Genomic DNA, 98,408 nt, shown 5'->3' on the forward strand with positions numbered 1-98,408 from the left:
CGCCGCTCCGGCCGCTCCGTCGGCCGCCGCCCCGGCCGCGGCCGCCGGCGCCACCGAGCAGCAAGCGGCGCCGCGCCAGTAAGACGCGGTACCCGGCCCCGCGCTTGCATGCCGCGCGGGGCCACGCAGCACCACACCCAGGAGAAGTGTCGTGTCCGCAGCCAGTCCGAATCTCCGTCCAAATCCCCATCCGCAGGCCCGGCCCGAGCCGGACCAGGTGCTGGTCGACATCGCCGACTATGTGACCCGGTACCAGGTCAAGAGCGCCCTCGCCTACGACACCGCCCGCAACTGCCTGATCGACACGCTCGGCTGCGGCCTCGAGGCGCTGTCCTACCCCGCCTGCACCAAGCTGCTCGGCCCGATCGTGCCTGGCACCGTCGTGCCGCACGGCGCCCGGGTCCCCGGCACCCAGTTTCAGCTCGACCCCGTTCAGGCCGCCTTCAACATCGGCACGATGATCCGCTGGCTGGACTTCAACGACACCTGGCTGGCGGCCGAGTGGGGCCATCCGTCCGACAACCTGGGCGGCATCCTGGCCACCGCCGACTGGCTGTCGCGCCAGCGCGTCGCGGGCGGCAGGAAGCCGCTGACGATGAAGGACGTGCTGACCGCGATGATCAAGGCCCACGAGATCCAGGGCTGCATCGCGCTGGAGAATTCGTTCAACAAGGTGGGGCTGGACCACGTGGTGCTGGTCAAGGTCGCCTCCACCGCCGTGGTCGCGCAGATGCTGGGCCTGTCGCGCGACGAGATCGTCGATGCGCTGTCGCTGGCCTGGGTCGACGGCCAGAGCCTGCGCACCTATCGGCATGCGCCGAATACCGGCAGCCGCAAGAGCTGGGCCGCCGGCGACGCCACCAGCCGCGCGGTGCGGCTGGCGCTGATCGCCAGGACCGGCGAGATGGGGTATCCCTCGGTGCTGACGGCCAAGACCTGGGGCTTCTACGACGTGCTGTTCGACGGCAAGCCGTTCCGCTTCCAGCGCCCGTACGGCACCTACGTGATGGAGAACGTGCTGTTCAAGATCTCGTTCCCGGCCGAATTCCACGCGCAGACCGCGGTCGAAGCCGCGATGACGCTGCACGGGCTGCTGGACGGCATGGGGCGCACGGCGGCCGAGATCCGGCGCGTGACCATCCGTACCCACGAGGCGTGCCTGCGCATCATCGACAAGAAGGGGCCGCTGGCCAATCCGGCCGACCGCGACCACTGCATCCAGTACATGGTGGCGGTGCCGCTGCTGTTCGGGCGGCTGACCGCCGAGGATTACGAGGACAGCGTCGCCGCCGATCCGCGCATCGATGCGCTGCGCGAAAAGATCGCCTGTGTCGAGGATGCCGGCTTCACCGCCGACTATCACGATCCGGACAAGCGCTCGATCGCCAACGCGCTGACGGTCGAACTGACCGACGGCACGGTGCTGCCCGAGGTGGCGGTCGAATACCCGATCGGACACCGGCGGCGGCGCGAGGACGGCATCCCGCTGCTGGTCGAGAAATTCCGCACCAATCTGGCACGCCGCTTTCCGCCGAAACAGCAGCAGGCGATCCTCGACGTGTCGCTGGACCAGGCGGCGCTGGAGGCGATGCCGGTGCACGAGTACGTCGACCTGTATGTCATATAGCGTCGCCTCGGCATCGCTGGATGCCGCTCCGGCGCTTCGGGTCATCATCCCAGAATGTGATTTGTTTAGCTCTTTTACTGGTATAGGATGCGCGAGGCCGAAGTGGCGTGCCGGTTGCCCGTGCCGAACGTGACGCATAAAGTAATGCTGATGCCGTCACGCCGGCGCTGCAGTCGCCGCCCGCCACGTCATGTCGATGCGCAGCGAAGTTCGCACAACGTCCGCACGAAGTCCCGCAAATAGCACCTCTTCGATTGGAGTCAGGCAATGCCCCACAACTTGAACGACACGCTCAAAGAATTCCAGATCGGCCCTTCCGCGAAGGGACAGTTCTACTCGCTGCCGCAGTTGGGCAAGACCCTGGGCGTCGCCATCGAGCGCCTGCCGGTGTCGATCCGCCTGGTGCTCGAATCGGTGCTGCGCAACTGCGACGGCAAGAAGGTGACCGAGGAACACGTGCGCCAGCTGGCCAACTGGGACCCGACCGGCGCGCGTGTCGACGAGATTCCCTTCGTGGTCGCGCGCGTGGTGCTGCAGGACTTCACCGGCGTGCCGCTGCTGGCCGACCTGGCCGCGATGCGCAACGTCGCCGAGAAGATGGGCCAGAACCCGAAGAAGATCGAGCCGCTGGTGCCGGTCGACCTGGTCGTCGACCACTCGGTGCAGGTCGACCACTTCCGCGAGAAGAAGGCGCTGGACCTGAACATGCAGCTCGAATTCCAGCGCAACAACGAGCGCTACCAGTTCATGAAGTGGGGCATGCAGGCGTTCGACACGTTCGGCGTGGTGCAGCCCGGCTTCGGCATCGTGCACCAGGTCAATCTCGAATACCTGGCGCGCGGCGTGCACCGCAAGGACGGCATCTACTACCCGGACACGCTGGTCGGCACCGACTCGCACACGACCATGATCAACGGCATCGGCGTGGTCGGCTGGGGCGTCGGCGGCATCGAGGCCGAGGCCGGCATGCTGGGCCAGCCGGTCTACTTCCTGACGCCCGACGTGGTCGGCGTGGAGCTGCAGGGCCGGCTGCGCGAAGGCGTCACCGCCACCGACCTGGTGCTGACGATCACCGAGATGCTGCGCCGCGAGAAGGTGGTCGGCAAGTTCGTCGAGTTCTTCGGCGAAGGCACCGCGAGCCTGTCGGTGCCTGACCGCGCCACCATCGGCAACATGTCGCCGGAGTACGGCGCGACCATGGGTTTCTTCCCGGTCGACGAGAAGACCATCGAATACTTCCGCGGCACCGGCCGCACGCCCGACGAGATCGCCGCGTTCGAGGCGTATTTCCGCGCCCAGGAGCTGTTCGGCATCCCGCGCGCCGGCGAGATCGACTACACCAAGGTGCTGACACTGGACCTGTCCACGGTGGCGCCGTCGCTGGCGGGCCCGAAGCGTCCGCAGGACCGGATCGAGATCGGCAACGTCAAGCGGACCTTCGCCGACCTGTTCAGCAAGCCGGTCGCCGAGAACGGCTTCAGCAAGGACCCGGAGGACCTGGAGCGCGTCTACAAGACCTCGGACGGCATTCCGGTGCGCAACGGCGACGTGCTGATCGCGGCGATCACCTCGTGCACCAACACCTCGAACCCGAGCGTGATGCTGGCCGCCGGCCTGCTGGCAAAGAAGGCCGTGCAGGCGGGGCTGCACGTGGCGCCGCACATCAAGACCTCGCTGGCCCCCGGCAGCCGCGTGGTGACCGAATACCTGAAGGCCGCGGGCCTGCTGCCGTACCTGGAGAAGCTCGGCTTCGGCGTCACCGCCTACGGCTGCACCACCTGCATCGGCAATGCCGGCGACCTGACGCCGTCGCTGAACGAGGCCATCGTGCAGAACGACCTGGTGGCCGCCGCGGTGCTGTCCGGCAACCGCAACTTCGAGGCGCGCATCCATCCGAACATCCGCGCCAACTTCCTGGCGTCGCCGCCGCTGGTGGTGGCCTACGCGATCGCCGGCAACATCCTGTGCGACCTGATGACCGAGCCGCTGGGCAAGGGCAAGAACGGCCGCGACATCTATATCGGCGACATCTGGCCGACCTCGGACGAGGTCAATGCGCTGATGCGCTTCGCGATGGACGAAGAGACCTTCAAGGACAACTACGAGAAGGTCAAGAAGCCGAGCACGCTGTGGGGCAAGATCAAGGGCACCTCGGGCCAGGTCTACGACTGGCCCAAGTCGACCTATATCGCGCAGCCGCCCTTCTTCGAGAACTTCACGATGGAGCCCGACAGCGGCGCGCGCAGCATCCGCGGCGCCCGCGCGCTCGGCATCTTCGGCGACTCGGTGACCACCGACCACATCTCGCCCGCGGGCTCGATCAAGGACACCTCGCCGGCCGGCAAGTACCTGCTCGAGAACGGCGTGCTCAAGGCCGACTTCAACAGCTACGGCTCGCGCCGCGGCAACCATGAGGTGATGATGCGCGGCACCTTCGCCAACGTGCGCATCAAGAACCTGATGATCCCGCCGCGGGAAGACGGCACGCGCGTCGAGGGCGGCTACACGCTGTTCCAGCCGTCCGGCGAGCAGCTGTCGATCTACGACGCGGCGATGAAGTACATCGCCGAGGGCACGCCGACGGTGGTATTCGGCGGCGAGGAATACGGCACGGGCTCGTCGCGCGACTGGGCCGCCAAGGGCACGCAGCTGCTGGGCGTCAAGGCGGTGATCGCGCGCAGCTTCGAGCGGATCCACCGTTCGAACCTGGTCGGCATGGGCGTGCTGCCGCTGCAGTTCAAGGGCGAGGACAGCGCGCAGTCGCTGGGACTGACCGGCACCGAAACCTTCGACATCGAAGGCATCGAGGGCGAGCTGCGGCCGCAACAGGACGTCACGCTGGTGATCCACCGCGACGGCGGCCAGACCCAGCGCGTGCCGCTGCTGCTGCGCATCGACACGCCGATCGAGGTCGACTACTTCAACCACGGCGGCATCCTGCCCTTCGTGCTGCGGCAGCTGCTGGTGGCGTAAACGCCGCGCCATGAAGGCCGCGCCATGGCCCCCGGTGGCATTCGCCGCCCGGGGCGATGGCGCGGTCATCGCCTTGTCATGACTCCGTCATCGCCGCTTCATGGCCGCTGCATGGCCGCTTCATGGCCGCTGCATGGCCACTTCATGGCCGCATGTAAGTTCCACGCAAGCCTGCGCTGCCACACTCGGTCTCATCCATAGAACAGCGCGGCCCCTCCCTGGCGGCCGCCAACGAGACCTAGGAGACAAGCATGGCCAAGATCCTGATCGCCTTTATCGTCATCGCCGGCGCCGCCCTGATGCTGCTGATGCAGGGAGGCGGCGACGTCTCGATGGGTGGCGAGCAACACGGCACCGAGACCCACGCGCCGGCCTCGGGCGAGGCCAAGCCCCAGAAGTGACCGGGCAGCCCTGACGGGCTTGTGGCAAGGCGGACACCGTTCCGATGCGTCGCCCGGCAGCACCGCGCCGGTCCGGCAGGCACCTGCCGTATCGCTTGCGGATGCGCACTAGATGCGGGCGATGCCGACACGCCGACGATGCGGCGCATGGCACATCCATCAGGGTTTGCCCATGTGTTGGCTGGGCCGTGTCAACGCAACGAGTAGAATACCGTTTTACCGAAAAACGGATGAACTCAGCATATGGCAGGTTTTCGCCCCAAGGCCTCTCAACGACTGTCGCCGGACGCCGAGCGTCTCGTCGCCGACGCGCTCGCACTCGATGCGTCGGGTAGCCGCATGGAGGACGCGTATTGGGAACGGCGCCTATCGCAACGCCTGGGCCGGCTGCTGAAAAACGGCAGCCAGTCGGCGCTGGACGCCGCGCTCGAGCATCTGTTCAAGCACAACGTCGACGCCTCCGACGTCCTCGCCGAGCAGGCCGAGACGCTGGCCGAGTCGGCCACCGTCGAGATCGACGGCGTGCGTTACGACGCGCTGCTGATCGCGGCGCCGATCCTGGCCCACACCCGCTACGCGATTCCGTCGGGCGCGCTCAAGCCCGAGCAGGCGCAGACGCTGGCCGTCCACCTGCAGGCCCATGTAGTGGCCTCGAATGCCCGCATGGCGCTGTCGCCGTATCTGTACAGCATCGACCAGTTGCCGCGCACCCATAGCGACACCTTCGCGCTGACCCACAAGCTGATCTCGGCCGCGCTGGCCGGCGTCGCGCCCAAGGTCGATCTGCGCGACCTGCCCGAGACCGCGCCCATCCTGGCCGATCCGCGCTATCTGCTGGCGGTGGTGGTCGCCGAGCACGAGCAGCCGCTGTTCCGCTGGCAGGAGGAATCGAAGGAGCACCATGCCGAGCGCTCGGTGTGCCTGGAGCAATGGCGCACCCAGGTCCAGCCCTCGCTGGCGCTGCTGCTGCCGGGCTGCGAGTTCGAGCTGCTGCTGCCCGACGCCTTCTTCCTGTCGTGCCGCGAGTCGGACAAGAGCATCCGTCCGCTGACCGTGCGCGCGGCGGTCAACTATCTGTGCGGCACGCTCGATATCACGGCCGGCCAGCTGGCGGCCGTCACCGCGGCCTTCGGCGAGGACGAGGTCGAGGAATACCGCGTCGCCTTCACGATGCGCGGCGAGAAGGACGTGATCTACGGCATCGTCTGGCCGGTCTATGGCCGCGAGTCGGGCGAGATCGACGACAGCGGGCAAGGCAATCCGCTCGAACAGATCTGCGAGGAACTGCGCAACGCCGGCGTCGACGACATCTTCCGCCACGCCTCGCTGTTCGATCCCGAGTACTGCGAGGACTGCGGCACGCCGCTGTACGCGGACCGTTCCGGCGAGATCGTGCACGCCGAGCTGCCCGAGGACGCGCCGACGCAGCAGCCGCTGTTCCACTGAGCCGCGCGAGGCGGCAACGGAACGACCCGACGGCCCGCAACCCTGCGGGCCGTTGTCATTGCGGCGTGGCTCGTTGAGACGCGGACCGTTGCCCTTGCGCCGGGCCCGTTGTCATTGCGGCGCCGGCCCCTCGCTGACGCAGCGCCACAGCGGGTGGCCCGAGGCCTGGTACTTGCGCTCGAACGGCGTCATCGGCTGCGCCGGATGCCAGAGCTCGGTACGGGCGGGCCGGCCCACCAGCGCCAGCGCCTGCGCGAATTCGTCGATATACACCGGCCAGTTGCTGCGGCACTCCAGATAGTCACCGCAGGCGGCCAGCGCGGGAAACACCGCATGGCCGTGCCAGCGCCGTCCGAGATGCCCGATCTTGGGCCAGGGATTGGGATACAGCACGTAGTGGCGCGACACCGCGATGCGGTCGCGCTGCAGCAGGCGCCAGACGTCCACCAGATCGGCGCGCGCCCAGACAAAGTTGTCGGGGAGCGCGCCCTGCCACCAGTCCTTGCCGGCGGTCAGCCGCTTCTCGGACTGATCGACGCCGATGACGAAATAGTCCGGAAAGGCCTGCGCCAGCCGCAGCGTGCTTTCGCCGACGCCGCAGCCGGCATCGAGGATCAGCGGCGCGCCGCCGGCGGCCTGCCAGCTGGCCAGCGCCGCGTCGAGCGCGCGCCGGCTGACCTCGCCGATCGGCTTGCGGAACGGTTCGGCGAGATGGCGGGCGACGCGGGTGGCAAGCTGGTGGTGGGCATCGGTCTGGGCCGACGCGATCGGGCGGGAGTTGGCGAACATGGGCGCGATTCTACCGGGCGGGCTCCGGCGGGCGCTCGTTGGTGGACGTGCTTCGGTGTTTCGGTGTTTCGGTGCTTCGGTGGATGGGCTTCGGTGGATGGGCTTCAGTGGACGGGCTTCGGTGGACGGGCTTCGGTGGATGGGCTTCGGTGGGACGCGCGTCGGTTCGGGCGCGCCGTGCCTGCGCGACCCGCGCCTGCGGTCGCCATAAGCATATGACGCACGCATCGCACGCCGGCCGCGATTTATCGGCACAATGCGCACGAAGCCATCCGCGAACCCGCCTGCCCGGCGTGGCCGCCGTCCTCCCCAATGCGTCGATGTGTCGATGCGGGGACCGGCAAGCCCGCCTCCCGCGCAGGCCCGTACCAGGAGCCAAGCAACGATGCCGCACCGCCACCGCCCCCTTCACAAGTCCCGCCAGACGACCCCCGCCCAACCGTCCCGCCGCGGCTGGCTGCGCACCAGCGCCGCGCTGCTGGCCACGCTGAGCGCCAGCGCGGCCCTCACGCTGCTGCCCGCGGGCGCCGCCCAGGCCGAGGACCTGCGCATTGGCCTGGCGGCCGACGTCACCTCGATGGACCCGCACTGGAACAACGCCGGGCCCAACAACGCGATCGCGCTGCATATCTTCGAGTCGCTGGTGTTCATGGACAAGAACGCCCGCTACATCCCGGGCCTGGCGCTGTCGTGGAAACCGATCGACGCCACCACCTGGGAAATCAAGCTGCGCCCCAACGTCAAATGGCACGACGGCTCGCCGTTCACCAGCGAGGACGTCAAGGCGTCGCTGCAGCGCCCCGAGAAGCTGACCAACGCGCCGGGCTCGTTCACCAGCTACACCAAGCCGATCGCGCGCATCGACACGCCGGACCCGCTGACGGTGCGGCTGACCATGAACGTGCGGAACTACGCCAACCTCGCCAACGACCTGAACAGCGTGCCGATCATGCCCAAGCGCATCGCGGCCACGCTGAACCAGACCGACTTCGACAGCGGCAAGGCGATGATCGGCACCGGGCCGTTCAAGTTCGTCCGCTTCGCGCGCGGCAGCGAGATCGTGATGGAGCGCAATCCGGACTACTGGGGTCCGAAGCCCGAGTGGGACCGCGCGGTGTTCCGCATCATCACCGACAGCGGCGCGCGCACCTCGGCGCTGCTCGCCGGCGACGTCGACGTGATCGAAAGCGTGCCGTCGGCCGACGTGGCCAAGCTGAAGAAGGATGCGCGCTTTCGCATCGAGCAGCAGGTCTCGTGGCGCACGATCTTCTGGCAGATGGACCAGTGGCGCGACGATCCGCCCTATGTGACCGACCGCGCCGGCAAGCCGCTCGGCAAGAACCCGTTCAAGGATGCGCGCGTGCGTGCCGCGATCAGCCATGCGCTGAACCGCGACGCGATCGTCTCGCGCATCATGGAAGGCTTGGCGGTGCCGGCCTCGTCGATCGTCTCGCCGCAGATCTTCGGCCATCCGGGCACCAAGCCGGACGCCTACGATCCGCAGCGCGCCAAGCAGTTGCTGGCGCAGGCGGGCTATCCGAACGGCTTCGGCCTGACGCTGCATGCGACCAACAACCGCTATCTGAACGATGCCGCGGTGGCGCAGGCCACCGCCAGCATGCTGACGCGCATCGGCATCCAGACCAAGGTCGAGACGATGCCGGTGGCGGCGTACTTCACGCGCGCGCGCCAGGGCGATTTTTCCTTCCAGATGCTGGGCTGGGGCTCGGCCGCGGCCGACGTCGCGCTGCGCTCGATCACGGGCACGCCCGATCCCAAGACGGGCTACGGCACGTGGAACTGGGGGCGCTACAGCAATCCGCAGCTGGACAAGCTGATCGAGACCTCGCTGACGACGATCAGCAGCGACAAGGCGCGCGAGGAGAACGCGCGCACCGCGGCCAGGTTCGCGCTGGCCGACCACGCCATCATCCCGTCGCACAGCCAGCTTGCAATGTGGGCGATGCGCAAGGGCGTACGCTACGAAGCCCGCACCGACGAATGGTCGCTGGCGCAGTTCTTCCACAAGGAATAACGGCGGGCGGGAGGAACCACCTCGCTCTCCCCGACTCTCCCACCCCTCTCCCCCCTGATCGGGAGAGGGAGAACCCCTGAGCAGAAATCCGGCGAGAGGCGCCCCTCTCCCGCGCGCGGGAGAGGGGCCGGGGGAGAGAGCCGCGGCTTAAATCCGCAGCCGCTCTTCCTGCCGCGCATTCGCGCGGCGCAAGCCCTTGACCCACTGCCGCGCCGGCAGCCCGGTCGCTTCCTGCACCACGCGCGCGCGCTGCTCCAGGGTCTCCCAGTCGATATCGATCGCCGGCCCGTTGAAGGCGAGCGCGATCACGTTGCCGTCGTGCACCTCCGGGAACACCAGCACGCGGTCCTCGAACGCCTCGCAGATCCGCACGATGTTCTTCGGGAAGCTGTCGTGGTCGCCGAACAGGTTGATCGTCATCACGCCAGGGGCCTTCAGCACGCGCCGGCAGGCCTTGTAGAAGGCCGTGGTGTCCAGCACCGGACCGCGCGCGGTGGCGTCGTACAGATCGACCTGCAGCACGTCGTGCGCGCCAGTGCTCGCGGGGTCCATCACATAGTCCCAGGCGTCCTGCTCGCGTACCGTCAGCCGCGCATCGTCCTCGCGCAGGCCGAACATGCTGCGCCCGGCGACGATCACGGCCGGATTCAGTTCGACCGCGGTCACGCGCGCCCTGGCGAAATGCCGATGGCAGAACTTCGTCAGCGAGGCCGCGCCCAGCCCAAGCTGCGCGATATGGAAATCGCGCTGCGACGGCGACAGGAACAGCAGCCAGGCCATCATCTGCTGCGCGTATTCGAGCTCGATCGCGTCGGGCTTGCGCAGCCGCATCGCGCCCTGCACCCACTCGGTACCGAAATGCAGGTAGCGCACGCCATTCCATTCGGAGAAAGTCACCGGCGCAAAGCGCGGCGTCATCCGTTTCTCGTCGCGGCGATCCTCCGCCGCACCGAGATCGGAGGCGGTGTCGCGATCGTGGCGGCGCGCATTGCGCTCCCGTTCGCCGCGCGCGGGACGGCGGGAAGCCACGGCTTCGATCGATTTTCGTTTCAACAGGGTCATCAGTCAGCAATGCGGCAGGCTACGGAAAGACAGCCCGGGTCCAAGGCGTCCAAGGAGTCCGACGGGCGGTCCGCGTCAAATCACGGCCGCGATTGTGACAGAAGCGCGCGCCACAGCTGCAGCTTCTGCTCGAAGGTGCGCGCCGCGTGGGCGGGGCTCGACGAGGGCAGCACCACGGTCTCGTAGCCGGCCGCGGCGAATTGCGGCGCAAAGCGGCCGGATGTGCCGCCGTTGAAGCCGACGCGGCGCAGCGCCGGTGCAAGCTGCCGCAGGCGCTCGAAATCGTTCGCCTGCGGATGGCGGATATTGGAATCGAGGCTGCCCGGGCGCACGCAGGCGCCCAGCACGTCCCAGATGCCGACGCGATGCGCCAGCACGCGCGTCAGCCGCTCGGCATAGGGCAGCTCGGGCAGCGGCTCGCCAAGCAGCGCCCCCAGCAGCGGCCAGAACTGGTTGCGCGGATGCGCGTAGTACTGGCGCGCCGCCAGCGAGGCGGCGCCCGGGAAGCTGCCGAGGATCAGCACGCGGGTATGGCGGTCGATCACCGGCGGCAGACCTTGCTGCAGGTCCGCCGGTACCTCCGGTGTTGCAACGGGCGTTGCACCGGGTAGTGCCCCCGCTGCCGCCTCCGGTCGCGCCGCCCGTGGCGCCCCACGCCGGGCCGGCATCAGGCCAGCAGCTTGTTGATCCGCTGCACGTAGGCCGCCGGATCCTCCAGCATGCCGCCTTCGGCCAGCAGCGCCTGGTCGAACAGCACGTGCACGCGGTCGGCGAAGGCATCGGCATCGCCCTCGGCCCCGGCGCCCGCGAGCTGGCGCAGCTTGCCGACCAGCGCATGCGACGGATTCAGTTCGAGGATCGGCTTGGTCTGCGGCGCCTTCTGGCCGGCCTGCTTCAGCAGCCGCTGCAGATAGCCGCTGATCTCGCCCTCGTCCGACACCAGGCACGAGGCCGAGTCGGTCAGGCGCAGCGTCACGCGCACGTCCTTGGCCTTGTCGGCCAGCACTTCCTTCGCGCGCGTCAGCACGTCCTTCCATTCGTCCTCGGCCTTCTGCTGCTCGGCCTTTTCTTCTTCGTCGGCCAGCGCGCCCAGGTCCAGGCCGCCGCGCGCGACCGACACCAGCTCCTTGCCGTCGAACTCGTTCAGGAAGGACAGCATCCACTCGTCGACGCGGTCGGTCAGCAGCAGCACCTCGATGCCCTTCTTGCGGAACACCTCCAGATGCGGGCTGGCCTTGGCGGCATTCCACGTGTCGGCGGTCACGTAATAGATCTTGTCCTGGCCTTCCTTCATGCGGCCGACATAGTCGGCCAGCGACACGGTCTGCTCGGCCGAGTCCTGGTGCGTGGAGGCAAAGCGCAGCAGCTTGGCCAGCCGCTGCTGGTTGGCCGTGTCTTCGCCCAGGCCCTCCTTGAGCACCTGGCCGAACTGCTGCCAGAAGCTCGCGTACTTGTCGCGCTCGGCCTGGTCCTCGCTGTCGGCCATCGCCTCGAGCATCGACAGCACGCGCTTGGTGCTGCCCTCGCGGATCGCCTTGACGTCGCGGCTTTCCTGCAGCAGCTCGCGCGAGACGTTCAGCGGCAGGTCGGACGAATCGATCACGCCCTTGACGAAGCGCAGGTAGTTCGGCAGCAGCTGCTCGGCGTCGTCCATGATGAAGACGCGCTTGACGTACAGCTTCAGGCCGCCGCGATGGTTGCGGTCCCACAGGTCGAACGGCGCGCGCGCCGGGATGTACAGCAGCTGCGTGTATTCGTTGCGGCCTTCGACGCGGTTGTGCGTCCACGCCAGCGGCTTCTCGTGGTCGTGCGCGATGTGCTGGTAGAAGGCGACGTACTGCTCGTCGGTGATGTCGCTCTTGGCGCGGGTCCACAGCGCGCTGGCCTGGTTGACGCTCTCCCACTCGCCGGTGCGCTTGTACGCGCTGGTGTCGGCGTCCCAGACCTCCTTGGGCATGCGGATCGGCAGCGAGATATGGTCCGAGTACTTGCGGATGATGTCCTTGAGCTTCCACGCCGACAGGAAGTCGTCCTCGCCCTCGCGCAGATGCAGCGTGATGGCGGTGCCGCGCTCGGCGCGCTCGATCGCATCGACGGTGAACTCGCCGTCGCCGCCGCTCTCCCAGCGCACCGCCTCGGAGGCGGGTACGCCGGCGCGGCGGGTCTCGACCGTGACGCGGTCGGCGACGATGAAGGCCGAGTAGAAACCGACGCCGAACTGGCCGATCAGCGCGGCGTCCTTCTGCTGGTCGCCCGACAGCTGCTCGAAGAATTCCTTGGTGCCGGAACGCGCGATCGTGCCCAGGTTGCGGATCGCCTCGTCGCGGCTCATGCCGATGCCATTGTCGGTGATCGTGATGGTGCGGGCCTTGCTGTCGGTCTCGATGCGGATCGCCAGGTCGGCGTCGTTCTCCAGCAGCGCGGGATTGGCGATCGCCTCGAAGCGCAGCTTGTCGGTGGCATCCGAGGCGTTCGAGATCAGCTCGCGCAGGAAGATCTCCTTGTTGCTGTACAGGCTGTGGATCATCAGATGCAGCAGCTGCTTGACTTCCGCCTGGAAGCTCATCGTCTCGTGCGTGGCGTTCATGGTTCTCCTCGTGAATGGATCCGGGCGCCGCCGCCGCGCAGGGCGGCAGCGCCATCGTGCAATTCGCGTCGCCGCGGCGGGCTTGGCATGGCGCTGGACCAAGGCCGGCATGGCCGCGCCGGTGGCGGCCAGATAGGGGCGCCCCGGCGGTTTTTCAAGTGGTGGCCGCGGCACGGCCCGGGGCGGCTCGGTGCCCCCTAAGCCAAGGGCGGGGCCCCGCCACGGCCATGGGGACGCGGCACGGCTCCGGCTCCGGCTCCGGCTCCGGCTCCGGCTCCGGCCCTGGCCCTGGCCCTGGCCCTGGCCCTGGCCCCGGCCCTGGCTACAACCGATCCAGCTGGCGCGCCAGGAAGTCCAGCATCTGCGGATCGTGGCCGCAGGCGACGTTGAAGCGCATCCAGCCCGACGGCAGCTGCGACGGCGAGAACAGGCTGCCGGGCGCGAACAGATAGCCCTCCTCGTGCCCCGCGGTGGCGATCGCATTGGTATCGCGGCCGGTATCGGCCCACAGGTACATGCCGGCATGCTGGCCCGGAAACAGCGTCAGGCCCAGCTTCTCCAGCGCGTGCCGGGTCTCGTCGCGCGCCCGCTCGAGCCGGTTGCGCACGCGCTCGACGTGCTTGCGGTAGTGCCCCTCGGTCAGCACCTTGTACAGCACGCGCTCGTTGATCTCCGGCGTGGCGAGCCCCGCCAGCAGCTTGGCGTCGGTCAGGCTCTGCACCAGTTCGGGACGGGCCGCGACGAAGCCGACCCGCAGATTGGCCGCCAGCGTCTTGGAGAAGCTGCCGAGGTAGACCACGCGCTTGAGCTGGTCCAGGCTCGCCAGCCGCGTGGCCGGATGGCCCGGCGGGCACAGGTCGCAGTAGACGTCGTCCTCGACCACCAGGAAGTCGTACTGCTCGGCCAGCCGCAGCAGCTGGAAGGCCTTGGCGGCCGACAGCGAGGTGCCGGTCGGGTTGTGCAACACCGAATTGAGGATCAGCAGCCTGGGACGGTGGGCCTGCACGATGCGCTCCAGCGCTTCGAGGTCCGGGCCTTCCCCCGTGTAGGGCACGCCGATCACCTGCGCGCCCTGGGCGGCGAAGCGGGCGAACATCACGAACCAGGCCGGATCGCCGACCAGCACCGGATCGCCGGGACGGACGTAGAGCCGCGCGATCAGGTCCAGCGCCTGCGTGATGCCCGAGGTCAGCAGGATCTGCTCGGGCGCCGCGCCGATCTCCAGTTCGGCCAGCCGCGTGCGCAGCTGCTGGCGCAGCGGCAGGAAGCCCTCGGGCGTGCCGCTGGCGAGGAAATGGCTGCCCGGCTGGCGCGCCAGGCCGCGCAGCGCGCTGCCGATCAGCTCGCCGTCGAGCCAGTCGTTGGGCAGGAAGCCCAGGCCCGGCGCCTTGCGCGGCTCGGCCCGGTGGAACATGTTGCGCAGCAGCCAGGGCACGTCGATATTGCGCGACCCATGCGGCGCCGGCGGGGCGGCCTCGCTCGGCAAGCCCGCGCCAAGGCCCGCACCGATGCCCGGCCCGCGCTCGCGCACGAAAAAGCCCGAGCCGCGCCGCGATTCCAGATAGCCGAGCGCGACCAGCCGATCGTAGGCCTCGACCACGGTAAAGCGCGAGATGCCCTTGTCCTGCGCGAGCTGGCGGATCGACGGCATGCGCATGCCGGGGCGGAACACCCGCTCCTCGATCCGCATCCGCGCCCATTCGGTCAGCTGCCCGACCAGCGTCATCTGCGCCGAGGGCACCGGATCGGGCAGGCTGCCGGCGGCCGACAGCTCGCCGGATGCCGTGGGGGCCGACGGCAACACCAGCCGCAGCGGACGGCGGCTGCCGGCACGCGCGGCCTTGCCGGCAGCCTCGGCCTTCCCTTCGCCCATCGCGTGCCCGGCTGGCGCCGCTGGTTCGGTCTCGCCGTGCGGCGATCCGGCTTGGTTTCCTGTTTCCATGGACGGCCCCCGAAAACTGTACTGAGGATCAGCAGAATAACTGTATCGGTACTGTACCGACAACCTTGTCTAACATCGACCCACGTTGAAAGCCTGCCGGGCATCACCTGACGGCCGGCGCGAGGCTGTCCGGGCGGCGCCGCCATGCCGGGACAGGCGGCCGCACCGGTACAGGCCCAGAGGCACCGCCGACCCAATAGCGATACCCGAGCCGATACCCGAGCCGATACCCGAGCCGATACCCGAGCCGATACCGGCGATACTCGCGATACCGCTGATATCCCGCGATATCCGCCGGTATCCGCCGATATCCGCGATTTCCCCGCAGAACAAAGGAGACTCCCGATGTCCGACACCCTGTTGCCGCCGACGCGCAAGCGCTTCGACGAGGACGCCTATCTCGACCGCTGCAGCGCCACCGTGCTGGCGGTACTGCCCGAAGGCATCGTGCTCGACGAAACGGTCTGCTACGCGCGCAGCGGCGGCCAGGCCGGCGACACCGGGACCCTCACGCTGGCCGACGGCAGCACGATCGCGCTGGCCGAGACCCTTTACGCGGCCGACCGCAGCGCGATCCTGCACGTGCCCGCGCCGGACCAGGCGCTGCCGGCGCTGGCCCCGGGCGACCGCGTCACCGTGGCGATCGACTGGGCGCGCCGCCATCGGCTGATGCGCCTGCACACCTGCCTGCATCTGCTCGGCTCGCTGATCCCGGTGCCGGTCACCGGCTGCAACATCAACCCGGACACCGCGCGCATCGACTTCGACCTGCCCGAATCGACGCTGGACAAGGCCGATCTGACCGAGCGCCTCAATGCGCTGATCGCCGCGGATACGCCGGTTCGCATCGACCGCATCACGCCGGAGCAGCTGGCGGCCGAGCCGGACCTGGTGCGCACCATCGGCGCGGCGCCGCCGGCGGGCACCAGCCAGATCCGCATCATCGAGATCCCCGGCATCGACCGCCAGCCCTGTGGCGGCACCCATGTCGCCGCGGTCGGCGAGATCGGCCCGGTGGTGGTGAGCAAGATCGAGAAGAAGAGCCGCACAAACCGGCGCGTGGTGGTGAACTTCGCCGAAGCGGCCGATCAGGCGATGATCTCCGACGCCGGTCCGGCGCGTGCCGCGGCATGAGCCCGATGCCGATCGATGCGTCCCTGTCCGCCTGGCTTGCGGGCCTGACCGCCACGCAGTTTGCCGCGCTGCTGTCGCTGATGACGGTCGGCCTGTTCACGCCCGGCCCCAACACCACCATCGCCGCGGTGACCGGCGCCAACTTCGGCCTGCGCGCGACGCTGCCGCACTGCATCGGCGTCGCGCTCGGCTTCGCCAGCATCCTCGCGCTGTGCGCGGCAGGGGTCGGCGCGCTGATCGTCGCCAGCCCCGTGCTGGCCACGATCGTCCATCTGGCGGGCGTCGCCTACCTGCTGTGGCTGGCCGCGAAGATCGGCCGCAGCGCCGCGCTCAGCGACCGGCAGGTACTGGCGCCGCTGTCGGTCTGGCAATCGGTGGCGCTGCAGTACGCCAACATCAAGGCCTGGATGCTGGCGCTGGCGATCGCCGCCTCCTACATGTCCGGGGCCGAGTCGCCGCTGCAGCGCGGCCTGCTGGTGTGCGCGGTGTTCGGCGTGTTCGGCTTCCTCAGCAATGGCGCCTACGGCGCGATGGGCGCGTCGCTGCGCCAGTGGCTGCAGGTCGGCCAGCGCATCCGCTGGTTCAATCGCGCGATGGGGCTGGCGCTGGCCGCGACCGCGCTGTGGATCGCCTTCGCGGGGCGGCCGGCGATGCCGTAGCGCACGCAAAAGCCGCCGCAAGAACAGCGCACAAGCACAGCCGCACAAGAACCGTCGCTCAAGAACGCCACCGAACACAGTCCCTGCCAGAACAGCCCCGCATGAACGCCCGCAAGACCACCCGCATGAACGCCACCAGGACCCTGCCATGACGCAACGCGACACCGCCGCGCCCTGTCCCTCGCGCGCGGCCATGCCCGCCGAGGCCCCCAGCGGCGGCATGCTGCTCGGCTTCATCGGCGTGGCGATCTTCAGCCAGACGCTGCCGTTCACGCGCATGGCGGTGGCCGAGCTCGACGCCACCTTCGTCGCGCTGGCCCGCGCGCTGGTGGCGACGCTGCTCGCGCTGGCGCTGCTGTGGCAGCGCGGCGCGCTGTCCGCGGCGCACCGTCCGCGCGGCGGTCAATGGTTCCGGCTGGCCGTGACCGCGCTCGGCGTGGTGATCGGCTTTCCGTTGTTCTCGTCGCTGGCGATGCGCGAGGTGCCGGCCAGCCACGGCGCCATCGTGATCGGGCTGCTGCCGCTGGCCACCGCGGTGTTCGCCGCCTGGTTCGGCCGCGAGCGGCCGTCGATCGCGTTCTGGGCCGCGGCGCTGGCCGGCAGCGCGCTGGTGGTCGGCTTCGCGCTGTGGCAAGGCGCCGGCGCGCTGCAGCACGCCGACTGGCTGCTGTTCGCCGCGATGGTGCTGGGCGCGCTGGGCTACGCCGAGGGCGGCAAGCTGTCGCGCGAGCTCGGCGGCCTCGAGACCATCAGCTGGGCGCTGGTCGTGTCGCTGCCGGTGGTGCTGCCGACGGTCGCCTGGATGGCCGCGCAGACGCTGCCGCAGATCGCCGCCGCGTCGGCGCGCGCATGGCTGGGCATGGCCTACGTCTCCCTCTTCTCGATGTTCATCGGCTTCGTCTTCTGGTACGCCGGACTGGCGAAAGGGGGCGTGGCCCGCGTCGGCCAGATACAATTGCTGCAGCCGTTCATGACGCTGGCCGGCGGCGCCTTGCTGCTGGCCGAGCCGCTCGACGCGCCGACCATCGGTTTCGCCGTCGCGGTGATCGCGGTGGTGGCGCTGGGGCGCCGGACCGCGGTGCGTGCCGCGCCCGGATCCGCCACGTCGGCCACGTCGGGCCCGTCCGCTGCGTCCGCGGGCCTGCCGCCCGCACGATCCCGCTGAACCCTCACGAACTCTCGCACAACAGGAGTCTGCATGTCCGTCTATGACACCCTCGCCCGCCTGGGCATCGAACTGCCGACCGCCGGCGCCCCCGCCGCCGCCTACGTGATGGCCGCGCAGACCGGCAACACGGTCTTCCTGTCGGGCCATATCGCCCGCAAGGACGGCAAGCCGTGGGTCGGCAAGCTCGGCGACCAGCTGGGCACCGAAGAGGGCAAGGCGGCGGCGCGCGCGATCGCGATCGACCTGCTGGCGACGCTGCACGCGCACGTCGGCGACCTGAACCGCGTGACGCGCATCGTCAAGGTGATGAGCCTGGTCAATTCGACGCCGGACTTCACCGAGCAGCACCTGGTCACCAACGGCTGCTCCGAGCTGCTGGCCGAAGTGTTCGGCGACAAGGGCAAGCATGCCCGCAGCGCGTTCGGCGTCGCGCAGATTCCGCTGGGCGCCTGCGTCGAGATCGAGATGATCGTCGAAGTCCAATAAAGCCAGCCCCAACTTTTCAGGCGTGCGCGCAGCGCGCATCGCCGCACCGATTTGACCGACATCGCGCGGCGCCGCCGCGCGAGAACCACACCAAGAGACCATCATGCATTGGGCCATCTCCCGCCGGGCGCAACAACTGACCAGCTCGGCCATCCGCGAAATCCTCAAGGTCACCGAGCGTCCGGAAGTCATTTCGTTCGCCGGCGGCTTGCCGTCGCCCGCGACCTTCCCGGTCGCCGCGATGGAACAGGCGGTGGCCCGTGTATTCGCCGACAATCCGCACGCCGCGCTGCAGTACACCGCCACCGAGGGCTATCTGCCGCTGCGCGAATTCATCGCGCGCCGCCATGGCGTCGATGTCGAGCGCGTGCTGATCACCACCGGCTCGCAGCAGGCGCTGGACCTGCTGGCCAAGGTGCTGATCGATCCGGGCAGCCCGGTGCTGGTCGAGACGCCGAGCTATCTCGGGGCGCTGCAGGCCTTCTCGCTGTTCGAGCCTGAGTTCGTCTCGCTGCCGAGCGACGACCAGGGCCTGCAGCCCGAGGCGCTGACCGCCGAGCTGACCGCCGGCGCGCGCTTCCTGTACGCGCTGCCGAACTTCCAGAACCCGACCGGCCGCCGCATGCCGCTGGAGCGCCGCCAAGCGCTGGTGCAGCGCGCGCGCGAACTGAACGTGCTGCTGATCGAGGACGATCCCTACGGCGAGCTGAGCTACACCGGCAACCAGCTGCCCACGCTGCTGTCGATGAACCCGGACGGCGTGATCTACATGGGCTCGTTCTCGAAGGTACTGGCGCCCGGCCTGCGGCTGGGCTACGTGATCGCCCCGCCCGAGCTGCATTTCAAGCTGTGCCAGGCCAAGCAGGCCTCCGACCTGCATACGCCGAGCTTCACGCAGCGCGTCGCCTACGAGACGATCCGCGACGGCCTGCTCGATACGCATATCCCGACCATCCGCGAGCTCTACGGCAACCAGTGCCGCTACATGCTCGATGCGCTGGCGCGCCATATGCCGGCCGGCGTCAAGTGGAACCAGCCCGAGGGCGGCATGTTCATCTGGATGTCGCTGCCGGAAGGGCTGGACAGCATGGCGATCCTGCAGGAAGCGGTCAAACGCAACGTCGCCTATGTGCCCGGTGCCCCGTTCTTCGCCACCAATCCGCGGCAGAATACGCTGCGGCTGGCCTTCGTCACGGTGCCGCCCGAGCGCATCGAGCAAGGCGTGGCGATCCTTGGCAAGCTGTTCGCGGAGGCCATCGCGGCGCAGGCCGGCCACGCCAAGGCGGCCTGATCCGGCGCTGACTGGCCACGGCACCGACCAGAACAAGGAAGACCAATATGTTGCGCATCTGGGGCCGGCTCTCTTCGATCAACGTCCAGAAGGTCGTCTGGTGCGCGCGCGAACTGCATCTCGATCACGAGCGGATCGATATCGGCGTCACGCGCGGCGACCTGGATACCGAGGCCTACGTCCGCCTGAACCCGAACCGGCTGATCCCGGTGATCGAGGACTTCCGCGGCACCGATATCGGCGGCGAGCCGTTCGTGCTGTGGGAATCGAATGCGATCGTGCGCTACCTGTGCGCGCAGTACGGCGAAGGCACGCTGTGGCCGGAGGACGTGCGCACCCGCGCCTCCGCCGACCGCTGGATGGACTGGCAGAACACCGCCTTCACGCCGGCCATGGTCGACGCCTTCGTGCAGACCGTGCGCACGCCGGCGGAGCGCCGCGACGCCGACGCGATCGCCCGTTCGATCGCGCGGGCCGAGCCGCTGGCCGCCCTGCTCGACAAGGCGCTGACCGGGCGCGAATTCATCTGCGACGACCGCTTCAGCATGGCCGACATCTCGCTGGCCTGCGCCGCGCATCGCTGGATGGGCATGCCGATCCAGCGCGAGCCGCGTCCCGAGCTGGAGCGCTGGCTGGCGAAGATGCGCGCGCGGCCAGCCGCGTCGGGCATCCTGGTGCTGCCGCTGGCTTGAACACCTCCGATGGTCCCGGCGCTGGCGCCGGGCCAGCCGCCGGAACACCATCTCCGCAGCGGTTCCCTCCCCCGCAGTTGTTCCTTCCCCCGCCCGCCGTGCCGGCAAGCAGACATTTCCGTTCCGCAACAATTGGAGTACGCTGCACACCGGACGCGCGCCCCGGGCAAACCCTGATTCCTGAATCCGGTTCACGCCCATCGTGACGCGATGTATCGCGGGTGACCTATAGCCGTCCTTAAAATCCTTCGCTTGCTCGTGCGCGAAGCTTGGGTCACCCCTGCGCGTCCCTGTCGTGCGCAGGCAAACCGGCGAGGATCGCCCGCAGAAGGATGGCTCGCCGGCCCATCACTGAGGAGGATTCAATCGTGTGGAGTCAAGTCTACGACCCGCTCGGCAGCATGGCCCTGTCCACGCTCGCCGCGGGCGTGCCGGTCGCGGTGCTGTTGGGCGCGCTGGCGTTCTTTCATTTGCAGGCCCATCTGGCCGCCGGCCTGGCGCTGGTGGTCGGCATCGTGGTCGCCTCGGCGATCTTCGGCATGCCCGCCGCGATGGCCGGCAAGGCCGCCGGCCTGGGCATCGCTTCCGGCCTGTTCCCGATCGGCTGGATCGTGCTGAACATCATCTTCCTGCACCGGCTGACCACGCTGAACGGCTCGTTCAAGGTGCTGCAGGGCTCGATCGCCGGCATCACCGAGGACAGGCGCCTGCAGCTGCTGCTGGTGGCGTTCAGCTTCGGCGCCTTCTTCGAGGGCGCGGCCGGTTTCGGCACGCCGGTGGCAGTGACCGGCGCCATCCTGATCGGCCTGGGCTTCTCGCCGCTGGCCGCGTCGGGCCTGGCGCTGATCGCCAATACCGCGCCGGTTGCCTACGGCGCGCTCGGCTCGCCGATCATCGCGCTGTCGGCCGTGACCGGCCTTGACCTGCTCGACCTGTCGGCGATGATCGGCCGCCAGCTGCCGCTGTTCTCGGTGCTGGTGCCGTTCTGGCTGATCTGGGCCTTTGCCGGCTTCCGCGGCATGCTGGAAGTCTGGCCCGCCATCCTGGTGGCCGGCGTCAGCTTCGCGATCCCCCAGTTCCTGGTGTCGAACTACCACGGCCCGTGGCTGGTGGACGTGATCGCCGCGCTGGTGTCGATGGGCTCGCTGGCGCTGTTCCTGAAGGTCTGGAAGCCGAAGAAGATCTGGACCACCACCAAGATCCTCGGTCGCCACGACGAGTCGAAGGTCGACGATCCCGAAGCGGTCGCCGCCGAGGCGCGCGCCAACGCCGCTGCCGCCGGCATCTCGACCGCCAAGGCGTGGATGCCCTGGGTCATCCTGACCGTGTTCGTCTTCATCTGGGGCGTGCCGCAGATCAAGAAGGCCTTCGACGCGATCTGGTCCTGGAAGTATGCGATCCCGGGCCTGGACAAGGCCGTGCTGAAGGTGCCGCCGGTGGTGCCGCAGCAGGTCGCCGAGGCCGCGGTGTTCAACTTCAACGTGCTGTCGATGGCCGGCACCGGCATCCTGGTCGCCGCCGTCGTCGGCGGGCTGCTGATGGGCTATTCGGTGCCGCGCCTGCTGCGCGAGTACTGGAACACCATCAAGCTGGTGCGCTACTCGCTGCTGACGATCTGCGCGATGTTCGGCGTCGGCTACCTGACCCGCTATTCGGGCCTGGACGCGACGCTGGGCCTGGCCTTTGCCCACACCGGCGTGTTCTACCCGCTGTTCGGCACCATGCTGGGCTGGCTGGGGGTCGCGCTGACCGGTTCGGACACCGCGTCGAACGTGCTGTTCGGCGGCCTGCAGAAGACCACCGCGGAGCAGCTTGGCCTGTCGCCGGTGCTGATGGCCTCGGCCAACAGCTCGGGCGGCGTGATGGGCAAGATGATCGACGCGCAGTCGATCGTGGTGGCCTCGACCGCGACCAAGTGGTACGGCCACGAGGGCGACATCCTGCGCTACGTGTTCTTCCACTCGGTCGTGCTGGCGATCCTGGTGGGCCTGTTCGTCACGCTGCAGGCCTATGTGGACCCGTTCACCCGCCTGGTGATCCACTGATCCACTGATCCACTGATCGACCGACGGCGATGCCGTTCTCGCGCAAGCGGGACGGCAAGTCCGGCAACGAAAAAAGCCCCGCTTCGGCGGGGCTTTTTCATGGCGGGACGATCCGCGTCGCCGGTGCTTCGCCGCTTCGTCGCCGGTTCTTCGGGGCGTTACGCACGCGAAGCGCCCACAGTGCTCAAAGCGCTGACAGCGCTCACAGCGCGCAGGTACGGAACCCCACGAAGGCCGCGTCTTCCTCGGGCGCCAGCGCCAGCCGCGCGCGCGCATGGCGCAGCCGCGTGGGCCCCACGAAGCAGGCGCCGCGCACGGCCTGGCAAAGGCCGAACCGCGCCTGCATCTCGCTGTCGCCGGGACCCGGGTGCGAGGGCACGTCGGCGAAGCCGGCATAGGGCTCGTACGGCGTCGCGGTCCATTCGCGCACCATGCCCCAGCGGAAGCCACCGCGATTCTGCACCGCGGCCATCTCCCATTCGGCCTCGTCCGGCAGGCGGCGGCCGGCCCAGGCGCACCAGGCCTGCGCCTCGTACAGCGTCACGTGGCGCACCGCCTCGTCGGGATTGAGCGTGCGCAGCGTGTCGAAGCGCTGCGCCATCCAGGCGCGCGTCTGCGCATGGCGCTCCCAGTAGCGCGGCGCCGAGCGCTCCTGCGTCATCAGCCACTGGCGGCCGGCGGGCGACCACCAGTTGGGCCGCTCGTAGCCGCCGTCGTCGACGAATTCCAGGTATTGCGCGTTGGTGACCGGCGCGGCGTCGATCTCGAAGGCCGGCACATAGGTCGGCTGCGCGGGCAGTTCGTCGGGCATCGCGAAGCCGTCCGGCTCGCCCCAGCCCTGTGTGAAGCGGCCGCCGGGAAACTGCAGCGTGCCGGCGTCGGGCACGCTGACCGGCGGGCGGGTCAGCGCGGGATCGTCAGGCGCCATCGCCAGCGCCTGCAGCAGCGCCGCGATGCGCTCGATCTGCGCGTCCTCGTGCTGCAGGGCCCGGCGGAAGGGATACAGCGTGTCGTCGCCATCGTCGGGCAGCAGCGCGATCCGGCGCAGCACCGCGTCGAGCACCGAGGCCGCGTAGTGCTTCAGCGCGGCGACGTCGGGCAAGGCCACTTCCCAGCGCGCATCGGGGCCGATGCGCTCGGGATCGAACCATTCGTCGGCGCCGTCGAGCAGCGCCGGCGCGGCCGGCACCGGCAGCAGCACGCCGGCGCGCTCCTGCCATTGGACGTCGCGCAGGCACCACCATTCGGCATGCCAGGCGAGATGGCCCAGCGTCCATAGCGGTGGATCGGCATCGTACTGGCGCGGCACGATCCAGCCGCGGCGGGCTGCGCCGAACGCGGACAGCCAGGCCAGCGTGCGGTTGCGGCTGTCGACCAGCGCCTGCGCCAGCCCCTCGCGCGGCAGGCGCCGCGCGTCGCTCCAGTCGTGCCGGCCGCCGGTGAAATACAGATCGGGAAGCATGGTGAAGCCGCTCATCGGATTGCCCGTCTCGTCAAACGCCGCTGGAAAAACCGCTCGCAGCGCGGGCGGCATGTCAGCGGACATTATGACACCGCGGCTTTTCCCTTCCCCGGGCACGCCTTTGGCGCCGGCCATTCGCCTCACCCTCAGGCCCGTCAAGCGCGTCGAGACCCTCAGGACCGTTGAGACCTCAAGCGCAGTGGGGCCATCGGGCCCGCTGAGACCATCAAGCCCGTCAAGCCGGCACCCGCGCGTGGAACACCGCGAACCATTGCCGCGCGTCGGTCCAGCAGACCGGATCGGCAAAGCCCGCTTCCTCGAGCAGCGCGGCGAAGCCCTCGACGCGGTACTTGTGCGAGTCCTCGGTATGGATGCGCTCGCCGGCATGGAAAGCGCGGCCGCCGCCGGTCCAGTGGACCTCGACGTCGCGCACCGCTTGCAGATGCATCTGGATACGCGAGCCCTGGCGGTCGAAGCTGGCGACATGGCGCCAGTCGGCCAGCGCGAAGTTGGCGTCGATCGCGCGATTGACGTTGCGCAGCACGTTGCGGTTGAACGCCGCGGTCACGCCGAGCGCATCGTCGTAGGCCGATACCAGCTGCGCCTCGTCCTTGAGCAGGTCGACGCCGATCAGCACGCCGTCGCCCTGGCGCGCCGCGGCGCGCAGCCGCTGCAGCAGCGCCAGCGCGGCGTCGGGCGCAAAGTTGCCGATGCTCGAGCCCGGATAGAAGAACAGCCGCCGGCCCTGCCGGATCGGCGCCGGCAGCGCGAGCGGCGCGCACAGGTCCGCGCCCAGTCCCATCATCGGAATCTGCGGATGCTGCTGTTGCAGGCCGGCCAGCGTGTCGCGCAGGAACTCGACCGAGATATCGAGCGCGACGTACTGGGCGGGGCGCAGCACGCCGAACAGCCGCGCAGCCTTCTGGCAGTTGCCGGCGCCCAGGTCGATCAGCACGCCGCCGCTGCCGCAGCGCGCGCCGATCGCGGTGGCATGCGCGGCGAAGATCTCGGCCTCGGTGCGGGTCGGGTAGTACTCGGGCAAGGCGGTGATGGCCTCGAACAGCCGCGAGCCCAGCACGTCGTAGAAGTGCTTGGGCTGGACGCTGGCATGCGGCGCCAGCAGGCCGTCGATCAGGTCGGCGCGCTCGGCCTCGTCGTCGTGGCGGTACTGCTGCACGAAGGCGAGCGGATCGCCGAAACGCGAGCGGGCTTTGGCGAGGGACGAAGCCGCGGCGGCGGCCCCGTTGGTGGTTGGAGAAGACGACGACGAAGAAGGGGCTGAAGAAGAGGACGAAGAAGGGGACGAAGAAGACGAGGACGATGAAGAAGCGGCGCGCGGTCCGGATCCATTGTCCTGGCGAAGGCGGCGCGATGGCATACCGATGGAATCAGCCGGCATGGAGTTCTTCCTTCTGGTCGGTTGATGTGGCTGGATGTGGCTGGATGTCACTGGGCACTGCACAACCCCGAACCCCCGGCACACCGCCGCGGCAAGCGGCCGGTGCGGGCAGAAGGACGCGCCGCCATCGCTGTCCGGCGGCGCATCGGCCACTGCCGATCCGGTAAGGATAGGCGCTATCGGGCCCCTCTGCCTGCCCGGCTGCCTCCGACACGCCGCGTGGCGGCCCTCGCCGCACCGCCGCCGTGGCCCCGCGCGATCGCCCCGGGGCCACGCGCCATGGCCCGCCGCGAGGGTAAACGCCATTTGCCGCAAAGGCGACAATCGCCATGGACCTCGTTTATAATCCGTGCCCAAGCAAGGCCGACCACGGCCAAGCCCCTTCAAAGGGGAGTAGCTCCAGGGCAGCCCGCCCTTAGCACAATCGTCATTACGAGCGCCGCGTCCCCATTGCGGCCTCCGGTTGTGCTGACCGTACCGGCGAATCGCCGGTCGGTCGAGCAAGACCTTTGCAACCTGGATTCATGGTTTGCAGAGGCTCCCGTCCGCGGCTGCATGACTCCAGGCGAACCTGTATTTCACGTTTCCAATAGGAGAGTTCATGGAGTGGCTTACCGATCTGTTCACGATGCAGTTTCTGACGGCACTGCTGTCGATCGTCGTCATCGACCTGGTGCTCGCTGGCGACAATGCCATCGTGATCGCGCTGGCGGCGCGTAATCTGCCGCCGCATCTGCAAAAGAAGGCCATCGTCTGGGGCACCATCGGCGCCGTGGTCGTGCGTTCGGCCATGACCATCGGCGTGGTCTGGCTGCTGAAGATCCCTGGCCTGATGCTGGTCGGTGGCCTCGCGCTGGTGTGGATCGCCTACAAGCTGCTGTCGGACGAAAACGGCGAGGACGAGCACGGCGCCCCGGCGACCACGCTGGCCGGCGCGATGAAGACCATCATCATCGCCGACGCCGTGATGGGCGTCGACAACGTGCTGGCCGTGGCCGGCGCCGCGCACGGCAGCTTCCTGCTGGTGGTGCTGGGCCTGCTGATCAGCATCCCGATCGTGGTCTGGGGCTCGCGCCTGGTGCTCAAGCTGATGTCGCGCTACCCGGTCATCATCTACCTGGGCGCCGGCGTGCTGGCCTTCACCGCGGCCAAGATGATCCTGGGCGAACCGCTGGTCAAGCCGTTCTTCGCCGCCAACCCGGCGCTGGCATGGCTGCTGTATGCCGTGATCATCGGCGGCGTGCTTGGCGCCGGCTATCTGGTGCAGAAGCGCCGCGCACCGGCGGTCGAAAGCCAGTAAGCAGCACGCTCGCTTCCCGCCCGCGCGGGAATGACGAGATCGGATCAAGGGGCGGCTCCACAGGGGCCGCCCCTTTTTTCATGCCGGCGCCCGTTCGAGGCGCATGGGCTAGAATGACGGCCTGGCCCGCAAGCCGCCGCGCTGCGGCCCTTTTTCCTTTCCGACGCCGATGAAACAGTATCTCGACTTCATGCGCCATGTGTACGAGCATGGCACCGTCAAGGCGGACCGCACCGGCACCGGCACGCGCTCGGTGTTCGGCTATCAGATGCGCTTCGACCTGCGCGAAGGCTTCCCGGTGGTCACCACCAAGAAGCTGCATCTGAAGTCGATCATCTATGAGCTGCTGTGGTTTCTGCAGGGCTCGACCAATGTGCGCTGGCTGCAGGAAAACGGCGTCACGATCTGGGACGAATGGGCCGACGAGAACGGCGAGCTCGGCCCGATCTACGGCTACCAATGGCGTTCGTGGCCCGCGCCCAACGGCGAGCACATCGACCAGATCGCCCAGCTGATCGAACAGATCCGCGGCAATCCGGATTCGCGCCGGCTGATCGTGTCGGCCTGGAACGTCGGCGACATCCCCCGCATGAAGCTGCCGCCCTGCCACGCGTTCTTCCAGTTCTACGTGGCCGACGGCCGGCTGTCGTGCCAGCTGTACCAGCGCAGCGCCGACATCTTCCTCGGCGTGCCGTTCAACATCGCCAGCTATGCGCTGCTGACGCACATGATCGCGCAGCAGACCGGCCTCGATGTCGGCGATTTCGTCTGGACCGGCGGCGACTGCCACATCTACAGCAACCACGAGGAGCAGGTGCGCACGCAGCTCGCGCGCGAGCCGATGGCGCTGCCGAAGCTGCAGATCCTGCGCAAGCCCGATTCGATCTTCGACTACCGCTACGAGGACTTCGCGCTGGTCGGCTACGAATCGCATCCGGCCATCAAGGCCCCGGTCGCGGTATGACGCTGCTGACGTTGATCGTCGCGCGCGCGCGCAACGGCGTGATCGGCCGCGACAACACGCTGCCGTGGCGGCTGCCCGAGGACCTCGCGCACTTCAAGCGCACCACGATGGGCGCGCCGGTGATCATGGGCCGCAAGACCTGGGAATCGATCGGCCGGCCGCTGCCGGGCCGCCGCAATATCGTGGTGAGCCGCAATGCGGGACTGCGGCTGGAAGGCGCGGAAACCGCGTCCTCGCTCGAGGATGCGCTGCGCCTGTGCGTCGGCGTCGAGCAGGTCTTCCTGATCGGCGGCGCGCAGCTCTATGCCGAGGCGCTGCCCAGCGCCGACCGGCTGATCGTCACCGAGATCGACGCCGATATCGAGGGCGATGCCCACTTCCCCGAGATCGATCCGCGGCGGTGGATCGCCACCGAGCGCGAGCGGCATCATTCGGAGTCGAACGGCTTCGACTATGCGTTCGTGACGTACGAACGGGCGCCGGAGTAAGCAGCAGCCAGAATCGGCCAGCGCTGAAGCGAGCGCACTGGCGATAACGGTACTCCCTCTCCCGCATGCGGGAGAGGGGAGAACACCGCCGGCTTCGCTTGAGCGAGCGAGCTTTCCGCTCAATTCCCCGCGATCGTCATCTGCTCGATCAGGATCGAGCCGGTCTCCTTGGTGCCGCGCACCAGCGTGTCGGCGCCGATCGCGACGATCTGGCGGAACATCTCCGCCATGTTGCCGGCGATCGTGATTTCCTCGACCGGATACTGAATCACGCCGTTCTCGACCCAGTAGCCCGACGCGCCGCGCGAATAGTCGCCCGTCACGTAGTTGACGCCCTGCCCCATCAGCTCCGTCACCAGCAGGCCGGTGCCCAGCTTGCGCAGCATCGCCGGGAAATCGTCGCCCGGCTGCGTCAGCTTGCTGGTCAGCGCCAGGTTGTGCGAACCGCCGGCATTGCCGGTGGTCTGCATGCCGAGCTTGCGCGCCGAATAGGTCGACAGGAAATAGCCTTCCACCACGCCGTCGCGCACCACGTCGCGGGCACGGGTCTTGACACCCTCCTCGTCGAACGGCGCGCTGCCCATCGCGCCCGGCACGTGGGGACGCTCATGGATGTCGATATGCGGGGCGAATACCGGCTTGCCCAGCGTGTCGTACAGGAAGGTCGACTTGCGATAGAGCGCGCCGCCCGATACCGCCTGCACGAAGGCGCCCAGCAGCCCCGCCGCCAGCGGCGCTTCGAACAGTACGGGGCAGCGGCGCGTCGACAGCTTGCGCGCATGCAGCCGCGCCAGCGCGCGTTCGGCGGCGTAGCGGCCGATCGCCTCGGGCTCGGCCAGCGCTTCGGGCGCGCGCTTGGACGAATACCAGTCGTCGCGCTGCATGCCGCTGCCGCTGCCGGCGATCGGCGCGCACGAGACGAAATGGCGCGAATACGGATAGCCGCCGACGAAGCCGCGCGTGGTGGCCAGCACGAACTGCGAATGCTGCGCCGACACGCTGGCACCATCGCTGTTGCGGATGCGCGGCGACACCGCGAAGGCCGCGGCCTCGGCGCGGCGCGCGATCTCGATGGCCTGCTCGGCATCGATGGCCCAGGGGTGGAACAGGTCCAGGTCGAGCGGATCGCGTTCGAGCAGTTCCTCTTCGGCCAGCCCCGCGCAGTCGTCCTCGGCGGTGAAGCGCGCGATGTTGTAGGCCGCCTCGGCGGTGGCGCGCAGCGCGGCCGGGGAGAAGTCCGAGGTGCTGGCATTGCCGCGCCGCTTGCCGATCATCACGGTCACGCCGACCACCTTGTCGCGGTTCTGCTCAATCGTCTCGACCTCGCCCTTGCGCACCGAGACCGACAGGCCGCTGCCCTCGGAAATCTCGGTGGCGGCATCGGTGGCGCCCAGTTCGCGGGCGACGCGCAGCACATCGGCTGCCATTTCGCTCAGTTGCGCCTGAGTGTAGGTGAAGTGGACGTTCTGGTCGGTCATGAGATCGGACATGCGTAAGTCTGGCGTAGGTCGGGCGTGGGAGGGGCGATTCCGGCGTCGGGCCGGAAGCCGGGGAGGCAAACGAAACCCAAACGGGAATCATAGCAAGATAAAATGCCGCCCATGACGCGACATCCCCGCCACTCCCCCGGCGCCGGCTTTCCCGGCGCCTTCGCCCCCGAGCCCGACGACGACTCGCCCAAGAGCAAATCGCAGCGCAAGCGCGACATGCATGCGCTGCAGGACCTGGGCAGCGAGCTCGAGGCGCTGCCCAAGGACCGGCTGGCGCGCGTGCCGATGCCCGAGGTGCTCGAGGACGCCATCCGCGAGGCCCGCCGCATCACCAGCCACGAAGGCAAGCGCCGCCAGATGCAGTATGTCGGCAAGGTGATGCGCGGCCTGAACGACGACGAGATCGACGCGATCCGGCGCGCGCTGGACGGCTTCAAGGGCACCAGCAAGGCCGAGACCGCACGGCTGCATCTGATCGAGCGCTGGCGCGAGCTGCTGCTCAAGGACGACGAGGCGCTGACGCGCTTCCTCGCCGAGCATCCGGCCGTCGACGTGCAGGCGCTGCGCAGCCTGATCCGCAACGCGCGCAAGGAGCAGCAGCTGTCCAAGCCGCCGCGGCACTTCCGCGAGCTGTTCCAGGCCATCAAGAGCGCGCTGGAGGCACGCGAGCAGCCCGGCGCGGCAGCGGCCGAGCCCTCACCCGGACAGGACCAGGAGCCAGCATGAGCGACCCCACCCAAACCCTCAGCCAAGCGAGCGGCCAATCGAGCAGTCAGGCGAACAGCCAGCCGATCAGCCAACCGATCGCCCGCCGCCATCCCGACGAGCTGCTGGTCGGCTTCGTGTCGATCTCGGACCGCGCCTCCGCGGGCACCTATCAGGACGAAGGCATCCCCGCGCTGCGCGACTGGTTCGGCCGCACGCTGACCTCGCCGTGGCAGGGCGTCGAGCGGCTGATTCCCGACGAGCAGGCGCAGATCTCGCGCACGCTGATCGAGCTGGTCGACGTGGCCGGCTGCGACCTGGTGCTGACCACCGGCGGCACCGGCCCGGCGCGCCGCGACGTGACGCCCGAAGCCACGCTGGCGGTCGCCACCAAGGAGATGCCGGGCTTCGGCGAACAGATGCGCCAGGTCAGCCTGCATTTCGTGCCGACCGCGATCCTGTCGCGCCAGGTGGCCGTGATCCGCGAGACGCCGAGCCATGCGGCGCTGATCATCAATCTGCCGGGCCAGCCGCGCGCGATTCGCGAGACCCTCGAAGGGCTGCGCGGCGACGACGGCAAGCCGCTGGTGCAAGGCATCTTCGCCGCGGTGCCGTACTGCATCGACCTGATCGGCGGGCCCTACATCGAGACCGACGAGGCCGTGCTCAAGGCCTGGCGGCCCAAGCACGCGATCCGTCCGTCCAGGTAAGCGAGCGCCGGGCCCCTCTCCCCGCGCCTCTGTCGCGCGTGGGAGGGAGAACACCAAGGGCGCTTGCTACCCGCTCCTTCCTTCCCCGCTTGCGACAGCGGGGTTGGCGGAGGGGGCCTGCAGGCCAACGCCCTCTACCGCAGTCCCAGATACAACCCCACCGGCACGAACACCACCGCCGCGATATTGCCCAGCAGCACGATCGAGGCCACCTGGTCCGGCTCCTGCCGGAAATGATCGGCCACCAGGAAGTTCAGCACCGCCGGCGGCAGCGCGGCAAAGACGAACAGCAGCCCGCGCTGCAGCTCGGTCAGGGGCACCACCGCCGCCAGCGCCAGCGCGCAGGCGATGCCGGTCAGCGGGCAGATCACCGCGCCGGCGAGCCCCATGCCCCAGTTGCGCAGATTGACGTCCTTCATCCGCACGCCGAGCGCGAACAGCATCAGCGGCACGGTGGCGTCGCCCAGCAGCTTGATCGACTGGTAGACCGGATCGGGCAGCGCAAACCACGGCCGCATCAACGACAAGGCCACGCCGGCGATCGTCGCCAGCACCATCGGGTTGCGCGAGATCTGCGCCAGCGAGGCATGGCGGTTGACGATCTTCAGCCCCAGCGTGAAGTGCATCAGGTTGGACGCCGCGAACAGCGCCACCGCGGGAGCCAGTCCGGCCGGCCCGAAGGCGAACACCGACAGCGGCAGCCCCATGTTCCCCGAGTTGTTGAACATCATCGGCGGCACGAAGGTGCGCGGGTCCGCGCCCATCAGCCGCGCCGCGCCCAGCGCGAGCAGGCCCGAGCCGAGCACCACGCCGACCGCGCAGGCCAGCAGCGCCAGCTGGTCGGCCAGCACGAACTCCTTGCTGACGAAGGCCGACACCACCAGCAGCGGCGCGATCACGTCCAGCGTGGCGCGATTGATGCCCGCCATGTCGGGGTGGGCCTTGCGCCCGTACAGCCAGCCGACCAGGATGATCAGGATGACGGGCGTGATGATCGAGACGATGCGCTCAAGCATGGCGGGATGGGTGTGGGTGGAACGAGTGCCGGTGGACGAGTGAGGGCAATGGCGAGCGGGACGAAACCGGCGGCGGCATCATCCGCCGTCCCCGCGCAGGCGGGGACCAGCGGCTCGCGGCAGGTCGCTGGGCCCCGCATCCAAGCGGACGACGAACCGGGAAGGATCAGGCGCCGCCGGTAGAGGCGGCCGTGCCGCCCGCGTCCGCCGCGCCCTGCTCCGCCTGCTGGCTGCTGCGAATGAAATGCGTGCGGTAGTAGCGCAGCTCCTCGATCGACTCGAGGATGTCGGCCAGCGCGGTATGCAGCTGCCGCTTGATGAAGCCCTTGTGGATCGCCGGCTCCCAGCGCTTGCACAGCTCCTTCAGCGTCGACACGTCGAGGTTGCGATAGTGGAAGAAGGCCTCGAGCTTGGGCATGTAGCGCGCCATGAAGCGGCGGTCCTGGCAGATCGAGTTGCCGCACATCGGCGACTTGCCGGCCGGCACCCAGCGCTTGAGGAAGGCGAGCAGCTCGGCCTCGGCCTGGGCCTCGGTCAGCGTCGAGGCCTTGACCTTGTCGATCAGGCCCGAGCGGCCATGGGTGCCCTTGTTCCAGTTGTCCATCGCGTCGAGCACGGCGTCGTCCTGATGGATCACCAGCACCGGGCCCTCGGCGAGGATATGCAGCTCGGAGTCGGTGACCACCACCGCGACCTCGATGATGCGGTCGTTCTCGGGCGACAGCCCGGTCATCTCCATATCGAGCCAGACCAGATTGTTTTCGCTCTTGACCGACTTGACGGCGGGCGTGGCGGAAGCCGGGGCCGGGACGGAGGCGGGAGCGGGTACGGAGGCGGCGGTGCTGGAGCTTGTCATCGGACTGCGTGAGGATCGGGAAGCGGGAGGGATCGAAAGAACCGGACTCATCGGATGATCGGAATCATCGGAATCTTCGGAACATCCGGTACGGACGATCGCGACCGGACGGCGGCACGAATGGGCTGCACGAATGGACAGCACGGACGGCGGCCCGGCGCGAAGTCATATAATTCTCGCATATCGATGGCACTAGACCGCCCCACAAGGCAAGGATCCGATGTTCACGCTGCTTTTTCTCGTCGCCCTGGTGGTGATGGTGCTCACCAAACTCTGGCTGGCCGCGCGCCAGGTTCGCCATGTCGGCCTGCATCGCGACACCGTGCCGCCCCGCTTCGCCGACACCATCTCGCTGGCCGCGCACCGCAAGGCCGCCGACTACACGATCGCCCGCACGCGGCTGTCGATGCTCGAAGTGCTGGCCGGCGCCGCCGTGCTGATCGGCTTCACGCTGCTCGGCGGCCTGCACTGGCTGAACCAGTTCTGGTACGGCACCTTCGGTCCCGGCTATGCCTATGGCGTCGCGCTGATCGCCAGCGTCGCGCTGATCGGCGGGCTGGCCGAGCTGCCCTTCACGCTGTACGCGCAGTTCGGCATCGAGCAGCGCTTCGGCTTCAACCGGATGACGTGGCGGCTGTGGCTGCTCGACACCATCAAGATGCTGGTGGTGGCCGCGGTGCTGGGCCTGCCGCTGCTGCTCGCGGTGCTGTGGCTGATGGACCGGACCGGACCGTGGTGGTGGCTGTGGACCTGGGTGGTGTGGATGGCCTTCAACCTGGTGCTGCTGGTGATCTTCCCGACCTGGATCGCGCCGCTGTTCAACAAGTTCGAGCCGCTGACCGACGAGACGCTGAAGCAGCGCATCGAGGCGCTGATGCGCCGCTGCGGCTTCGCCAGCAAGGGCCTGTTCGTGATGGACGGCTCGCGCCGCAGCGCGCACGGCAACGCCTATTTCACCGGCTTCGGCGCGGCCAAGCGCATCGTCTTCTTCGACACGCTGCTGTCGCGGCTGAACGCCGACGAGATCGAGGCCGTGCTCGCGCACGAGCTCGGCCACTTCAAGCGGCGCCATATCGTCAAGCGCATCGTCGTGACGTTCGCGCTGAGCCTGGCCTTCCTCGCGCTGCTGGGCTGGCTGTCGACGCAGGCGTGGTTCTACACGGGCCTGGGCGTGCTGCCGAACCTGATGTCGGACAGCCATGCGCTGGCGCTGGTGCTGTTCTTCCTGACGCTGCCGGTATTCACCTTCCTGCTCGGACCGCTGTCGAGCCTGACCTCGCGCCGGCACGAGTTCGAGGCCGATGCGTTCGCCGCCGAGCACGCCGACGCCGGCCATCTGGTATCGGCGCTGGTCAAGCTGTACAAGGACAATGCCTCGACGTTGACGCCCGATCCGCTCTACAGCGCGTTCTACTACTCGCACCCGCCCGCGGCGCAGCGCATCGACCGGCTGCTGGCGCACGCATGAACCGCCCCGCCCGACAACGAGGCGGCGCCGCCGCCGGCCGCGGCGTGCCTGGCGCATCGCCAGGCGCATCGACGCGCGAGTCGAAACGAGACACCGCGCTGATCGTCGCCGCGCATGGCCGCCACTATGTGATCGAGCTCGACGATGGCGAGCGCACGCGCATGCATGCGTTTCCGCGCGGCAAGAAGAGCGAATGCGCGGTCGGCGATCGCGTGCGCGTCGAGCGTGCCGCGGCGGACCAGTGCGTGATCGTCGAGGTCGAGCCGCGCCGCAATCTGCTGCATCGCTCCGACCAGTTCAAGTCCAAGCTGCTGGCCGCCAATATCGACCAGGTGGCGATCGTGCTGGCGACCGAGCCCAGCTTCTCCGAGGACCTGCTGGGCCGCGCGCTGGTTTCCGCCGAGGCGCTGGAGATCGCGCCGCTGATCCTGCTGAACAAGACGGACCTGACCGAGCGGCTGGAGGAGGCGCGGCGCCGGCTGACGCTGTACCGCCAGCTCGGCTATCGCACCGTGGAGCTGTCGGTGCACGGCAACCCCGAGGACGCGCTGGCGCAACTGCGCCCGCTGACCGCCGGGCGCGCGACCATCCTGATCGGCCAGTCCGGCATGGGCAAGTCGTCGCTGCTGAATCTGCTGATTCCCGGCGTGGAGGCGCAAACCCGCGAGATCTCGGCCAAGCTCGATTCGGGCAAGCACACCACGACGTTCACGCGGCTCTACCACCTGCCCGACGACTGGGGCCAGGGCGGCAGCCTGATCGATTCGCCCGGCTTCCAGGAGTTCGGCCTGCACCATCTGTCCGAAGGGATGCTCGAGCGCGCCTTCCCCGAATTCCGCCCGCGGCTGACCGAATGCCGCTTCTACAACTGCCACCACATCAACGAACCGGGGTGCGGGGTGCTGGCCTCGGTGGACGCCGGCGGCATCGCGCCGCGGCGGCATCAGCTGTATCTGCAGCTGCTGCACGAGTCGCGGCAGCAGAAGCCGTGGTAGGCAAGCCGTAGGGGTCTCTCCCCTCTCCCCAACCCCGTGCTAAGGTGTCCCGCATCCCCACTGCCGGTGACGCCGATGAAACTGCTGCTGTCGACGCCCTCGCTGGTGCATGCGGCCCACTGCCGCAATCTGCTGCTGGCGGCGGGCATTCGCGCGCAACTGCGCAATACCTGGCTGGCCGGGGCGACCGGCGATATTCCGTTTGAGGAGAGCGCGCCGCAGGTGTGGCTGCTCGACGATGCGCGCGAGGAGGAAGCGTGGGCGGTGCTCGATGCCGCCGCCAATCCGGCGCCGGGGCCGCGCTGGCGCTGCACGCGCTGCGGCGAATGGCACGAGGCGCAGTTCGGCGCCTGCTGGCAGTGCGGCAGTCCGCGGCCGTGAATCGGCGGCCGTGAGCCTCAGCCCTGAACCGCAGCACTGAGCCGGGGCACTGAGCCAAAGCGCCGAGCCGGGGCACTGTATCCGCAGCCATGAACCGGGACACTGAACCGCGGCCCGGGCATGGGCCGACTGCTCTGGCTGCCGACCCTCAGCCGACCCAGCTCGCCAGCGACAGCATCGCCAGCAGCAGCATCCACAGCACCACCGCGCGCCAGACCAGGCCGACCGCCGACTGCAGCGCGCGCACGCCGGGATCGGCGCCAAGTTCGGGCGCGGCCGGCTCGGGCACGCCGTCGTCCTCCATGCCGGGCGCATAGTCGAACGCGGCGCCGGTGCCGGGGCTGGCCAGCACCACGCTGGTGTCGTCCTCGGGCAGCGGCGTGCCGAGCCGCACGCCGAGCGCGCCGCCCCCGCTGGCCAGCAGGATGCCGTTGGTCTCGTCGCGCCACTTGCGCGCATGGTTGCGCCAGGCGTAGACGGCGTCCTCGAAGTTGCCGACGATCGCAAAGCCGATCGCCGTCAGCCGCGACGGGATCCAGTCCATCAGATGGAAGGCGCGCGCCGCGAAGCGGCCGAAGGCCGGGCTGCGCTCGGACGACGGCAGGTTCCACTGCCGCGACAGATATTCGGCGACGCGGTACAGCACCACGCCGGCGGGGCCGATCGGCAGCAGGAACCAGAAGAACACCCCGAACACATGCCGGTGCACGGCGACGATGGCCGCCTCGAGCGTGTGGCGCACGATCTCGCTGATCGGCATGTCGACGGTATCGAGCCCGGTCCACTCGTGCAGCAGCGCGCGGGCGGTGGCCGGATCGTCGCGATTGAGCGCGTCGTGGATATCGGTGAAGTAGTGGCTGAACTGGCGGAAGCCCAGCGTCAGGTACAGCAGCAGGACGTTCCAGGCGAGCGTCAGCGCCACGCTGATGGTGGCCAGCAAGTGATGGACTACGAGCGCCGCCAGGGTCAGCGGCAGCGCCACCGTCATCCACGCCAGCGCCGCGTCGCGCGGCCGGCCGGTGTCGAAGGCGCGCTCGGCCCGTTCGGCGAGCGCGCGCACCATTTCGTGAATGGGATTGTTGCGGCCCAGGGCGCGGAACTGCTCGGCGATCAGCGCAAGAAGGACGGAAACGAAGGTCATCTCGGGTCGAAAATAGGCGGCGAGGCGAGCTGCCGGGGCGTCCCGGACCATGTGCCGGTCCGGGCGCTTATCTATAGCGAGAAGATAGCACAGCGCTTCCGCCTGCCCTGCCGGGCGGGACTTGCGTTACATCTGCCTGCCGTCATCCCGCCGCCCTCGCGCATGCGGGCGTGCGGCGGCCTGACGGCACAGGGATGAGTCAGCGGGTCCCCGCTTTCGCGGGGACGACCCCTTGCATGTCACGGCAGGTCGAACACCAGCACCTCGGCGCCATCGCCCTGCGCCAGGCTGAGCGCATCGACGCCTTCGAGCTTCGCGGCATCGCCGGCCTCCAGCGCCTGGCCGTTGACCGTGATGGCGCCGCGGGCGACATGCACATAGGCGCGCCGTCCCGGGGCCAGCGCCAGCGTGGCGGCCTCGTCGCCATCGAACAGGCCGGCGTAGAGACGCACGTCCTGATGGATCCGCACCGAGCCGTCGGCCCCGTCGCGGCTGCCGACCAGGCGCAGCCGGCCGCGCTTGTCGGCAGCGTCGAAATGCTTCTCCTCGTAGCCCGGCTCGATGCCGTTGCGGTCCGGCACGATCCAGATCTGCAGGAAATGCGTGGTGTCGTGCGCCGCGTGGTTGTACTCGGAGTGCCGCACGCCGGTGCCGGCGCTCATCCGCTGCACGTCGCCGGGGCGGATCACGCTGCCGTTGCCGATGCTGTCCTTGTGCGCCAGCTCGCCCGACAGCACATAGCTGATGATCTCCATGTCGCGGTGGCCGTGCGTGCCGAAGCCCATGCCGGGCGCGACGCGGTCTTCGTTGATGACCCGCAGCGGCCCGAACTGCACATGGCGCGGATCGAAGTAATCGGCGAACGAGAAGCTGTGATACGACTGGAGCCAACCATGGTCGGCATAACCACGTTCTGCGGACTTGCGAATTTCAATCATTTTGATGTCCTTCCTGGCTAGTGGTCCTCGGCTTCATCCTCCCGGACTTGCATATGGACCGTCTGTTCTGCAACGATGCTAGGAAGTTTAGGACGCCTGCGCTATATTGGCGGCGGGCCATTTGCAAGCACTCATTCAGAATTTCTGAATATGCCACTCTCTCTCGAATCCCTGGAAGTTCTCGACGCGATCGAACGCAAGGGCAGCTTCGCGGCCGCCGCGCATGAAATGGGCAAGGTGCCGTCGGCGCTCACCTATGTGGTGCGCCGGCTGGAGGAAGACCTCGACGTGCTGCTGTTCGATCGGCGCCGCCACCGTGCCGAGCTGACCCCGGCCGGCCGCGCGCTGCTCGACGAGGGCCGCCACCTGCTGCACGCGGCCGACGACCTGGCGCGCCGGGTCAAGCGCCTGGCCACCGGCTGGGAGGCCAGCCTCAATATCGTGGTCGACGACCTGATCAATTTCCGCGCGCTGCTGCCGGTGATCCAGGACTTCTACGCGGAGAACAGCGCCACGCGGCTGCGCTTCGCCAAGGAGGTGCTGGGCGGCTCCTGGGACGCGCTGGTCAGCAACCGCGCCGACCTGGTGATCGGCGGCGCCTACGACGCGCCCAGCACCCAGGGCTTCCAGATCCGCTCGCTCGGCGCGATGCCGTTCGTGTTCGCGGTCGCCGCTCACCATCCGCTCGCCACCGAGCCCGGCCCGCTGACCAGCACGCAGATCGCCCGCCACCGCATCGTCGCGGTCGGCGACACCTCGCGCAATCTGCCGGCGCGCACGCATGGCGTGCTGGCCGGGCAGGACATGCTGGTGGTGCCGACCATGCGCGACAAGCTCGATGCGCAGATCCGCGGCCTGGGCTGCGGCTGGCTGCCGGCGCCGATGGCGCAGCCGCATATCGAGAGCGGCGTGCTGCAGGTGCGCGAGACCGTCGAGGTGCGCGCGCCCGGCACCTTCACCATCGCCTGGCGCACCAGCCATCGCGGCAAGGCGCTGCAATGGTGGACCGACAAGCTGCAAAATCCCCGGCTGGCGCAGGCGCTGCTGTCGCAACAACCGGGCGCGCCGGAGTAGCCGGACATGACAGCAGTACCGGGGCAGACCGATCAGCCATCGGATCGTCGGCCGTCAGAACCCCGGCCCGCCGGCCGTCGGTCGTCCGATCTTCAGCCGTCCGATCTTCCGCCGTCCGACCGTCAGTTGCCGGATAGCCGGCCGCGAGATGGCCGGCCGTCAGATCCACCCTACCGCGGCCGCTTCGCCCCCTCCCCCACCGGGCCGCTGCATCTGGGCTCGTTGGTCACCGCGCTGGCAAGCTGGCTCGACGCGCGCGCCCATCGCGGCCAGTGGCTGGTGCGCATCGAGGACATCGACTATCCCCGCTGCGTGCGCGACGCCGACCGCCAGATCCTGCAGACGCTCGACCGCCTGGGCCTGCATCGGGACGAGGAGCCGGTCTGGCAGAGCCGGCGGGAGGCGCTGTACGCCGACGCGCTGCACCGGCTCGAGGCGGCCGGGCTGGTCTATCCCTGCGGCTGCTCGCGCAAGGAGATCGCCGACTCGCTGCGGCACGTGCGCGAGCGCCATCAGACCCTGGCCTATCCCGGCACCTGCCGCAACGGCCTGCACGGCAAGCTGCCGCGCGCCTGGCGCGTGCGCGTGCCGGACGGCGAGGCGGCGCTGCTGTGTTTCGACGATCGCTGGCAGGGCCGGCAATGCCAGGACCTGGCCACCGAGCTGGGCGACTTCGTGCTGCGCCGGGCCGATGGCCTATGGGCGTATCAACTGGCGGTGGTGGTCGACGACGGGCTGCAGGGCATCACGCATATCGTGCGCGGCGCCGACCTGCTGGATTCGACGCCGCGGCAGATTCATCTGCAGCGGCTGCTGGGGTTGCCGACGCCGGCCTATCTGCATGTGCCGGTGGTGGTCAACGAGATCGGGGAGAAACTGAGCAAGCAGACCGGCGCCGAAGCGGTCGACGCGCTCGCGCCGCTGGACGCGCTGCGCGCGGCCGGCGCGCATCTGGACTTGCGCAGCGGCCGCACCGATGTGGAGGGCTGGCTGGCCGAGGCGACGGCGCAGTGGGCCGCGAGGTGGGTGACACCGGCGGCCAGTTAGGGAACCGCGCCGTCGTCAGGCGGCGCGTCGTGACGAAACGCTTCGCCGGGAAGCGCCCGGAAGGCGAGCAGGATTCAGGACTTGCGCGGCACGCCGCCGAGCAGCGCGGCGACGGGGCGCTTCGGCCGGGCGCGTGCCAGGCCGACCTGGCGCGGATCGAGCGTCGGCTCTGCAGGCGCCGACGATGCGCTCGGGCTCGGCTCGTAGGGCCGCGAGAAGAAGGGATCGTCGGCCGGCCGGAAGGCGTTGCGCGCATTGCCGTGATCGGTCTTGCGCGGACGGTCCTCGCTGTCGGCGCGCGGGCGGCGCGGTTCGCTCGAGCGGCCGCGGCGGCGGTCGTCGTCGGCGGCACGGAAGCGCGCAGCCGCCGGATCGAAGCCCTCGAGCTGCGCCCGCGGAATCTGCCGCTTCAGCATCTTCTCGATATCGGCCAGCAGGCGCTCGTCGCCCGGCACGAAGATCGACAGCGCGTCGCCGGTGGCACCCGCACGGCCGGTACGGCCGATCCGGTGCACATAGTCCTCGGCGTTGAACGGCAGATCGAAGTTGATCACGCAGGGCATGTCGGCGATGTCGAGGCCGCGCGCGGCGACGTCGGTCGCAACGAGCGCGTCGATGTTGCCCTGCTTGAAGCCTTCCAGCGTCTGCATCCGCTCGGTCTGGGTCTTGTCGCCGTGGATCGCGGCGGCATTGATGCCCTCGCGCTCCAGATGGCGCGCCAGGCGCGAGCAGCCGATCTTGCTGTTGACGAAGACGATGCACTGGCGCGACAGGCCCTGTTCGGCGCGCTGCTTCAGCAGATGCACCACGGCCTCCTGCTTCTGGCCGTCCTGCACCTGGTACACGGTCTGGCGCACGTTCTCGTTGGCCGAATTGCTGCGCGCCACTTCGATCGTCACCGGCTGGTGCAGATAGCTGGCCGCCAGCTTCTTGATCTCGGGCGAGAAGGTCGCGGAGAACAGCAGCGTCTGGCGCTTGGCCGGCAGCAGGTTGATGATGCGCTGCAGGTCTGGCAGGAAGCCCATGTCGAGCATGCGGTCGGCTTCGTCCAGCACCAGCATCTGCACCTGCGACAGGTTGACCGACTTCTGCTGCATGTGGTCGAGCAGGCGGCCCGGGGTCGCGACCAGGATCTCGACGCCGCGCCGCAGCGCGTCGGTCTGCGGATTCATGTCGACGCCGCCGAACACCACGGTGCTGCGCAGGTCGGTGTGGCGCGCATAGCGGGCCACGTTGTCGTAGACCTGGTCGGCCAGTTCGCGCGTCGGCGTCAGCATCAGCGCGCGCACCGGGTGCCGCGCCGGCGAGGCGCTGGCGTTGGCCAGCGGCAGCAGGCGCTGGATGATCGGCAGCGCGAAGCCCGCGGTCTTGCCGGTGCCGGTCTGCGCCGCGCCCATCACGTCCTTGCCCAGCAGCACCACCGGGATCGCCTGCGCCTGGATCGGCGTCGGCTTGGTATAGCCCTGCTCGGTCAGCGCCCGCAGCACGCGCGGGTCGAGCCCGAAGCTGTCGAAGGTGATGTCGTCGGTGGAAGTCGGTACAGCAGTGGTGTTCGTGTTCGTGGTGGTGGTCATGGTATGGGTGTCTGGCGAAGGCGAACCCGGCGCCAGCGGACACGCATCGATCGAACGCAATGGAACTGGCGGAAGCCGCGCAGCACTTGGCCTGGGCGGCAAGGGCGGAGTGGGGCTGTGGGGTCGGCACCGCATTCCGGCGCCGATTTCGAGGCCCCTGCCGCGTCGAGATCGGCAACATCTGGCAAGCCGATCAATAGCGCTACAGAATCAAAGACTTAGATTCTACAACAGCGGGCAGGTGCGGGGTAGTGCGGCGCTCGGGAGTGTGGTACGGGCGCTCCCTGGCCTCGGCAAGCTATCGGGGGCGCCGCGGCGGTGGCCGGCGCCTCTTGCCCGGCGCGGCGGCCCGCGTCAGCCACAGCGTCCGTGCCGCGCGAAAGCGCGCCCCCTCGGCCTCCAGCCAGCTTTCGATGGCAGCCACCTCCGGGCTCTGGCCGTGAGCCGAGACGAAGTAGTAGGCGGCCTGGCTGGGCAGATGCAGGCCGAACAGGTCGACCAGCCGGCCGGCCTGCAGGTCTTCCAGCACCAGCGCGGTCCGCCCCATCGCGACGCCCTGCCCCGCCAGCGCCGCGCCGATCGCCAGCTGCGACAGGTTGAAGCGCTGGCCCTGCGCCAGGTCCGGCACCGTGACGCCGGCCTGCGCCAGCCACGCGCCCCATTCGTCGAACTCTCCGGCGCCGTCCCAGGGGCTGGCGTCGTGCAGCAGCAGCTCGCCGCGCAGGTCGGCCGGCGAACGCAGCTCCGGATGCGCGGCGACGAAGGCGGGGCTGGCCACCGGCAGCAGCCATTCGTCGAGGAAGCGCCGCGCGTGCACGTCGCGGTAGGCACCCGGATCGAAGCGCACCGCCGCGTCGATGCCCTCGCGCAGCATCCGGCCGCGGTCCAGCGCCTGGAATTCGCCCTGCACGCGCAGGCCGATATCGGCATGGTCGCGGAAGAAGCTGCCCAGCCGCGGCGTCAGCCAGCGCATCGCGAACGAGGGGGAACAGGACAGTGACACCGGCCCCATCTCGCCGCGGCGGCGCAACTGGCCCAGCGCGCCTTCGATCGCTTGGAAGGAATCGCGCAGCACCACGCGCAGCCGCTCGCCCTCGGGCGTCGGCACCAGCGCGCGCGGCGTGCGCACGAACAGCGGGCGTCCCAGCCATTGCTCCAGGTGCTTGACCTGCTGACTGACCGCGCCCTGGGTCACGCACAGCTCGCCGGCGGCACGGGTGAAGCTGTGGTGGCGCGCCGCCGCCTCGAAGCAGCGCAGCCAGGCAAGGAGGGAGGCGGAGAGCGTCGTGGTCATCGATATCGTTATCGACATTAGCTTTACTAATGCATGGCGGAGCACGAATGGTTTGCCGGAATCGGGGGTTGGACGAACAATGCGGGAAAAGCGCCGGCCCAAGGTCGAGCTGCCTCACACCGAAGAACAACGCAACTGTTGTACAACCACACTGCAGCCGCGCTCCCGCACTGATGACCGAAGTGAACGACTCCAGCCCCAACTCGACGTTTTCCCCGCCCGAAAACACCGGTTCCGCCCCGGCGGCAAGCGCGGCGGCTCCCGCGGCCGATGCCGCGCTGCTGGCGGCGCTCGGCGCGGCCCGGCCCTGCCTGTGGACCAACCCGCTGCTGGCGCCGCAAACCCCGGCGGCAGTCCGCACGGGCGAGAAGGACATTAGTCTAGCTGATGTCCATGCAGCCCACGCCCGCTTCGCGCGTTTCGCCCCGCTGCTGCAGCGGCTGTTTCCGGAGCTGGCGGACAGCGCCGGCGCCATCGAATCGCCGGTGCTGCCGGCCGCCGCGCTGGCGCCCGCCATTGGCTTGCCTTCCGGCAGCGGCGCGCTGTGGATCAAGGCCGATCACAGCCTGCCGGTGGCCGGTTCGATCAAGGCCCGCGGCGGCATCCACGAGGTGCTGGAATTCGCCGAAGGACTGGCGCTGCAACACGGACTGGTCACCAAGGATGCGAGCCCCGACGACTATCGCCGGCTGGCCGAACCGACGGCGCGCGCGGTCTTCTCTCGCTACCAGGTCGCGGTGGGCTCGACCGGCAATCTGGGCCTGAGCATCGGCGTGATGGCGTCCGCGCTGGGCTTTCGCGCGGTGGTGCACATGTCGGCCGACGCCAAGGCGTGGAAGAAGGACCGGCTGCGCTCGCGCGGCGTCGAGGTGATCGAGCACGCGGGCGACTACCAGCAGGCGGTGGCCGCCGGCCGTGCCCAAGCGCAGCAGGACCCCTTCTGCCATTTCGTCGACGACGAGCGGTCGCTGTCGCTGCTGCTCGGCTACAGCGCCGCGGTGTTGCGGCTCGACGCGCAGTTGCGCGAGCACGGCATCGCGCCCGACGCGAAGCGTCCGTTGTTCGTCTATCTGCCTTGCGGGGTCGGCGGCGCGCCGGCCGGCATCGCCTTCGGCCTGAAGCAGCTGTACGGGCCGCACGCGCATTGCTTCTTCGCCGAGCCGACGCAGTCGCCCTGCTTCCTGGTGCAGATGATCGGCGCCGAGGTCAACGGCGCCGGCGGCAATCCTTCGGTCTACGACTACGGGCTCAGCAATCGCACCGAGGCCGACGGCCTGGCTGTGCCGCGCGCCTCCGAGCTGGCCGCGGCGGCGATGCGCGAACTGCTGTCGGGGGTCTATACCGTGGCGGACGAACAGCTGTTCCGCGACCTGTATCTGGCCAAGCGGGATGCCGGCATCGAGATCGAACCGTCGGCGGCCGCCGGCTTCAGCGGCCCCGCGATGCTGACGGGCACCGAGGCCGGGCAGGCCTATCTGGCCCGCCATGGCTTGACGGAGGCGATGCCCACCGCCACGCATCTGGTCTGGACCACCGGCGGGCTGTTCGTTCCCCCCGAGGAATACCGGCGCTTTCTCGCGCGCGGCGAGGCGCTGGCGACTTCGCCGGCACGGCAGTAGGCGCACCCGAGCGGGCCGCGTTCGACGGCGGCCATCGAGCGGAGCCACCGACCGCAGTCATCCAGCGCAGTCGTCGAGCGCCGACATCTACGGCAGCCACCGACGCCCGCCACAAAGAGCGAGGGCCGGCGACCATACGATCGCCAGCCCTCACCCTACCCCGCTAAGAAGGCAAGCCACGGTGCGCCCATGACGGGCGCGGGCGTATCAGTCGCCCTTGATGCCGTTGTCCTGGATGACCTTGCCCCACTTCTTGTCGTCGGCGCGCATACGTGCGGCCAACTGTTCCGGCGGCATATAGGCCGCCACCGTGCCCGCGCCCAGCATCTTCTGCTGGACGGTCGGATCGGCCAGCGCGGCCTTCAGCTCGGCCGACAGCTTCGCGATGATGTCCTTCGGCGTGCCGGCCGGCGCCAGCAGGCCGCCCCAGGCGGTCGCCTCGAAGCCCGGGAAGCCCTGCTCGGCCACGGTCTTGACCTCGGGCGTGAAGCTGACGCGCTTGGCCGAGCCCACCGCGATCGGACGCAGCTTGCCGGCCTTGATGTGCGGCAGCGCGGCGATCATGTCGGAGAACATCATCGGCACCTGGCCGGCGAGCAGATCCGAGATCGCCGGCGCGCTGCCCTTGTACGGCACGTGCTGCACGTCGAAGCTGCCCAGGTTCTGCAGCAGCTCGGTCGACAGATGGCCGAAGCTGCCGTTGCCGGCGCTGGTGTAGTTCATCTCGCCCGGCTTGGCCTTGGCCTTGGCGATGTACTGCTGCAGCGTGGTCACGTCGGGCAGCGCGTTCGGATTGACCACCATCACGATCGGCAGATCGTAGGCGGCGCCGATCGGCGCGAAGTCCTTGAACAGGTCGTAGCCCTTGCGGTTGATCAGATGCGGCGCGATCAGCGTGGGCGTGGCCAGCACCAGCAGCGTGTAGCCGTCCGGCGCGCTCTTGGCCACGGTCTCGGCGCCGATGGTGCCGGAGGCGCCGGGGCGGTTGTCGACCACCACGGGCTGCTTCAGCGAATCGCTGAGCTTCTGCCCGATGATGCGCGCGGCGGTATCGGTCGGGCCGCCCGGCGGGAACGGCACCACCAGCCGGATCGGCTTGGAGGGATAGCTGTCGGCGAACGCCTGGGTGGCGCACAGCGGCAGGGAAAGGGTCAGCATGGCGGCGCCGAGGCGGCGCGCGAAGGTACGGCGGCTTGTGTTCTGCATGGCAACAAGAGAAACGTCATCCGAAATCGGCGCGGTCCGCGTCGGGCGCGCCGGCGAAACAGGCAACTCTCGGCGACTCGCGGGGCAGTCCATGGCCCGTGGAGCGCAAATCGATCCCGTCATTTCCAGTCGAAACAAGGCGTGGTTGGTCTCCTTGGCGTACTGCGTGGCCGGTGGTCCGGCCTTGTCGTTGTTGTGGAGGAAGGGCGGGCGGTGCTCCGCCCCGCGAAATCTTCGGGCTCCCGGCGAGCATCGGGCGTCGGCGGGTGTCTCCTCGCCTCGGCCCGCGTCGGCCGCGCCGGCCCGCCGGCGCGCGTCAGCCCGCCGTGGCGATCGAGAACGGCCCCGGCCGGAACAGGCAGGCATCCATCGTGCGCAGATCCGGCGCGACCGCGATCGGCGTCGCGCACTGCGCCAGCACATCGCGCTGCAGGTCCACGCCGGGCGCGATCTCGATCAGCGTCAGGCGCGCTTCGCCATTCGCATCGGCTCGCATCTCGAACACCGCTCGCTCGGTGATGTACAGCACCGGCACGCCCAGCGAGGCCACGTACGGCCCGTTGAAGCTCAGGTGCGAGACCTCGGGCACGATCTTCTTCACGCGGCCCTCGCGCGCGATCTGCAGCTGGCCGCCTTCGGCGCGGACCTCGAGCCCGCCCGCCGTCAGCGTGCCCATGAAGACCACCGCCTTGGCGCTCTGCGTGATGTTGATGAAGCCGCCGACGCCGGCGATCAGCGCCTGCGTGCCCTCGCCGAACTTGCTGACGTTGACGTTGCCGTGGCCGTCGAGCTCGGCGAGACCAAGGAGGCCAGGTCGATGCCACCGCCCTCGTAGAAATCGAATTGCGCGGGCTGGTCGATCACCGCCTCGGGATAGGCCGACGCGCCGAAGCTCAGGCCGTCGGCCGGCGTGCCGCCGATCGGGCCGGCCTCGACCGTCAGCGTGAAGCCGTCCAGCCCCGCCTGCTCGGCCAGCATGCCGACCGCCGCCGGCATGCCGACGCCCAGATTGACCACGCGCGGCCGGCGCCTGGCCAGCTCCAGCACCGCACGGCGCTGCGCGATGGTGCGGGCGTCGAGTGTTGGGGGCGCGGGATCGATGTCGGGCACAACATCGGCATCGGGCGCGACGCCGGCTTTGGCAACCGCACCGGCCTCGGCAGTCGCCGCCTGCTGCGCCGCCGCCTCGCCGCGCCACGGCGTCACGTAGGCCGGATTGAAGCGCTCGGCGAAGGTCATCTGATGATGGGCCGGATCCTCGCTGACCACCACGTAGTCGACCAGGATGCCCGGCACATGGATGGCCTGCAGATTGTCGTGATGGTCGACCAGCTGCTCGACCTGCGCGATCACGATGCCGCCGGAGTTGTGCGCGGCCTGCGCCATCGCCAGCAGCTCGTGGTGGAAGGCTTCGCGATGCGTGCTCAGGTTGCCGCGCGGATCGGCCGCGGTGCAGCGGATCAGCGCGCAATGGATCGGGAAGCTTGGATAGAACAGGTAGTCGTCGCCGCGGAAGGACACCGCCTCGACCCAGTTGGCGCGGCCCTCGGCGATCGCCTCGCGGGCGCGCCGGTTGACGGCGCCGCCGTGGTAGCGCGGATCGCGCTCGCTGCGCGGATCGACGAAGGTGTGCAGGCCGATTTTTGTCATCACGCCGGGCTTGCCGCCGGCGATCGCGCGGTACAGGTGCGTCAGCACGCCCTGCGGCAGGTTGTAGCCCTCGCACTGCTCGGCCATTGCCAGATCCGCCAGCCGCGTCGCGGAGCGCCAGTGGCCGCCGACGATCGACGCGGTCATGCCGGCATTGCCGAAATGATTGACGCCGCGTGCGCCGCGATCGCCCTGCCCGGCCGAGTAGACCAGCGTCAGGTCGCGCGGCAGGCCGCTCTGCAGGAAGCGCCGCTCCAGCGCCTCGGTCACCGCCTCGGCATGGCCGGCCCCGACGAAGCCGGCGCTTGCCACCGTCCATCGGTCCTGTACCAGGGCCGCCGCCTGGTCTGCGGTGATCACCTTCATGCTGTCTCCTGATGCTGCGGCGCGCGGGGCGTCGCTGTCGCCGTCGGCGCCCGGCATCGGAGCGCGCTTGTCGGCGGAATATTGCGGTTCGCGTTTTGCGAACATTTGTTCGCGGATCGCCGTATCATACGGACGACTGGCCGATTCGCGCAAGCCCGAAGTCGGCACTAGAATCGCCGCAATTCCATTTCGACGTATATTCCACGTCACTTCAACGCTCGATCCAGGACGCTCTCCATGCCCGAAGCCGAGGCCCCGACGCAGAAAAAGGATGAGTTGCTCGACTCCCTGAACAAGGGGCTGGCGCTGCTGCGGCTGTTCGCCAGCGGCGTCGAGAGCCTGTCGATGCAGGACGTGGCCGACCGCCTCGATGTCACGCGGGCAGCGGCGCGCCGGCTGCTGTTGACGCTTCACCACAACGGTTATCTGGCGCAGAACGGCCGGCAGTTCTCGTTGACCCCTCGGGTGATGGAGCTCGGCTACGCCTATTTCGCCTCGATGAGCCTGCCGCGGCTGGCGCAGCCGCATCTGCGCGCGCTCGCGAGCCGCTGCGGCGAGACCTGTTCGATCGGCATGCTGGACGACGACGCCGTCGTGCTGGTCGCGCGGGAAGAGCCGCGCCAGATCCTGCGCGTGGACATGGCGATCGGGCGGCGCATGCCGGCCTACGCGCATTCGTTGGGACGCGTGCTGCTGGCGGGCCTCGATGACGCGGCGCTGGAGCGCTACCTGGCGCACGCCGAGCTGCGCAAGCTGACGCCGTTCACCATCGATTCGCGCGAGGCGCTGCGCGCCACGCTGGCGCAGGTGCGCGAGGACGGCCATTGCGTGCTGGTCAGCGAGCTGGTCGACGGCTTCGCCGGCATCTCGGTGCCGCTGCGCGACCAGACCGGCAAGGTGGTCGCCGGTCTGGGCTTCAGCATGGTGCTCGGCAGCCGCAGTGCCGCCACGCTGGTCGAGCGCTATCTGTCGCCGCTGCGCGAGGTCGCCGCGGCGATCGAGGCGGTACTGCGCGCCCGCTGAGCCCAAACCCCGCCCCGTTCGGGCAGGCCCAGGGCGCAAACAAAAAAAGCCCCGCAAGCCGGGGAGCTGCGGGGCATCAGTGGTAGCGGGGTCGAATTGCATTCGCACCCACGGGCGCTATCTTGCTCAAGGATTGTCCGAAGCACATCACCCGAACGTAGGGCGCGATGGCGTTGCCGCTCACGAGAGGCGGCATTCGGCGTGTGCGCGGCCGACAAAACGCACACCGGCCAGACACCGGGCGCGCGACACAGCCGAGGAGCGCAAAGCCATCTTCGCTACCATGCAGCCTTCGAACACGACAAGAACAGGCAAGGGACCGCGCCATGGAACTCAGACAACTGCGCTACTTCGTCACCGTGGTGCAGCACGGGAGCATGGGCAAGGCGGCGCTCGAACTGGGCGTCGTCACCTCGGCCCTGAGCCAGCAGATCAGCCGCCTCGAGAGCGAGCTGTCGACGCGGCTGCTGCAGCGGACCTCCAGCGGCGTGGTGCCCACCGATGCCGGCCTCGCGTTCTGGCGGCAGGCTCAGCTGGCGCTGCGGCATATCGACGATGCCGCCGAGGCGGCCAGGCATGCGCGGCTGTCCGGCCATGTCAGCGTCGGCCTGGCGCCGACCACGGCAAGCGTGCTGGGCCTGCCCTTCATGCGCGCGATGGCCGAGCGCTACCCCGACGTGCGGCTGCGCATGGTCGAAAGCCTGTCGGGCTATCTCGCCTCGATGCTGAACGCACGCCAGATCGATCTGGCGATGCTGTTCAACGACGAGCCGGCGCAGCGCTGGACGGTGCAGCCGCTGCTCGACGAACGGCTGTTCGTGATCGGCGTGCGCTCGCTCGCCGGCATGCCCGACGGCGAAGGCGTCGCCATGGCATCGCTGGCGGGGCTGCCGCTGGTGCTGCCAAGCGGCACGCACGGCCTGCGCGCGCTGGTGACGAGCTGCTTCCACGATGCCAAGGCGCAGCCGCGCATCGTCGCCGAGGTCGATGGACTCGCGGTGCTGATGGACGCGGTGCAAGGGGGCCTGGGCGCGACGATCCAGCCCGGCGCGGCGCTGGCCCGCACCCACAGCGACCAGCTCGCCAGCGTGCCGCTGCTCGACGAGCGCGCGAGCCGGCCAAACCTGCTGGTCAGCCTGAACGACGACGAGCTGTCGCCCGCCGCGCTGGCCGCGCGCGTGGTGCTGACCGATGTCGCACGCACGCTGGTGCGCGAGGGGAAATGGCCGGGGGCGACGCTGCGGGTGGAGACGGCCGACGATGCCGACGGCGACGCCGACGGGGCGGCGAGCTGAAAAATGACCGTTCCTCGTAAATTCAAAATTATTGAATAACTATTTCGCAAAGAGCCTGGCTCGTCGAATCCTTTGGTCCGTATAGTTCACCCATCGCAGCAACACATCGGCACCACGGCGCGGCACCACAGCGCCAACAAACTGCAACAAGGCGCGCGCTGCGACGAATTCAATCAATTTCACCAAAGGAACCATCATGTCGAACCCGAAGCTCGAAGTCCTGACCCCGCAAAACAGCCAGCTGATCATCATCGACCACCAGCCGCAGATGGCCTTCGGCGTGCAGTCGATGGACCGCCAGTTGATGAAGAACAATGTGGTGGGCCTGGCCAAGGCCGCCAAGATCTTCGAGATTCCGACCATCATCACCACGGTCGAGAGCGAATCGTTTTCGGGCTACACCTATCCCGAGCTGCTCGATGTGTTCCCGAACCAGAAGACGCTCGAACGCACCTCGATGAATTCGTGGGACGACCAGAAGGTGCGCGACGCGCTGAAGGCCAACGGGCGCAGGAAGGTGGTCGTGGCCGGCCTGTGGACCGAGGTCTGCAATACCACGTTTGCGCTGAGCGCGATGCTCGAGGGCGACTACGAGATCTACATGGTCGCCGACGCCTCGGGCGGCACCACCAAGGAAGCGCACGACTACGCGATGCAGCGCATGATCCAGGCCGGCGTGGTGCCGGTGACCTGGCAGCAGGTCGCGCTGGAATGGCAACGCGACTGGGCGCGCCGCGACACCTACGACGCCGTGATCGGCCTGGCGCAGGAACATTCGGGCGCCTACGGCATGGGCATCGACTACGCCTACACGATGGTCCACAAGGCCGCGCAGCGCACCGCCACGCCGCACGAGTCGATCGCTCCGGTGGCGGCGAACTGAACGCCCGCCTGAACGCGACACGCAACGCGACACGGAACGCGATCCATGGACGCGCCGGCGGCTAGAACAGTCCCAGCTGCCGGCTGACCACGTTGTCGAAGGCGTCGCCGACGAAGGGCAGGATCGCGTCGGCGACCGGCTGCAGCTGCCGGCTCAGGTAGTGGTCGTAGTCGATCGGGGCCCGGCGGACCTCCAGCGGTTCCGGCCCCGCGATCGTCATCACGTACTGGATCCACGCGCCCTGCCGGTATTGCAGCGGCCGGCCACGCTCGCGATTGAAGTCGTCGGCCACGCGCGCCGCCCGCACATGCGGCGGCACATTGCGCTGGTAGTCGTCGAGCTGCCGGCGCAGGCGCTTGCGATAGACCAGCAGCGCATCGAGCTCGCCGCGCAGCAGCCTGGCGACGTACTCGCGCACATAGTCCGCATACGGCTCGCCCTGGAAGACGCGCCGATACAGCTCCTGCTGGAAGGCCTGCGCCAGCGGCGACCAGTCCGTGCGCACCGCCTCCAGCCCCTTGAACACCATCTGCTCGCTGCCGTCCGCGCCGCGCACCAGGCCCGCATAGCGCTTCTTGCTGCCGTCCTCGGCGCCGCGCACGGTGGGCATCAGGAAACGCCGGTAGTGGGTCTCGTACTGGATCTCCAGCGCGCTGTCCAGCCCGTAGGCCTCGCGCAGGTGCTCGCGCCACCAGTCGTTGATGTGCGCGACCAGCTCGCGCCCGATGCGGTCCGCCTCCTCGTCGGCGTGGTGGCGGCCCAGCGCGACGAAAGTCGAATCGGTATCGCCGTAGATCACCGTATAGCCGCGCCCCTCGACCAGCTCGCGCGTCCTGCGCATGATCTCGTGGCCGCGCATCGTGATCGACGAGGCCAGCCGCGCATCGAAGAAACGGCAGCCGGTCGAGCCCAGCACCCCGTAGAACGCGTTCATGATGATCTTCAGCGCCTGCGACAGCGGCTTGTTGCCGTCGCGCTTGGCGGCGTCGCGCCCCTGCCAGATCTCGGCGACGATGGCCGGCAGCGCGTGGCTGTCGCGCGAGAAGCGCGCGCCGCGAAAGCCCGGCACGGTCTGCGCCGGATCGGCGCTGTGCATGCCCTCCACCAGTCCGACCGGATCGATCAGGAAGGTGCGGATGATCGACGGATACAGGCTCTTGTAGTCGAGCACCAGCACCGAGTCGTACAGCCCCGGGCGCGAATCCATCACGAAGCCGCCGGGACTGGCCTCTTCCGGCTGGTCGCCCAGGTTCGGCGCCACATAGCCGAGCCGATGCATGCGCGGCAGATACAGATGCGTGAAGGCCGCCACCGAGCCGCCACTGCGATCGGCCTCGAGGCCGGTGACGGTGGCGCGGTCCAGCAGGAACTGCAGCAGCTCGGCCTTGTGGAAGATGCGCGTGACCAGCTCGCAATCCTTCAGGTTGTAGCGGGCCAGCGCCGCCTTGTCCGTGGCGAACATGCGGTCGATCGCATCCATCCGGTCGTACGGATCGTCGATGTCCTTGCCCTCGCCGAGCAGCGAACGCGCGACGAATTCGAGGCTGAACGAGGCGAAGCTCCAGGTCGCCGAGCGCATCGCCTCGATGCCGTCGATGATCAGGCGTCCGGGCAGCGCGGCGAAGTAGTGATGCTCGCGCGTGCCGTGCTGGCGCCATTCGAGCGGCGCGCCGCCGCGGCCCAGGCGCAGCGGCACCTTCAACTGCTCGGCATGCTGGCGCAGCACGCGCAGGTCGAACTGCACCAGGTTCCAGCCGATGATCGCGTCGGGGTCGTGGCGGTCGAACCAGGCGATCAGCCGATGCAGCATGTCGGCCGGGTTGTCGCAGTATTCGAGGTGGAAATCGACGCCGGGATCGAGGCGGGGATCGACGCGGGAATCCTGCGTGCCGGCATCGCTGCCGGTCGGCGGACCGAGCATCAGCACCGTGCGATCGCCGCAGCCTTCCAGCGCGATCGAATAGAGATCGCCCTGCATGCTGGTCTCGATATCCAGCGACACGCAGCGCAGCTGGGGGCGATAGCTGGCGGCGGGCCGGATCTGCACGTCGACCAGCGCGCCGTCCGCATCGGGCCGCCCGGAAAACTGCACCGGCGCGGTGATGAAGCGCTCCATCAGGTAGCGCTCGGGCGGACGGATGTCGGCCTCGTAGACATCGATGCCGGCCTGCCGCAGCGTCTTCTCGATGCGCAGAAGGTGCCGGTAGTGGCGGCAATAGACGCCGGTGACCGGACGCAGCCGGAAGTCCTTCAGCGCCAGCGGCTTGAGGTCAACCTGGGGCTCGCCGCGCAGCAAGGCATCGGCGCGCGGCTGCTGTTCCTCGGGAATGAAGGCGACGCACGGCTGCGGCGGCAGGCGCAGGCGCCGCGGACCGTCATCGGTGGCCAACCAGATTTCGATCTCGGTGCCGGCCGGCGTGTCGTGCCAATGGCGGGTCAGGATGAAGCCGTGCTGCGGCGGGACCACGGTGGGGTGTCGGGGAATGGTCGGAATCTGGACGTCGCCGGCGCATGCGGCCGGGGATCGGCGGCGAGTCTAACATGCGGCCTCGCCGGTCGAGGGACGCTGACCTGCCGCTCACCTGCCGCTCACCTGCCGCTCACCCCCCGCTCACCCCCCGCTCACCCCCCGCTCACCCCCCGCTCACCCGCCGCTCACCCGCCGCTCGCCTGCCGCTCACCCCCCGCTCACCCGCCGCTCGCCCGCCGCTTACCTGCCTCTTACCTGCCTCTTACCTGCCGCTTACCTGCCGCTTACCCGCCGACCATCGCGGCCAGCGTCAGGTGCGCCACGACATGGGCGACGATCGCCGCTTCCAGGCCGTAGCGCCAGAACAGGAAGCCCGCGATCACGCCGAAGGCCGCGTTGGCCCCGGTCAGATGCAGCACCACCGGCCACGCCAGCGGTCCGGCCAAGCCTGCCGCGGCGGGCAGATGCGCGAGCCCGAACACCACGGCGCTGAGCGCGATCGCGATCCAGAACAGCCCCGCGCCGGGGTTGGCGGCACCGCGTCGGAATACGCGCCACAGCGCCCACACCAGCAGGCTCATCAGTCCCCATCGGACCAGGACTTCCTCGGTCACGCCGCCGTACAGCAGCCGCACGGCCAGTGGCATCGTCGCGCCGTGAATCGGCGCCGCCGCTTGCGGCGCGGTCGCGATCAAACCCCACAGCAATACGCCGGCAAGCAGGCCTCCTATCAAGCCCGGCAAGCACTGCGGACGCAACGCGCCCCACGGCGCCCGGCCCGCCGCCAGCTCGGCCATGGCCGGCGCCTGCAGCCCGGCCTTGCCGGCGAGCCGGGCACCGGCGAAGGCCGCCAGCGCGAGCAACAGCGCGCTCTGCACGCCGCTGGCCACGCCCACCACCCACATCGGCACGGGAAGGACCTGGTGCTGCAGCAGCACCGGCACGCCCAGCCAGGCCATGACGATCACGCCGGGAAGGCCGGCACACCAGGTCAGCAGAAATAGGCGGCGGTTCAGGGTTCGCTGAGCGGTCCGCTCGGGGATTGGCTTCGTGTCGATCGCTTGGGTCTGCATCATGGTTCGTGGATGGACTCGTATTCGTAGGCGCCCAGGATGTAGTCGTTGAAGTATCCGCCCTTGGAGTCGGCGTCCATGAAATCGCGGTACACGCTGGCCGGGACGTCGAGATAGTGGTAGAGCTTGCCGCTGACGAACTCGATGCCGAGCACGCGCTTGCGGTAGTCGTAGCCGATGGCGGCCACGACGGACGATTCGACGGGATCGAAGTGCATGGCTGTCGTTCTCATCCGGTGCCGAAGGCAGTGCTCAAGCCGGTGCTCAGGCCAGTGCTGAAGCCAATGACGGAGCCGATGCCGGAGCACCAACAAAAAGGGGTTACGCTTGCACGTAACCCCTTTTTACTACAGTGGTGGGCCTCCCGTGAGTCGAACACGGCACCAATGGATTATGAGTCCACTGCTCTAACCAGGCATGAGCTAGAGGCCCCAAAAACCGATCCCAATAGCCGCCGCACCATGGATGCTTGCCGGCCATCAGGGCAGTTCTATCAGCTGCCTTCCAGGAAGCTCTTCAGCTTGTCGGAGCGGCTCGGGTGGCGCAGCTTGCGCAGTGCCTTGGCCTCGATCTGACGGATCCGTTCACGCGTGACGTCGAACTGCTTGCCGACCTCTTCCAGCGTGTGGTCGGTGCTCATTTCGATGCCGAAGCGCATGCGCAGCACCTTGGCTTCGCGCGGCGTCAGCGAATCGAGCACGTCCTTGACCACGTCGCGCATCGAGCCGTGCAGCGCGGCCTCGGCGGGCGCCAGCGTGTTGGTGTCCTCGATGAAGTCGCCCAGATGGGAATCGTCGTCGTCGCCGATCGGCGTTTCCATGGAGATCGGCTCCTTGGCGATCTTCATGATCTTGCGGATCTTGTCCTCGGGCATCTCCATCTTCTCGGCCAGCGTCGCCGGATCCGGCTCGTTGCCGGTTTCCTGCAGGATCTGGCGCGAGATGCGGTTCATCTTGTTGATCGTTTCGATCATGTGCACCGGGATACGGATGGTGCGCGCCTGATCGGCGATCGAACGCGTGATGGCCTGACGGATCCACCAGGTCGCGTAGGTCGAGAACTTGTAGCCGCGGCGATATTCGAACTTGTCCACCGCCTTCATCAGGCCGATGTTGCCTTCCTGGATCAGGTCCAGGAACTGCAGGCCGCGGTTGGTGTACTTCTTGGCGATCGAGATCACCAGACGCAGGTTGGCCTCGGTCATCTCGCGCTTGGCCTCGCGGGCGCGCTTCTCGCCCTCGGACATCTTGCGGTTGACTTCCTTGAGTTCCTTCAGCGGCAGCACCACGCGCGCCTGCAGGTCGATCAGCTTCTGCTGCAGCTCGTGCACGGCCGGCACGTTGCGCTCGACGATCGTGCTGTACGGCTTGTTGTCGGCGACGACCGTGTGGATCCAGTCCAGGTTGGTCTCGTTGCCCGGGAAGCGGGCCACGAAGTCGGCGCGCGGCATGCCGCACTTGTCGACCACGATGTTCAGGATCGCGCGTTCGAGCTTGCGCACTTCGTCGACCTGGCCGCGCAGCGTGTCGCACAGGCGCTCGACGTTGCGGGCGGTGAAGCGGATGCCCATCAGTTCGTTCTGGATGGCTTCCTGCGCCTTGATGTAAGGCTTGGACTTGTAGCCCTCCTTCTCGAAGGCGCGGCGCATCTTGTCGAACTGGTCGGCGATCACGCGGAATTTTTCCAGCGCGGCCACCTTGAGCTCTTCCAGCTGGCGTGCCGAGGCACCGCCGCCGGCGGCGTCGTCGTCCTCGTCCTCGTCGGCTTCCTCGTCGTCCGATTCGAGTTCCTCGTCGTCGGAGGCCGCGGCGGCCGCCGGCGTCACGCCGACTTCCTCGACCGCCTCTTCGGCGTTCGGATCGATCAGGCCGTCGACGAACTCGTCGATCTTGATCTCGTCATTGGCGACGCGCTCGGCATGCGCCAGGATTTCCGAGATCGTGACCGGGCAGGCCGAGATGGCCATCACCATGTCCTTCAGGCCGGCCTCGATGCGCTTGGCGATCTCGATTTCGCCTTCGCGGGTCAGCAGCTCGACGGTACCCATCTCGCGCATGTACATGCGGACCGGGTCGGTGGTGCGGCCGAATTCGGAGTCGACCGTCGACAGCGCGGCTTCGGCCTCTTCCTCGGCTTCTTCCTCGCTGGTGGCGGACGGGGCATTGTCGTTGAGCAGCAGCGTCTCGGCGTCGGGCGCCTGCTCGTAGACGGCGATGCCGATGTCATTCAGCGTCGCGACCAGGGTGTCGATCGTTTCCGAATCGACCATGTCGTCCGGCAGGTGATCGTTGATCTCGGCGTAGGTCAGGTAGCCGCGCGACTTGCCCAGCTTGATCAGCGCCTTGAGCTTCTGGCGGCGCGCCTCGAGCTCTTCCTCGGTGCCCTGCTGGGCCGAGGCGAACTCCTTGAGCAGCGCCTTTTCCTTGGCCTTGCGGTCCTTGGCTTTCTGCTTCTCGGTCTTCGGAGCGGCCGCCGGCGCGGCGGCACGCGTGTCGTCTTCGTAAAGCTCGTCGTTCACGTCGTCAGTATGGCTTTCGTCTTGCAGCATCTCGGCCTTGGGCTTGCGGCCGCGCTTCTTGGGCTCCGGCGCGACGGCCGCAGCGGGACGCTGGGATGCTACGGGTGCGGAGGTGGCGGCGCGCGCCTTGGACGCCGCCGCGGTCGCGCCGGACTTGGCGCTGGCGGTCTTGGCGCCGGCGGCTGCCGTTCGCTTGCTCTCGACTTCGGTGTTCTGCTGTTTCGCCACGGGGATACTCTTGCCTTTAACAGGTTCGGACGCGGCACGTTTGCCGCCCGCTGTTGCCGTATGCGCGCTTGCGCTCGCGCTTGCATTGGCGTTCTTGCCGCTCTCGCGTGCCGAAGTCGAGGGCTGTTTCTCGGATGCGCGGGTTCTGGTGGGTGTCGTCGTTGCGGCCGCCTTGGCGGGACGCGCGGACTTGGCTGGCGCAGACCTGGCTTGCGTCGCAGATCGCGTGGCGGGCTTTTCCGCCGCGGTCGCTTGTACCGACGCCTTGCCGCTCCCCGCTCGGGGAGCCTTAGTGGAAACCTTTTCGGTTGCTTTGGCCTTTGCCATTGGCACGCTCACTTTCACCAGAACTGGAGAGAAAGATTTCGCAATCCAAACCGGCTATTGTAGCACGTCGCCACTAGCCGGCCTTCCCGACAGGTGAGGTTTTCACCTGAAAAATCAAGGCTTAAGCCCAAAACCGACGGACTTTTGCCCAGTTTGTTGCCACTTGGCCGCGTACCTGTCTCCGGTATGGCGGCCGAATTCCGTTTTTCAACCAAGGCGCTTGCGCCGGTGGATCTCCGCGATCAGCCAGCGCATGCGCGTCTTGCCCGCCTCGTCCGCGGTGCCGTTCTCGATCGCGGACTGCAGCTGCGTCAACTCGCGCTGCAGCGGCTCGACCAGCAGCTTGGCGATCGCCGCGTCGAACTCCAGCGTCGCCGGCTCCTCGTCGATGTCCTCGCGCAGCACGCCCGCGCGCACATTGGCATAGACGTCGGCAAACGGCGACTGCGCCAGCTGCTCGCTGAAGGCGGCGAAGTTGACCTCGCCCTGCAGGGCGTCGCAGCTCGCCACCAGATGGGCCAGCACTTCGGAGCCGCCGGTATCGGCATCGAGCAGCAACGCACGCGCGTCGTCGTCGAGCCGCGCCGACAGCGCCGGATAGCGCATCAGCAGCTGCAGCACACGCTGTTCCAGTCCCGCCGGTGCCTGCCGGCGTGCCCGCGCACGCGGCTGGGCGAAGCGGCCGACCCGCGCGGCGTCGCTGCCCAGACCGCACACCGCCTCGATCTCGGCCGGCGTGGTACCGGTGGCCTCGGCGAGCTCGCGCACGATCTGCAGGCGCAGGCCGCCAGGCGGCATCGCCTTGAGCAGCGGCTTGGCCTCGTACTGCGCACGCGCCCGGCCTTCCGGCTGCCGCAGGTCCTGCTCCTCGGTCACGCATTGCAGCAGGAAGCGCGACAGCGGCATCGCATCGCGCACCTGGGCGGCGAAGGCCTCGGTGCCTTCTTCGCGGACGTAGCTGTCGGGGTCGTGCTCGGCGGGCAGGAACAGGAAGCGGATGGTCTTGTTGTCGGCGACGTAGGGCAGGCACGCCTCCAGCGCACGGCGCGCGGCGCGGCGCCCGGCGGCATCGCCGTCGAACGAGAACACCACCGCGTCGGTCTGGCGCAGCAGCTTCTGCACATGCACGGGGGTACAGGCGGTGCCCAGCGTGGCCACCGCATTGGCGAAACCCAGTTGAGCCAGCGCCACCACATCCATATAGCCTTCGACCACCAGCACATAGCCGGTTTCCCGGATCGCATGCCGCGCCTCGAACAGCCCGTACAGCTCGGTGCCCTTGCTGAACAGCGGCGTTTCGGGCGAATTCAGATACTTGGGCTCGCCCTGCCCCATCACGCGGCCGCCGAAGCCGATCACCTGTCCCTTGGTATTGCGGATCGGGAACATGATGCGATCGCGGAAGCGGTCGTAGCGGCGCGGCTTGCCGTCGGCGTCGCGCTTTTCGCTCTCGATCAGCAGCCCCGCCTCGATCAGCGGGCCCGCAATCGCATCGTCGCGATAGCTGCCGAACACCGACTCCAGGCCCTGCCAATCGTCCGGCGCATAGCCCAGGCCGAACTGGGCGGCGATCTCGCCCGTCAGGCCGCGGCCCTTCAGGTACTGGATCGCCGTCGGCGCCCCGCGCAACTGGCGGCGATAGAACTCGCCGGCCCGCGTCATCGCGTCGGACAGCGCCAGCGACTTCGCCTGCTGCTCGGCACGCTGGGCCGGCGGCAACCGGTCGCGCTCCTCGGGCACGCTGAGGCCGACCGACTGCGCCAGTTCGCGCACCGCATCGGGATAGCTCTGCCCGGAGTACTCCATCAGGAAGCCGATGGCCGACCCATGCGCGCCGCAGCCGAAGCAATGGTAGAACTGCTTGGCCGGCGATACTGTGAACGATGGTGACTTCTCGTTATGGAAGGGGCACAGCCCCATGAAGTTCGCGCCTCCCTTCTTCAGCTGGACATACTTGCCCACCACATCGACGATATCGACGCGGTTCAGCAGGTCCTGAATGAAGGATTGCGGAATCACCCGGTTGGCCGTCCTGACGACGCGGCCGCCGCAAACCTCGGGCAGCCCTTGTAGAAATGCAAGCCGGGCGGTGTTCCACCCGGCGAAGTGTGAAATTATTGTAGTGCGTCGATCGCAGCTTGCCAGAAATTTGTGACTATATTGCCACTATGCTGTGCCGCGGCATGCGATCGCACCGGCGCCGCGCCCGACTTGCCAGCGCTGTTTGCCGCACTACCTGCCGGCGCTACTTGCCGGTCAACGCGGCCTTGACCTGGGCCGACACGGCGCTCATATCGGCGCGGCCCGCCAGCCGGCCTTTCAGCAGGGCCATGACCCTGCCCATGTCCTGCGGGCCCGCGGCGCCGCTCTCGGCGACCGCCTTGGCGACTTCGGCCGCCACCTCATCCCCGGACAGCGCGGCCGGCATGTAGACCTGCAGCACTTCGACCTCGGCGCTCTCCTTGTCGACCAGATCGGTGCGGCCGGCCTGCTGGAACTGCGAGATCGAATCCTTGCGCTGCTTGATCAGCTTTTCGACCACCGCCAGCACGGCGGCATCGTCCAGCTCCGTCCGCTCGTCGACCTCGCGCTGCTTGATCGCCGCCAGCAGCAGCCGGATCGTGCCGAGCCGCTCGGACTCGCGCGCCCGCATGGCGGCCTTCATGTCATCGCTGATTCGTTGCTTGAGGGACATGGCAATCTTTCCAGGTGAACTCGTCAGCACAAAACCGCGACGAGCGAGGGCGGACAGGGAAGCGCAGCACCAACACAAAAACCCGCCGGAGCAAGGCCCACAGCGGGTCGGGATGCTGACGCGGAAAGGCGATCAGCCGATCGACTGGTCGATCAGTACAGCTTCTTCGGCAGCATCTGGCTGCGAATGCGCTTGTAGTGGCGCTTCACCGCCGCTGCCTTCTTGCGCTTCCGCTCTGCCGTCGGCTTTTCATAAAACTCGCGCGCCCGCAGTTCAGTAATCAAACCGTTCTTTTCAATGGTGCGCTTGAAACGACGCATTGCAACTTCAAACGGCTCGTTTTCTTTGAGGCGAATCGTGGTCATGTGCCAAAAAAGGAGTTAGCGGTTTTACGAAGACTTGGAGTCTAGCACGAAATCCGTCAAGCGTACCAGTTTACTTCGCGGCCGGGTTGCTTTTCGGCGGGTTTAGTTCGCGGCGGGTTTAGTTCGCGGCGGGTTTAGTTCGCGGCGGGCTCAGTTCGGGGCGGGTTCAGTTGGCGGCGGGTTCAGTTGGCGGCGGGTTCAGTTGGCGGCGGGTCTGGTCCGCAATTACGTCGAAGACGCGACCCCATCGCCGGATGCCTGGGCCACGGCCCGTACGTTCTCGGCCACCGCCTTGCCGGCCGCGACACCGGACGCCCAGGCCCACTGGAAATTGTAGCCACCGAGCCACCCGGTGACGTCAACCACCTCGCCGATGAAGTACAGGTTCGGCACCGAGCGCGCCATCATCGTGCTGGACGACAGCGCGCGCGTATCGACCCCGCCGCGCGTGACCTCGGCCTTGCGGTAGCCCTCGGTGCCGGACGGCACCAGCTGCCAGCGGTTCAGCGCCTCGCCCAGCTTGCGCAGCGCCTTGTCGGGCAGATCGTGCGGCAGCCTGGCGGCGTCCAGCCCTGCCGCCTGGCACCAGGCGTCGGCCAGCCGTGCCGGCATGCGCGCGGCCAGCAGATTGCCAAGATGCTTGCGGGTGCCGTTCTTGGCCTCCAGCAGCCAGGCCGCCGCGTCCTCGCCCTCGAACAGGTCGATGGTGATCGGCGTGCCGGGGCGCCAGTAGCTGGAGATCTGCAGCACCGCCGGGCCGGACAGCCCGCGGTGGGTCCACAGCAGATCCTCGCGGAATGCGCCGGCCTCCTTGCCCTTGCCGGTGGCGATATCGACTTCCTTGGACAAACCTGCCAGCGGCGCGAACGGCTGCCAGGCGGCCCCATCGAAGGTCAACGGCACCAGCGCCGGCCGGGTTTCCACGATCGGCAAGCCGAACTGGCGAGCGATCCGGTAGCCGAAGTCGGTGGCGCCGATCTTCGGGATCGACAGCCCGCCGGTCGCGACGACCAGGGCGCCCGCGCGCAACGGGCCGTCGGGCGTCAGCAGCAGGAAATCGTCGCCTTCGCGCCGGACCTCGGCGACCGTGCAGCCGGTGCGCCAGTGCACCTGCCCCGCGCCGCACTCGGCGCGCAGCATCTCGATGACCTGCTCGGCGCTGTCGTTGCAGAACAGCTGGCCGCGGTGCTTCTCGTGCCAGTCGATCTGATGGCGCCGCATCAGCGCGAGAAAGTCCTGCGGCGTATAGCGCGCCAGCGCCGAGCGGCAGAAATGCGGGTTGTTGGACAGGTAGTTCGCGGGACCGGCATGCAGATTGGTGAAATTGCAGCGCCCGCCGCCGGAGATGCGGATCTTCTCGGCGAGCCGCGTGGCATGGTCGATCAGCACCACGCGGGCGCCCTGCTGGCCGGCGACCGCGGCGCACATCATTCCCGCCGCCCCGGCGCCGAGCACGGCGACGTCGTAGCGCCCGGCCCGGGACGATGACGACGGCTGGCGCGATAATGGGCGCGCCGATGGGGGCACTGCTGGGTGCGACTGTGGCATGACTGTCCTGCTGGAGAATCGGCGATTGTAGCGAAAAGCGGGCAATGGCCTGCTGTGCTACCCTCACAGGCTTTGCCCCGCAGCAACCTCGGGACTCCTGGACCCCGCCTTACACCATGCTCGTTCTCGGCATCGAATCCTCCTGTGACGAAACCGGCCTGGCCCTCTACGACACCGAGGCCGGCCTGCTCGCGCACGCGCTGCATTCGCAGATCGCGATGCACCGCGACTACGGCGGCGTGGTGCCGGAGCTGGCCTCGCGCGACCATATCCGCCGCGTGCTGCCGCTGCTGCAGCAGGTGCTGGACGAGGCCGGCCGCAAGCGCGGCGATATCGACGCGATCGCCTTCACGCAGGGCCCGGGCCTCGCCGGCGCGCTGCTGGTCGGCGCCTCGGTGGCCAACGCGCTGGGATTCGCCCTCGATGTGCCGATGCTCGGCGTTCATCATCTGGAAGGCCATCTGCTGTCGCCGCTGCTGACGCCGAATCCGCCCGCCTTCCCCTTCGTCGCGCTGCTGGTATCGGGCGGCCATACGCAGCTGATGGAAGTGCGCGGCATCGGCGACTACGCGCTGCTCGGCGAGACGCTGGACGACGCCGCGGGCGAGGCCTTCGACAAGACCGCCAAGCTGCTCGGCCTGGGCTACCCCGGCGGGCCGGAAGTGTCGCGGCTGGCCGAGTTCGGCCTGCCGGGCGCCTACGAACTGCCGCGGCCGATGCTGCATTCGGGCAATCTGGATTTCTCGTTCGCCGGCCTGAAGACCGCCGTGCTGACGCAGGCGCGCAAGCTCGGCAATATCTGCGAGCAGGATCGCGCCAACCTGGCGCGCGCCTTCGTCGACGCGATCGTCGATGTGCTCGCCGCCAAGTCGATGGCGGCGCTGAAGGTGACCGGCCACAAGCGGCTGGTGGTCGCCGGCGGCGTCGGCGCCAACCGCCAGTTGCGCGAACGGCTCGACGAGCTGGCGGCGAAGCGCCGCGCGCAGGTGTTCTATCCCGACCTCGCCTTCTGCACCGACAACGGCGCGATGATCGCCTTCGCCGGCGCGATGCGGCTGCAGGCCGCGCCGCAACTGGCGCAGCGCGAGTACGGCTACGGCGTCACGCCGCGCTGGGATCTGTCGGATCTGCGGCTGCCTGCGGTGCAATGAGCGGCGCCATGTGCCAGGCCGTGCCATGAGCCGCGCCCTGACCTGCCCCGTGGCCCGCCCCATGACCCGCCCCATGACCCGCCCCATGACCCCCGCCTGAACCGCAGGGCGCATCAGCGAAAAAAAACGCCACCCGGCCGGGTGGCGTTTTTCTTGGTGGGTGGCGACGAAAAGATCGCTCAGCCGGCCAGCTGGCTCACCCGCTTGTCGCGCTCGATCACCGCATACGCGCTGTGGTTGTGGATCGACTCGAAGTTCTCGGCTTCCAGCACATAGGCGACGATGCGCTCGTCGGCATTGAGCCGCATCGCGATGTCGCGCACCAGGTCCTCGACGAACTTCGGGTTCTCGTAGGCGCGCTCGGTCACGTACTTCTCGTCCGGGCGCTTGAGCAAACCCCACAGCTCGCAGGAGGCCTCTTCCTCGGCCATGCGGACCAGCGCCTCGATCGGCAGATCAGCCGCCAGCTCGACGCTCATCGTGATGTGCGAGCGCTGGTTGTGCGCGCCGTACTGCGAGATCTTCTTCGAGCACGGGCACAGGCTGGTGACCGGCACCAGCGCCTTCAGCCACACCCGGGTGACGCCGTCGCGCGCTTCGCCGATCAGCGTGACTTCGTAGTCCATCAGCGAAGCGACGCCCGACACCGGCGCGATCTTGTTGATGAAATACGGGAAGGTGACTTCGATACGGCCGGCCTGCGCTTCAAGGCGCTGCAGCATCTTGTCGAGCAGCGCGCGGAACGAGGCCAGGTCGAGCGGCTCGCGCTCGTCCTCGAGCAGCGCGACGAAGCGCGACATGTGCGTGCCCTTCTGGTCGGCGGGCAGATGCACGTCGAGGTTGAAGGTGCCGACGGTCGGATGCACGCCCTGCGCGGTACGCGTCGTGAGCGGATAGCGCACGCCGCGCACACCCACGCGCTGGATCGGGATCTGGCGCGTGTCCAGGCTCGATTGCACATCGGGCATCACGAAGGCCGGATTGATGTCATTCATGACGGATTTCCTCGGTTTCCTTTACGGTCGCGGCATCTTCGCAGTCCACCTTGCCGCGCAACGAGTGTGAAACCACGGGCGCGCCGGAAAACACGGCGGCGCCAGCCCGCAGCTGCGAACACGAAACCCGCGATTCTAAGGGAATTCGGGTGATGCCGCCCGCACCGGGCCGACAGCGGCCGGTGCGGGTGCGTGGGAAGAACCCGCTCAGGCGGCCTTGGTTGCCGCGGCAGAGGCGGCGGTGGCGGCCGTGGCAGCGGGCGCCGCCAGGCCGAAACGTTCGCGCACCGAGCGTTCGATGCCGCCCGCGTCCAGGCCGCATTGCGACAGCAGGAAGGCGGGATCGCCGTGGTCGATGAAGTGGTCCGGCAGGCCGAGCTGCAGCACCGGAATCTCGATGCCGGCCGCGGCCAGCGCCTCGAGCACCGCGCTGCCGGCGCCGCCCATCACCACGCCCTCTTCCACCGTGACGAGGTAGTCGTGCTCGCGCGCCAGCGTCTTGACCAGCTCCACATCGAGCGGCTTGACGAAGCGCATGTTGGCCACCGCGGCGTCAAGCTTGTCGGCCGCGCCGAGCGCGGGATGCAGCATCGAGCCGAACGCCAGCACGGCGACCCGCTGGCCGGCACGCGCGCCGCAGCTGCGCCGCATCTCGCCCTTGCCGACCGGCAGCGTCTCCAGGGTGGCCGCGGTCGCCACGCCCGGACCGGCGCCGCGCGGATAGCGCACCGCGGTCGGGCAGTCCTGCGCAAAGGCGGTGCTCAGCAGCTGGCGGCATTCGTTCTCGTCCGCCGGCGTCATCACCATCATGTTGGGGATGCAGCGCAGGTAGGCGATATCGTAGGCGCCCGCGTGGGTCGCGCCATCGGCGCCGACCAGGCCGGCGCGGTCCAGCGCGAACACCACCGGCAGGTTCTGCAGCGCGACGTCGTGGATCAGCTGGTCGTAGCCGCGCTGCAGGAAGGTCGAGTAGATCGCGACCACCGGCTTCAGGCCCTCGCAGGCCATGCCGCCGGCGAAGGTCACCGCATGCTGCTCGGCGATGCCCACGTCGTAGTAGCGGTCCGGGAAACGCTGTTCGAACTCGACCAGCCCCGAGCCCTCGCGCATCGCCGGCGTGATGCCGATCAGGCGCGGATCGGCCGCGGCCTGGTCGCACAGCCATTCGCCGAACACCTGCGTATAGGTCTTGCGCGCCGGCTTGGCGGCCGGGCGGATGCCCTCGGCCGGATTGAACTTGCCGGGGCCGTGATACAGGATCGGGTCGGCCTCGGCCAGCTTGTAGCCCTGGCCCTTCTTGGTGACGACATGCAGGAACTGCGGGCCGGCGCCCTCGAGCGCGCGGCGGCGGATGTTCTGCAGCGTCGGCACCAGCGAATCGAGATCGTGGCCGTCGATCGGCCCGATGTAGTTGAAGCCGAATTCCTCGAACAGCGTGGCCGGCACCACCATGCCCTTCGCATGTTCCTCGAAGCGCTTGGCGAATTCGAGTACCGGCGGCGCGACCGACAGCACGCGCTCGATGCCCTTCTTGGTCGCGGCATAGAACTGCCCGCTCAGCAGGCGCGCCAGGTGCCGGTTCAGCGCGCCGACCGGCGGCGAGATCGACATGTCGTTGTCGTTGAGCACCACCACCAGCGGCAGGTCCTTGTAGACGCCGGCGTTGTTCATCGCCTCGAAGGCCATGCCGGCGGTCATCGCGCCGTCGCCGATCACCGCGATCGACACGCGCTGCTCGCCGAGCGTGCGCGCGCCGAGCGCCATGCCCAGCGCGGCCGAGATCGACGTCGACGAGTGCGCGGTGCCGAAGGTGTCGTACTCGCTTTCGCTGCGGCGGGGAAAGCCCGAGATGCCGTTCCACTGGCGCAGCGTGTTCATGCGCTCGCGCCGCCCGGTCAGGATCTTGTGCGGATAGCTCTGATGGCCGACGTCCCACACCAGGCGGTCCACCGGGGTGTCGAACACGTAGTGCAGCGCGATCGTCAGCTCGACCGTGCCGAGATTGGACGACAGATGGCCGCCGGTCTGCGAGACCGACTCCAGCACGAAGGCGCGCAGTTCGTCGGCCAGCGTGGTCAGCTGGCGGCGGTCGAGCTTGCGCAGGTCCGCGGGGTCGTCGATGGTATTGAGCAATGCGTAAGTCATGGTATCCGTCCTGCCGCCGGATTCTCCCGTCCGGCTCGTCGTTTTACGGCGATCGGTCGCGCGGCGCGCAGTCAATGCGTGCGCAGCACGATCAGGTCGGCCAGGTCCGCCAGTCTTGCCGCGGGGGCGCCGAAATCGCCCAGCGCCTTGCGCGCGTCGTCGCGCAGCCGGGCGGCCAGTTCGCGAGCCGCATCCAGGCCCAGCAGCGACACATAGGTGGGCTTGTGCTGCTCGGCATCCTTGCCGGCGGTCTTGCCCAGTGTGGCGGTATCGGCGGTAACGTCCAGAATATCGTCTACCACCTGGAACGCCAAACCGATCGCGGCGGCGTAGCGGTCCAGCGCCGCCAGTCCGGCCTCGTCGATGCGGCCGCACAGCGCGCCCATGCGGATGCTCGCGCGCAGCAACGCGCCGGTCTTCATCCGGTGCATCGTTTCGAGCTGGTCCAGCGACATCGCCTGGCCGACATGCTGCAGGTCGATCGCCTGGCCACCGGCCATGCCGATCGAGCCCGAGGCGCGCGCCAGTTCGCCGACCAGCCGCAGCCGCGCGGCGGGTTCGAGCGCGTCGGTCTCGGCCAGCACGATGAAGGCCTGGGTCTGCAGCGCATCGCCGACCAGCAGCGCGGTGGCCTCGTCATAGGCCTTGTGCACGGTCGGCCGGCCACGGCGCAGGTCGTCGTCGTCCATGCACGGCATGTCGTCGTGCACGAGGGAATACGCGTGGATCATCTCGACGGCGCAGGCCGCGGCATCGCAGGCCCGCGGGTCGGCGCCGCCAACCTCGCCCGCCGCATGGACCAGCAGCGGGCGCACCCGCTTGCCGCCGCCCATCGCCGCGTAGCGCATCGCCTCGTGCAGCCTTGCCGGCAGGCGGTCCGCCGCCGGCAGCGCGGCCGCCAGCGCCGCCTCGGTACGGGCGGCGCGGTCCTGCATCCATTGCGCGAAGGCGGTCATTCGGTCTCTGCCTGGCTGCCCGGCTCGGCCAGGGGCTTGAGGGTATCGCCCTCGAGCACCTTGACCTGCTGCTCGATGCGCTCGAGCATCTGCTGGCAATACTTGACCAGTTCGGCACCGCGCCGGTAGGCCGCCAGCGATTCCTCCAGCGGCAGGGCCCCGCTTTCCATGCTGGTGACCAGCGCTTCGAGCTCGGCCATGGCGGCCTCGTACGAGGCCGGCGGCGCGCTGGTGGGGACCTGGTCGCCGTCGCCGGCAGGCACGGTGTTTGTCTTTGGCATAAAGGGGATTCGATCCAGAAACCGCGATTTTACGGCAAATCGCCGCGGCCAAGCCCGATCCGATGGAGGGGGCCGGCGCGGCCCGGCCGGCACGCCCATAGCCGGCATGTCGCTGTGAGCATAAATCGCCACATTATGGCCGCCCAATGTTCGCGGTCGCGCCAAAAAGGCAAAAAAATCAGGCCCTTATCCCGGGGGTGGGGTACAATCCCCGGTTCGTCAGCGAAAACCGCGGCACCACGCCCCGGGGCTCAGGGTCTGACTGTCTTTCCCATATCGATTTCAATTTCGATGGTTGGGTTGTTCACTGCTTTCGCCTGTTTATTAGGGAGTGGGGATAATGTCCAATCTCAGCACCGCGCTGAAGCTTGCGCCGGCTGATACACAGCTGCCCGTCCGTGCGTACTTCGACGAGGCCTTGCATCAACAGGAACTGGATCTGCTGTTCAAGAAGGGCCCCGGTTATGTCGGCCACGCGCTGATGGTGCCCGAAGTCGGCGACTACCATACGCTGGCCGCCGAGGAAGAGGGCCGCATGCTGGTGCGCAATCCGGAGGGCATCGAACTGATGTCCAACGTCTGCCGCCACCGCCAGGCCATCATGCTGAACGGCCGCGGCAACGCCTCCAACATCGTCTGCCCGCTGCACCGCTGGACCTACGATCTGAAGGGCGAGCTGCTCGGCGCGCCGCATTTCGCCCAGCAGCCCTGCCTGCATCTGAAACGTTCGCCGCTGCAGAACTGGAACGGCCTGCTGTTCGAAGGCGAGCGCGATGTGCGCGCCGATCTCGCGCGCCTGGGCGTCTCGCAGGACCTGAACTTCGACGGCTACATGCTCGACCATGTCGAGGTCCACGACTGCGACTACAACTGGAAGACCTTCATCGAGGTCTATCTCGAGGACTACCACGTCGTGCCCTTCCACCCGGGCCTGGGCAGCTTCGTGTCCTGCGACGACCTGAAGTGGGAGTTCGGCGAGTGGTACAGCGTGCAGACCGTGGGCCTGCACGCCGGCCTGAAGCGCCCCGGCAGCGCGACCTACCAGAAGTGGCACGACGCCGTGCTGCGCTTCAACAACGGCGAGCTGCCCAAGCATGGCGCGATCTGGCTGACCTACTACCCGAACGTGATGGTCGAGTGGTACCCCAACGTGCTGGTCATCTCGACGCTGCACCCGATGGGCCCGCGCAAGACCCGCAACGTGGTCGAGTTCTACTACCCCGAGGAAATCGTGCTGTTCGAGCGCGAGTTCGTCGAGGCCGAGCGGGCCGCCTATATGGAGACCTGCGTCGAGGACGACGAGATCGCCGAGCGCATGGATGCCGGCCGGCTGGCGCTGATGAAGCGCGGCGACAACGAGGTCGGCCCGTACCAGTCGCCGATGGAAGACGGCATGCAGCACTTCCACGAGTGGTATCGGCGCGCGATGGGACCGGCGGCCTGAGCGCCGGCCCCGGCCCTGCCTGAGACGGACCGCCACGGCGGTCCGTTTTTCATTGGCGCGGACGCGGGCGTCGCTGCGTCGTACACTGCCTCGCACGCCACACATCGCCTCAACCGCCGCCTCGCACGCCCCCTGGTGCGCCGCCCGGCACGCCGCTTCGCACACTCCTGGGCGATGACCGCGCATCCGCTTTGGTGCATTGCATCAGCACTGCTACAATCGGCTCGCCCAAGCGGCTGTCACCTCACTTGCCGCCCGGCACGCTGCCGCGCCGATTGGCGCCGCGCCGCGGTTCCCGACCTTCCCCGCTGTCCTCGCCTTTCCTCGCCATGCAATCGCTCTGGATGCTGTTCGCCGCCTTCTCGTTCTCGTTGATGGGGGTGGGCGTCAAGCTGGCTTCCGAGATGTACACCACCGGCGAGATCGTGTTCTACCGCAGCATGATCAGCATGCTGATCATCTGGGCGATCCTTGCCTCCAGCGGCATCTCGGTGCGCACGCCCCATATGACCACGCATATCAAGCGCAGCCTGTTCGGCGTGACCGCGCTGATGCTGTGGTTCACCTCGATCAGCCTGCTGCCGCTGGCCACCGCGATGACGCTGAACTACATGTCGCCGGTCTGGATCGCGCTGATCGTCGGCGCCGGCGCGGCGCTGGCCGGCACCGCTGGCGGTGCGGACCGCAAGCTGATCGGCGCGATCGTGATGTCGTTCGCCGGCGTGATCTGCCTGCTGCAGCCTTCCGTCGGCAAGGACCAGCTGACCGGCGGCCTGGTCGGGCTGATCTCGGGCATGTTCACGGCGCTGGCCTATGTCGAGGTGCGGCAGCTCGGCCAGCTGGGCGAGCCCGAAGGCCGCATCGTGTTCTATTTCTCGCTGGTCGGCACGCTGGCGGGGGTGGTCTGGATGATGTTCTCGGGCGTCAGCAGCCACACCTGGCACGGCGCCGGCCTGCTGCTGGGCATCGGCATCCTGGCCACCCTGGGCCAGACCGCGATGACGCGGGCCTACAAGCGCGGCAACACGCTGCTGACCGCCAACCTGCAGTACGCCGGCATCGTGTTCTCCAGCCTGTGGGGCATGATGATCTGGAACGACGCGCTGAACTGGCTGTCGTGGCTCGGCATGGGCCTGATCATCGCCAGCGGCATCGCCACCACGCTGACCCGCGCGCGCGAGAGCACCAGCCAGCCGACGGCGGCGACGCCGGTCAAGTCGGCCGAGGCGGAGGTGCATCCCGAGGTGTAGGCCCCTCGGCGTGGCACTCCCCTCGGGGAAGTCGCGGTCGTTCCGGGACGGCGAACGCCGCCCCCCTCTCCCCGGCCCTCTCCCGCAAGCGGGAGAACGCCCCGCGCAAGCCGGCATGGCGCGCGCGCAGGCTGGCCCGCTCCGCGTCAGCCTCGGCCCGATAGCGGCAGACGCCACTTTCGGCGATCATCGGAATTCCTCGACGATCCGTCGCCACTAGACAGGTTTTACGATGCCCCAAGCCGTTTGGACCACGCTGATCTCCTGCGCCGACCTGCATGCGCTGCGCCAGGATCCGGGCCGGCACAGCGTGCTGATCGATTGCTCCTTCGACCTGACCGATCCCGCCGCCGGCCGCGAGGCCTACCACCAGAGCCATCTGCCCGGCGCCTTCTACCTGCATCTGGACAACGAGCTGTCGGGCGAGAAGACCGGCAGCAACGGCCGCCATCCGCTGCCCGATGCCGATGCGCTGACGGCGCGCCTGCGCGCGCTCGGCGTCAACGACGACACCCAGGTGGTGGTCTACGACGCCCAGGGCGGCATGTACGCCGCGCGGGCCTGGTGGCTGCTGCGCTGGATCGGCCATCAGGCGGTGGCCGTGCTCGACGGCGGCAAGCAGGCCTGGGTCGCCGCCGGCCTGCCGCTGGAGAGCGGCACCACGCCGGAGCCGGAGGCATTGGCAGGCGGCAACCTGACCCGCCGCCCTTCGCTGGTCGGCACGGTCGACGCCGATACCCTGATGGCCAATCTGCAGTCGCCGACGCGGCTGGTGGTCGATGCCCGCGCGCCCGATCGCTTCCGCGGCGAGAACGAGACGCTGGACCCGGTCGGCGGCCATATTCCCGGCGCGGTCAACCGCTGCTTCAAGGACAATCTGCAGCCCGACGGCCGCTTCAAGCCCGCCGAGGCGCTGCGCGGCGAATTCGGCGGCGTGCTGGGCGCGACGCCAGCGGAGCGCGCGGTGATGCAGTGCGGCTCCGGTGTCACCGCCTGCCACAATCTGCTGGCGCTGGAAGTGGCGGGACTGCCGGGCGCGGCGCTCTACCCCGGTTCGTGGAGCGAGTGGTGCGCCGATCCGGCGCGGCCGGTCGCCACCGGGGACCGGTAGGCCGGCGTCGGTCAAGCCAGCCGCCCTCGGGACTGGCAAGCCGGCGTCAGTCGAGTCAACCGCCCTCGGGGAGCGGTAGCCGGCGCCAGTCGAGTCGATCGCCCTCGGCGAGCGGTAGCCGGCGCCAGTCAAGTCAACCGCCCTCGGGGAGCGGTAGCCGGCGCCAGTCGAGTCAACCGCCCTCGGAGAGCGGTAGCCGCCGCCAGTCGACTCAACCGCCCTCGGGGCGCGGTAGCGGGCGCCGGTCCGGCGCTAGTCCAGCCAGCCGCCCGGGGAGAGCGGCGGCTGGACGAACTCAATGGTCGGTGTGCGCGTGCGCATGGTCGGCTGCGCCATGGCCGGCCTCGCCGTGGCCGTGGTGATCGTGGACCCCGTCGGTCACCCAGACGATCGCCGCGATGCCGGCCGCCACCAGCACCACCTGCACGATCGATTCGCGCCAGCGCGGCTTGCGCTGCATCTGCGGCATCAGATCGCTGACCGCGATATAGAGGAAGCTGCTGGCGGCGATCACCAGCACATACGGCACCCAGCTGCTCATCTCGTCGAGCAGGAAGTACCCCACCAACCCGCCGACCACCGCGGCCAGGCTCGACAGCAGATTGAAGGCAAACGCGCGCGCCTTCGAAAACCCGGCATTGAGCAGCACGATGAAGTCGCCCACTTCCTGCGGGATCTCGTGCGCGGCGATCGCCAGCGCGGTGACGATGCCGATCTTCGGGTCGGCCAGGAAGGCCGCGGCGATCACGATGCCGTCCGCGAAATTGTGGAAGGTGTCGCCAACCAGGATGGTCAGGCCGCTGCGGCCCGCCTCTTCGCGGTCATGCCCGTGATGGTGATGATGACCGTCGCCCTCGTGATGGTGCGAATGGCGCAGCAGCGAGATCTTTTCCAGCAGGAAGAAGCCCAGCAGGCCGGCCAGCAGCGTGCCGAACAGCGCGCGCGGGTCGGCGCCCGAGGCGAACGCCTCCGGCAGCGAATGCAGCAAGGCGGTGGCCAGCAGCACGCCGACCGAAAAACTGACCATGCGCTCCACCGCGCGCGATGCCGCGGTCAGAGACAGCAGGGCGGCACCGAGAATGCTGCCCACGCCGGAAATCGTGGTGGCCAGCAGGATCAAGACGAGCGTGGAAAAGATGATGGGCTCCCGGAGGGTTCGCCCCTGCCCGTGTCGCGGGCCGCGCGGCCTGGCCGCGTCGATCCGTATAAACGCAACACTGTTGCAAGAGGCGCAAAGCCCGCATTGTACGGAGGTCGGGGGCGGTTTTGCAATGGGCCGAGCCTCCGTTGCAGCGGTCGTCGTCTCATTGCCGCCTCATCGTCCGCCCATCGTCCCCTCATCGTCCGCCCATCGCTCGCCCGGCGCCGGCTCAGCGCGGCGTGCCTGCTCGTGCCCGAGATTCCCAGAAAGGGGACGAACGTACCCAACCTGGAAATATGCCGGCGCCCGCCTACCCCCCAACGCCGCCTTACGCCACCCCATGCTCCTTGAACCACGCCAGGCACTTCTGCCAGCCGTCCTTCGCGTCCGCCTCGCGGTAGCTCGGCCGGTAGTCGGCATGGAAGGCGTGGCCGGACTCGGGGTAGACGATGAACTTGGAGGCCTTGGCCGCCGGGTTGTTGGCCGCCGCCAGCGCGGCCTTCATCCGGTCGACCGCCTCCAGCGGGATGCCGGTGTCCTTGCCGCCGTACAGCCCAAGCACCGGCGCCTTCAGCTGCGCGGCGAGATCGATCGGATGGCGGGGCTGCAGCGGCGTGGTGTCGCCGTTCAGCCGGCCGTACCACGCGACGCCGGCTTTCAGCTGCCTGCTGTGCGCGGCGTACAGCCAGACCACGCGGCCGCCCCAGCAGAAGCCGGTGATGCCGACCTTGCCGAGATTGCCGCCGTTGGCGCCGGCCCAGGCCACCGCCGCATCGAGGTCGCCCAGCACCTCGTTGTCCGGCGTCTTAGCGATGATCTCGCGCTGCAGTTCCTGGATCGTGCCGAAGCTGGTCGGATCGCCCTGGCGCGCAAACAGCTCGGGCGCGATCGCCAGATAGCCCTGCTTGGCGAAGCGTCGGCAGGTATCGGCGATGTATTCGTGCACGCCGAAGATCTCGCTGATCACCAGCACCACCGGCAGGTCGCGCTTGCCCTGCGGCATCGCGCGGTAGATCGGCATCCTGAAGTCGCCGGAGGGGATGGTGACCTCGCCGGCCGTCAGCCCTTCGAAGTCGGTCTTGATCGCTTGCGCGGTGACCGGCAGCGCTGCGGCGGCGAAGGCCGAGCCGAGGGCGGTCTTGACGAAGCTGCGCCGGTCGAACGTCTGGCCGGGTACGAGGCTTTCGACTTCGGGCTTGAGCATGCGGGTCTCCTGATGTTGGCGAACGGGGGACGCTGCGCCAGCAGACGAGCCGGGGCATCAGGAAGGCGATTCTAAGCAAACATGGTGTCCAGCGCACGCTGCAGGCCGGCGGGCGGCGCGCGCAGTGCCCGCGCCCTTGCCGAGCGCATGTCGAGCTTCTACCGAGGCCCTACCAAGACCGTGCGGAGCCGCTGCGAAGCCCCTGCCGAGCCCTGCCGAGCCTCCGCCGAGCCCCCTCCGAGCCCCTGACGTGCCTTTGCGGCGCCCCTCCGAGCCCGGCCCTTGCCGCGCCCGCCTCGCCCGGGGCGGCCAACCGCTCAGTGCAGCTTCACCCGCGGATTGGTCTTGCTGCGCAGCCAGTGCGCGACCGTATCGAGCGCCATCCGCACCGCGCCGTGCAGCGCCATCACGTGCATCCGGTACAGCGACGAGTACATCAGCCGGGCCATCAGCCCCTCGATGAACATCGAGCCGCCGATCAACCCACCCATCAGGTTGCCGACCGCGGTGAAACGGCCCAGCGAGACCAGCGAGCCGAGATCCTTGAACTGGAATTCCGGCAGCGGCCGGCCCTCCAGCCGCGCCCGCAACGCGTCGTACAGAAAGCTGGCCTGCTGGTGCGCGGCCTGCGCGCGCGGCGGCACCGTGGTCTGCTTGGCCGGCCACGCGCAGCTGGCGCAATCACCGAACGCGAAGATGTCCGGGTCGTCTTCGCTCTGCAGCGTCTGCCTGACCACGATCTGGCCCTGCCGGCTCAACGTCAGGCCGAGCGTCTTCAGCACCGGCGGTGCGGTGATGCCCGCCGCCCACACCGTCAGTTCGGCGGGAATCCGTTTGCCGCTGGCGGTCAGCACCGCATCGGGCCCGATCTCGGTGACGCGCTCGCCGACCAGCATGCGCACGTCCAGCTTGCGCAGCAGTTCGGCGGTTTCACTCGACACGCGCTCGGACAGCGCCGGCAGGATGCGCGGGCCGCCTTCGATCAGCGTGATATGGATGTCGCGGCGGGGGTCCAGGCGGTGCAGCCCGTAGGCATTGAGCACCTGCGCGGTATTGCGCAGCTCGGCCGACAGCTCGACGCCGGTCGCGCCGGCGCCGACGATCACGACATCGACGTCCGGCCGGCCGTCGCCATCGTCGTCGTTTCGGCTGAGCCCGTTCTGCGCGCGGACACAGGCCGAGATCAGCCGGCGGCGGAAGCGTTCGGCCTGCTCGACGGTATCGAGCGCGATCGCATGTTCGGCCGCGCCGGGCGTGCCGAAGAAATGCGTGACCGAGCCGATCGCCAGCACCAGCGTGTCATAGGGAATGTCGCGCGCGGGCAGCAGTTCCAGCCCGTCCTGGTCGACACAGGCCGCGACCGAGATCGTCTTGCGCGTGCGGTCGAGGCCGGTCAGCTCGCCCTGCTGGAACTCGAAATGGTGCCAGAGCGCCTGCGCCGCATATTCGAGCTGATGGGTGTTCTGGTCCATGCTGCCCGCGGCGACCTCGTGCAGCAGCGGCTTCCAGATATGCGTGGGCGAACGGTCGACCAGCGTGATATGCGCGGCGCCGCGCTTGCCCAGCTTGTCGCCGAGACGCGTCACCAGTTCCAGCCCACCTGCCCCACCGCCGACTACGACAATCCGATGCGCGCTTGTTTGCATTGTTCTACCCGTTCTGGATGGTCGGACCGCCGGCATGCCGGCGGCGACTGCTGCCTGCTTCTGTCAGTTCTGTCAGTTCTGTCAGTTCTGTCAGTTCTGTCAGTTCTGTCAGTTCTGTCAGTTCTGTCAGTTCTGTCAGTTCTGTCGGCACCAGTTTGCTGCAATGCAGCAAACTTGGCAAGACGGCACCGGGCGAACACCTCAGTGCGCTTCTTCCCAGTTCGCACCGACCCCGGTTTCGGCGACCAGCGGCACCCGCAGCGCCGCCACGCCGCACATCAGTTCCGGCAGGCGCGTGCGCACCAGTTCCAGTTCGGCGGTCGGCACCTCCAGCACCAGTTCGTCGTGCACCTGCATGATCTGCCGCGTGCCGAGCGACTCGCGCTCGATCCAGTCCTGCACCGCGATCATCGACAGCTTGATCAGGTCGGCCGCGGTGCCCTGCATCGGCGCATTGATCGCGGCGCGCTCGGCGGCCTGGCGGCGCGGGCCGTTGCCGCCGTTGATGTCCGGCAGCCACAGCCGGCGGCCGAACACGGTCTCGACATAGCCCTGCTCCCGCGCGGTCTGGCGCGTCTCTTCCATGTAGCGCGCCACGCCGGGATAGCGCATGAAATAGCGGTCGATATAGTGCTTGGCCGCGTCGCGCTCGATGCCGAGGTTGCTGGCCAGGCCAAACGCGCTCATGCCGTAGATCAGGCCGAAGTTGATGACCTTGGCATAGCGGCGCTGCTCGCTGCTGACCGCATCCGCCGCCACGCCGAAGATCTCGGCCGCGGTCGCGCGGTGGATGTCGTCGCCGCGCGCAAAGGCGCCGAGCAGGTTCTCGTCGCCCGAGATATGGGCCATGATGCGCAGCTCGATCTGCGAATAGTCCGCCGACACGATCGCATGGCCCGGCGACGCGATGAAGGCCTCGCGGATGCGGCGGCCCTCCTCGGTCCGCACCGGGATGTTCTGCAGGTTCGGCTCGGTCGACGCCAGCCGGCCGGTCACCGCGGTGGCCTGGCCGTAGCTGGTATGCACGCGTCCGGTGGCGGGATTGACCATGCGCGGCAGCTTGTCCGTGTAGGTCGACTTCAGCTTGGACAGCGCGCGATAGTCGAGCAGCAGCCGCGGCAGCGGATAGTCCTCGGCCAGCTTCTGCAGCACCTCTTCGTCGGTCGACGGCGCGCCGCTGCTGGTCTTCTTGACCACCGGCAGCTGCATCCGCCCGAACAGGATCTCGCCGATCTGCTTGGGCGAGCCCAGGTTGAACGGCTGGCCGGCGGCCTCGTAGGCGCGCTGCTCCAGTTCCATCATGCGCTGACCCAATTCGGCGCTTTGCGCGGCCAGGCGCGGCGCATCGATCAGCACGCCGTTGCGCTCGATCTTCTGCAACACCACCGACACCGGCATCTCGATGCGCTCGTAGACGTAGCGCAGGCCCTCGGCCGCCTCGAGCTGCGGATACATCTTGCGATGCAGGCGCAGCGTCACGTCGGCGTCCTCGGCCGCGTATTCGGTGGCGCGCGCCAGGTCGATCTGGTCGAAGCACAGCTGGTTGACGCCCTTGCCGCAGACCTCCTCGTAGGTCAGCGTCTTCAGGTTCAGCAGCCGTTCGGCGAGGCTGTCCATGCCGTGATTGCGGTGCGAGGCCAGCACGTAGCTCTGCAGCATAGTGTCATGGCGAATGCCGCGCAGCGCGATGCCGTGGTTGGCGAACACATGGACGTCGTATTTCAGATGCTGGCCGACCTTGTGCCGGTCCGGGTCCTCCAGCCACGCACGCAGCCGCGCCAGCACGAAGTCGCGCGGCAGCTGGCCGCGGCCTTCCATGCCCGCCACATCGGGGCCCTGGTGCGCGACCGGGATATAGCAGGCGATGCCGGGCTCGACCGACAGCGAGATGCCGACCAGTTGCGCCTGCATCGGATCGATCGACGTGGTCTCGGTATCGATGCAGGTCAGCTCGGCGCGTTCGATCCGGCGCGCCCATTCCTCGAGCGCGGACTCGGTGACCACGGTCTCGTAGCGGATCTCGGCCGGCGGGGTCTCCGCCACGGGCTCATCGGTGGCGGCCGGACCGTCGAACAGGCTCGCCTGCGGACCGCGCGACGCCGCGGCGGCAGCGGCCTGCGCGCGCGCATCGGGCAGGCGTTCGCCGGTCAGCTCGCGCAGCCAGGTCTTGAAGCCGTAGCGCGAGAAGAACGCGACCAGCTTCTCCTTGTCCTCGCCCATGTCGCGCAGCGCGTGGAAGTCGGGGATCGGTCCGGACAGATCGCAGTCGATCTTCACCGTCACCAGCTCGCGCGCGCGCGGCAGCCAGTCGAGCGTGTTGCGCAGGTTCTCGCCGACCACGCCCTTGATCTTGTCGGCGTTGGCCATGATGCCGTCGAGCGTGCCGTATTCGGTCAGCCATTTGACCGCGGTCTTCGGACCGACCTTGGGCACGCCCGGCACGTTGTCGACCGCATCGCCGATCAGCGACAGATAGTCGACGATGCGTTCCGGCGGCACGCCGAACTTGGCCACCACGCCCGGCGGATCGAGGACCTCGCCGCTCATCGTATTGACCAGCGTGACGCTGTCGTTCACCAGCTGCGCCAGGTCCTTGTCGCCGGTCGACACCACGGTGCGGATGCCCTCCGCGGTAGCCTGGCAGGCCAGCGAGCCGATCACGTCGTCGGCCTCGACGCCATCGACGACGACGATCGGCCAGCCCAGCGCGCGCACCGCCTCATGGATCGGCTCGATCTGCCGCGCGAGATCCTCGGGCATCGACGGGCGGTGTTCCTTGTATGCGGGGTACAGCGCATCGCGGAAGGTCTTGCCCTTGGCGTCAAACACGCAGGCGCTATACTCTGCCGGGTAATCGTTGCGCAGCTTGCGCAGCATGTTGATCATGCCGTAGATGGCCCCTGTGGGCAGGCCTTCGCCGTTGCGCAGATCCGGCAGCGCGTGATACGCGCGATATAGATAGCTCGACCCATCGACGAGCAGCAGTGTTTTAGGACTATCCGACATTCCCATGGACTCGAAATTGACTGGTGCCGCGGCAAGCGGTGAACCCACCGCCCCCGACCACGCCAACGGCGTGGCCGGCAGCCGCAGCAACCCCGTGACCGCGGCGGTCCGTGCCAACGAAGGCAAGATCACCACGGCTGCGGATATGGATGTGAACGTCACCGTCGGCCCCGCCGACGATGGCCCGGGCGATACCGCCTCGCCCGCCGAAGCGCCGGCGTCCGCCAAGGCGGCGCGGACCAACCCGCGCAAGATGATTCCCAGCCTGCGTGCGCTGGCCGACGAAGATCGCGCGACTGCAAAGAAGGCGCGCGCCTCGTGGCAAATGTTCACGATTATGGCAGAGTTCATCGAGGCGACCGAGTACCTGTCCGAGGTCCGGCCGGCCGTCTCGATCTACGGCAGCGCGCGCCTGCGCGAGGATTCGCCGTACTACCAGCAGACCATCGACATCGCGCGGCTGTTCTCCGACGCGGGCTTCGCCGTGATCTCCGGCGGCGGCCCCGGCATCATGGAAGCGGCCAACAAGGGCGCGCACGCAGGCAAGTCCGCGAGCGTCGGCCTCAATATCGAACTGCCGCACGAACAGCAGGGCAATCCGTACCAGGACATCGCCATGCGCTTCCGCCATTTCTTCACGCGCAAGGTGACCTTCGTCAAGAACTCGGACGCCTTCATCGTGATGCCGGGCGGCTTCGGCACGCTCGACGAACTGGCCGAGGTGCTGACGCTGGTGCAGACCGGCAAGTCGCGCGCGGTACCGGTGGTGATGGTGGGCAGCCGCTTCTGGAAGGGCCTGCTCGACTGGTTCCGCTTCACGCTGCTGCCGATGGGCCTGATCGCCGAGCACGACCTCGATCTGATGCAGATCGTCGACGAGCCGCACGAGGTGCTGGAGGCGGTCTACGACTACTACGAGCGCCGCGGCGGCGAAAACCCGATCCCGCCGAAGGAAGAGATGTTCTATCTGTGAGTGGCGTGGGCGGGCGGTGCCCGAGTGCCCGAACCGCCTCGCCACGGGCCCGCGGGCGGCAGGAATTGCTAGAATGCAAGCCTGATGCCCGAGTCGCGCCCGGCCCTGCCGCGCGCGGCGCCCATTCGGATGCGCCGGCACCCCGCGCGCATCGCACAGGAGCCCGAGATGACCTCCCTTTCCTTTCCGGCCGCCAGCGCGGACGAGCCGGAGCCCCTGCCGGGGGTTGCGCGACGCGGCCTGACGCTGGCCGCGACGGTACTCGCGCTGATCGCCGCGCCGGCCGCGCTGGCCCAGCAGTCCGCACAGCAGGCCGCCGACGACAACGGCGCGCTGTCCCAGCAGGAACTGAACGAGATCAACAACCAGCCCATCGCCCCGTCGGCGAAGACCCAGCTCAATCATCCGCGCGAGCCGAGCTTCCAGCTGAACGAGGCCGATGGCACGCAGGTGCGCGAATACCGCGACCGCCGCGGCCAGCAGGTCGATATCGAAGTGAAGTCCGGCGCGGGCACGCAATACCAGATGAGCCGTCCCGAGGACAGCTCGCCGCGCATCCGCGAACGGGAAGTCAATCGCGTGCCTTCGGTGCGCGTGCTGCAGTTCTGAGCCTGCCGCGGACGGGGCCGACCCGTCCGCGCGCGCCATCCGACGTTTCACCGCTCCCGGCCCGGGGGTTCGCTTCCGGGCCGCGCCGGACGCCGCTGTCCGCGGCGCCACGGCATGCCGCGGGCCTTGCCCGCCGGCGCCATCCGGCTTTACATCCGGTTCCAACCAGACAAGACAGTATGGCTGTATTCACCACGGTCTCGCACGACGAGATCGCGCAATGGCTGCTCGACTACGACCTCGGTACGCTGCGCGCGCTGCGCGGCATTCCCTCGGGCATCGAGAACAGCAATTTCTTCGTGACGATGGAGCGGGACGGCCAGACGCGCGACTACGTGCTGACCATCTTCGAGCGGCTGCGCTTCGACCAGTTGCCGTACTACCTGCATCTGATGGCGCATCTGGCCGAACGCGGCATCCGCGTGCCCGCGCCGATGCCGGGCAAGGACGGCGAGATCCTGCGCACGCTCAAGGGCAAGCCCGCCACCATCGTCACGCGGCTGCCGGGCAGCTCGCAGCTGGCACCGAACGCGCAGCAATGCGCCGAGGTCGGCGACATGCTGGCGCGCATGCACCTGGCCGGCCGCGGCTATCCGCGCCAGCAGCCGAACCTGCGCAGCCTGGCGTGGTGGCGCGAGACGGAAGGGCAGATCCTGCCCTTCCTCGACGACAGCCAGCGCGCGCTGCTGCAGGACGAGCTCGCGTTCCAGAGCGCGTTCTTTGGCGGCGCAGCCTATGCCGCACTGCCGGGCGGCCCCTGCCATTGCGACCTGTTCCGCGACAACGTGCTGTTCGAGGACGCCGGCAACGGCCAGTCGCGGCTGGGCGGCTTCTTCGATTTCTACTTCGCCGGCGACGACAAGTGGCTGTTCGATCTGGCCGTGACCGTCAACGACTGGTGCATCGACCTGGCCAGCGGCGAGCTGGACGCCCCGCGCGCGACCGCGCTGCTGCGGGCTTATCATGCGGTCAGACCCCTGGACGCGATCGAGGCCGCGCACTGGCAGCACATGCTGCGGGCCGGAGCGCTGCGCTTCTGGGTCTCGCGGCTGTGGGACTACCATCTGCCGCGCGAGGCCGACATGCTCGAGCCGCACGACCCGACTCACTTCGAACGCATCCTGCGCCGGCGCATCGCCACCACCGCGCTCCCCTGGACCTGATGGGCGCCGCCGATGGCAGCCCCTGATCGCCGCACCTGATTCGGACCCGATTCGTCATGCAACTACTGGAAGTCCCCGCCAAGGAAGGCTACGTCTGGTTCCGCCAGGGTCTGTGGCTGTTCCGCAAGAACCCGCTGACCTTCCTGATGCTGCTGTTCATCTATCTGATCGCCGCGCAGATCGCCATCTTCATTCCGCTGATCGGCATCGTTGCGCTGCTGGTGGTGACGCCGGGCCTGTCGGTCGGCATCATGACCGCGTGCCGCGAGGTGATCCAGAACCGCAAGGTGATGCCCACCGTGCTGCTGGCGGGATATCGCAGCAACGGCAAGGTGGCCGCGCGCCATCTGCTGATCCTGGGCGCCATCTATGCGGGACTTGTGTTCCTGCTCAGCCTGATCGCCGGCACGCTGGTCGACATGCGCGCGCTGCTGCCGGTGCTGCTCAAGGAAGAGCCGCCGACCCCGGAGGCGATCCGCCAGCTGTATTACGCGCTGCTGGTAGGGGCGGCGCTGTACACGCCGATCGCGATGCTGTTCTGGTTCGCGCCGCTGCTGGCCGCCTGGCACAACGTGCCGCCGGTCAAGGCGCTGTTCTTCAGCTGGACCGCGTGCTGGCGCAACCGCGGGGCCTTCTTCACCTATGCGATGCTGTTCGTGCTGCTGCTGGTGGCGGTGCCCTTCTTCCTGGAGGCGATCTTCAGCGCCTTCGGCGCCGAAGGCGTGCTGTCCTTCCTGGTGACGCCGTATTCGCTGCTGATGCTGGCGATCCTGTACTGCTCGTTCTACGCGACCTATCGCGGCTGCTTCAACATCGCGCCGCCGAATGGGGACAGCGCGGCAGCCTGACACCACCCACCAGGCTCAATCGATCGCGTCCAGCTTCGCCACCGACAGCGCCAGCCACTTGGCGCCGTGGCGCTTGAACTCGATATTGGCGCGGGCATCCGCGCCCTCGCCTTCGAGCGCCTTGATCACGCCCTCGCCGAACTTGTTGTGGAAGACCTGCTGGCCGATGCGCCAGCCGGATTCGGCCTGCCGCTTCTGGTCGGCGTAGCCGTTGCCGGTGTCCATGCCGCCGGTCGCGCGGCTGCCGGTATAGGGCACGTCCTCGGCCCGCTTGTACCAGTCGCGGCCCCACGCGCTTTCCGATGACTGGCGCCGCTGCGCGCCGTAGTTCTGCGCCGGCGGGGTCAGCCACTTCAGCGCGCCCTCGGGCAGCTCGTCGAAGAAGCGGGAGCGGATGTGGTAGCGCACCTGGCCATGCAGCACGCGGCTCTGCGCGAACGACAGGTACAGCCGCTCGCGCGCCCGCGTGATCGCCACATACATCAGCCGGCGCTCTTCCTCGAGCCCGTCGGCGTCGAGCATGCTGTTCTCGTGCGGGAACAGCCCTTCCTCCAGCCCGCTGATGAACACCACATTGAATTCGAGGCCCTTGGCCGCGTGCACCGTCATCATCTGCACCGCGTCCTGCCCGGCCTGGGCCTGGTTGTCGCCGGCCTCCAGCGAGGCATGGGTCAGGAAGGCGACCAGCGGCGTCATCACCTCGGGCAACGCTTCGGGGTCCAGCACCTGCTGCGCCTGGTCGCCCTCGGCCAGGGCCGGCAGCGGCCGATCCAGGCTCTGCCGGCGGCTCACCGGAATCGCGTTGGCGGGCGCGTCGAGGCCGTAGCCCTCTTCCACCACGAAGGCCTGCGCCGCGGTCACCAGTTCGCGCAGGTTCTCGATGCGGTCCTGGCCTTCCTTCTCAGCCTGGTAATGCGTGATCAGCCCGCTGGTATTGATCACGTATTCGACCGTCTCCGGCAGCGTCATCTGCCGGGTCTCGAAGCGCATCTGGTCGATCAGCCGCACGAACGACGCCAGCTTGCCGCCGGCCGCGCCGGCGACATAGGCCACCGCCTCGGACAGCGCGCAGTTGTACTGCCGCGCGGCGTCCTGCAGCGACTCGATCGAACGCGCGCCGATGCCGCGGGTCGGGAAGTTGACCACGCGGGCGAAGGCGGCGTCGTTGCGCGGATTTTCCAGCAGCTGCAGATAGGCCAGCGCGTGCTTGACCTCGGCCCGCTCGAAGAAGCGCAGGCCGCCGTAGACGCGGTACGGAATGCCGGACGAGAACAGCGCGTGCTCGATCACGCGCGACTGCGCGTTGCTGCGATACAGGATCGCGATCTCCGCGCGGCTGGTGCCCTGGGCGATCTGGTCGCGGATCTCCTCGACGATCCACCCGGCCTCCTGCCCGTCGGTGCCGGCCTGGTAGACCCGCACCGGCTCGCCGTGGCCCGCGTCGGTGCGCAGGTTCTTGCCGAGCCGGCGCGCGTTGTGGGCGATCAGGTGATTGGCCGAGTCGAGGATATGGCCGTGCGAGCGATAGTTCTGCTCCAGCTTGATCAGATGGCGCACGCGGAATTCGTGCTCGAAGTCGCGCATGTTGCCGACATTGGCGCCCCGGAACGCGTAGATGCTCTGGTCGTCGTCGCCGACCGCGAACACCGCCGCGGCATTGCCGGTGCCGAAGCCCGCCAGCAGCTTCAGCCACTGATACTGCAGCACGTTGGTGTCCTGGAACTCGTCGACCAGCACATGGCGGAAGCGGTGCTGATAGTGCTGGCGGATCGCGTCGTTGTAGCGCAGCAGCTCGTAGCAGCGCAGCAGCAGCTCGGCGAAATCGACCACGCCCTCGCGCTGGCACTGCTCGTCGTAGGCGGCATACAGGTCGACGAAGCGGCGGTTGAAGTCGTCGTTGGCCTCGACGTCGGCCGCGCGCAGGCCCTGCTCCTTCGCGCTGTTGATGAAGTACTGCAGGTTCTTCGCCGGATATTTCTCGTCGTCGACGTTCAGCGACTTCAGCAGGCGCTTGAGCGCCGACAGCTGGTCCTGGCTGTCGAGGATCGAGAAGGTCTGCGGCAGCCCGGCATCGCGGAAATGCGCGCGCAGCATGCGGTTGCACAGGCCGTGGAAGGTGCCGATCCACATGCCGCGGGTATTGATCGGCAGCATCGACGACAGCCGCGTCTGCATCTCCTTGGCGGCCTTGTTGGTGAAGGTCACCGCCAGGATGCCGGCCGGCGACACGCGGCCGTTCTGGATCAGCCACGCGATGCGCGTGGTCAGCACCCGCGTCTTGCCGCTGCCCGCGCCCGCCAGGATCAGCGCCGGTTCGTCCGGCAGCGTGACGGCGGCAAGTTGTTCGGCGTTCAGATTGGCAAGCAGGTCGGACATCGGGAGGGGCCTTGAGGAATCGGGCCATTATAACGGCGCGCCTTTCCACGGCCTCGCCGGACGGCTCAGCCGGGGGCCTGCCTCAGCCTCCCTCAGCCTCCCTCAGCCTCCCTCAGCCTCCCTCAGCCTTCCTCAGCCTTCCTCAACCTCCCTCAGCCTCAGCCTCAGCCCGGCCTCGCCCGGCCTCCCGCGCTACGGCAGCGCCGCGTCGTCCAGCCGCTGCGGCTCGAAGCACGGCGCCAGGCAGGCCTTCAGCAGGCGCCGGGCCTCGGCGTGGATGCGCTCGCGCACCGCCTCGTCCTCGCCCTCGGCCAGGTCCATCAGCGCGGTCAGCACCTCGATCGCGCAGCGCGCAGTCAGGCGGGCATCGTCCTCGGCCACCTGCTGGTGCTGCATCAGCCAGCGCGCCAGCAGTTCGGCGACCTCGCGGCTGGTGGCATCGTGGATGCGGCGCAGCTCCGGCGACGACTGCATCGCCCGGCGCAGCGCGATGCTGCCCGGCTGGCGGCTGCGCGCGGTGCGGACCTGGTCGAACACCGCGTCGACCACCGCGCGCCAGTCCTCCACCGCCCCGGCCGAGGGCAGCACCGCCAGCGAATCGGCCGCGCGCTGGCGCATCTGGTGCTCGAACAGCGCATTGATGACCGACAGCTTGTTGGGAAAGTACTTGTACAGCGTGGCGATATTGATCCCCGCGCGGCTGGCGATCAGGTTGGTGGTGATCCGCTCGACCCCGACCTCGTCGAGCAGCAACGCGGTGGTATCGAGGATCCGTTCGAAGGTGACCCGGCCGCGCGCCCGCACCGGGGCCCGGCGCAGGCGCAGCAGCAGCGGCGCCAGGCTGTGGCCTGGGGCGCCGCCCTGATTGTGTTCGTTCTCGTTCTGGTTCATGTCCATGACCCGGCCGTCGGCCGACTGCACGCCGGGGGCCCGCCCGCGCCCCGGCAACCCGCCCGGACCGCCATGCGGCGTCCCCTGCCCGAGCCCCCAACGCAGACGATAGGCCCGGCGGCCTGCCGCGACCGTGCTCTAGCGAACGCATCGGCGTCCACGGAGCGGCGATACTGCGGTTTGTCCTGCGGTGGATGTGGAGGCGGCGCGCGGCGGGCAGGCGCGCCCCGCAAGGGCATTTTGGGCGTCACCGAGCGGGCTCCCCTATAATTTAGGGCTTGTCTCCCTTTGGCCGCGCCCTGCAGGCGCGCACCAGACCGCGAGAGCCGCACCGGCTCGCCGGCCTTCACGCATCGATCGACATCCCAAGCATGACCGCCCAAGACCAGTCCCTAGCCAAGAGCTTCGAACCCGCCGCCATCGAGGCCAAATGGGGCCCCGAGTGGGAAAAACGGGGCATCGCCAGGCCCACCCTCGACCCGGACCGGCCCGATTTCGCCATCCAGCTGCCGCCGCCCAACGTCACCGGCACGCTGCACATGGGACACGCGTTCAACCAGACCATCATGGACGGCCTGGCACGGCACGCGCGCATGCGGGGCGCCAACACGCTGTGGGTGCCCGGGACCGACCACGCCGGCATCGCCACGCAGATCGTGGTCGAGCGCCAGCTCGATGCGCAGGGCGTCTCGCGCCACGACCTCGGCCGCGAGGCTTTCGTGCAGAAGGTCTGGGCCTGGAAGGAGGAATCGGGCTCGACCATCACGCGGCAGGTGCGGCGCATGGGCGCGTCGATCGACTGGAGCCGCGAATATTTCACGATGGACCCGAAGATGTCGCGCGTGGTCACCGAGGTATTCGTGCGCCTGCACGAGCAGGGGCTGATCTACCGGGGCAAGCGGCTGGTCAACTGGGACCCGGTGCTGGGCACCGCCGTGTCCGATCTGGAAGTCGAGAGCGTCGAGGAGGAAGGCTCGCTCTGGCATATCCGCTATCCGCTGGTCGAGCCGGATACGCGCACGGGGCTGACCCATCTGACGGTGGCCACCACCCGCCCGGAAACGATGCTGGGCGACGTCGCGCTGATGGTCCATCCCGAGGACGAGCGCTACGCGCACCTGATCGGCAAGATGGCGAAGCTGCCGCTGACCGATCGCGAGATCCCGGTGATTGCCGACGACTACGTCGACCGCGAATTCGGCACCGGCGTGGTCAAGGTCACGCCGGGCCATGACTTCAACGACTATGCGGTGGGCCAGCGCCACAACCTGCCGCAGCTGTCGGTGCTGACCCTCGACGCGAAGATCGCCGATGGCGCGCCCGCGCAATACGTCGGCCTGGACCGCTTCGAGGCGCGCCGCCGCATCGTCGCCGACCTCGACGCGCAGGGCCTGCTGGTCGAGGTCAAGAAGCACAAGCTGATGACGCCGAAGAGCGAGCGCACCGGCAGCGTGATCGAGCCGATGCTGACCGACCAGTGGTTCGTCGCGATGAGCAAGCCGGCGCCGGAAGGCACCTTCTACCCCGGCCGCTCGATCGCCGAGGTCGCGCTCGACGCCGTGCAGAGCGGCGAGATCCGCCTGATCCCCGAGAACTGGGTCAGCACCTACAACCAGTGGCTGGCCAATATCCAGGACTGGTGCATCTCGCGCCAGCTGTGGTGGGGCCACCAGATCCCGGCCTGGTACGACGAGGCCGGCAACTGCTACGTCGCGCGCACCGAAGAGGAAGCGCGCGCGCAGGCGCAGGCCGCCGGCTTCGCCGGGCCGCTGCGCCGCGACGAGGACGTGCTCGACACCTGGTTCTCCTCGGCGCTGGTGCCGTTCTCCTCGCTGGGCTGGCCCGAGCAGACGCCCGAACTGCAGCACTTCCTGCCGTCGTCGGTGCTGGTTACCGGGTACGACATCATCTTCTTCTGGGTCGCGCGCATGGTCATGATGACCAAGCACTTCACCGGCCAGGTCCCGTTCAAGGACGTGTACGTGCACGGCCTGGTGCGCGACTTCGAAGGCAAGAAGATGAGCAAGTCCGAGGGCAACACGCTCGACCCGGTCGACCTGATCGACGGCATCGAGCTGCCCGAACTGCTGAAGAAGCGCACCACCGGCCTGCGCCGGCCCAAGGATGCGCCGAAGATCGAAGCGAAGACGAAGAAGGAATTCCCCAACGGCATTCCGGCCTTCGGCGCCGACGCGCTGCGCTTCACCTTCGCCTCGCTGGCCACGCTGGGCCGCAACATCAACTTCGACACCGGCCGCTGCGAAGGCTACCGCAACTTCTGCAACAAGCTGTGGAACGCGACCCGCTTCGTGCTGATGAACACCGAGGGGCACGACTGCGGCATGGGGCCGTGCAACCAGGACTGCGGTCCGGACGGCTACCTCGACTTCTCGCAGGCCGACCGCTGGATCGTGTCGTTGCTGCAGCGGGTCGAGGCCGAGGTCGAGAAGGGCTTCGGCGAATACCGATTCGACAATATCGCCAACGCGATCTACAAGTTCGTCTGGGACGAGTACTGCGACTGGTACCTGGAACTGGCCAAGGTGCAGATCCAGAACGGCACGCCGGCGCAGCAGCGCGCCACGCGCCGCACGCTGCTGCGCGTGCTCGAGACCGTGCTGCGGCTCGCGCATCCGATCATCCCGTTCATCACCGAGGAACTGTGGCAGAAGGTCGGCCCGCTGGCCGGTCGCGGCAAGGGCGACGGCAGCGAATCGATCGCGTTGCAGCCCTACCCGCTCGCCGCCGCCGCGAAGATCGACGAAACGGCCGAGGCCTGGGTCGCGCAACTGAAGGCGATGGTCGATGCCTGCCGCAATTTGCGCGGCGAAATGAACATCTCGCCGGCGCAGCGGATCCCGCTGTACGCGCATGGCGACAACGCCTTCCTGCACGCGGCAAAGAACTATATCCAGGCGCTGGCGAAACTTTCCGAGGTTCGCGTCTTCGAAGACGAGCAGACCCTGATGGCCGAAGGCGCCGGTGCGCCGGTCGCCATCGTCGGCGGCAGTCACCTGCTGCTGAAGATCGAGATCGACGTCGCCGCCGAACGCGTGCGCCTCGGCAAGGAGATCCAGCGCATCGGCGGCGAGATCGCCAAGGCCCGCGGCAAGCTGGCCAACGAGAGCTTCGTGGCCAAGGCGCCGGCCGCGGTGGTCGAACAGGAAAACCAGCGGCTGGCCGATTTCGAGCAGACGCTGGCCAAGCTGCAGGACCAGTTGCAACGGCTGCCGGCATGAGGTCGACACCCACCGCGTTCGCGTCGGTGGCGGCCTCGATGTCGGTGTCCGTGCCGGCGGCAGTGCCGGCAGCGCGGTCCAGGGCATGCGCCTTGCTTTAACGCAAGGCTGACGACATCAAAAACTGAGAAGGAGCCTCTTTTATGGAAACCCGCGTCACCAAGGCCGTATTCCCGGTAGCCGGGCTCGGCACCCGTTTCCTGCCCGCTACCAAGGCGAGCCCCAAGGAAATGCTGCCCGTGGTGGACAAGCCGCTGATCCAGTATGCGGTCGAAGAGGCGATGGCCGCCGGCATCACGGAGATGATCTTTGTGACGGGCCGCTCCAAGCGTGCGATCGAGGACCATTTCGACAAGGCCTACGAGCTCGAGGTCGAGCTGGAGGCGAAGAACAAGCAGGCGCTGCTCGAGGTGGTCCGCTCGATCAAGCCGTCGCATGTGGAATGCTTCTACGTGCGCCAGCCCGAGGCGCTCGGCCTGGGCCATGCGGTGCTGTGCGCCGAGAAGCTGGTCGGCGACGCGCCCTTCGCCGTGATGCTGGCGGACGACCTGCTCGACGGCCAGCCGCCGGTGATGAAGCAGATGGTCGACCTCTACAATCATTACAACTGCTCCATCCTGGGTGTGGAAGAAATTGCACCCGAGCAGAGTAAATCTTACGGCGTGGTCGATGGCCGCGAGTGGGACGAAGGCGTGATCAAGGTCGCCGGCATCGTCGAGAAGCCGGACCCGGAAGTGGCACCGTCGAACCTGGGCGTGGTCGGCCGCTATATCCTGACCCCGCGCATCTTCGAACATATCCGCAACCTGAAGCCGGGCGCCGGCGGCGAATTCCAGCTGACCGACGCGATCCAGTCGCTGCTCGGCCAGGAACAGGTGCTGGCCTACCGCTACCAGGGCGTGCGCTACGACTGCGGCAGCAAGCTCGGCTATCTGAAGGCGATGGTCGAGTTCGCGCTGAAGCATCCCGAGGTGCGCGACGAGTTCGGCAGCTATCTGCGCGAGCGGATCTGAGGCGTTTGGGCGGACGATTGTCCGGACAAGGGCGCCTGCGTTGGCGGGCGCCCTCGCCCAGCCCTCGCCCGCCCTCTCCCAACCTCCAAAACAAAAGCCGCCCGAGGGCGGCTTTGTCGTCTGCGGCCCGAACTGCGGGACCGCTCGGTTGCTGGCCTGCTCGCCCGCTTACCGGCGCTTCATGTAGAACACGAACACCTTGTCGACCTCCTGGTGCGACAGCAGCTCGTTGCCGGTCTGCTTGGCGAAGGCCTGGAAGTCGCGGGTCGCGCCCGGGTCGGTGGCCAGCACCTTCAGCACTTCTCCGCTCGCCATATCGGCCAGCGCCTTCTTGGTCCGCAAAATCGGCAGCGGGCAGTTCAGCCCGCGCGCGTCCACTTCCTTCTGGAACTCCATGGTCTCTTCCTTGTTTCCCTGGTATGGGCGATGTCGGCAAGCCTTCCCTGAGGCTTCATGGCCGGTATTGTAGCGTCGCGCCGGCGCCCTCCGCCCGCGCGGCCTGGCGCGGGTCGGGAATGTCCTCGCCGGTCTGGCGGTCGAAGAAGCGCACCGGATAGCCGCGCGCGGCCAGCCAGTCGGCCACCGCGAAGCCGGTGCCCGCATTCCAGATCCGCATCTTTTCCGGCGCCACCAGCTTGTAGTCGGCCAGCTCCTCCGACAGCGCGATGGTGCCGGTCGCGCGCACGTGGTAGGCGATGATCAGCTCGTTCTTGCGCATGAATTCGTAGACGCCGATCAGCGAAACCGATTGCGCATCGAGATTGGTCTCTTCCTTCAGCTCGCGCGCCACGCCCGCCTCCGGCGTTTCGTCGCGCTCCAGAAAGCCGGTGACCAGCGCGTACATCGACGGCGGCCACGCGGCATTGCGCGCCAGCAGCAGCTTGCCCTCGTACTCGACCACCGCGGCCAGCACCGGCAGCGGGTTGTCCCACTGCACGAACTGGCAGCCGTCCTGCACGCAGGCCATGCGTTCGCGCCCGGACATCGGCAGCGCCATCAGCGGCGTGCCGCAGTGGGGACAGTAGCGATAGGAGGGCATGGCTCGATTTCCTGTTCGATGGCGCAAGGCGCCGGGGTCAGACAACGGTCCATATGGACATGCCGACAATCACGTGCCGGCAAGCGGGCGCCGGCATCCACACGCCGGCATCCACACGCCCGCAATCACGCGGCGCAGACCTCGCGCATGTCGGCCGCCAGCGCTTCGACCGTCTCGGGCCGCAGGTCCCACGAGCACATGAAGCGGCAGCCGCCGGCGCCGATGAAGGTATAGAAGCGCCAGCCGCGCCCGCGCAGCGCCTCGATCGCCGGCAGCGGCAGCTCGGCGAACACGGCGTTGGCCTGCGTCGGGAACATGATGCGCACGCCGGGAATGCCGGCGATGCAATCGTGCAGCAGCTGCGCCATCGCATTGGCATGGCGGGCGTTGGCCAGCCACACGTCGTTCTCCAGCAGCCCCAGCCACGGCGCGGAGATGAAGCGCATCTTCGAGGCCAGCTGCCCGGCCTGCTTGACGCGATAGGCAAAGTCCTCGGCCAGCTTGCGGTCGAAGAACACCACCGCCTCCCCGACCGGCAGGCCGTTCTTGGTGCCGCCGAAGCACAGCACGTCGACGCCCGCGCGCCAGGTGATCTCGGACGGATGCACGCCCAGCGACGCCACCGCGTTGGCAAAGCGCGCCCCGTCCATATGGACCCGCAGCTGCCGCCGCTTGGCGATGGCCGAGATCGCGCGCACTTCCTCGACCGTATAGACGGTGCCGACCTCGGTCGACTGCGTCAGCGACACGACCTTGGGCTTCGGATAGTGGATGTCGCTGCGGCGCGTGACCAGCGCCTCGACCGCATCCGGCGTCAGCTTGCCGTGGGCGCCCGGCGCGGTCAGCAGCTTCGAGCCGTTGGAGAAGAACTCCGGCCCGCCGCACTCGTCGGTCTCGATATGCGCCAGCTCGTGACAGATCACGGAGTGATACGACTGGCACAGCGCCGACAGCGCCAGCGAATTGGCCGCCGTGCCGTTGAATACGAAGAACACCTCGCAATCGGTCTGGAACAGGTCGCGGATGCGATCGCAGACCTTCTGCGTCCACGAATCGTCGCCATAGGCCTGCTCGTGCCCGCTGCCGTTGGCTTCGAGGAAGTACTTCAGCGATTCCGGGCAGAAGCCGGCGTAGTTGTCCGAGGCGAAATGCTGCATGACGGTTCCGTACAGGGGCGCGAGGCGCCGGTTCGTGGATGCCCGGAGAAGGAACGATGACCAGGAACGATGGCGAGGACGATGTCGACGGGCGTTACTTCTTGTCGGCCCACAGCTCGCCGCCGGTGGCCCAGTTCTCGCGCTTGACGTCGGTGATGATGATGTCGACCGCGCCGGCCGAGCAGCCGAGGGTTTCGCAGGTGACACGGGTCACTTCCTCGACGAACTTGCGCTTCTGCTCGATGGTGCGGCCCTCGAACATCTCTACGTGGAAAGTCGGCATGGATGGCTCCTGTTGTTATGGATGAATGGTGCAAGGACTGAAGCGGGCGCTGCCCTGCGTTGCGCTTGCTCGCGCTGCGTGGCACCCGTCGCGCTCAGTCGCGATACGAGGGATCGATTTTATCGAGTTTGCGCAGCAGCGACGGCCATTCCAGCGCGCCCTCGATGGCGCCGCCGTCGTCGAGCTGGGCCGAGGTCCGCGTCGCCACCTCGACCGAGGGCAGCACCACGCGCGTGGCGGTCAGCGCGCCGAGCTGGATTTCGCAGGCCTTGATCAGCGTGGCCATCAGCACATGGGCCTCGGCCACGGTACGGCCGACCGTCAGCGTGCCGTGGTTGCGCAGCAGCATGGCGGGATGGCTGCCCAGCGAGGCGGTCAGCCGCGCGCCCTCGGCCGGCGTGAAGGCCAGGCCCTCGTAGTCGTGATAGGCGAGCCGGCCGTAAAAGCGCATCGCATGCTGCGACAGCGGCAGCAGCCCGTCGGCCTGGGCCGACACCGCGACGCCGGCGGTATTGTGCAGGTGCATCACGCAGACCGCGTCCGGACGCGCCGCGTGCACGGCCGCATGCAGCGCAAACCCGGTCACGTTGACCGGATGCGGGCTGTCGCCGACCACCTCGCCGCGGCCGTTGATCTTGACCAGGTCCGACGCGCGGATCTCGTCGAAGGCATGGCCGAACGGGTTGATCAGGAAGTGGTCCGGCTCGCCGGGCACCGTGGCCGAGATATGCGTGTAGATCAGGTCGTCCCAGCCGGCCAGCGCGCACAGCCGGTACGCCGCGGCGAGATCGACGCGCATGCGGCGCTCGGCTTCGGAAACGGTCGCCGAAGCGTTGGCGGAAGCGCCGGTGGCGCGGGCGGGTTGCAGGGCGAAGGACATCGATGGCTCCTTGCGCCGTCGGCGATGCCGGCCCGCGGGCCGGTTGCCGATGGCGGCGAAGGCGATACTGTAGCCGAAGCGCGCAGGGGCGTGGATTGGGCCGGCTCGCCGCGCCCAGCTGCTCGCCGGCCCAGCCCGCTCGGGTCAGCCCGCCCAACCCTGCCCGGCCTCCTCTACCCAACTCTGCCCCAGCTCTGCCCAGCTCTGCCCGGCCCAACTCTGCCCGGCCCAACTCTGCCCGGCCCGGCCCAGCTCGGCCCGGCCCAGCTCAGCCCGGCCCAACTCTGCCCGGCCCGGCCCAGCTCGGCCCGGCCCAGCTCAGCCCGGCTCAGGCATGCGGCGCCGCGGCGGACGGCAAGGGCGCGACCCGGCGCAGCCACAGGTAGATCAGCGCGCCGGCCAGCAGCGCCAGCGCGGCGCCGACCAGCGACGCGGCAAAGCCGCCGGTGCGGGCCACCAGCGCGGTGGCGAACGGCGGCCCGACAATCTGACCGAGCCCGTACGCGGCCGTCATCAGCCCGATCAGCCGCGGCGCCTGGCCGCCGGCCAGCCGGCGCGCCTCGTGCATGGCGAACAGCACCAGCGCGGTGAACGGCAGCCCCGCCAGCAGGCTGCTGAGCGCGAAACCGGCCAGCGTCGGCCACACCGCCGCGATCGCCACGCCCGCCGCCTGCATGCCATAGGCCAGCGCCAGCAGCACGCGGTTGTCGTGCCGCACGCCGATGCGCACGGCCGTCAGCGCGCCGAGCGCCACCGCGGCGCCGAACAGCGGCCAGAACAGGTCCGCCCACAACGAGCCCGGCATCGCCTGGCGCGCGATCACCGGCAGGAAGGTCGCGGTGATGATGTAGCCGAAACCGGCCAGCCCGTAGGCCACGGTCAGCGCCCAGGCCTCGCCGGACCACGCCGCCATGCGCGGCGGCGCCGCCGCGGCGGAAGCCGTGGCCGAGTGGGGAGCCGAGTCGGGCTGGAAGATGCGCCATACCGCCGCCACCAGCACCAGCGCCAGCACGCCGAACGCGATCCAGCCCCAGGCCGCGCTCCAGTCCATGCCGACCATGCCGAAGGCCGAAACCCCGGTGGCGACGATGCCGATGCCCGGTCCGCAGAAGATCAGGCCCCCGAGCGCCGGCTTGCCGGCCTCGGCCAGCCGCTGCATGCACCAGGCCGCGGTATAGACCAGCACGAAGGCGCTCGCGACACCGGCGGCGGCGCGCCACAGCGACCAGGACAGCATGCCCAGCGGCAACGCCATCGCCAGCGTCAGCGCGACGGTGGCCGCCAGGCCCCAGCGCACCATGCGCGCGGCATCGGGCCGGATCAGCAGGCAGGCCAGCGCGCCGACGAAATAGCCGATGTAGTTCCAGGTCGCGATCCACCCGCCCTGATGCAGCGTCACGCTGCCGTCGTGCAGCATCATCGGCAGCAAGGGCGTGAAGGCGAAGCGGCCGATGCCCATGGCGACGGCCAGCGAGACCAGGCCGCCGAGCGCGACCGCCCAGGCGCCCGGACGGCGGGCTTCGCTGCCGGCGAGCGTGCCGTGGACCAGCTCGGGATTGCGGGAGGGCGAGACTGACACGATGCGGATTCTCCGTTCTGGCGCGTCGGCGATCCCGCTATCGTACCCGCGGCGGGCAAAGCGCGACGGCGGCGCGCCAAGACCACGGCACCGTCCCGGGCAAGCCGTGTCGTGTCGCCTACACTGGAATGAGCGCCGCAAGGCGTTTCAGCGCCTCGACGAACTGGTCGTCCCCGCGCAGGCGGGGGACCCAGTGGCTGTCCAGGACGCCGCATTTCCGCTTTCGCGGGAACGACACGATGACCGTTGCAGCGCAATCGGCGGACGGCGCGCCACTGGGCGGCCACCGCGCAAGCAATGGTGCGAACGCTGGCGCGGCAGCCTTGGCCCCGCCGGCGCGAAGGACTTCACGAGCGCAGACCATGAACGCACAGGCAAGCTTCGCGCGGCGGCTCGCCGCCGTCATGCTGCTGATCGTCGGCATGACGCTGGCTCTGGCCCAGCCCGGCGGCCCGGCCGACCGCGCGCGTGCGCAGCCCGGAGGCGTTGCGCCGGTCTACCTGATTCCGCTCAAGGGCGCGGTCGGCCCGGCCAGCGCCAGCTTCGTGCGGCGCGGCTTCGAGCAGGCGCGCCAGGCCGGCGCCCAGCTGATCGTGCTGGAGATGGACACGCCCGGCGGGCTGGACCCATCGATGCGGCAGATCATCCAGGACATCCTCGCGAGCCCGGTCCCGGTGCTGAGCTACGTCTATCCGGGCGGGGCGCGCGCCGCCAGCGCCGGCACCTACATCCTCTACGCCAGCCATCTGGCCGCGATGGCGCCGGGCACCAATCTGGGCGCCGCCAGCCCGGTACGGCTCGGCATCGGCGGCCCGGAACGGCGGGAGCGAGCCGAGCGGGCCGAGCGGCCTGCGGATACCCGCCCGGCCTCGGAGGGCGCCGCCAGCGCGCCCGGCCGCGCCGCTCCGGACAGCAAGGACGACGGTCTCGACACCCTCGAGCGCAAGCAGCTGCACGATGCCGCCGCCTATATCCGCGGCCTCGCGCAGCTGCGCGGGCGCAATGCGGAATGGGCCGAGCGCGCGGTGCGCGAGGCGGTCAGCCTGTCGGCCGACGAGGCCGCGGCGCAGCGCGTGGTCGACCTGATCGCGCCGGACTTGCCGGCGCTGCTGCGCGCGGTCGACGGGCGCGCCGTGGTCGCGGCCGGCGCGTCGCGCACGCTGCGCACCGCGCAGGCCGGCGTGATCGAGCTGGAGCCCGACTGGCGCTATCGGCTGCTTGCCGTGCTGACCGAACCGAGCGTCGCGCTGATCCTGATGATGATCGGCATCTACGGGCTGATCTTCGAATTCTCGACACCCGGCATGGTGCTGCCCGGCGTGGCCGGCGCGATCTGCCTGCTGCTGGCGCTGTTCGCGCTGCAGATGCTGCCGATCAATTACGCCGGCCTGGCGCTGATCGCGCTGGGCATCGGCTGCATGGTGGCCGAGGCCTTCCTGCCGAGCTTTGGCGCGCTGGGCCTGGGCGGCATCGTGGCGTTCGCGCTGGGCGCCGTGATGCTCATCGACACCGACATCCCGGGTTTCGGCGTGCCGCTGTGGATGATCGGCACGCTGTCGCTGGCAGCCGCGGCGCTGAGCTTCGGCGTGTCCGCGGCCGCCGTGCGCGCACGCCGCCAGCCCGCGGTGATCGCCGACACCCGCGTGGTCGGCAATGCCGGCCGCATCATCGATGACGGCTGGGCCGAGGTGCAGGGCGAACGCTGGCGCGTGCGCAGCGCGGCGCCGCTGCAGACCGGCCAGGCCGTGCGCGTGACAGGCCGCCAGGGCCTGGTGCTCGACGTCGAGCCGGCCGACAGCCTGTCCACGGACGAATCCCCCGCGCGGCCGCCGCCCTCCCCCACGTCCCCCACGTCCCCCACCTCCCCACAAGGAGACCGACCATGATCTTCAGCCTCAGCGCCGGCACCCTCGTCATCCTGCTGGCCCTGCTGATCTTCTCCGCCTTCCGCGTGCTGCGCGAGTACGAACGCGGCGTGGTGTTCATGCTGGGCCGGTTCTGGCGCGTCAAGGGACCGGGTCTGGTGCTGGTGATCCCGGTGATACAGCAGATGGTGCGGGTCGACCTGCGCACCGTGGTGATGGACGTGCCGGCGCAGGACGTGATCTCGCGCGACAACGTCTCGGTCAAGGTCAACGCGGTGGTCTATTTCCGCGTGGTCGATCCGCAGAACGCGATCATCCAGGTGGCCAACTTCCTCGAGGCCACCAGCCAGCTGGCGCAGACCACGCTGCGCGCGGTGCTCGGCAAGCACGATCTCGACGAGATGCTGTCCGAGCGCGAGAAGCTGAACCTGGACATCCAGAAGGTGCTGGACGCGCAGACCGACGCCTGGGGCATCAAGGTGTCGAACGTCGAGATCAAGCATGTGGATCTGAACGAATCGATGGTGCGCGCGATTGCGCGGCAGGCCGAAGCGGAACGCGAGCGGCGCGCCAAGGTGATCCACGCCGAGGGCGAGCTGCAGGCGTCGGTGAAGCTGCTGGAAGCGGCGCAGATGCTGGCGCGGCAGCCGCAGGCGATGCAGCTGCGCTATCTGCAGACGCTGACGCAGGTGGCGGGCGATCGCAGCTCGACCATCGTGTTTCCGGTGCCGATCGAGATGATGGAGGTGTTGCGGCCGCACGTGCGCGGCGCCGCGGCGCAGGCCGCCGAGGCCGCCGCGGCCACCGGCGCGACGATGGGGACCGCCGCCAGTGCCGCGGACAGCAACGAGCCGCCGCATTGAGTGGGGCGCATTGCGTCGGGCGCTTTGAATTGGGTGCATTGAGTTGGGTGCATTGAGTTGGGTGCATTGAGTTGGATGCATTGACTTGGGTGCATTGAGCCGGTCGCAATGACTCGGGCGCAATGCGCCGAGTGCACCGGCCCCCCGCACCACTACCGCGACACCGCCCCATCGCGCTGCGCCCAGCGCGCGACATCCTCGCGCGAGGGGATCGCAATGAGGCCGCCGAGCGCGGCCGCCGCCGCGATGCGGCTCTCCTCGCTGCCGGACGACGACAGCGCCGGCACCAGCATGCCGATGCCCAGCGCCGGCTGCGAATCGGTGGCGTTGCCGATCAGCGTGGCGGCCGCCACGCCGGCCTCCCGCAGCGCCACGCTCTCGCGGCCCAGCAGCGCCGCCTCGGCGGCCTCGCGCAGGCGCCGCGGCGTGCCGGGGTCGCGGTAGAGCCGGTTCAGCGCCTGCACCGCCCGCTCACGCTCGCGCAGCCAATCGGTGATCTGCCGGATCACGTAGCGCGGCATGGGTCCGCAAGCGCTGCCGTCGGGCCCGGACAGCGACTGGCGCAGCCGCGCGATGCCGCCTTTGGTCCAGCCGTCCCACGGCCAGGCCAGCAGCCATGGATGGGCCTCGCACAGCGCGGCCTGGCGCAGCTGTCCGCAGCCCGCGAGCTGGACCTCGGCAAGCGCGGGATTGTCGCGCGCCAGCGATCGCAGCACCGGCTCGGGCAATGCGGTGCAGTGACGTGCGTCGAGCCGGCTCAGCTGCCGGGCGCCATCGAGCCGTAATTCGCGCAACGCCGCGCAGCCGTCCAGCCGCAGCACGCGCAGCGCCGGCGCCTCCAGCCGCACCGTCCGCAGCGCGCCGTTGTCGCGCAGATCGAGCTCCTCCAGTGCGCGCAGAACGAGCAGCGGCGATTGCGGCGGGCCCGGCTGCGCGACCAGCGGCGCGGCGGCGCGCTCGGCCAGCGTCGGGTCGCCCGGCATCCAGTCGCCCGGCATCCGCATCGCTCGCAGGAGCAGCGTCCGCAGCCCGGGCGCATACGCTTCCACATGGCGCAGCGCCTGCGGCGACAGCCGCGAGCAGCCGCTCAGATCGAGCCGCCTGAGCGACGCGCCCGTGCCGCGCAACAGCGTTTCGAGCAGCGCGTCGGTCAGCGCCGCGGCGAAGGGACTCAGATCCAGGCAGACGAGCGCCGTGCCGGCCAGCGCCGCCAGCAGCCGGCGTTGGTCCTCGACGGCGATGGCGCGCGCGTCGGCATGCAGTGCCATGGCGATCGCATCGAGCACGGCGGTGCGCTGGCCCGCGGGCAGCGCGGCGAAGGTGCGCGCGGCGCCGTCGCGCCCGCCCAGCACGCCGAGCACGATGGCCGCGAGATCGCGCGCCGGCGATCCGGCG

General features: G+C 68.7%; 79 protein-coding genes, 1 tRNA gene and 2 pseudogenes. 39 read left to right on the forward strand and 43 right to left on the reverse strand.

Annotated features, from left to right (window positions below):
* Positions 1-151: 151 nt before the first annotated feature.
* The 4 genes from F1599_RS25295 to F1599_RS25305 all read left to right on the forward strand — a co-directional run bounded on the left by F1599_RS25295 (position 152) and on the right by F1599_RS25305 (position 6,447).
* A complete protein-coding gene (locus F1599_RS25295) occupies positions 152-1,627 on the forward strand; it encodes a bifunctional 2-methylcitrate dehydratase/aconitate hydratase (RefSeq protein WP_149316985.1) in 1,476 nt (491 codons plus the stop codon).
* Between the two features lie 267 nt (positions 1,628-1,894).
* On the forward strand, positions 1,895-4,600 hold the full coding sequence (gene acnA, locus F1599_RS25300) for an aconitate hydratase AcnA (RefSeq protein ID WP_149316984.1): 2,706 nt from the start codon (positions 1,895-1,897) through the stop codon (positions 4,598-4,600).
* A gap of 251 nt (positions 4,601-4,851) precedes the next feature.
* A complete protein-coding gene (locus F1599_RS26070; RefSeq protein ID WP_190286452.1) occupies positions 4,852-5,001 on the forward strand; it encodes a hypothetical protein in 150 nt (49 codons plus the stop codon).
* Between the two features lie 243 nt (positions 5,002-5,244).
* Positions 5,245-6,447, forward strand: coding sequence for a DUF2863 family protein (locus F1599_RS25305; protein WP_006579014.1), 1,203 nt, complete (start codon positions 5,245-5,247; stop codon positions 6,445-6,447).
* Positions 6,448-6,558: 111 nt separating this feature from the next.
* Here F1599_RS25305 and trmB read toward each other — a convergent pair whose 3' ends face one another.
* On the reverse strand, positions 6,559-7,236 hold the full coding sequence (trmB, locus tag F1599_RS25310; RefSeq protein ID WP_190286453.1) for a tRNA (guanine(46)-N(7))-methyltransferase TrmB: 678 nt from the start codon (positions 7,234-7,236) through the stop codon (positions 6,559-6,561).
* Positions 7,237-7,621: 385 nt separating this feature from the next.
* On the opposite strand from trmB, the gene F1599_RS25315 reads away from it, so the two are divergent.
* Positions 7,622-9,271, forward strand: coding sequence for an ABC transporter substrate-binding protein (locus tag F1599_RS25315; protein ID WP_150084887.1), 1,650 nt, complete (start codon positions 7,622-7,624; stop codon positions 9,269-9,271).
* A gap of 147 nt (positions 9,272-9,418) precedes the next feature.
* On the opposite strand, the gene F1599_RS25320 is transcribed toward F1599_RS25315, so the two are convergent.
* From F1599_RS25320 to F1599_RS25340, 4 genes are all read right to left on the reverse strand, one after another.
* The gene (locus F1599_RS25320) at positions 9,419-10,333 is read right to left on the reverse strand and encodes a class I SAM-dependent methyltransferase (protein WP_150084888.1); all 915 of its coding nucleotides are present in this window, start codon (positions 10,331-10,333) and stop codon (positions 9,419-9,421) included.
* Between the two features lie 80 nt (positions 10,334-10,413).
* On the reverse strand, positions 10,414-11,001 hold the full coding sequence (locus F1599_RS25325; protein ID WP_223819875.1) for a DNA-deoxyinosine glycosylase: 588 nt from the start codon (positions 10,999-11,001) through the stop codon (positions 10,414-10,416).
* Positions 11,001-12,920, reverse strand: coding sequence for a molecular chaperone HtpG (gene htpG / locus F1599_RS25330; RefSeq protein ID WP_150084889.1), 1,920 nt, complete (start codon positions 12,918-12,920; stop codon positions 11,001-11,003). Before htpG ends, F1599_RS25325 begins: the two co-directional genes overlap by 1 nt.
* A gap of 322 nt (positions 12,921-13,242) precedes the next feature.
* On the reverse strand, positions 13,243-14,793 hold the full coding sequence (locus F1599_RS25340) for a PLP-dependent aminotransferase family protein (protein ID WP_395897217.1): 1,551 nt from the start codon (positions 14,791-14,793) through the stop codon (positions 13,243-13,245).
* Between the two features lie 429 nt (positions 14,794-15,222).
* Between F1599_RS25340 and F1599_RS25350 the strand changes: the two genes are divergently transcribed.
* The 7 genes from F1599_RS25350 to F1599_RS25380 all read left to right on the forward strand — a co-directional run bounded on the left by F1599_RS25350 (position 15,223) and on the right by F1599_RS25380 (position 22,337).
* The gene (locus F1599_RS25350; protein ID WP_149317122.1) at positions 15,223-15,996 is read left to right on the forward strand and encodes an alanyl-tRNA editing protein; all 774 of its coding nucleotides are present in this window, start codon (positions 15,223-15,225) and stop codon (positions 15,994-15,996) included.
* A gap of 5 nt (positions 15,997-16,001) precedes the next feature.
* Complete coding sequence (locus F1599_RS25355; protein ID WP_190286456.1) at positions 16,002-16,655, forward strand: LysE family translocator; 654 nt, start codon at positions 16,002-16,004, stop codon at positions 16,653-16,655.
* Between the two features lie 193 nt (positions 16,656-16,848).
* Complete coding sequence (locus tag F1599_RS25360; protein WP_223819882.1) at positions 16,849-17,820, forward strand: DMT family transporter; 972 nt, start codon at positions 16,849-16,851, stop codon at positions 17,818-17,820.
* Positions 17,821-17,853: 33 nt separating this feature from the next.
* Positions 17,854-18,309, forward strand: coding sequence for a RidA family protein (locus F1599_RS25365; RefSeq protein WP_149316979.1), 456 nt, complete (start codon positions 17,854-17,856; stop codon positions 18,307-18,309).
* A 103-nt stretch (positions 18,310-18,412) separates the two neighbouring features.
* On the forward strand, positions 18,413-19,600 hold the full coding sequence (locus F1599_RS25370) for an aminotransferase-like domain-containing protein (RefSeq protein ID WP_150084892.1): 1,188 nt from the start codon (positions 18,413-18,415) through the stop codon (positions 19,598-19,600).
* 47 nt (positions 19,601-19,647) lie between these two features.
* The gene (locus F1599_RS25375; protein WP_149316977.1) at positions 19,648-20,292 is read left to right on the forward strand and encodes a glutathione S-transferase family protein; all 645 of its coding nucleotides are present in this window, start codon (positions 19,648-19,650) and stop codon (positions 20,290-20,292) included.
* Positions 20,293-20,660: 368 nt separating this feature from the next.
* Complete coding sequence (locus F1599_RS25380) at positions 20,661-22,337, forward strand: L-lactate permease (protein WP_150084893.1); 1,677 nt, start codon at positions 20,661-20,663, stop codon at positions 22,335-22,337.
* Between the two features lie 202 nt (positions 22,338-22,539).
* On the opposite strand, the gene F1599_RS25385 is transcribed toward F1599_RS25380, so the two are convergent.
* A complete protein-coding gene (locus F1599_RS25385; protein WP_150084894.1) occupies positions 22,540-23,814 on the reverse strand; it encodes an SUMF1/EgtB/PvdO family nonheme iron enzyme in 1,275 nt (424 codons plus the stop codon).
* A gap of 220 nt (positions 23,815-24,034) precedes the next feature.
* The gene (gene egtD, locus F1599_RS25390; protein WP_149316974.1) at positions 24,035-24,976 is read right to left on the reverse strand and encodes an L-histidine N(alpha)-methyltransferase; all 942 of its coding nucleotides are present in this window, start codon (positions 24,974-24,976) and stop codon (positions 24,035-24,037) included.
* 34 nt (positions 24,977-25,010) lie between these two features.
* Between egtD and F1599_RS25395 the strand changes: the two genes are divergently transcribed.
* From F1599_RS25395 to F1599_RS25410, 4 genes are all read left to right on the forward strand, one after another.
* The gene (locus F1599_RS25395) at positions 25,011-25,223 is read left to right on the forward strand and encodes a hypothetical protein (protein ID WP_150084895.1); all 213 of its coding nucleotides are present in this window, start codon (positions 25,011-25,013) and stop codon (positions 25,221-25,223) included.
* Between the two features lie 576 nt (positions 25,224-25,799).
* Positions 25,800-26,498 carry a TerC family protein gene (locus tag F1599_RS25400; RefSeq protein WP_149316973.1) on the forward strand — a complete coding sequence of 233 codons (699 nt, stop codon included), beginning with the start codon at positions 25,800-25,802 and terminating at the stop codon, positions 26,496-26,498.
* Positions 26,499-26,667: 169 nt separating this feature from the next.
* A complete protein-coding gene (locus F1599_RS25405) occupies positions 26,668-27,462 on the forward strand; it encodes a thymidylate synthase (protein WP_150084896.1) in 795 nt (264 codons plus the stop codon).
* Positions 27,459-27,950 (forward strand): dihydrofolate reductase, encoded by a 492-nt coding sequence (locus F1599_RS25410; protein WP_149316971.1) that lies wholly within the window; start codon positions 27,459-27,461, stop codon positions 27,948-27,950. Before F1599_RS25405 ends, F1599_RS25410 begins: the two co-directional genes overlap by 4 nt.
* 119 nt (positions 27,951-28,069) lie before the next feature.
* Here F1599_RS25410 and pmbA read toward each other — a convergent pair whose 3' ends face one another.
* The gene (pmbA, locus tag F1599_RS25415; RefSeq protein ID WP_149316970.1) at positions 28,070-29,440 is read right to left on the reverse strand and encodes a metalloprotease PmbA; all 1,371 of its coding nucleotides are present in this window, start codon (positions 29,438-29,440) and stop codon (positions 28,070-28,072) included.
* Positions 29,441-29,551: 111 nt separating this feature from the next.
* Here pmbA and yjgA point away from each other — a divergent pair, with 111 nt between their 5' ends.
* Positions 29,552-30,166, forward strand: a complete 615-nt coding sequence (gene yjgA, locus F1599_RS25420) for a ribosome biogenesis factor YjgA (RefSeq protein WP_395897226.1) — start codon at positions 29,552-29,554, stop codon at positions 30,164-30,166.
* The gene (gene mog, locus F1599_RS25425) at positions 30,163-30,855 is read left to right on the forward strand and encodes a molybdopterin adenylyltransferase (RefSeq protein WP_223819876.1); all 693 of its coding nucleotides are present in this window, start codon (positions 30,163-30,165) and stop codon (positions 30,853-30,855) included. The genes yjgA and mog overlap by 4 nt, the downstream gene beginning before the upstream one ends.
* Before the next feature lie 134 nt (positions 30,856-30,989).
* On the opposite strand, the gene F1599_RS25430 is transcribed toward mog, so the two are convergent.
* Together F1599_RS25430 and orn are read right to left on the reverse strand one after the other, a co-directional pair.
* Entirely contained in the window at positions 30,990-31,871 is an 882-nt protein-coding gene (locus F1599_RS25430; RefSeq protein WP_150084897.1) for an AEC family transporter, read from the reverse strand.
* A 166-nt stretch (positions 31,872-32,037) separates the two neighbouring features.
* Positions 32,038-32,727, reverse strand: coding sequence for an oligoribonuclease (gene orn / locus F1599_RS25435; protein WP_150084898.1), 690 nt, complete (start codon positions 32,725-32,727; stop codon positions 32,038-32,040).
* 220 nt (positions 32,728-32,947) lie between these two features.
* Between orn and F1599_RS25440 the strand changes: the two genes are divergently transcribed.
* The 3 genes from F1599_RS25440 to F1599_RS25450 all read left to right on the forward strand — a co-directional run bounded on the left by F1599_RS25440 (position 32,948) and on the right by F1599_RS25450 (position 35,571).
* Positions 32,948-34,195: a M48 family metallopeptidase gene (locus F1599_RS25440; protein ID WP_150084899.1), complete on the forward strand. Its 1,248-nt coding sequence runs from the start codon at positions 32,948-32,950 to the stop codon at positions 34,193-34,195.
* Complete coding sequence (rsgA, locus tag F1599_RS25445) at positions 34,192-35,190, forward strand: ribosome small subunit-dependent GTPase A (RefSeq protein WP_150084900.1); 999 nt, start codon at positions 34,192-34,194, stop codon at positions 35,188-35,190. Before F1599_RS25440 ends, rsgA begins: the two co-directional genes overlap by 4 nt.
* A 75-nt stretch (positions 35,191-35,265) precedes the next feature.
* The gene (locus F1599_RS25450) at positions 35,266-35,571 is read left to right on the forward strand and encodes a putative signal transducing protein (RefSeq protein ID WP_150084901.1); all 306 of its coding nucleotides are present in this window, start codon (positions 35,266-35,268) and stop codon (positions 35,569-35,571) included.
* Between the two features lie 148 nt (positions 35,572-35,719).
* On the opposite strand, the gene F1599_RS25455 is transcribed toward F1599_RS25450, so the two are convergent.
* Positions 35,720-36,712 carry a CobD/CbiB family protein gene (locus tag F1599_RS25455; protein WP_149316963.1) on the reverse strand — a complete coding sequence of 331 codons (993 nt, stop codon included), beginning with the start codon at positions 36,710-36,712 and terminating at the stop codon, positions 35,720-35,722.
* A gap of 239 nt (positions 36,713-36,951) precedes the next feature.
* A complete protein-coding gene (locus F1599_RS25460) occupies positions 36,952-37,650 on the reverse strand; it encodes a pirin family protein (RefSeq protein WP_150084902.1) in 699 nt (232 codons plus the stop codon).
* Positions 37,651-37,800: 150 nt separating this feature from the next.
* Here F1599_RS25460 and F1599_RS25465 point away from each other — a divergent pair, with 150 nt between their 5' ends.
* Together F1599_RS25465 and gluQRS are read left to right on the forward strand one after the other, a co-directional pair.
* Positions 37,801-38,724 (forward strand): LysR family transcriptional regulator, encoded by a 924-nt coding sequence (locus tag F1599_RS25465; RefSeq protein WP_149316961.1) that lies wholly within the window; start codon positions 37,801-37,803, stop codon positions 38,722-38,724.
* Between the two features lie 126 nt (positions 38,725-38,850).
* A complete protein-coding gene (gene gluQRS / locus F1599_RS25470; RefSeq protein WP_223819877.1) occupies positions 38,851-39,771 on the forward strand; it encodes a tRNA glutamyl-Q(34) synthetase GluQRS in 921 nt (306 codons plus the stop codon).
* 74 nt (positions 39,772-39,845) lie between these two features.
* Here gluQRS and F1599_RS25475 read toward each other — a convergent pair whose 3' ends face one another.
* Complete coding sequence (locus tag F1599_RS25475; protein WP_150084904.1) at positions 39,846-41,345, reverse strand: DEAD/DEAH box helicase; 1,500 nt, start codon at positions 41,343-41,345, stop codon at positions 39,846-39,848.
* A gap of 298 nt (positions 41,346-41,643) precedes the next feature.
* Positions 41,644-42,639: a LysR substrate-binding domain-containing protein gene (locus tag F1599_RS25480; RefSeq protein WP_223819878.1), complete on the reverse strand. Its 996-nt coding sequence runs from the start codon at positions 42,637-42,639 to the stop codon at positions 41,644-41,646.
* 173 nt (positions 42,640-42,812) lie between these two features.
* Between F1599_RS25480 and F1599_RS25485 the strand changes: the two genes are divergently transcribed.
* Entirely contained in the window at positions 42,813-44,258 is a 1,446-nt protein-coding gene (locus F1599_RS25485; RefSeq protein WP_150084905.1) for a D-serine ammonia-lyase, read from the forward strand.
* Between the two features lie 207 nt (positions 44,259-44,465).
* Here the strand turns inward: F1599_RS25485 and F1599_RS25490 are convergent, their stop codons facing one another.
* Positions 44,466-45,464, reverse strand: coding sequence for a Bug family tripartite tricarboxylate transporter substrate binding protein (locus F1599_RS25490; protein ID WP_149316957.1), 999 nt, complete (start codon positions 45,462-45,464; stop codon positions 44,466-44,468).
* Positions 45,465-45,780: 316 nt separating this feature from the next.
* Positions 45,781-47,480 (reverse strand): annotated as a pseudogene (locus F1599_RS25495) (acyl CoA:acetate/3-ketoacid CoA transferase).
* Positions 47,481-47,717: 237 nt separating this feature from the next.
* Here F1599_RS25495 and F1599_RS25500 point away from each other — a divergent pair.
* The 3 genes from F1599_RS25500 (at position 47,718) to F1599_RS25510 (ending at position 50,681) form a co-directional block, all read left to right on the forward strand.
* Complete coding sequence (locus F1599_RS25500; RefSeq protein WP_149316955.1) at positions 47,718-48,503, forward strand: IclR family transcriptional regulator domain-containing protein; 786 nt, start codon at positions 47,718-47,720, stop codon at positions 48,501-48,503.
* Between the two features lie 326 nt (positions 48,504-48,829).
* Entirely contained in the window at positions 48,830-49,798 is a 969-nt protein-coding gene (locus F1599_RS25505) for a LysR family transcriptional regulator (protein ID WP_150084906.1), read from the forward strand.
* A gap of 196 nt (positions 49,799-49,994) precedes the next feature.
* Positions 49,995-50,681 carry a hydrolase gene (locus F1599_RS25510; protein ID WP_149316953.1) on the forward strand — a complete coding sequence of 229 codons (687 nt, stop codon included), beginning with the start codon at positions 49,995-49,997 and terminating at the stop codon, positions 50,679-50,681.
* Between the two features lie 61 nt (positions 50,682-50,742).
* Here the strand turns inward: F1599_RS25510 and F1599_RS25515 are convergent, their stop codons facing one another.
* The 9 genes from F1599_RS25515 to F1599_RS25555 all read right to left on the reverse strand — a co-directional run bounded on the left by F1599_RS25515 (position 50,743) and on the right by F1599_RS25555 (position 61,905).
* Positions 50,743-53,148: a DNA polymerase II gene (locus F1599_RS25515; protein WP_150084907.1), complete on the reverse strand. Its 2,406-nt coding sequence runs from the start codon at positions 53,146-53,148 to the stop codon at positions 50,743-50,745.
* A 287-nt stretch (positions 53,149-53,435) separates the two neighbouring features.
* Complete coding sequence (locus tag F1599_RS25520) at positions 53,436-54,227, reverse strand: CPBP family intramembrane glutamic endopeptidase (protein WP_223819879.1); 792 nt, start codon at positions 54,225-54,227, stop codon at positions 53,436-53,438.
* A complete protein-coding gene (locus F1599_RS25525) occupies positions 54,224-54,442 on the reverse strand; it encodes a KTSC domain-containing protein (RefSeq protein WP_150084908.1) in 219 nt (72 codons plus the stop codon). Before F1599_RS25525 ends, F1599_RS25520 begins: the two co-directional genes overlap by 4 nt.
* Before the next feature lie 135 nt (positions 54,443-54,577).
* A tRNA-Ile gene (locus F1599_RS25530) sits at positions 54,578-54,656 on the reverse strand.
* 61 nt (positions 54,657-54,717) lie between these two features.
* Entirely contained in the window at positions 54,718-57,297 is a 2,580-nt protein-coding gene (gene rpoD, locus F1599_RS25535; RefSeq protein ID WP_150084909.1) for an RNA polymerase sigma factor RpoD, read from the reverse strand.
* Positions 57,298-57,504: 207 nt separating this feature from the next.
* Entirely contained in the window at positions 57,505-59,316 is a 1,812-nt protein-coding gene (gene dnaG, locus F1599_RS25540) for a DNA primase (protein WP_150084910.1), read from the reverse strand.
* Between the two features lie 226 nt (positions 59,317-59,542).
* Positions 59,543-59,992 (reverse strand): GatB/YqeY domain-containing protein, encoded by a 450-nt coding sequence (locus F1599_RS25545; protein WP_150084911.1) that lies wholly within the window; start codon positions 59,990-59,992, stop codon positions 59,543-59,545.
* 152 nt (positions 59,993-60,144) lie between these two features.
* On the reverse strand, positions 60,145-60,357 hold the full coding sequence (rpsU, locus tag F1599_RS25550) for a 30S ribosomal protein S21 (RefSeq protein WP_006576196.1): 213 nt from the start codon (positions 60,355-60,357) through the stop codon (positions 60,145-60,147).
* 225 nt (positions 60,358-60,582) lie between these two features.
* Positions 60,583-61,905, reverse strand: coding sequence for a BaiN/RdsA family NAD(P)/FAD-dependent oxidoreductase (locus tag F1599_RS25555; protein WP_150084912.1), 1,323 nt, complete (start codon positions 61,903-61,905; stop codon positions 60,583-60,585).
* A gap of 116 nt (positions 61,906-62,021) precedes the next feature.
* Between F1599_RS25555 and tsaD the strand changes: the two genes are divergently transcribed.
* On the forward strand, positions 62,022-63,056 hold the full coding sequence (gene tsaD / locus F1599_RS25560; protein ID WP_150084913.1) for a tRNA (adenosine(37)-N6)-threonylcarbamoyltransferase complex transferase subunit TsaD: 1,035 nt from the start codon (positions 62,022-62,024) through the stop codon (positions 63,054-63,056).
* A 179-nt stretch (positions 63,057-63,235) separates the two neighbouring features.
* On the opposite strand, the gene folE2 is transcribed toward tsaD, so the two are convergent.
* From folE2 to F1599_RS25580, 4 genes are all read right to left on the reverse strand, one after another.
* Positions 63,236-64,051 carry a GTP cyclohydrolase FolE2 gene (gene folE2 / locus F1599_RS25565; protein ID WP_150084914.1) on the reverse strand — a complete coding sequence of 272 codons (816 nt, stop codon included), beginning with the start codon at positions 64,049-64,051 and terminating at the stop codon, positions 63,236-63,238.
* 207 nt (positions 64,052-64,258) lie between these two features.
* Complete coding sequence (dxs, locus tag F1599_RS25570; protein ID WP_150084915.1) at positions 64,259-66,196, reverse strand: 1-deoxy-D-xylulose-5-phosphate synthase; 1,938 nt, start codon at positions 66,194-66,196, stop codon at positions 64,259-64,261.
* A 71-nt stretch (positions 66,197-66,267) separates the two neighbouring features.
* Complete coding sequence (locus F1599_RS25575) at positions 66,268-67,152, reverse strand: polyprenyl synthetase family protein (RefSeq protein WP_150084916.1); 885 nt, start codon at positions 67,150-67,152, stop codon at positions 66,268-66,270.
* The gene (locus tag F1599_RS25580) at positions 67,149-67,433 is read right to left on the reverse strand and encodes an exodeoxyribonuclease VII small subunit (RefSeq protein ID WP_149316943.1); all 285 of its coding nucleotides are present in this window, start codon (positions 67,431-67,433) and stop codon (positions 67,149-67,151) included. The genes F1599_RS25575 and F1599_RS25580 overlap by 4 nt, the downstream gene beginning before the upstream one ends.
* A gap of 340 nt (positions 67,434-67,773) precedes the next feature.
* On the opposite strand from F1599_RS25580, the gene F1599_RS25585 reads away from it, so the two are divergent.
* The 3 genes from F1599_RS25585 to F1599_RS25595 all read left to right on the forward strand — a co-directional run bounded on the left by F1599_RS25585 (position 67,774) and on the right by F1599_RS25595 (position 71,238).
* A complete protein-coding gene (locus F1599_RS25585) occupies positions 67,774-68,877 on the forward strand; it encodes an aromatic ring-hydroxylating oxygenase subunit alpha (protein ID WP_149316942.1) in 1,104 nt (367 codons plus the stop codon).
* A gap of 329 nt (positions 68,878-69,206) precedes the next feature.
* Positions 69,207-70,127 (forward strand): DMT family transporter, encoded by a 921-nt coding sequence (locus F1599_RS25590; protein WP_149316941.1) that lies wholly within the window; start codon positions 69,207-69,209, stop codon positions 70,125-70,127.
* A 232-nt stretch (positions 70,128-70,359) separates the two neighbouring features.
* Positions 70,360-71,238, forward strand: a complete 879-nt coding sequence (locus tag F1599_RS25595) for a sulfurtransferase (RefSeq protein ID WP_149316940.1) — start codon at positions 70,360-70,362, stop codon at positions 71,236-71,238.
* Between the two features lie 295 nt (positions 71,239-71,533).
* Here F1599_RS25595 and F1599_RS25600 read toward each other — a convergent pair whose 3' ends face one another.
* From F1599_RS25600 to polA, 5 genes are all read right to left on the reverse strand, one after another.
* A complete protein-coding gene (locus F1599_RS25600) occupies positions 71,534-72,328 on the reverse strand; it encodes a ZIP family metal transporter (RefSeq protein ID WP_263364069.1) in 795 nt (264 codons plus the stop codon).
* Between the two features lie 379 nt (positions 72,329-72,707).
* Complete coding sequence (locus F1599_RS25605; protein ID WP_150084917.1) at positions 72,708-73,583, reverse strand: dienelactone hydrolase family protein; 876 nt, start codon at positions 73,581-73,583, stop codon at positions 72,708-72,710.
* Positions 73,584-73,900: 317 nt separating this feature from the next.
* Positions 73,901-75,229, reverse strand: a complete 1,329-nt coding sequence (locus tag F1599_RS25610) for an NAD(P)/FAD-dependent oxidoreductase (protein ID WP_149316936.1) — start codon at positions 75,227-75,229, stop codon at positions 73,901-73,903.
* 4 nt (positions 75,230-75,233) lie between these two features.
* Positions 75,234-75,410 carry a hypothetical protein gene (locus F1599_RS25615; protein ID WP_190286454.1) on the reverse strand — a complete coding sequence of 59 codons (177 nt, stop codon included), beginning with the start codon at positions 75,408-75,410 and terminating at the stop codon, positions 75,234-75,236.
* A gap of 20 nt (positions 75,411-75,430) precedes the next feature.
* Entirely contained in the window at positions 75,431-78,235 is a 2,805-nt protein-coding gene (gene polA, locus F1599_RS25620) for a DNA polymerase I (RefSeq protein ID WP_150084919.1), read from the reverse strand.
* Positions 78,236-78,239: 4 nt separating this feature from the next.
* Here polA and F1599_RS25625 point away from each other — a divergent pair, with 4 nt between their 5' ends.
* The 4 genes from F1599_RS25625 to F1599_RS25640 all read left to right on the forward strand — a co-directional run bounded on the left by F1599_RS25625 (position 78,240) and on the right by F1599_RS25640 (position 81,828).
* A complete protein-coding gene (locus F1599_RS25625) occupies positions 78,240-79,208 on the forward strand; it encodes an LOG family protein (RefSeq protein WP_149316934.1) in 969 nt (322 codons plus the stop codon).
* A gap of 168 nt (positions 79,209-79,376) precedes the next feature.
* Positions 79,377-79,817 (forward strand): hypothetical protein, encoded by a 441-nt coding sequence (locus F1599_RS25630; protein WP_370639530.1) that lies wholly within the window; start codon positions 79,377-79,379, stop codon positions 79,815-79,817.
* Positions 79,818-79,996: 179 nt separating this feature from the next.
* Positions 79,997-80,980: a homoserine kinase gene (locus F1599_RS25635; RefSeq protein WP_150084920.1), complete on the forward strand. Its 984-nt coding sequence runs from the start codon at positions 79,997-79,999 to the stop codon at positions 80,978-80,980.
* Between the two features lie 56 nt (positions 80,981-81,036).
* Positions 81,037-81,828 carry a BPSS1780 family membrane protein gene (locus F1599_RS25640; RefSeq protein WP_150084921.1) on the forward strand — a complete coding sequence of 264 codons (792 nt, stop codon included), beginning with the start codon at positions 81,037-81,039 and terminating at the stop codon, positions 81,826-81,828.
* A 15-nt stretch (positions 81,829-81,843) separates the two neighbouring features.
* Here F1599_RS25640 and F1599_RS25645 read toward each other — a convergent pair whose 3' ends face one another.
* Complete coding sequence (locus F1599_RS25645) at positions 81,844-84,204, reverse strand: UvrD-helicase domain-containing protein (RefSeq protein WP_150084922.1); 2,361 nt, start codon at positions 84,202-84,204, stop codon at positions 81,844-81,846.
* Between the two features lie 192 nt (positions 84,205-84,396).
* Positions 84,397-85,095 carry a TetR/AcrR family transcriptional regulator gene (locus F1599_RS25650; RefSeq protein WP_187829107.1) on the reverse strand — a complete coding sequence of 233 codons (699 nt, stop codon included), beginning with the start codon at positions 85,093-85,095 and terminating at the stop codon, positions 84,397-84,399.
* A 371-nt stretch (positions 85,096-85,466) separates the two neighbouring features.
* Here F1599_RS25650 and F1599_RS25655 point away from each other — a divergent pair, with 371 nt between their 5' ends.
* Positions 85,467-88,334: a valine--tRNA ligase gene (locus F1599_RS25655; protein WP_150084923.1), complete on the forward strand. Its 2,868-nt coding sequence runs from the start codon at positions 85,467-85,469 to the stop codon at positions 88,332-88,334.
* A 143-nt stretch (positions 88,335-88,477) separates the two neighbouring features.
* Complete coding sequence (gene galU / locus F1599_RS25660; protein WP_149316927.1) at positions 88,478-89,347, forward strand: UTP--glucose-1-phosphate uridylyltransferase GalU; 870 nt, start codon at positions 88,478-88,480, stop codon at positions 89,345-89,347.
* Positions 89,348-89,515: 168 nt separating this feature from the next.
* On the opposite strand, the gene F1599_RS25665 is transcribed toward galU, so the two are convergent.
* From F1599_RS25665 to F1599_RS25690, 6 genes are all read right to left on the reverse strand, one after another.
* Positions 89,516-89,743, reverse strand: a complete 228-nt coding sequence (locus tag F1599_RS25665) for a sulfurtransferase TusA family protein (RefSeq protein ID WP_006578930.1) — start codon at positions 89,741-89,743, stop codon at positions 89,516-89,518.
* Between the two features lie 55 nt (positions 89,744-89,798).
* Positions 89,799-90,386: an NUDIX domain-containing protein gene (locus tag F1599_RS25670; RefSeq protein WP_150084924.1), complete on the reverse strand. Its 588-nt coding sequence runs from the start codon at positions 90,384-90,386 to the stop codon at positions 89,799-89,801.
* A gap of 125 nt (positions 90,387-90,511) precedes the next feature.
* A complete protein-coding gene (locus tag F1599_RS25675) occupies positions 90,512-91,543 on the reverse strand; it encodes a threonine aldolase family protein (RefSeq protein WP_150084925.1) in 1,032 nt (343 codons plus the stop codon).
* A gap of 94 nt (positions 91,544-91,637) precedes the next feature.
* Positions 91,638-91,826, reverse strand: coding sequence for a 4-oxalocrotonate tautomerase (locus F1599_RS25680; protein WP_150084926.1), 189 nt, complete (start codon positions 91,824-91,826; stop codon positions 91,638-91,640).
* A gap of 94 nt (positions 91,827-91,920) precedes the next feature.
* Positions 91,921-92,706, reverse strand: coding sequence for a class II aldolase/adducin family protein (locus F1599_RS25685; protein ID WP_149316923.1), 786 nt, complete (start codon positions 92,704-92,706; stop codon positions 91,921-91,923).
* Positions 92,707-93,034: 328 nt separating this feature from the next.
* On the reverse strand, positions 93,035-94,255 hold the full coding sequence (locus F1599_RS25690; RefSeq protein ID WP_223819884.1) for a YbfB/YjiJ family MFS transporter: 1,221 nt from the start codon (positions 94,253-94,255) through the stop codon (positions 93,035-93,037).
* Between the two features lie 392 nt (positions 94,256-94,647).
* On the opposite strand from F1599_RS25690, the gene F1599_RS25695 reads away from it, so the two are divergent.
* Both F1599_RS25695 and F1599_RS25700 read left to right on the forward strand, forming a co-directional pair.
* The gene (locus F1599_RS25695) at positions 94,648-96,171 is read left to right on the forward strand and encodes an NfeD family protein (protein WP_190286455.1); all 1,524 of its coding nucleotides are present in this window, start codon (positions 94,648-94,650) and stop codon (positions 96,169-96,171) included.
* Positions 96,168-96,902 (forward strand): annotated as a pseudogene (locus F1599_RS25700) (slipin family protein); the annotation flags it as partial. The gene F1599_RS25695 and the pseudogene F1599_RS25700, both read left to right, overlap by 4 nt.
* A 263-nt stretch (positions 96,903-97,165) precedes the next feature.
* On the opposite strand, the gene F1599_RS26075 reads toward F1599_RS25700, so the two are convergent.
* On the reverse strand, positions 97,166-98,408 hold a 1,243-nt coding region (locus tag F1599_RS26075; protein WP_223819881.1), incomplete at its 5' end, for a hypothetical protein.

The sequence above is a fragment of the Cupriavidus cauae genome, from assembly GCF_008632125.1.
GTDB lineage: Bacteria > Pseudomonadota > Gammaproteobacteria > Burkholderiales > Burkholderiaceae > Cupriavidus > Cupriavidus cauae.

Coding starts and splice junctions, on each gene's coding strand:
- acnA (WP_149316984.1), top strand. CDS start 1,895: ATGCCCCACAACTTGAACGACACGCTCAAAGAATTCCAGATCGGCCCT.
- F1599_RS26070 (WP_190286452.1), top strand. CDS start 4,852: ATGGCCAAGATCCTGATCGCCTTTATCGTCATCGCCGGCGCCGCCCTG.
- F1599_RS25305 (WP_006579014.1), top strand. CDS start 5,245: ATGGCAGGTTTTCGCCCCAAGGCCTCTCAACGACTGTCGCCGGACGCC.
- trmB (WP_190286453.1), bottom strand. CDS start 7,236: ATGTTCGCCAACTCCCGCCCGATCGCGTCGGCCCAGACCGATGCCCAC.
- F1599_RS25315 (WP_150084887.1), top strand. CDS start 7,622: ATGCCGCACCGCCACCGCCCCCTTCACAAGTCCCGCCAGACGACCCCC.
- F1599_RS25320 (WP_150084888.1), bottom strand. CDS start 10,333: ATGACCCTGTTGAAACGAAAATCGATCGAAGCCGTGGCTTCCCGCCGT.
- F1599_RS25325 (WP_223819875.1), bottom strand. CDS start 11,001: ATGCCGGCCCGGCGTGGGGCGCCACGGGCGGCGCGACCGGAGGCGGCA.
- htpG (WP_150084889.1), bottom strand. CDS start 12,920: ATGAACGCCACGCACGAGACGATGAGCTTCCAGGCGGAAGTCAAGCAG.
- F1599_RS25340 (WP_395897217.1), bottom strand. CDS start 14,793: ATGGGCGAAGGGAAGGCCGAGGCTGCCGGCAAGGCCGCGCGTGCCGGC.
- F1599_RS25355 (WP_190286456.1), top strand. CDS start 16,002: ATGCCGATCGATGCGTCCCTGTCCGCCTGGCTTGCGGGCCTGACCGCC.
- F1599_RS25360 (WP_223819882.1), top strand. CDS start 16,849: ATGCCCGCCGAGGCCCCCAGCGGCGGCATGCTGCTCGGCTTCATCGGC.
- F1599_RS25365 (WP_149316979.1), top strand. CDS start 17,854: ATGTCCGTCTATGACACCCTCGCCCGCCTGGGCATCGAACTGCCGACC.
- F1599_RS25370 (WP_150084892.1), top strand. CDS start 18,413: ATGCATTGGGCCATCTCCCGCCGGGCGCAACAACTGACCAGCTCGGCC.
- F1599_RS25375 (WP_149316977.1), top strand. CDS start 19,648: ATGTTGCGCATCTGGGGCCGGCTCTCTTCGATCAACGTCCAGAAGGTC.
- F1599_RS25385 (WP_150084894.1), bottom strand. CDS start 23,814: ATGAGCGGCTTCACCATGCTTCCCGATCTGTATTTCACCGGCGGCCGG.
- F1599_RS25400 (WP_149316973.1), top strand. CDS start 25,800: ATGGAGTGGCTTACCGATCTGTTCACGATGCAGTTTCTGACGGCACTG.
- F1599_RS25405 (WP_150084896.1), top strand. CDS start 26,668: ATGAAACAGTATCTCGACTTCATGCGCCATGTGTACGAGCATGGCACC.
- F1599_RS25410 (WP_149316971.1), top strand. CDS start 27,459: ATGACGCTGCTGACGTTGATCGTCGCGCGCGCGCGCAACGGCGTGATC.
- pmbA (WP_149316970.1), bottom strand. CDS start 29,440: ATGTCCGATCTCATGACCGACCAGAACGTCCACTTCACCTACACTCAG.
- yjgA (WP_395897226.1), top strand. CDS start 29,552: ATGACGCGACATCCCCGCCACTCCCCCGGCGCCGGCTTTCCCGGCGCC.
- mog (WP_223819876.1), top strand. CDS start 30,163: ATGAGCGACCCCACCCAAACCCTCAGCCAAGCGAGCGGCCAATCGAGC.
- F1599_RS25430 (WP_150084897.1), bottom strand. CDS start 31,871: ATGCTTGAGCGCATCGTCTCGATCATCACGCCCGTCATCCTGATCATC.
- orn (WP_150084898.1), bottom strand. CDS start 32,727: ATGACAAGCTCCAGCACCGCCGCCTCCGTACCCGCTCCCGCCTCCGTC.
- F1599_RS25440 (WP_150084899.1), top strand. CDS start 32,948: ATGTTCACGCTGCTTTTTCTCGTCGCCCTGGTGGTGATGGTGCTCACC.
- rsgA (WP_150084900.1), top strand. CDS start 34,192: ATGAACCGCCCCGCCCGACAACGAGGCGGCGCCGCCGCCGGCCGCGGC.
- F1599_RS25450 (WP_150084901.1), top strand. CDS start 35,266: ATGAAACTGCTGCTGTCGACGCCCTCGCTGGTGCATGCGGCCCACTGC.
- F1599_RS25455 (WP_149316963.1), bottom strand. CDS start 36,712: ATGACCTTCGTTTCCGTCCTTCTTGCGCTGATCGCCGAGCAGTTCCGC.
- F1599_RS25460 (WP_150084902.1), bottom strand. CDS start 37,650: ATGATTGAAATTCGCAAGTCCGCAGAACGTGGTTATGCCGACCATGGT.
- F1599_RS25465 (WP_149316961.1), top strand. CDS start 37,801: ATGCCACTCTCTCTCGAATCCCTGGAAGTTCTCGACGCGATCGAACGC.
- F1599_RS25475 (WP_150084904.1), bottom strand. CDS start 41,345: ATGACCACCACCACGAACACGAACACCACTGCTGTACCGACTTCCACC.
- F1599_RS25480 (WP_223819878.1), bottom strand. CDS start 42,639: ATGACCACGACGCTCTCCGCCTCCCTCCTTGCCTGGCTGCGCTGCTTC.
- F1599_RS25485 (WP_150084905.1), top strand. CDS start 42,813: ATGACCGAAGTGAACGACTCCAGCCCCAACTCGACGTTTTCCCCGCCC.
- F1599_RS25490 (WP_149316957.1), bottom strand. CDS start 45,464: ATGCAGAACACAAGCCGCCGTACCTTCGCGCGCCGCCTCGGCGCCGCC.
- F1599_RS25500 (WP_149316955.1), top strand. CDS start 47,718: ATGCCCGAAGCCGAGGCCCCGACGCAGAAAAAGGATGAGTTGCTCGAC.
- F1599_RS25505 (WP_150084906.1), top strand. CDS start 48,830: ATGGAACTCAGACAACTGCGCTACTTCGTCACCGTGGTGCAGCACGGG.
- F1599_RS25510 (WP_149316953.1), top strand. CDS start 49,995: ATGTCGAACCCGAAGCTCGAAGTCCTGACCCCGCAAAACAGCCAGCTG.
- F1599_RS25520 (WP_223819879.1), bottom strand. CDS start 54,227: ATGATGCAGACCCAAGCGATCGACACGAAGCCAATCCCCGAGCGGACC.
- F1599_RS25525 (WP_150084908.1), bottom strand. CDS start 54,442: ATGCACTTCGATCCCGTCGAATCGTCCGTCGTGGCCGCCATCGGCTAC.
- rpoD (WP_150084909.1), bottom strand. CDS start 57,297: ATGGCAAAGGCCAAAGCAACCGAAAAGGTTTCCACTAAGGCTCCCCGA.
- F1599_RS25545 (WP_150084911.1), bottom strand. CDS start 59,992: ATGTCCCTCAAGCAACGAATCAGCGATGACATGAAGGCCGCCATGCGG.
- rpsU (WP_006576196.1), bottom strand. CDS start 60,357: ATGACCACGATTCGCCTCAAAGAAAACGAGCCGTTTGAAGTTGCAATG.
- F1599_RS25555 (WP_150084912.1), bottom strand. CDS start 61,905: ATGCCACAGTCGCACCCAGCAGTGCCCCCATCGGCGCGCCCATTATCG.
- tsaD (WP_150084913.1), top strand. CDS start 62,022: ATGCTCGTTCTCGGCATCGAATCCTCCTGTGACGAAACCGGCCTGGCC.
- folE2 (WP_150084914.1), bottom strand. CDS start 64,051: ATGAATGACATCAATCCGGCCTTCGTGATGCCCGATGTGCAATCGAGC.
- dxs (WP_150084915.1), bottom strand. CDS start 66,196: ATGACTTACGCATTGCTCAATACCATCGACGACCCCGCGGACCTGCGC.
- F1599_RS25575 (WP_150084916.1), bottom strand. CDS start 67,152: ATGACCGCCTTCGCGCAATGGATGCAGGACCGCGCCGCCCGTACCGAG.
- F1599_RS25580 (WP_149316943.1), bottom strand. CDS start 67,433: ATGCCAAAGACAAACACCGTGCCTGCCGGCGACGGCGACCAGGTCCCC.
- F1599_RS25585 (WP_149316942.1), top strand. CDS start 67,774: ATGTCCAATCTCAGCACCGCGCTGAAGCTTGCGCCGGCTGATACACAG.
- F1599_RS25590 (WP_149316941.1), top strand. CDS start 69,207: ATGCAATCGCTCTGGATGCTGTTCGCCGCCTTCTCGTTCTCGTTGATG.
- F1599_RS25595 (WP_149316940.1), top strand. CDS start 70,360: ATGCCCCAAGCCGTTTGGACCACGCTGATCTCCTGCGCCGACCTGCAT.
- F1599_RS25605 (WP_150084917.1), bottom strand. CDS start 73,583: ATGCTCAAGCCCGAAGTCGAAAGCCTCGTACCCGGCCAGACGTTCGAC.
- F1599_RS25610 (WP_149316936.1), bottom strand. CDS start 75,229: ATGCAAACAAGCGCGCATCGGATTGTCGTAGTCGGCGGTGGGGCAGGT.
- polA (WP_150084919.1), bottom strand. CDS start 78,235: ATGTCGGATAGTCCTAAAACACTGCTGCTCGTCGATGGGTCGAGCTAT.
- F1599_RS25625 (WP_149316934.1), top strand. CDS start 78,240: ATGGACTCGAAATTGACTGGTGCCGCGGCAAGCGGTGAACCCACCGCC.
- F1599_RS25630 (WP_370639530.1), top strand. CDS start 79,377: ATGACCTCCCTTTCCTTTCCGGCCGCCAGCGCGGACGAGCCGGAGCCC.
- F1599_RS25635 (WP_150084920.1), top strand. CDS start 79,997: ATGGCTGTATTCACCACGGTCTCGCACGACGAGATCGCGCAATGGCTG.
- F1599_RS25640 (WP_150084921.1), top strand. CDS start 81,037: ATGCAACTACTGGAAGTCCCCGCCAAGGAAGGCTACGTCTGGTTCCGC.
- F1599_RS25645 (WP_150084922.1), bottom strand. CDS start 84,204: ATGTCCGACCTGCTTGCCAATCTGAACGCCGAACAACTTGCCGCCGTC.
- F1599_RS25650 (WP_187829107.1), bottom strand. CDS start 85,095: ATGAACCAGAACGAGAACGAACACAATCAGGGCGGCGCCCCAGGCCAC.
- F1599_RS25655 (WP_150084923.1), top strand. CDS start 85,467: ATGACCGCCCAAGACCAGTCCCTAGCCAAGAGCTTCGAACCCGCCGCC.
- galU (WP_149316927.1), top strand. CDS start 88,478: ATGGAAACCCGCGTCACCAAGGCCGTATTCCCGGTAGCCGGGCTCGGC.
- F1599_RS25665 (WP_006578930.1), bottom strand. CDS start 89,743: ATGGAGTTCCAGAAGGAAGTGGACGCGCGCGGGCTGAACTGCCCGCTG.
- F1599_RS25670 (WP_150084924.1), bottom strand. CDS start 90,386: ATGCCCTCCTATCGCTACTGTCCCCACTGCGGCACGCCGCTGATGGCG.
- F1599_RS25675 (WP_150084925.1), bottom strand. CDS start 91,543: ATGCAGCATTTCGCCTCGGACAACTACGCCGGCTTCTGCCCGGAATCG.
- F1599_RS25680 (WP_150084926.1), bottom strand. CDS start 91,826: ATGCCGACTTTCCACGTAGAGATGTTCGAGGGCCGCACCATCGAGCAG.
- F1599_RS25685 (WP_149316923.1), bottom strand. CDS start 92,706: ATGTCCTTCGCCCTGCAACCCGCCCGCGCCACCGGCGCTTCCGCCAAC.
- F1599_RS25695 (WP_190286455.1), top strand. CDS start 94,648: ATGAACGCACAGGCAAGCTTCGCGCGGCGGCTCGCCGCCGTCATGCTG.